Annotated in this window: 102 protein-coding genes and 2 pseudogenes (2 of these 104 cut by a window edge); 61 read left to right on the forward strand and 43 right to left on the reverse strand. The window is 70.6% G+C overall.

Annotated features, from left to right (window positions below):
- The 4 genes from QSK34_RS16370 to QSK34_RS16385 all read left to right on the forward strand — a co-directional run.
- A protein-coding gene (locus tag QSK34_RS16370; RefSeq protein ID WP_285584997.1) for a Tc toxin subunit A-related protein crosses the window boundary here: on the forward strand, window positions 1–4,466 show its 3' portion. It extends 8,332 nt beyond the left edge of the window; 4,466 of the gene's 12,798 nt are visible here — the last part of the coding sequence; its start codon lies off the left edge, out of view; the stop codon is at window positions 4,464–4,466.
- A gap of 327 nt (window positions 4,467–4,793) precedes the next feature.
- Window positions 4,794–6,170, forward strand: coding sequence for a hypothetical protein (locus tag QSK34_RS16375; RefSeq protein ID WP_285584998.1), 1,377 nt, complete (start codon window positions 4,794–4,796; stop codon window positions 6,168–6,170).
- Window positions 6,167–7,387 (forward strand): hypothetical protein, encoded by a 1,221-nt coding sequence (locus QSK34_RS16380; protein WP_285585000.1) that lies wholly within the window; start codon window positions 6,167–6,169, stop codon window positions 7,385–7,387. Before QSK34_RS16375 ends, QSK34_RS16380 begins: the two co-directional genes overlap by 4 nt.
- A gap of 17 nt (window positions 7,388–7,404) precedes the next feature.
- Window positions 7,405–8,685 (forward strand): hypothetical protein, encoded by a 1,281-nt coding sequence (locus QSK34_RS16385; RefSeq protein WP_285585001.1) that lies wholly within the window; start codon window positions 7,405–7,407, stop codon window positions 8,683–8,685.
- On the opposite strand, the gene QSK34_RS16390 is transcribed toward QSK34_RS16385, so the two are convergent.
- From QSK34_RS16390 to QSK34_RS16405, 4 genes are all read right to left on the reverse strand, one after another.
- Window positions 8,682–9,647 (reverse strand): hypothetical protein, encoded by a 966-nt coding sequence (locus QSK34_RS16390; RefSeq protein ID WP_285585003.1) that lies wholly within the window; start codon window positions 9,645–9,647, stop codon window positions 8,682–8,684. The two genes, QSK34_RS16385 and QSK34_RS16390, sit on opposite strands and share 4 nt — an antisense overlap.
- A 22-nt stretch (window positions 9,648–9,669) precedes the next feature.
- Window positions 9,670–11,163, reverse strand: a complete 1,494-nt coding sequence (locus tag QSK34_RS16395; RefSeq protein ID WP_285585006.1) for a hypothetical protein — start codon at window positions 11,161–11,163, stop codon at window positions 9,670–9,672.
- A gap of 115 nt (window positions 11,164–11,278) precedes the next feature.
- Window positions 11,279–12,199: a collagen-like domain-containing protein gene (locus QSK34_RS16400; RefSeq protein WP_285585007.1), complete on the reverse strand. Its 921-nt coding sequence runs from the start codon at window positions 12,197–12,199 to the stop codon at window positions 11,279–11,281.
- Between the two features lie 111 nt (window positions 12,200–12,310).
- Entirely contained in the window at window positions 12,311–15,103 is a 2,793-nt protein-coding gene (locus QSK34_RS16405; RefSeq protein ID WP_285585009.1) for a DUF7824 domain-containing protein, read from the reverse strand.
- 228 nt (window positions 15,104–15,331) lie between these two features.
- Here QSK34_RS16405 and QSK34_RS16410 point away from each other — a divergent pair, with 228 nt between their 5' ends.
- Window positions 15,332–16,183 carry a DUF1707 SHOCT-like domain-containing protein gene (locus QSK34_RS16410; RefSeq protein WP_285585011.1) on the forward strand — a complete coding sequence of 284 codons (852 nt, stop codon included), beginning with the start codon at window positions 15,332–15,334 and terminating at the stop codon, window positions 16,181–16,183.
- On the opposite strand, the gene QSK34_RS16415 is transcribed toward QSK34_RS16410, so the two are convergent.
- Window positions 16,171–16,446 carry an ArsR/SmtB family transcription factor gene (locus tag QSK34_RS16415; protein WP_285585013.1) on the reverse strand — a complete coding sequence of 92 codons (276 nt, stop codon included), beginning with the start codon at window positions 16,444–16,446 and terminating at the stop codon, window positions 16,171–16,173. The two genes, QSK34_RS16410 and QSK34_RS16415, sit on opposite strands and share 13 nt — an antisense overlap.
- Window positions 16,447–16,463: 17 nt before the next feature.
- Between QSK34_RS16415 and QSK34_RS16420 the strand changes: the two genes are divergently transcribed.
- Window positions 16,464–17,030, forward strand: a complete 567-nt coding sequence (locus QSK34_RS16420) for a carboxymuconolactone decarboxylase family protein (protein ID WP_285585016.1) — start codon at window positions 16,464–16,466, stop codon at window positions 17,028–17,030.
- Here the strand turns inward: QSK34_RS16420 and QSK34_RS16425 are convergent.
- A complete protein-coding gene (locus QSK34_RS16425) occupies window positions 16,993–17,235 on the reverse strand; it encodes a LuxR C-terminal-related transcriptional regulator (RefSeq protein ID WP_062349263.1) in 243 nt (80 codons plus the stop codon). The genes QSK34_RS16420 and QSK34_RS16425 overlap by 38 nt on opposite strands.
- A 50-nt stretch (window positions 17,236–17,285) precedes the next feature.
- Window positions 17,286–19,058: a BTAD domain-containing putative transcriptional regulator gene (locus tag QSK34_RS16430; RefSeq protein WP_285585019.1), complete on the reverse strand. Its 1,773-nt coding sequence runs from the start codon at window positions 19,056–19,058 to the stop codon at window positions 17,286–17,288.
- A gap of 113 nt (window positions 19,059–19,171) precedes the next feature.
- Here QSK34_RS16430 and QSK34_RS16435 point away from each other — a divergent pair, with 113 nt between their 5' ends.
- From QSK34_RS16435 to QSK34_RS16465, 7 genes are all read left to right on the forward strand, one after another.
- Window positions 19,172–20,095: an ABC transporter ATP-binding protein gene (locus QSK34_RS16435; RefSeq protein ID WP_161481032.1), complete on the forward strand. Its 924-nt coding sequence runs from the start codon at window positions 19,172–19,174 to the stop codon at window positions 20,093–20,095.
- A complete protein-coding gene (locus tag QSK34_RS16440; protein ID WP_161481033.1) occupies window positions 20,092–20,916 on the forward strand; it encodes an ABC transporter permease in 825 nt (274 codons plus the stop codon). Before QSK34_RS16435 ends, QSK34_RS16440 begins: the two co-directional genes overlap by 4 nt.
- Before the next feature lie 19 nt (window positions 20,917–20,935).
- Window positions 20,936–22,075: a YcaO-like family protein gene (locus QSK34_RS16445; RefSeq protein WP_285585023.1), complete on the forward strand. Its 1,140-nt coding sequence runs from the start codon at window positions 20,936–20,938 to the stop codon at window positions 22,073–22,075.
- Complete coding sequence (locus QSK34_RS16450) at window positions 22,075–23,286, forward strand: TfuA-like protein (RefSeq protein ID WP_285585025.1); 1,212 nt, start codon at window positions 22,075–22,077, stop codon at window positions 23,284–23,286. Before QSK34_RS16445 ends, QSK34_RS16450 begins: the two co-directional genes overlap by 1 nt.
- Complete coding sequence (locus QSK34_RS16455; protein ID WP_285585027.1) at window positions 23,286–24,398, forward strand: cytochrome P450; 1,113 nt, start codon at window positions 23,286–23,288, stop codon at window positions 24,396–24,398. The genes QSK34_RS16450 and QSK34_RS16455 overlap by 1 nt, the downstream gene beginning before the upstream one ends.
- Window positions 24,395–25,384 carry a methyltransferase gene (locus QSK34_RS16460; protein WP_285585029.1) on the forward strand — a complete coding sequence of 330 codons (990 nt, stop codon included), beginning with the start codon at window positions 24,395–24,397 and terminating at the stop codon, window positions 25,382–25,384. Before QSK34_RS16455 ends, QSK34_RS16460 begins: the two co-directional genes overlap by 4 nt.
- Window positions 25,385–25,505: 121 nt before the next feature.
- On the forward strand, window positions 25,506–26,201 hold the full coding sequence (locus QSK34_RS16465) for a response regulator transcription factor (protein WP_161481038.1): 696 nt from the start codon (window positions 25,506–25,508) through the stop codon (window positions 26,199–26,201).
- On the opposite strand, the gene QSK34_RS16470 is transcribed toward QSK34_RS16465, so the two are convergent.
- The 4 genes from QSK34_RS16470 to QSK34_RS16485 form a co-directional block, all read right to left on the reverse strand.
- Window positions 26,176–27,486 (reverse strand): NAD(P)/FAD-dependent oxidoreductase, encoded by a 1,311-nt coding sequence (locus tag QSK34_RS16470; RefSeq protein ID WP_285585032.1) that lies wholly within the window; start codon window positions 27,484–27,486, stop codon window positions 26,176–26,178. The two genes, QSK34_RS16465 and QSK34_RS16470, sit on opposite strands and share 26 nt — an antisense overlap.
- Complete coding sequence (locus QSK34_RS16475) at window positions 27,486–27,761, reverse strand: PqqD family protein (protein WP_062349273.1); 276 nt, start codon at window positions 27,759–27,761, stop codon at window positions 27,486–27,488. Before QSK34_RS16475 ends, QSK34_RS16470 begins: the two co-directional genes overlap by 1 nt.
- Before the next feature lie 13 nt (window positions 27,762–27,774).
- Window positions 27,775–29,217, reverse strand: coding sequence for a StsB family radical SAM/SPASM domain sactipeptide maturase (stsB, locus tag QSK34_RS16480; protein WP_285585038.1), 1,443 nt, complete (start codon window positions 29,215–29,217; stop codon window positions 27,775–27,777).
- Between the two features lie 79 nt (window positions 29,218–29,296).
- Complete coding sequence (locus QSK34_RS16485) at window positions 29,297–29,587, reverse strand: StsA-related sactipeptide RiPP (protein WP_030454943.1); 291 nt, start codon at window positions 29,585–29,587, stop codon at window positions 29,297–29,299.
- Between the two features lie 192 nt (window positions 29,588–29,779).
- Between QSK34_RS16485 and QSK34_RS16490 the strand changes: the two genes are divergently transcribed.
- The 8 genes from QSK34_RS16490 (at window position 29,780) to QSK34_RS16525 (ending at window position 39,599) form a co-directional block, all read left to right on the forward strand.
- Window positions 29,780–29,980: an aroma-sacti cluster domain-containing protein gene (locus tag QSK34_RS16490; RefSeq protein WP_034385328.1), complete on the forward strand. Its 201-nt coding sequence runs from the start codon at window positions 29,780–29,782 to the stop codon at window positions 29,978–29,980.
- 2 nt (window positions 29,981–29,982) lie between these two features.
- Window positions 29,983–32,964: an adenylate/guanylate cyclase domain-containing protein gene (locus QSK34_RS16495; protein WP_285585045.1), complete on the forward strand. Its 2,982-nt coding sequence runs from the start codon at window positions 29,983–29,985 to the stop codon at window positions 32,962–32,964.
- Window positions 32,961–33,863, forward strand: coding sequence for a S8 family serine peptidase (locus tag QSK34_RS16500; RefSeq protein ID WP_285585048.1), 903 nt, complete (start codon window positions 32,961–32,963; stop codon window positions 33,861–33,863). The genes QSK34_RS16495 and QSK34_RS16500 overlap by 4 nt, the downstream gene beginning before the upstream one ends.
- On the forward strand, window positions 33,853–34,449 hold the full coding sequence (locus QSK34_RS16505) for a GAF domain-containing protein (protein WP_030454946.1): 597 nt from the start codon (window positions 33,853–33,855) through the stop codon (window positions 34,447–34,449). Before QSK34_RS16500 ends, QSK34_RS16505 begins: the two co-directional genes overlap by 11 nt.
- A gap of 124 nt (window positions 34,450–34,573) precedes the next feature.
- On the forward strand, window positions 34,574–37,180 hold the full coding sequence (locus QSK34_RS16510; protein ID WP_285585051.1) for a helix-turn-helix transcriptional regulator: 2,607 nt from the start codon (window positions 34,574–34,576) through the stop codon (window positions 37,178–37,180).
- A gap of 115 nt (window positions 37,181–37,295) precedes the next feature.
- Window positions 37,296–38,486: an MFS transporter gene (locus tag QSK34_RS16515; protein WP_285585053.1), complete on the forward strand. Its 1,191-nt coding sequence runs from the start codon at window positions 37,296–37,298 to the stop codon at window positions 38,484–38,486.
- Window positions 38,487–38,722: 236 nt separating this feature from the next.
- On the forward strand, window positions 38,723–38,989 hold the full coding sequence (locus QSK34_RS16520; protein WP_285585055.1) for a hypothetical protein: 267 nt from the start codon (window positions 38,723–38,725) through the stop codon (window positions 38,987–38,989).
- Window positions 38,990–39,326: 337 nt separating this feature from the next.
- The gene (locus QSK34_RS16525) at window positions 39,327–39,599 is read left to right on the forward strand and encodes a hypothetical protein (protein ID WP_285585057.1); all 273 of its coding nucleotides are present in this window, start codon (window positions 39,327–39,329) and stop codon (window positions 39,597–39,599) included.
- A gap of 64 nt (window positions 39,600–39,663) precedes the next feature.
- Here QSK34_RS16525 and QSK34_RS16530 read toward each other — a convergent pair whose 3' ends face one another.
- Window positions 39,664–40,317, reverse strand: a complete 654-nt coding sequence (locus tag QSK34_RS16530) for a DUF305 domain-containing protein (RefSeq protein ID WP_285585065.1) — start codon at window positions 40,315–40,317, stop codon at window positions 39,664–39,666.
- A 173-nt stretch (window positions 40,318–40,490) separates the two neighbouring features.
- Between QSK34_RS16530 and QSK34_RS16535 the strand changes: the two genes are divergently transcribed.
- A complete protein-coding gene (locus QSK34_RS16535; protein ID WP_285585068.1) occupies window positions 40,491–42,260 on the forward strand; it encodes an LVIVD repeat-containing protein in 1,770 nt (589 codons plus the stop codon).
- Between the two features lie 123 nt (window positions 42,261–42,383).
- A complete protein-coding gene (locus tag QSK34_RS16540; protein ID WP_285585071.1) occupies window positions 42,384–43,724 on the forward strand; it encodes a cytochrome P450 in 1,341 nt (446 codons plus the stop codon).
- Here QSK34_RS16540 and QSK34_RS16545 read toward each other — a convergent pair.
- Together QSK34_RS16545 and QSK34_RS16550 are read right to left on the reverse strand one after the other, a co-directional pair.
- Window positions 43,721–44,872 (reverse strand): acyl-CoA dehydrogenase family protein, encoded by a 1,152-nt coding sequence (locus tag QSK34_RS16545; protein ID WP_030454954.1) that lies wholly within the window; start codon window positions 44,870–44,872, stop codon window positions 43,721–43,723. The genes QSK34_RS16540 and QSK34_RS16545 overlap by 4 nt on opposite strands.
- 39 nt (window positions 44,873–44,911) lie before the next feature.
- The gene (locus QSK34_RS16550; protein WP_202610206.1) at window positions 44,912–45,076 is read right to left on the reverse strand and encodes a DUF5999 family protein; all 165 of its coding nucleotides are present in this window, start codon (window positions 45,074–45,076) and stop codon (window positions 44,912–44,914) included.
- 167 nt (window positions 45,077–45,243) lie between these two features.
- On the opposite strand from QSK34_RS16550, the gene QSK34_RS16555 reads away from it, so the two are divergent.
- Entirely contained in the window at window positions 45,244–46,608 is a 1,365-nt protein-coding gene (locus tag QSK34_RS16555) for a glycosyltransferase family 39 protein (protein WP_285585076.1), read from the forward strand.
- Here the strand turns inward: QSK34_RS16555 and QSK34_RS16560 are convergent.
- Entirely contained in the window at window positions 46,561–47,280 is a 720-nt protein-coding gene (locus QSK34_RS16560) for a phytanoyl-CoA dioxygenase family protein (RefSeq protein ID WP_285585078.1), read from the reverse strand. The genes QSK34_RS16555 and QSK34_RS16560 overlap by 48 nt on opposite strands.
- Window positions 47,277–49,328 (reverse strand): spermine/spermidine synthase domain-containing protein, encoded by a 2,052-nt coding sequence (locus QSK34_RS16565; protein ID WP_285585080.1) that lies wholly within the window; start codon window positions 49,326–49,328, stop codon window positions 47,277–47,279. The genes QSK34_RS16560 and QSK34_RS16565 overlap by 4 nt, the downstream gene beginning before the upstream one ends.
- A 168-nt stretch (window positions 49,329–49,496) precedes the next feature.
- On the opposite strand from QSK34_RS16565, the gene QSK34_RS37780 reads away from it, so the two are divergent.
- Window positions 49,497–50,546: a lytic polysaccharide monooxygenase auxiliary activity family 9 protein gene (locus tag QSK34_RS37780; RefSeq protein WP_353051395.1), complete on the forward strand. Its 1,050-nt coding sequence runs from the start codon at window positions 49,497–49,499 to the stop codon at window positions 50,544–50,546.
- 3 nt (window positions 50,547–50,549) lie between these two features.
- On the opposite strand, the gene QSK34_RS16580 is transcribed toward QSK34_RS37780, so the two are convergent.
- From QSK34_RS16580 to QSK34_RS16590, 3 genes are all read right to left on the reverse strand, one after another.
- Complete coding sequence (locus QSK34_RS16580; protein WP_285585082.1) at window positions 50,550–51,512, reverse strand: quinone oxidoreductase family protein; 963 nt, start codon at window positions 51,510–51,512, stop codon at window positions 50,550–50,552.
- 35 nt (window positions 51,513–51,547) lie between these two features.
- Window positions 51,548–52,366: a helix-turn-helix transcriptional regulator gene (locus QSK34_RS16585; protein WP_285585084.1), complete on the reverse strand. Its 819-nt coding sequence runs from the start codon at window positions 52,364–52,366 to the stop codon at window positions 51,548–51,550.
- A 62-nt stretch (window positions 52,367–52,428) separates the two neighbouring features.
- Window positions 52,429–53,784 (reverse strand): aldehyde dehydrogenase family protein, encoded by a 1,356-nt coding sequence (locus tag QSK34_RS16590; RefSeq protein WP_285585087.1) that lies wholly within the window; start codon window positions 53,782–53,784, stop codon window positions 52,429–52,431.
- A gap of 96 nt (window positions 53,785–53,880) precedes the next feature.
- Between QSK34_RS16590 and QSK34_RS16595 the strand changes: the two genes are divergently transcribed.
- The 4 genes from QSK34_RS16595 (at window position 53,881) to QSK34_RS16610 (ending at window position 62,743) form a co-directional block, all read left to right on the forward strand.
- Entirely contained in the window at window positions 53,881–54,705 is an 825-nt protein-coding gene (locus QSK34_RS16595; RefSeq protein WP_285585088.1) for a helix-turn-helix transcriptional regulator, read from the forward strand.
- Window positions 54,706–54,901: 196 nt separating this feature from the next.
- Entirely contained in the window at window positions 54,902–56,167 is a 1,266-nt protein-coding gene (locus QSK34_RS16600; RefSeq protein WP_285585091.1) for an ROK family transcriptional regulator, read from the forward strand.
- A 238-nt stretch (window positions 56,168–56,405) separates the two neighbouring features.
- Entirely contained in the window at window positions 56,406–62,087 is a 5,682-nt protein-coding gene (locus QSK34_RS16605; protein ID WP_285585093.1) for a ThuA domain-containing protein, read from the forward strand.
- 98 nt (window positions 62,088–62,185) lie between these two features.
- Window positions 62,186–62,743, forward strand: coding sequence for a hypothetical protein (locus QSK34_RS16610; protein ID WP_161481059.1), 558 nt, complete (start codon window positions 62,186–62,188; stop codon window positions 62,741–62,743).
- 129 nt (window positions 62,744–62,872) lie between these two features.
- Here the strand turns inward: QSK34_RS16610 and QSK34_RS16615 are convergent, their stop codons facing one another.
- The 5 genes from QSK34_RS16615 to QSK34_RS16635 form a co-directional block, all read right to left on the reverse strand.
- On the reverse strand, window positions 62,873–64,240 hold the full coding sequence (locus QSK34_RS16615) for a CATRA conflict system CASPASE/TPR repeat-associated protein (RefSeq protein ID WP_285585097.1): 1,368 nt from the start codon (window positions 64,238–64,240) through the stop codon (window positions 62,873–62,875).
- Between the two features lie 5 nt (window positions 64,241–64,245).
- Window positions 64,246–64,416, reverse strand: a complete 171-nt coding sequence (locus QSK34_RS16620) for a CATRA system-associated protein (RefSeq protein WP_285585099.1) — start codon at window positions 64,414–64,416, stop codon at window positions 64,246–64,248.
- Between the two features lie 21 nt (window positions 64,417–64,437).
- Window positions 64,438–65,466 carry a COG1470 family protein gene (locus QSK34_RS16625; RefSeq protein WP_285585101.1) on the reverse strand — a complete coding sequence of 343 codons (1,029 nt, stop codon included), beginning with the start codon at window positions 65,464–65,466 and terminating at the stop codon, window positions 64,438–64,440.
- A gap of 59 nt (window positions 65,467–65,525) precedes the next feature.
- The gene (locus tag QSK34_RS16630) at window positions 65,526–67,469 is read right to left on the reverse strand and encodes a purple acid phosphatase family protein (protein ID WP_285585104.1); all 1,944 of its coding nucleotides are present in this window, start codon (window positions 67,467–67,469) and stop codon (window positions 65,526–65,528) included.
- 89 nt (window positions 67,470–67,558) lie between these two features.
- The gene (locus tag QSK34_RS16635) at window positions 67,559–68,740 is read right to left on the reverse strand and encodes a HupE/UreJ family protein (RefSeq protein ID WP_285585106.1); all 1,182 of its coding nucleotides are present in this window, start codon (window positions 68,738–68,740) and stop codon (window positions 67,559–67,561) included.
- Between the two features lie 182 nt (window positions 68,741–68,922).
- Here QSK34_RS16635 and QSK34_RS16640 point away from each other — a divergent pair, with 182 nt between their 5' ends.
- The 5 genes from QSK34_RS16640 to QSK34_RS16660 all read left to right on the forward strand — a co-directional run bounded on the left by QSK34_RS16640 (window position 68,923) and on the right by QSK34_RS16660 (window position 73,244).
- On the forward strand, window positions 68,923–69,540 hold the full coding sequence (locus tag QSK34_RS16640) for a type 1 periplasmic-binding domain-containing protein (RefSeq protein WP_285585108.1): 618 nt from the start codon (window positions 68,923–68,925) through the stop codon (window positions 69,538–69,540).
- Between the two features lie 182 nt (window positions 69,541–69,722).
- Window positions 69,723–70,886: a family 2 encapsulin nanocompartment cargo protein terpene cyclase gene (locus QSK34_RS16645; RefSeq protein ID WP_285585110.1), complete on the forward strand. Its 1,164-nt coding sequence runs from the start codon at window positions 69,723–69,725 to the stop codon at window positions 70,884–70,886.
- A gap of 9 nt (window positions 70,887–70,895) precedes the next feature.
- Complete coding sequence (locus tag QSK34_RS16650) at window positions 70,896–71,741, forward strand: geranyl diphosphate 2-C-methyltransferase (RefSeq protein WP_161481218.1); 846 nt, start codon at window positions 70,896–70,898, stop codon at window positions 71,739–71,741.
- Window positions 71,742–71,795: 54 nt separating this feature from the next.
- Window positions 71,796–72,836, forward strand: coding sequence for a hypothetical protein (locus QSK34_RS16655; protein ID WP_285585117.1), 1,041 nt, complete (start codon window positions 71,796–71,798; stop codon window positions 72,834–72,836).
- Between the two features lie 99 nt (window positions 72,837–72,935).
- A complete protein-coding gene (locus QSK34_RS16660; RefSeq protein ID WP_285585120.1) occupies window positions 72,936–73,244 on the forward strand; it encodes a hypothetical protein in 309 nt (102 codons plus the stop codon).
- 100 nt (window positions 73,245–73,344) lie between these two features.
- Here the strand turns inward: QSK34_RS16660 and QSK34_RS16665 are convergent, their stop codons facing one another.
- The 3 genes from QSK34_RS16665 to QSK34_RS16675 are packed head-to-tail and all read right to left on the reverse strand — an operon-like array spanning window position 73,345 to window position 77,946.
- Complete coding sequence (locus tag QSK34_RS16665) at window positions 73,345–75,588, reverse strand: hypothetical protein (RefSeq protein ID WP_285585123.1); 2,244 nt, start codon at window positions 75,586–75,588, stop codon at window positions 73,345–73,347.
- Window positions 75,585–76,547 (reverse strand): hypothetical protein, encoded by a 963-nt coding sequence (locus QSK34_RS16670; RefSeq protein WP_285585127.1) that lies wholly within the window; start codon window positions 76,545–76,547, stop codon window positions 75,585–75,587. Before QSK34_RS16670 ends, QSK34_RS16665 begins: the two co-directional genes overlap by 4 nt.
- A 4-nt stretch (window positions 76,548–76,551) precedes the next feature.
- Window positions 76,552–77,946, reverse strand: a complete 1,395-nt coding sequence (locus QSK34_RS16675) for a hypothetical protein (protein ID WP_285585130.1) — start codon at window positions 77,944–77,946, stop codon at window positions 76,552–76,554.
- 199 nt (window positions 77,947–78,145) lie between these two features.
- Here QSK34_RS16675 and QSK34_RS16680 point away from each other — a divergent pair, with 199 nt between their 5' ends.
- Window positions 78,146–79,504, forward strand: a complete 1,359-nt coding sequence (locus QSK34_RS16680) for a DUF4407 domain-containing protein (protein ID WP_285585133.1) — start codon at window positions 78,146–78,148, stop codon at window positions 79,502–79,504.
- Between the two features lie 7 nt (window positions 79,505–79,511).
- The gene (locus tag QSK34_RS16685; protein WP_285585136.1) at window positions 79,512–81,530 is read left to right on the forward strand and encodes a protein kinase domain-containing protein; all 2,019 of its coding nucleotides are present in this window, start codon (window positions 79,512–79,514) and stop codon (window positions 81,528–81,530) included.
- Between the two features lie 47 nt (window positions 81,531–81,577).
- Here the strand turns inward: QSK34_RS16685 and QSK34_RS16690 are convergent, their stop codons facing one another.
- Entirely contained in the window at window positions 81,578–82,189 is a 612-nt protein-coding gene (locus QSK34_RS16690; protein ID WP_285585140.1) for a DUF4097 family beta strand repeat-containing protein, read from the reverse strand.
- A 232-nt stretch (window positions 82,190–82,421) separates the two neighbouring features.
- Here QSK34_RS16690 and QSK34_RS37930 point away from each other — a divergent pair.
- Both QSK34_RS37930 and QSK34_RS37935 read left to right on the forward strand, forming a co-directional pair.
- Window positions 82,422–82,619 (forward strand): annotated as a pseudogene (locus tag QSK34_RS37930) (helix-turn-helix domain-containing protein); the annotation flags it as partial.
- 120 nt (window positions 82,620–82,739) lie between these two features.
- Window positions 82,740–83,159: pseudogene (locus tag QSK34_RS37935) on the forward strand (MarR family transcriptional regulator); the annotation flags it as partial.
- Here QSK34_RS37935 and QSK34_RS16700 read toward each other — a convergent pair.
- Window positions 83,142–83,441 (reverse strand): STAS domain-containing protein, encoded by a 300-nt coding sequence (locus QSK34_RS16700; protein WP_285585146.1) that lies wholly within the window; start codon window positions 83,439–83,441, stop codon window positions 83,142–83,144. The pseudogene QSK34_RS37935 and the gene QSK34_RS16700 overlap by 18 nt on opposite strands.
- Before the next feature lie 115 nt (window positions 83,442–83,556).
- On the opposite strand from QSK34_RS16700, the gene QSK34_RS16705 reads away from it, so the two are divergent.
- Both QSK34_RS16705 and QSK34_RS16710 read left to right on the forward strand, forming a co-directional pair.
- Entirely contained in the window at window positions 83,557–83,775 is a 219-nt protein-coding gene (locus tag QSK34_RS16705; protein ID WP_030455011.1) for a hypervirulence associated TUDOR domain-containing protein, read from the forward strand.
- Window positions 83,762–84,088, forward strand: coding sequence for a DUF3140 domain-containing protein (locus QSK34_RS16710; RefSeq protein WP_285585151.1), 327 nt, complete (start codon window positions 83,762–83,764; stop codon window positions 84,086–84,088). The genes QSK34_RS16705 and QSK34_RS16710 overlap by 14 nt, the downstream gene beginning before the upstream one ends.
- Here QSK34_RS16710 and QSK34_RS16715 read toward each other — a convergent pair.
- On the reverse strand, window positions 84,048–85,247 hold the full coding sequence (locus QSK34_RS16715; RefSeq protein ID WP_030455013.1) for a zinc-dependent alcohol dehydrogenase: 1,200 nt from the start codon (window positions 85,245–85,247) through the stop codon (window positions 84,048–84,050). The two genes, QSK34_RS16710 and QSK34_RS16715, sit on opposite strands and share 41 nt — an antisense overlap.
- Before the next feature lie 92 nt (window positions 85,248–85,339).
- Here QSK34_RS16715 and QSK34_RS16720 point away from each other — a divergent pair, with 92 nt between their 5' ends.
- From QSK34_RS16720 to QSK34_RS16730, 3 genes are read left to right on the forward strand one after another with little or no spacing between them, the layout of a single operon-like run.
- On the forward strand, window positions 85,340–86,635 hold the full coding sequence (locus tag QSK34_RS16720) for an ABC transporter substrate-binding protein (RefSeq protein WP_285585154.1): 1,296 nt from the start codon (window positions 85,340–85,342) through the stop codon (window positions 86,633–86,635).
- A complete protein-coding gene (locus QSK34_RS16725; RefSeq protein WP_285585156.1) occupies window positions 86,632–87,519 on the forward strand; it encodes a carbohydrate ABC transporter permease in 888 nt (295 codons plus the stop codon). Before QSK34_RS16720 ends, QSK34_RS16725 begins: the two co-directional genes overlap by 4 nt.
- On the forward strand, window positions 87,516–88,334 hold the full coding sequence (locus tag QSK34_RS16730) for a carbohydrate ABC transporter permease (protein WP_161481081.1): 819 nt from the start codon (window positions 87,516–87,518) through the stop codon (window positions 88,332–88,334). Before QSK34_RS16725 ends, QSK34_RS16730 begins: the two co-directional genes overlap by 4 nt.
- Before the next feature lie 4 nt (window positions 88,335–88,338).
- Here QSK34_RS16730 and QSK34_RS16735 read toward each other — a convergent pair whose 3' ends face one another.
- Genes QSK34_RS16735 through QSK34_RS16750 form a run of 4 tightly spaced genes read right to left on the reverse strand, consistent with a single transcriptional unit; the run spans window position 88,339 to window position 92,218 of the window.
- Window positions 88,339–88,794: a hypothetical protein gene (locus QSK34_RS16735; protein WP_285585160.1), complete on the reverse strand. Its 456-nt coding sequence runs from the start codon at window positions 88,792–88,794 to the stop codon at window positions 88,339–88,341.
- A complete protein-coding gene (locus tag QSK34_RS16740; RefSeq protein ID WP_285585163.1) occupies window positions 88,791–91,121 on the reverse strand; it encodes a molybdopterin oxidoreductase family protein in 2,331 nt (776 codons plus the stop codon). The genes QSK34_RS16735 and QSK34_RS16740 overlap by 4 nt, the downstream gene beginning before the upstream one ends.
- A 10-nt stretch (window positions 91,122–91,131) precedes the next feature.
- Window positions 91,132–92,001: a glycosyltransferase family 2 protein gene (locus tag QSK34_RS16745; protein WP_285585165.1), complete on the reverse strand. Its 870-nt coding sequence runs from the start codon at window positions 91,999–92,001 to the stop codon at window positions 91,132–91,134.
- Between the two features lie 22 nt (window positions 92,002–92,023).
- Window positions 92,024–92,218 carry a DUF2795 domain-containing protein gene (locus QSK34_RS16750; protein WP_030455020.1) on the reverse strand — a complete coding sequence of 65 codons (195 nt, stop codon included), beginning with the start codon at window positions 92,216–92,218 and terminating at the stop codon, window positions 92,024–92,026.
- A 365-nt stretch (window positions 92,219–92,583) separates the two neighbouring features.
- Between QSK34_RS16750 and QSK34_RS16755 the strand changes: the two genes are divergently transcribed.
- Entirely contained in the window at window positions 92,584–93,033 is a 450-nt protein-coding gene (locus tag QSK34_RS16755; protein WP_285585170.1) for a DUF4383 domain-containing protein, read from the forward strand.
- Window positions 93,034–93,037: 4 nt separating this feature from the next.
- Window positions 93,038–93,868, forward strand: coding sequence for an MBL fold metallo-hydrolase (locus tag QSK34_RS16760; protein ID WP_285585173.1), 831 nt, complete (start codon window positions 93,038–93,040; stop codon window positions 93,866–93,868).
- A 214-nt stretch (window positions 93,869–94,082) separates the two neighbouring features.
- Here QSK34_RS16760 and QSK34_RS16765 read toward each other — a convergent pair whose 3' ends face one another.
- On the reverse strand, window positions 94,083–94,529 hold the full coding sequence (locus tag QSK34_RS16765) for a phospholipase (protein WP_285585175.1): 447 nt from the start codon (window positions 94,527–94,529) through the stop codon (window positions 94,083–94,085).
- A gap of 239 nt (window positions 94,530–94,768) precedes the next feature.
- Window positions 94,769–95,155, reverse strand: coding sequence for a VOC family protein (locus QSK34_RS16770; protein WP_285585177.1), 387 nt, complete (start codon window positions 95,153–95,155; stop codon window positions 94,769–94,771).
- A gap of 150 nt (window positions 95,156–95,305) precedes the next feature.
- Between QSK34_RS16770 and QSK34_RS16775 the strand changes: the two genes are divergently transcribed.
- Window positions 95,306–96,337, forward strand: a complete 1,032-nt coding sequence (locus QSK34_RS16775; protein WP_285585179.1) for an NAD-dependent epimerase/dehydratase family protein — start codon at window positions 95,306–95,308, stop codon at window positions 96,335–96,337.
- Here the strand turns inward: QSK34_RS16775 and QSK34_RS16780 are convergent.
- On the reverse strand, window positions 96,315–97,424 hold the full coding sequence (locus tag QSK34_RS16780) for a sensor histidine kinase (protein ID WP_285585180.1): 1,110 nt from the start codon (window positions 97,422–97,424) through the stop codon (window positions 96,315–96,317). The genes QSK34_RS16775 and QSK34_RS16780 overlap by 23 nt on opposite strands.
- A complete protein-coding gene (locus QSK34_RS16785; RefSeq protein WP_235966860.1) occupies window positions 97,421–98,119 on the reverse strand; it encodes a response regulator transcription factor in 699 nt (232 codons plus the stop codon). The genes QSK34_RS16780 and QSK34_RS16785 overlap by 4 nt, the downstream gene beginning before the upstream one ends.
- 102 nt (window positions 98,120–98,221) lie before the next feature.
- On the opposite strand from QSK34_RS16785, the gene QSK34_RS16790 reads away from it, so the two are divergent.
- The 3 genes from QSK34_RS16790 to QSK34_RS16800 are packed head-to-tail and all read left to right on the forward strand — an operon-like array spanning window position 98,222 to window position 100,181.
- On the forward strand, window positions 98,222–98,878 hold the full coding sequence (locus QSK34_RS16790) for a glycosyltransferase family 2 protein (protein ID WP_285585182.1): 657 nt from the start codon (window positions 98,222–98,224) through the stop codon (window positions 98,876–98,878).
- A complete protein-coding gene (locus tag QSK34_RS16795) occupies window positions 98,875–99,489 on the forward strand; it encodes a TIGR04282 family arsenosugar biosynthesis glycosyltransferase (protein WP_285585184.1) in 615 nt (204 codons plus the stop codon). Before QSK34_RS16790 ends, QSK34_RS16795 begins: the two co-directional genes overlap by 4 nt.
- Window positions 99,486–100,181 carry a class I SAM-dependent methyltransferase gene (locus QSK34_RS16800; RefSeq protein WP_285585186.1) on the forward strand — a complete coding sequence of 232 codons (696 nt, stop codon included), beginning with the start codon at window positions 99,486–99,488 and terminating at the stop codon, window positions 100,179–100,181. The genes QSK34_RS16795 and QSK34_RS16800 overlap by 4 nt, the downstream gene beginning before the upstream one ends.
- On the opposite strand, the gene QSK34_RS16805 is transcribed toward QSK34_RS16800, so the two are convergent.
- The gene (locus QSK34_RS16805) at window positions 100,108–100,479 is read right to left on the reverse strand and encodes a hypothetical protein (protein ID WP_285585187.1); all 372 of its coding nucleotides are present in this window, start codon (window positions 100,477–100,479) and stop codon (window positions 100,108–100,110) included. The two genes, QSK34_RS16800 and QSK34_RS16805, sit on opposite strands and share 74 nt — an antisense overlap.
- Window positions 100,476–101,585, reverse strand: coding sequence for a molybdopterin-dependent oxidoreductase (locus tag QSK34_RS16810; RefSeq protein WP_285585190.1), 1,110 nt, complete (start codon window positions 101,583–101,585; stop codon window positions 100,476–100,478). Before QSK34_RS16810 ends, QSK34_RS16805 begins: the two co-directional genes overlap by 4 nt.
- 114 nt (window positions 101,586–101,699) lie before the next feature.
- On the opposite strand from QSK34_RS16810, the gene QSK34_RS16815 reads away from it, so the two are divergent.
- The 4 genes from QSK34_RS16815 to QSK34_RS16830 all read left to right on the forward strand — a co-directional run bounded on the left by QSK34_RS16815 (window position 101,700) and on the right by QSK34_RS16830 (window position 105,522).
- Entirely contained in the window at window positions 101,700–103,043 is a 1,344-nt protein-coding gene (locus QSK34_RS16815; protein WP_285585192.1) for a glycosyltransferase 87 family protein, read from the forward strand.
- Window positions 103,040–103,537 (forward strand): DUF421 domain-containing protein, encoded by a 498-nt coding sequence (locus tag QSK34_RS16820; protein ID WP_285585194.1) that lies wholly within the window; start codon window positions 103,040–103,042, stop codon window positions 103,535–103,537. The genes QSK34_RS16815 and QSK34_RS16820 overlap by 4 nt, the downstream gene beginning before the upstream one ends.
- A 313-nt stretch (window positions 103,538–103,850) precedes the next feature.
- Window positions 103,851–104,891 (forward strand): acetamidase/formamidase family protein, encoded by a 1,041-nt coding sequence (locus tag QSK34_RS16825; RefSeq protein WP_285585197.1) that lies wholly within the window; start codon window positions 103,851–103,853, stop codon window positions 104,889–104,891.
- Window positions 104,892–105,369: 478 nt separating this feature from the next.
- The gene (locus tag QSK34_RS16830; protein ID WP_285585199.1) at window positions 105,370–105,522 is read left to right on the forward strand and encodes a hypothetical protein; all 153 of its coding nucleotides are present in this window, start codon (window positions 105,370–105,372) and stop codon (window positions 105,520–105,522) included.
- Between the two features lie 63 nt (window positions 105,523–105,585).
- On the opposite strand, the gene QSK34_RS16835 is transcribed toward QSK34_RS16830, so the two are convergent.
- The 3 genes from QSK34_RS16835 to QSK34_RS16845 form a co-directional block, all read right to left on the reverse strand.
- Window positions 105,586–106,422, reverse strand: a complete 837-nt coding sequence (locus tag QSK34_RS16835) for a chromosomal replication initiator protein DnaA (protein WP_285585201.1) — start codon at window positions 106,420–106,422, stop codon at window positions 105,586–105,588.
- A 33-nt stretch (window positions 106,423–106,455) separates the two neighbouring features.
- Window positions 106,456–107,553, reverse strand: a complete 1,098-nt coding sequence (locus tag QSK34_RS16840; RefSeq protein WP_285585305.1) for a tetratricopeptide repeat protein — start codon at window positions 107,551–107,553, stop codon at window positions 106,456–106,458.
- Between the two features lie 131 nt (window positions 107,554–107,684).
- Window positions 107,685–107,885 carry a hypothetical protein gene (locus QSK34_RS16845; protein ID WP_285585203.1) on the reverse strand — a complete coding sequence of 67 codons (201 nt, stop codon included), beginning with the start codon at window positions 107,883–107,885 and terminating at the stop codon, window positions 107,685–107,687.
- Window positions 107,886–108,315: 430 nt separating this feature from the next.
- Here QSK34_RS16845 and QSK34_RS16850 point away from each other — a divergent pair, with 430 nt between their 5' ends.
- The 8 genes from QSK34_RS16850 to QSK34_RS16885 form a co-directional block, all read left to right on the forward strand.
- Window positions 108,316–108,621 carry a TIGR04351 family putative TOMM peptide gene (locus tag QSK34_RS16850; RefSeq protein ID WP_285585205.1) on the forward strand — a complete coding sequence of 102 codons (306 nt, stop codon included), beginning with the start codon at window positions 108,316–108,318 and terminating at the stop codon, window positions 108,619–108,621.
- Window positions 108,622–108,828: 207 nt separating this feature from the next.
- Window positions 108,829–109,122 (forward strand): hypothetical protein, encoded by a 294-nt coding sequence (locus tag QSK34_RS16855; RefSeq protein WP_285585208.1) that lies wholly within the window; start codon window positions 108,829–108,831, stop codon window positions 109,120–109,122.
- An 84-nt stretch (window positions 109,123–109,206) separates the two neighbouring features.
- Complete coding sequence (locus QSK34_RS16860) at window positions 109,207–109,953, forward strand: hypothetical protein (protein ID WP_285585210.1); 747 nt, start codon at window positions 109,207–109,209, stop codon at window positions 109,951–109,953.
- A 153-nt stretch (window positions 109,954–110,106) separates the two neighbouring features.
- Complete coding sequence (locus QSK34_RS16865; RefSeq protein WP_285585214.1) at window positions 110,107–110,385, forward strand: hypothetical protein; 279 nt, start codon at window positions 110,107–110,109, stop codon at window positions 110,383–110,385.
- Window positions 110,386–110,475: 90 nt separating this feature from the next.
- Window positions 110,476–110,754 carry a TIGR04351 family putative TOMM peptide gene (locus QSK34_RS16870; RefSeq protein WP_285585216.1) on the forward strand — a complete coding sequence of 93 codons (279 nt, stop codon included), beginning with the start codon at window positions 110,476–110,478 and terminating at the stop codon, window positions 110,752–110,754.
- Entirely contained in the window at window positions 110,751–111,464 is a 714-nt protein-coding gene (locus QSK34_RS16875; RefSeq protein ID WP_285585218.1) for a biotin/lipoyl-binding protein, read from the forward strand. The genes QSK34_RS16870 and QSK34_RS16875 overlap by 4 nt, the downstream gene beginning before the upstream one ends.
- Window positions 111,457–113,634 (forward strand): cysteine peptidase family C39 domain-containing protein, encoded by a 2,178-nt coding sequence (locus tag QSK34_RS16880; protein WP_285585220.1) that lies wholly within the window; start codon window positions 111,457–111,459, stop codon window positions 113,632–113,634. Before QSK34_RS16875 ends, QSK34_RS16880 begins: the two co-directional genes overlap by 8 nt.
- A protein-coding gene (locus tag QSK34_RS16885; RefSeq protein WP_285585222.1) for an ATP-binding cassette domain-containing protein crosses the window boundary here: on the forward strand, window positions 113,631–114,151 show its 5' end (the start). 2,008 nt of this gene lie beyond the right edge of the window; only the first 521 of its 2,529 coding nucleotides appear in the window; its start codon is at window positions 113,631–113,633; its stop codon lies beyond the right edge, outside the window. Before QSK34_RS16880 ends, QSK34_RS16885 begins: the two co-directional genes overlap by 4 nt.

The raw sequence follows: 114,151 nt of genomic DNA on the forward strand, positions 1-114,151 counted from the left end.
TCGGTTTCACCACGTCACACGCGCTCACTCCCGAGTTGTACGCCCTCCCGATCGAGGCCCCGGCCGCCCTGCCCCGCCCGATCGAGCTCGGCAAGGTGTTCGCCGAGGCGGTCGGCGGCCTGATCCCGTTCAACATGCCGGCCGAGTCGACCGACGGTGCGTGGTTCAGCGTCGACCACAAGGGCGGCAGCTTCCTGGTCCGCCCGATCACCGCCGACCCCGGCGAGGACGCGCAGGTCCTGCCGCTGAAGGAGAACACCCACCGGCTGCCCGGCCAGGGCGGCGACCGGACCGGCGCGGCCCAGTGGACCAAGATCGACGCCGGGTTCCAGCGCGGGGACTCCCGCTACTACTTCAACGGCCCCGACTTCGTCGTCATCAAGCCCAGCGGCCCGATCCGCACCACCACGGAGAAGATCGCCGACCGGTGGGGCGACGTGGGCGACTCGGAACTGTCCCGGACCGGCCGGGTCGACGCGGTCCTGGTGCGCGACGGCCACTACTTCATCTTCACGGGCGCGGAGTACTACCGCTTCACCGGCCTCAACCGCATGGACCTCGGATATCCGAAACTCATCAGGGACAACCCCGACGGCCTGCCCAAGTGGAACTCGATCAACGTCGCCTTCACGATGGGCGGCATCGAGTACTTCATCAACGGCTCCGACCTGGTCACCCGCGACATCGAGTCGGGCGTGTTCTCCACGCCCACCAAGGTGGCGAGCCAATGGGGCACCAAGTCGCGGGTGCAGGCCGCCCTCACGCGGGGCACCACGCTCTTCCTGATCTTCGACTCCACGTACGCGAAGTACTCCGACGTCAATCAGCACAGCCCCGACAAGGACTATCCGCGCGACCTCAAGGGCAACCCCGACCTGCTCCCCGGCGACCGCAAGATCAGGTCGGCGATCGACATGGCCGGCACCCCCTACTACTTCGGCGACGACACCTACACCACCGGCACCGACTCCACCCCCCGGCCGACCCGGCCCCTCGGGCGTGTGTCGACCGGGCTCAACCTGGGTGCGTCGGTCGACGTCGCCTACGTCGACGGCGACCACCTCTACCTGGTCAGCGGCCTGGAGCTGTTCCGCTACACGATGACCGGCAACGACATCCCGGCGGTCGCCGACGCGGGCTACCCGAAGACCCTGCCGCAGAAGATCGACGCGACCTTCAAACGCGGCGACCAGCGCTACGTCTTCGCCGGAGCCGACTACACGGCGATCCCGGCCGACAAGGAGCTCACCACGATCAAGGACTTCGTCCCGATCGAGGGCAACTGGCGGTCGCTGCCGCCCGACTTCGTCGGCACCTACAACGGCGCCATGGACACCGACGCGGAGCTCATCCTGTTCCTCGGCGTCAACTTCGCCGTCAACCCGAAGGGCGGCGTGCTGGAGCGGCCCTACGAGTGGGCCTCGGTGCCGCACGAGATCGTGCGGCTCACCTCCAGCACCGCGTTCGAACTGAACCGCCGCCTGCTGGTCGGCGGGGTCCCGGCGCTGCTCGCGCCGGAGACCCAGGAGATCGACGAACTGCCCTCCTTCAGCACGTCCGACTCCGGCACCACCGTCATCAAGGTGCTCGACGACCTGGCGGGCGTGCCGGCCAGCAGCCACATCGACTTCCAGAGCGCCAACGGCCGCTACTACTGGGAGATCTTCTTCCACGCGCCGATGCTCATCGCCCAGGCGCTCAACGCGGCCCAGCGCTTCGAGGACGCCAAACGCTGGTACGAGTACGTCTTCGACCCCACCGAGCCGGAGCGTTACTGGCGCTTCCTGCCGTTCCTGGCGATCGACCTGCGGGCGCTCGTCGAGGGGTGCCGGATCGACCTGCGCAACCTGCCCGCCCAGGTGGGGCTCGACATGGCGTCGTTGCTGGCCGACTTGGAGACGCTGGCCCCGCTGTTCGACCACGCCCGCGCCTGCACCCCCGCCGACCTGACCCTCCTCGACGGCCTGGCCGACCGGGCGCAGCCGTTCGCGACGCACGACCGGCTGCGCGAGAAGGTCGGCATGATCGCCCGCCTGCGCCGCCAGTACGACCTCATGGGCGACCGGGGCGCGCTGCTGAAGGCCTACCTCGACGACCCGTTCGACCCGCACGCCATCGCCGCGCTGCGGCCCACCGCCTACCGGCGGGCGGTCGTGATGGCCTACGTCGACAACCTGCTCGACTGGGGCGACCTGCTGTTCCGGCAGTACACGATGGAGTCGGTCGACGAGGCGCGGATGCTCTACATCCTCGCCTACGACCTGCTCGGCGACCGGCCGCAGGGCGTCGGGCGGCGGCGCCTGCCGGACGTGCGGTCCTACAAGCAGCTCGGTCAGGTCGAGGAGGACGACCCCTACGCCGAGCGGGTCACGGCGGGCGGCAGCCTGCTCGACGGCATGGGCGCCATCCACCGGGGCGTGGCCGGCGGCTACTTCTTCATCCCCGGCAACGCCGTGCTCGGCGAGTACTGGGACCGCGTCGAAGACCGGCTGCGCAAGATCAGGGCCTCGCTCGACATCCTGGGCGTGAGCCGTCCGCTGCCGCTGTTCGAGCCGCCCGCCGACGTGATGGCGCTGGTCAGAGGGGCCGCCGCCGGGCTCACCCCCGACCAGGTCAGTGCCGGGCTGGCGGGGCCGGTGCCGCACTACCGGTTCGGCTTCCTGCACCGCAAGGCGCAGGACCTCGTCGACCGGCTGCGCGCCTTCGGCGGCGAACTGCTCAGTGTGCTCGAACGCCGCGACGCCGAGGAGCTGTCGATCCTGCAGAACCGGCAGGAGGCCGGCATCCGGCAGATGACCCGGGCCGTGCGCGAGGCCCAGGTCGAGGTGGCCACCGAGTACCTCGCCCAGATGGAGGCCTCCCGCGAGGCGGCCGAGGCGCGGCAGAAGTACTACGAGAAGCAGATCGCCGACGGGCTGACCTCGCTCCAGCGCTCGCAGCTCGACATCATGACGGCCGCCGCCGCCACCCACCTGACGGGCGCGGGCCTGAAGGTCGGCGCGGCCATCGCCTTCGCCGCCCCGCAGGTGCTGGCCGGTCCGTTCATCCTCGGCACGATGATCGGCGGCGAGCAGGTCGGCAAGGTCATGGAGACCGGCGCCGAGATCGCCGAGGCGCTCGGCGAGGGCCTCAGCGTGCTGGGCGAGCTCTACGGGGTGCGCGTCGAACAGGAACGCCAGGAGGACGAGTGGGCCTACCAGGTCATGCTCGCCAAGGCCGACCACCGCGAACTGGGCCACCAGGTCGCCTCGGCGCGGGCCCAGCTCGCGCAGGCCCAGCGCGACCTGGAGATCATCGACCAGGAGATCGCCGACCTGGAGGCGGTCGCCACCTTCCTCACGGGCAAGTTCACCAACGCCGAGCTCTACCAGTGGCAGGCCGGCCGCCTGGCCCAGCTGTACTTCGCCAGCTACGGCCTCGCCCACGAGACCGCCAAGGCGGCCGAACGCGCCTACCAGTACGAACAGGGCGTGAGCGACTCCTACATCCAGCCGGTCTACTGGGAGAGCCGCCGCTCCGGCCTGCTCGCCGGTGAGTCCCTCGGCGTCGACCTCGAACGCCTGGGCAACGCCTACGTCGCCGCCGACAGCCGGGGCTTCGAGATCACCAAGCGGATCTCGCTGCTCCAGCTCGACCCCCTGGCCGTGCTGAACCTGAAGAACGACGGCCGCTGCGAGTTCGCCCTCACCGAGGCGCTGTTCGACCGCGACTTCCCCGGCCACTACGCACGCCGCATCAAGACGGTCTCGGTGGTCTTCGACGGTCCCGAGGGCCCGCTGGAGGTGAACGCCGTGCTCACCCAGACCGGGCACAAGACGGTGCTCACCCCCGACCCGAAGGCCGTGCGCTACCTGCTCGACGGCAAGGGCGACGCGCCCGCCTCGATCCGCTCCGACTGGCGGCCGAGCCAGCAGATCGCCCTGTCGGACACCGAGCAGCACCGCGACAACAACGGCCTGTTCGAGCTCCGCTTCGACGACGAGCGCTACCTCCCCTTCGAGGGCACCGGCGCGGTCTCGACGTGGAAGATGGAGGTCACCGGCCGCCGCCCGTGGGACCTGTTCGACGTGACGCTCCTCGTCAAGTACACCGCCGAACAGGGTGGCGACGTCTTCGCCAACGCGGTCAGGGGCATGCGCAAGCCGTACGCCGCGGCCCGCTACGTCGACGTCGCCGGGGAGTTCGCGAGCGAGTGGGAGGAGTTCACCGGCGGAGGTGACCTGGTGCTGCCGCTGACGCCGGAGATGTTCCCCGACATCGTCGGCGTCCAGCTCACCGGCCTGTACGCCCGCTACGAACTGGCCGACTGGGGTTCGGCCCGGCTCCTGCGCGGCGGCCAGGTCGTCAACGACGGGACCATGCTCCGCATCCCCGGCCTGCGGGCCGAGGAGCTGACCTTCACCGCCGACGGCGACCGCGAAGCCCTGGTCAATGTCGGCCTCATCCTGACGTACCGCGCGATCTGACCGAGGCCGGACGTGAAGAAGAGGACGAACAAGAGGCAGAAGACGAGCTCGGCCCAGGATGTCCAGCCGAGCTCGTCCCCGCCGTCGGCATCCCCACCGCCGCAGCGGAAGTCCACCCCTGCCAGGACGACGACCCCCGCCAAGTCCACCGCCACCAAGACCACACCCGCCCGCCTCTCCACCGGGACGGGCCCGAAGACGACTCCGCCCAAGAAGGCGATCGCAGGTACGAAACGGAAGGAGTCCGACACCAGAAAGACGTCGTCGGAGGGGCCCCGCAAGAAACAGGCGACCGAAACCACCACGGTCGCGCGTCCGGACCCGGTCATGGAAGACCTGACCTTCACTTATCCCGGCCTGAGCACGGTCAAGAAGGGAGGCGAAGGCGCCTTCATCGATGCGCGGCTCAAGCTGCTGAGTGGCAGCGATACCGACGACGGCACCACCTTCGTGGCCGCACACGGCGAGGACGATCCCGGTGCCGTCGAATGGCTCATGCGCGCGGTGTGCGTCTTCTCGGAGAACGCCAAGGTCATGACCGAAGCGGGTATGACGTTCGGTCCGGCCATCCCGCGCCTCCTCAAGCAGGCCACGCATCCGGGCCGGAAGCCCTTCGACGCTCTGAACAGGGACTTCGAGAAGCAGGCGCTCCAGGTCAGCGGATGGACCAAGGGGATCCTCCTCTGGACTCTGAAGCTCCCGTCGCAGGAATCACTGGAGAAGCTGCAGAGCATCTACTACTCGAAATCTCGTGCCACGACCACGACCATGGCTCTCGACGTACCCGAGATCGGCCCTCTCGACAAGGCAGTGCTCCGCACGCAGTTGTGGACCAGCCTCGAAGAACTCCTCGACAACCACAACAAGGGCTGGGCGCAGACCGAAGAACGCTCCATCCGGGAGATCAGGCGGGTCGCGAACGTCATCCAGGACGTTGTGGAACTCGCCTTCGGCAAGTTCGTCCTGGCGAGACCCGACAGCCCCTACCACTCCGGGTTCAAATACTCCGACAAGATCGTCAGCACCACGAGCCGGGACGTGAGCCCGAAGGCGCTGAAGAACTTCCTGAAGAACCGTTCGGACGTCGTCGGCAACGACAAGAAGTTGGCCGTGTACGAAAAGGCGAACTATGACCCCGGACGCCGCGAAGACGTCGAGGCCCGGGACGCGATCCTGGACGAAATGGTCAAAACCAGTGCGTTACGGAAGAAGGTGGTCAGAGCGGTCCAGACGAACGGGGCGCACAGTCCCGGCACGGGCACCATCTACGTCCAGCCCTTCATCTCGACGCAGGGCAAGAAAACCGACGAGCTCTGGCAGCAGTCCCGCACCATGATGCACGAGTTCCTGCACTTCCTCACGCACCCGCAGTTCAGGAAGGTGGCGAGGAGCATCGACCAGCGGCAGGTCATGATCGAGGGCGTCACCGACCTGCTCACCGCCCTGATGTTCCGCAGGTTCGTCGACGTCGTGCGCCAGGCTCCGGTCCTCACCCCAATAGTCCTGGGCGGCCTGCCCTACGCGGCGCCGCCCGAGCATCTGTTCCAGGTGGGCTACCGCAGCGCGGGAACCGCAGCGGGGCAGATCTTCGACGAGGTCGGGTTCGAGAACATCGAGGCGGCCTACTTCCTCGGGGCCACGACGTACATCGGCGTGGAAAAGAAGAAGAAGGAGAAGAAGACCGAGGAGATGGAGGTCCTGTGAGCCTCAGGAAGACCAAACGCGAGGCGCTCGCGGAGGGCCCCACGCTCGACGACCGGCTCGCCGCCGAGGACGTCGAGCAGCTGTTCCGCGACCTGGAGTCGCAGGTACGCGGGGACGACATCGGCTACCCGTCCCGCTGGGGCGACGTGGCGGACGCCGACCCGGCCGAACGGCGGTGGGTCGTGCACGGTCTCGACCTGCTGGCCCGCAACGCCGACGGCGCCGGTCCCGGCTTCTCCGGACCCCGGGCGGCCTCCCTGATCGTCGACCGGGCCCGGTGGCGGCGCTTCGAACCGGGCGCGCCGCGCTTCGAGGAGGAGGTCATGTCGGTCAGCGGCTGGCTGGAGGCGGCCCTCACGTCCTCCCTCGCCCTGCCCGGCGCCGCCGCGCTGACCCGGCTGGCGGAGATCCACGGCCGCGACCCGTCCGGTGGGGCGTTCGACGCGGCGGCGCTGACCACGTCGGTGCTGCCGGGGCTGAAGGCGGAACTCGCCGGGGAGGCCCTCTGGTGGGAGGCCTCGTCCGAGCCGGAGGACCTGGCGTGGATGGAGTCGGTCGCCGCGTCCATCCAGCAGTTCGTCCGCGACCAGGGGCCGTCGTTCCCCACGGCCCACGTCGCGGGTCCGCTGTACGACGGCTTCGACTACGCCGCGAGCGTCATCGACGCCCGCGCGGCCGACGACGACGAGGACGCCCGGCCGGCCTTCCTGCGGCGGCGCGTCCACCTGACCGGCGCCCTCTATTCGGCCGGATACGACCACACCCGGCCCGATCACCGGGAGACCCTCGACGACCTGCTCGACGAATGGCTCGCCGACGACCCTGAACTCGACGACCTGGCCGGCCTCCTGCTCGGGAACTCGCCGTCCCACGAGGCGGGGGAGCGCACCTACGTCCACCTGCCGGCCCACGTGCCCACCGGGGCGTGGGGGCCGAGGGAGTTGTGGCGGCCCCACCTCCACGCGCTGATGGTGCACGAGTTCGTCCACGTCCTGGCCCACCCCGACTTCACCGAGGCGACAGAGGCCGCGGCCCGCGGCCCGATCCTGGCGGAGGGGATCGCCGACCTGCTCACCGCCGACCTCCTCGACGCCCTGACGCCCGGCCAGGGGTGGACCATCCACGGGTCCGCCGCGGAGACCCGCGACCTGGCCGGGGCCGACCAGGTGAAAGCGGCCTACTACCTCGGCCGCGTCGACTTCATCGGTCTCGACTAGGAGAGAGCTGGACCTGCGTGTTCAACAAGAAGAAGTCGAAGAAGAAGCAGAAGGCCCCGGCGCGCCCCGCCCAGGGCCCGCCGGTCCAGGCCCCGGCCAACCAGGTCGCGTGGAACCGCACCGTTCCGGCACCCGCCTTCGACGGCCCCGCCCATGACTTCATCCAGCGCCGCCCGACGCCCAGGATCCCCGTGGAGATCCCCGCGGACATCGAGTTCGACGTCGACTTCGACCTCGAAAGGGAGCTCTCCTCCGACGCCGACGGCGGCCCGATCGACGAGTTCACCCTCGGCCTCGACGCCGATTTCGACACCGGCTTCGACACCCGGTTCGACATCGACGTCGCCCCCGTCGAGACCGTCCCCCAGATCACGACGACCACGACCCGGCCCACCCTGACCTCGGCACGGGCGCGCTCCCCTCGCGGCTCGCTCGACGACGAGACGCGGGTGAAACTCAACTATCTGCGTGACCTCGACTTCTTCCACACCCTGTGGGAGTACTTCTACGACCCGCGGACCGGAGAGATCCGGCCGGACCGCAACCCCAAGCTGGTCTACGGCCTGATGAGCGCCGACCTGACCGACCAGACCTATCTGGCCACGCCCATCGACCCCGCCGAGGTCCAGGAGTTCGTCGACCTCGGCGCCCAGAGCACCGTCTACTTCTGCGCGCCCCAGGAGTACGAAGGCGACCTGGAGACCGCGCTCATCCTGGGCGACTACCTCCATGTGATGAACACCGTCGTCTTCTTCAAGGAGGCCGACCTCCACCGGCGGATGCGGCGTCTGGTCGTCAACGTGCGGTCACAACAGACCGCCCTGCTCCTGGCCAGGAAGTTGTCCCTGGTCTTCGCCGACGGGGAGATCGGCGCCAACTTCGTCAAGTTCAAGGTGCTCCTCCAGTCCACCAAGACCGACGACCCGCCCAAATACGACAAGCTGGTGCTCTACTACCTCGTCGGCGACGACCCCGGCGACCGCTCCGACGTCGTCGGGAGCAGGCTCCTGGCCAAGGTCAGGGACGGCGTCCCGCCCGGTGAGGGCGAGATGAACATGAGCCCCTTCTACTCCCGGGTGGCCTATTTCGTGGGATGGGCGGAGGAGCCCAAGCACAACATGCCCGGCGGCCCGACGGACGACAGCTTCACCCAGAGCCGAGCCAGGATCGTCCAGTCGGTGATCGAGAGCACTCCGGCGGTGGGCACCTCGAAGGAGCTGGCGGTGAAGGTGTACCAGGCCATCGAGGGCGCCGGGCTCCCGTGGAAGTCCCCGCACCGCCACGAGGAGCCCAGCTAGAGGCCGAGGTACTCGGTCCGGCCGAAGAAGAACGCCACCTTCAGCCGGTCGGACCCGAGCTCCTCCAGCAGCCTCGCCGCCGGGCCGTCGCCGGGCGAGGCGCCCTCGCCGTATTCGGCGGTGAACAGGGCGACCAGGTCCTCCTCCAGCCATCCGGCCCGCTCGCGGAACCCCGGATGGGCCAGCACGTGGAGGAAGGCGTGGGTCAGCAAGGTTCTGTCCGCCGCCGGGACGAAGACCTCCCGCCCCGGGCCGTGGGAGGCGTCCCGGGTGATCAGCCGCCCGACCCGGTCGGCCAGGCCGGGGTCGGAGTCGAGCACGGCCGGGTCGCCGCCGAGCATGGTCACATAGGCGGCCCGCGCCGCCGCGCCGCCGGGCAGCTCGACGGAGTCGCGGACGCGGGAGCCCAGGTCGTAACCGTCGTAGAGCGGGCCGTCGTAGCGGTTGCCGGGGAACTCGGCCCGGAGCGCGGCCTGCACGGCGGCGCCCAGGTCGGCGGCGGCCAGCGGATCGAGCCGGCCTTCGGGGGCGGCGGCGAGGCGGCGGTCGACCTCCTCGGAGATCCACTCATGATCGGCCGGTACGACGGACAGACCGGCGGGCTCCGGCACGGTGAGCGTGGCGGGGAAGACCGCCTCGGTCCAGCCGCTCACCGCCAGCACCTCGCGCTCGAAGGCGGCCTCGCCCGGTTCGGCGGTGTGGCGGCGGGCATGGCCGACCAGCCGGGCCACGGCGGGTGTGCGCTGGTAGTCGCCCGGGTTGCGGGTCAGCAGGTGGAGGGCGTGGATCAGCCAGGCCTGCTGGGGCAGGGACATGGCGGCGACGTCGATCCAGTGGGAGCCGAACGGGCCGTGGCCCAGCAGTTCGGCCTCCAGCGACCGGAACGCCGCCTCGCCGCCGTTGCGCAGTCGCTCGGCCAGGCTCGGGGGCTCGGTGCCGCGTTTGGTCTTGGTCAGCGCCATCTGCCGTCCTCGGGGAGTGGGATCACTGCGTGTCCATGATCGCCAGGCGTCTGACGTCGCCGAGGAAGTAGCCGATCGCCACGTTGCCCCGGCCGAGTACCTTGGTGATCTGCTGTGCGTCGGCGCCGTCCTGGCCGTAGCCGACCCTGAGGTAGGGCTCGGGGGCGGGCGTCCACGGCGTGCCGGGGCCGAGGATCAGGTCCCGCACGTCCTGGTCGGCGGCGGCGTGGTCGGACAGCCGCTGCAGCACCAAGGCGGTGAACACCTCGACGAAGCCCTCCTTGAGGATCTGCGGCTGGTGGACGTGCTGGGCGGCGTCGACCACGTTGGGGTGGGTGATCCGGTGCATGAACTCGTGGATCATGGTGCGCGTCATCCGCCACCGCCACTCCGCCCGTGACTGCACGGCCGGGTTCGGATAGCAGGGCAGCAGGTAGGTCATGCCGTCGGCCGCCGCGTGTTGCGGCGTGTGGTTGATCAGCCGGCCCACCTTCCGGGCGAAGTCGGCGTCGCTCAGCAGGTCGGCGTAGATCTGCCGGAGCGACTCCTGGTCGGCCGTCCGGCCCGGGTGGTAGTTCGCCGCCGTCATGGGCGCCTCGTAGGCGGGGTCGCGCCCGACGCGGGTGCCCCGGTTCTCCATCCAGCCGAGCAGGCCGTCGTGGTCGACGGCCACCTCCTCCGAACTGGTCAGACAACCCGAGTAGGGAGCGCCGTAGAGGGGGCCGTCGGCGTAGGCGAGAGGGAAGGGGGCCAGCACCTCGCAGATGAATCCCTCCAGGAAGTCGGCGATCCGCCTCACCTCGGTGAAGTCGACCCGTTCGAGCCGCTCGCCGGGTGGTGGGTCCCACGGCCTGAGCTGCTGGTCGAGCACCCTGGTCAGGGACTTACGCAGCCCGGTGCGCAGCAGCTCCGGGTTCAGGGGCCCGATGACCTGCGGCCGGCCCGGCAGCCCGCCCGGGAAGTAGAGCCTGTTGAGCGCCGTGAGAATCTGCGGCCTCACCGCCATCGGGACGCTGCACAACGAGGCCTGCATCCAGCCGCCGCACAACACGACCTCGTTGACGAACCCGTCGCCGGGCGTGCCCGGCGGGGTGAGCACACCGCGCCGGACCACCTTGATCAGCCGCCGCACGACCGTGGGCAGGTCGACACCCAGCTCGGTCAGCTTCCCGGCGTTCGCGCCGTAGATCGTCAACGCCCGCACCAGCCACGCGAGCTGGCTCGGGGTGAACGTCTCCGCCAGCCGCCGGCCGAGGTCGGCGTTGGTCTGGCCGAGCGCCGCGCAGAGCTGCTGGAGAGAGCCGGCCATCCCGACGCGGTTCAGCAGCGCCGAGGTGTTCCGGTAGTCGATCCGGACGACGATCGAGGTGCCGGGGTAGGCGTGGTCACGCGTCGCCTGCTCCAGCACGGGCAGCGGGTCGATCTCCTGGATCTCGATCGTCTCGGCGGGTGCCTCGAAGTAGACCGGCTGCGGTTCGCTCCTGCCGACCGGCGAGCGGCTGCGGGACTTCCTCATGTCAGGACCGTTCCAAACACATGGGGAGACGGCTGTGATCTTGGTGGGGGCACGGCTTCATGCTCCACCACTGATCACGGCCGTCAAACTAACCCATAGGCGATAAGTCCGTCCCTTACGCCTGCCCGCAGAGCGCCGTGACGGTGACGGTGACGGTGCCGTTGGTGTTGTTCACCGGGAACAGGACGCTCACGGCGTCGTCGAGCGGCCCGCCGGTCTGGGAGAAGAGGCGCGCCCAGGCGACCGAATGGGGGTTGAGCAGGGCGATGTACTGGGCCGAGACCTGGTAGTCGGAGTCGAGCAGCACCTTGCCGGAAGGGCACTTGGCGATCGTCGTACCGGCCGTGTTGGCGGGGAACCTGTTGGTCGCGACGACCTTCTGCAACCCGGCGACGCCATCGGCCCCCCGCTCACCCCGCGGCCCCTGGTCGCCCTTCGCCCCCTGAGCGCCGGGGAGCCCCTGCTCCCCTCGCGGTCCCGTCGCGCCCTGCGGCCCCGCCTCCCCTCGCGGCCCCGTGGCGCCCTGCGGTCCCGCCTCTCCTCGCGGCCCCGTTTCTCCTCGCGATCCCGTGTCTCCTTGCGGTCCCGTCGCGCCCTGTGGCCCCGGCGCTCCTTGCGGCCCGCTTTCTCCTTGCGGTCCGGTCTCTCCTTGCGGTCCGGTCTCTCCTTGCGGTCCGGTCTCTCCTTGTGGTCCCGGTTCTCCCTTCGGACCGGCGGGGCCCTGTGGTCCGGCCGGACCCTGCGCGCCCGCGGGGCCCTGTGCGCCGGTGCGGCCCATCGGGCCGGTGGGGCCGGTCTGGTTCCAGGTGATCTGCTGGTAGCCCATCGGGCATGTGTCGCCGGGCGGCTCGGTCGGCAGCGGCCGCAACATCGTCTGCTCGATCGGCCCCGGCACCCGGAGCACCCCGTCGGCCCCGACACAGGCGGTGATCCGCATGTCGTCGGCCACCGCGACCGCCACCCCGGCCCCGCCCGCGACCAGTCCGGTGGTGATGCCCACGGCCAGCCACATCGCCCGTTCTCTACCGCGACGCATGTCGTCTCCCCTGTCGAAGGTGGTGTCCCACGCTAGGGAGGGGCAGGGCGAGGGGGCGTCCCCCTGACGGATCGGGAAGGTCATCCGGCAGGGGGATCTCGTCACCCTCGTTCAGTTCTGGGCGGGGGCCAGCCGGTCGCGCAGGCGGCGGCACTCGCGGGTGAAGCGGCTCCGGCCCGTGCGCGCCGCGAGGGCGGTGATCTCGGGGATCTCGCCGGTCGCCCCGATCCACGACGCGAGCTCGGTCGCGAAGGCGACCGCCTCCGACTGGGGGGTGGTGGCGCGCTCACCCGCGCGGGGCAGCACGTGGGGCAGTAGTCCGCGCAGGACGGCCCACACCTGGTGGGGTGCGCCCTCCTGGGCCAGCTCGGACAGGGCGGCGACCAGCGGGCGGACGCCCAATTGCGCACGCCTGACCAGTTCGCCGAGCTGACGGCCGAGGGCCTCGACGGGGAGCGCGTCCTGCGCGGCGAGGTCGAGCAGCAGCCCGACCATCGGGTCGTCCGGGTTGCGGTCGACCAGGAGGAGGCCGAGGGCGACGGCGGTCGCGTCGCCCAGCGGGCCGTCGGCGGCGGCGCAGCGGCGGAAGGCGGCGACGGTGAGGCGCTGGTAGTGCCACGGCCCGGTGACCTGCGCCAGGCAGTTGGCCGAGGCCACCTCGCGGTGCGAGGGCACCATCGGGGCGTACCAGTCCGGGTGGCGGGCGAACTCGTCGGAGACGTGCCGGCCCGGCTGCGCCAGCATGACCTCGTCGATCAGCCGGTCGCCCGTGGGAGCCGCGAGCCGCAGCAGAGGCCGCACGCGGACGTGGTCGCCCTCTCCGGTCCATTCGACGCCGGTGACCGGGTCGGGCAGTCCGTCGCCGGCCAGCCACCCGGCCGCCGCCCGCGCCGCCGCCGAGCCGACCTTGGCGGCCCGTTCCGCCGCCGCCGGGTGGGCGCCCCTCGGCAGGCGCATCAGCGCCTGGGCCAGGTCGGCCGGGAGCGGTTCACGCCCGGCTTCGGCGCAGGTCTCCAGCCGGTCGACCAGGACCTCCGGGTCGAGGTGGCCGTTGTCGAGAGTCGGGGTCGCCAGCAGGACGGGCGGGAGCACGTCGTCGCGCAGCGCGTCGTACAACTCACTGAAGCGGTGCAACAGGAACAGGTGCAGCGGCGTCACCCGCCGGGGTTCCGGCAACCGCTCGTGGCCGCGGGTCTTCGCCGCAGGGTCGTCGACCAGGCCGTGCATCGCCTCCGGCAGGTGACCCGTGAAACCATAGGCGGCCACCCCGCGCCGGGTCGTGGGTTCCTCTTCAAGAAGGATCTCCACCTCTTCGTGTCCGGAGAAGACGTGGATCGGACCCCTGACCACCGAGTCGCCCGACGCGTCTTCGTCGGGTGCGGCGTACACCTGCAGCTGCATGACCTGGTGGCCCCACGGCCAGGATTCGGCGGGAGGTTCCTCCGGCGCCCACCCGGGGGTGAGGAGCTCGGCCGACAGGGCCTCCATCCAGTCGCGGGGATCGGCCCACACCCAGGACCGGTGCCACCAGGGGTCGCGGCGCCTCAGTGCGCTGCGGAGCGCGGCGCGGTCGCGGGTGGCGTCGCGGGTGAAGGCGGCGAGCCAGCGTTCGGCGGCGATCCACGTCGAGACCGGCTCGCGGACGGCCGACGACGACGGTTCCGGGAACGGCTTCGGCGCGGGGACCGCGGGCAGCGGCGGGAACGTCACGGCCGGCGCGGGCTCCTCGAACGAGGGTTCGCCGGGGAAGCGGGTCGTCAGGAGGGCGGCCAGATCGGCGGGCAGGGTCGCGATCCCGTCGGCGACCAGCGAGCCGTCGGTCACGTGCTTGAGCGTCAGGTCGACCGCTCTCGACTGGACGTCGAACGACGTGTGCCCGTAGGCCGTCACCAGCGCCGGACCGAACTCGGCCGCCGCCGCCGACGGGGTGCGCTTCAGTTCGGCGTCGAGCCAGCGCAGGCCGATCGTGGCCAGTTTGGCCTCGGCGCGGAACGTCAGCGACTCGACCGCCTCGACCAGGTCGGCGCGGTCGATCGGGAACACGGCCTTGACCTGCCTGGCGGCGAGTTCGGCCACCGGGCCGGGCGAGGAGGGCAGCAGCCGCAGGTAGTCGCGCAGGCGGCCCGCGCTCTCCTCGGGGGTCGGGGCGAGCAGGTCGTGGAGGCGGACGAAGAAGCGCAGGTCCTGCGCCTCGCCGCCGCGCAGGAAACGGCTGACGCAGCCGTCGATGGCCTGGTCGCGGGGGACGTCTCTGCGCACCCGGGCCAGCCACCGGGTGGGGGCGGGGGTCAGGCGTTCGTCGCGCAGTTCGCGCCCGGCGCCCTCGGCGTCGAAGACCCGCAGGAGGAGGGCCGACGTCAGGGGGTCGTTGGGATGGGTCATCATCCGCAACCACGCCACCACGAGCGGGTCGTGGTCGGGAGGCTCGGCGCCGGAGGCGCGCAGCAGGGCCACTGCCAAGGGCGCGATGCGGTCGTCCGGACGGCGGATGCGGCGCGCGAGCCGTACGGCGACGTCCTGCTGCCACTCGACCGGGCGGGACGCGGCGACCCTGACGGCGTCGGCGACGTTGAGGCCGAGGGCCCGGCGGCGGTTGACGTCGCGGCCGGTGATGAACGAGACGGCGGCGGCCGGGCCGGTGATGGTGCCGAGGCCGGCCAGCAGCAGCGCGGTGGCCAGGCCGTCGAGCATCTCGTCGATCTCGAAGCCCTCGTCCCACGCGCGCTCCCAGTCGGCGGCGTAGTCGCGCCGCGCGAGCTCGGCCGTCTTCTCGGCGCGCAGGTCTTTCACCAGGCCGGGTAACGCGCGGCCGATCTCGCCGCGTTCGGCCTCGGTCAGGGTGAGCAGACGCCTGCCGAGCTCGTGGACCTGGTTGCGCCGGATCAGGTCGAGGATCTGCCTCACGGCGTGACCTCCACGTCGCCGCTGAAGAACCTGAGGGCGGAAAGGGTCCGTTCGCGGGACGTCGGAAGCTCGGGAGTCGCTGAGGTCATGTCCCCGGACCTTAGGCACACCGACCGACAAACTCGGAGAACGCCAAGGCCGATTCACCGGAGCCGATTCTCTCGGAAAATCCCCCGAATCCCGTCATGGCGGTTGGCTAGTTTGGAGGGCACACAGGGGAGGTCGGAAATGCAGCACATGCGTGTGTCCGACGCGGAGCGCGACCGCGCCTGCGCCGTTCTGCGTGAGCACTACGCCGTCGGGCGGCTCGACGACCAGGAACTCTCGACCCGGCTCGCGGCCGCGCAGACGGCGGTGACGTGGGGGGACCTCAACGAGCTGATACGCGACCTGCCGCCGATCCCCGGCATGCCCCTGATGCCCTCGGCCCATCCCTACACGCCGCCCCCGCCTCCTCCTCCGGTGACCTACGCGCCTCCCGCCTACCATCCGCCGCAGCGCGACCACGACGTGGGCAAGGCCTACCGGACCGCCGCCTGGGTCAGCTTCGCCCTCGGGTTCGCGAGTTTCGGGCTCATGTGGATCCCGGCGCTGGCCTTCGCCGTGCTCGGCCGCCGGGCCAGGGAACGGGGCCGCGAAGACCACAACACGGGCAAGATCATCGCCGTCGTGACCGGCGCCGCGCTGCTGTTCACCCTGGTGGCGCTGCCCGCCGCGTTCGACGATGACGACGACGGCGACGACTGGTCGTCGGAGTCGATCGAGGCGCCGCCGCCGGTGGAGTTCGACGACGAATCCGACATCCACGAGGTCGTGATGAAGGTGGTCGCCGACCGGCCCGACGCGACCGCCGCCGACTTACTGATGAACGCCGAGGGCAGCGAGGTGGCCTCCGGCAAGGGCCTGGTGCTGCCCTTCGTGAAGGAGCTCGACCTCGCCAGCCTCGACGACCTGAACGTGGAGGCCGAGGCGGTCGACGGTGTGAAGCTGACCTGCCAGATCACCGTCGACGGCGTGGTCGTGGCCGAGGGCAGGCCCGATTCCGGCGACGGCGGCTGCACCGCCGCCTACAGCGGCTGACCCTTCCGGTACCGGGTCAGCCAGCGGTCGATCTCGGCGAGCGGCGCGGGGTCGACCGCGTAGAGCCGCCGCGCCCCGTCGACCCGCACGGTCGCGAACCCGTTCTCGCGCAGCACCCGGAGGTGCTGCGACACGGCCGGCTGACTGATGCCGAACTCGGCCTGGACGACCGCGCCCACCTCCCCGGCGGGTTGTTCCCCGCCGGCGAGCAGTTCGAGGATCCGCCGCCTGACGGGATCTCCCAGGACGTCGAAGGCGTGCATCCGACTACCTTATATAAGTGACCACTGATACGGACCGCCTGCCCTTCCCCGCCGACCCGACCCCGGAGCAGCGGGCCGCGATCGACCGCATCACGGCGGGCCCGCGCGGCGGCGTCTCCGGCCCGTTCGTGCCGTTGTTGCGCAGCCCCGAGCTGATGACGCGGCTGCAGCTCGTCGGGGAGACGATCCGGTTCGGCGGCGTGCTCGACGAGGACCTCGTCGAGGTGGTCGTGCTCACCGTGGCCCGGCACTGGGACCAGCCCTACGAGTGGGCCTTCCACCACCCGATCGCCCTGGCCAAGGGCGTGCCGCCGGCCGACGTCGAGGCGGTCGGCAGAGCCGAGCGCCCGTCGGACGGCCGCCTGGCCGTGATGTGGGACCTGGTCGACGAACTGCAGCGCACGAAGGACGTCTCCGACGCCACGTACGCCGAGGCGGTGGCGGTCTTCGGCGAGGAGCGGGTGGTCGCGGCGGTCGCCACGGCCGGCTACTACACGACACTGGCCATGGTGATGAACACCGCGCGCACGCCGCCGCCCGAGGGGCTCAGCGCCGCACTCCCGGAGGCCACACCCCCACGTTGAGGAAGCGGTGGGCGTACGAATAGGCCACGAGCTGACTTCGGTTGGAGCAGGCGAACTGGTCGAGGAGTTTGCTGATGCGTTCGGCCACGGTGTGCCGGCTGAGGTGCATCTCGCGGGCGATCCGGGTGGTGGTGTAACCCCGGGCCAGCATGACGATCAGCCATCGGTCGCGATCATTGATCAGGTCGTCGTACGCAAGATCCATTAATGAACTCCTCGCGTGATCGCTTGCGTTTCGAGCGTAGGTTCGCGCGCTTAACCGCCGGTATTGCGAGGCCTTGCGGCCGGTTTGCCCGTCAGGATCGACGTGTAGAGCCGCTTGAGCACGGGGCTGGGGTCGATGCCCAGCTCTCCGGCCAGGCGGCGGCGGACCGCCTCGAACTGGGCGAGCGCCTCGGGGGCCCGGCCGCAGCCCGCCAGGGCGGTCATCCGGGCGGCGATCAGGCGTTCGCGGGCGGGGAAGAAGGCGGCCAGGTCGTCGAGCCGGGTCAGCACCTCGACGAAGGCGCCGCGTTCGATCTGGAGCTCGGCCCAGTCCTCGTTCACCGCCAGGTGGAGGTCGGTGCAGCGGGCCACCGTCTCGTCGATCAGGGGCACCCCGGCGAACTCGGCCAGCGGGCGGCCCCGCCACAGGTCGAGGGCCCGGTCGAGCAGGTGCAGGGCCGCGTCGCCCGCGCCGCGGCGGCGCATCTCGCGTCCGGCCGCCGCGAGGTCGCGGAAGCGGAGCAGGTCGAGTTCGTCGCGGCGGGCGTCCAGGCGGTAGCCCCAGCCCTCGAAGGCGATGCGGTCGCCGAGGCGTTTGCGCAGCTCCGAGACGTACACCTGGAGGTTCTTGCGGGCCGTGGCCGGGGGGCGGCCCTCCCACAGGGCGTCGATGAGGTGGTCGGTCGGGATCACCTCGTTCGGGTTCGACAGCAGGATCGCCGCCAGCAGGCGCGACTTCCTGGCGCTGATCTGCACGGGCACGCCGCCGACGCGGAGGTCGAGCGGCCCGAGCACCCGGGCGTCGAGAGCCGTGGCCCGGCCGCCCAGCAGGAGGAAGCCCGACAGGTCGACGCGGGTGTTCTCGCGGTGCAGCCGCCGGACCATCGCGAGCGTGGCCATCGAGACGTCGTCGACGCCGGCCTTCGACTCGAACCAGCGCCAGTCGCCGTCGGGGTTGACCTCCAGGAACACCGGCCCGTCGCCGGTGAGCAGGAAGTCGAAGGCGCCGTAGCGCAGCCCCCACAACTCGGCCAGGCGGTGCACGGCCTCGGCCACCTCCGGGGGCGCCGCGACGGGCGTGACGGTCACCGAGTCCTCGTCGCGCCAGATCGCCGCGGGTGACGGCTTCCCGACCCGGAAGGCCCTGATCTCGCCGTCCACGTGGTAGACCCGCAGTTCGGTGGTGTGCTCAACGTACTCCTGGACGATCATCGGCACGTCCCGCGCGCGGAAGGCGGTGCGTTCGCCGATCTCGGGGAAGACGCCTTCCAGCAGGTTCGGCTCGGCCTCCACGAAGTGCCTGCTCAGGGCCTTGACGACGATCTTCCGGCAGGGGAGGGCGGCGTTGCCCGGGTCGGTGGTGACGATCGTGCGCGGCACCCGGACGCCGGCCTTGGCCGCGCCGTCGAGCTGGGCCAGCCTGCCGGGGTCGAGGCCGTCGGGGATGCGTACCGAGGAGAGGGCCGTCACCTGGTCGACCAGGGCGACCCATGACTCGGCGCGGAACAGGGCGTGGGCCTCCTTCTCGCCGCACAGCCCGAAGTGCCGCACCCACACGACCGTCGGCAGGATGCGGCGGCCGTCGATGGTCAGGGAGCCGTCCTCATGGCGGGTCAGGTCGGCGACCGAGCCGGCGTCGATGCGCACGCTCGGCACGCCCAGGGTGCGCAGGCCGCGTTGCAGCCCGGCGAACTCGCCCATGCCCGCGCGGTCGGCCAGCACCACGCACGGCAGCACGGTCCGGGGATCGTCGTCGTCGGGCAGCCGCCAGCTCACGCCGCGCGCCGCCACCGGCATCCGCAGGGTGTAGGAGCCCGTGTCCATGGGCCGATGGTGTTCGCACGCGGCCGGGAGACACAATCAGGCCTCTGCCGTTCGGCATAAGCCCACTTTCGTGGGGTTGTCCGGCCCACTGATCACGAGCCCATACTCAAGCCATGAGTGACGTGGTGACGGCCACGGGGCTTACCAAGCAGTACAAGGGCATGAACCGGCCCGCGGTCGACGACGTGTCGTTCGACATCGCGCCAGGCGAGACCTGCGGACTGCTCGGCCCCAACGGCGCCGGTAAGACGAGTCTCATCAAATTGATCTGCGGTGTCACCGCCCCTACCTCCGGGGACGTCCGCGTGTTCGGCGTGGACCCGATCCGCCAGCCGGTGGAGGCCAAGAGCGGCATCGGCGCGATGCACCAGACCGCGCCGTTCGACATGATGTTGCCCGCCCTCGACAACCTGCACATCGCCGCCAGGTTCCGCGGCCTGAAATGGCGCGCGGTCGAGCCGTGGGCGATGGAGGTGGCCGGGTTCCTGGGCCTCACCGAGGCCCTCGACCGCATGTGCTTCCAGCTCTCCGGCGGCCAGCGCCAGCGCCTCCAGCTGGTCAGGGCGCTGCTCAGCATCCCCCGGCTGCTGATCCTCGACGAGCCGTCGGCCGGTCTGGACGTCGCCGGACGCCGCCAGGTCGAGAAGTTCGTCACCTGGCTGCGCGAGGAGCATGGCGTCACCATCCTGTGGACCACCCACCACATCGAGGAACTGGAGCGCAACTGCCAGCGGGTCCTGGTCATCAACAAGGGCCAGGTGGTCAGGTTCGCCAAGCCGCGCGAGATCGTCGAGGAGTTCGGCAGCACCCACGTGCAGGTCAGCGTGGAGGACGAGCCGGCCCGGCTGCTGGTGGAGGACTGGGCGCGGGGCGCGGGCCACGAGATCTCGACCGGCGAGAACGAGGTGCGCATCCACGGGGCCAAGGCCCAGGAGGTGCTGCCCGCGCTGGCCGGTCTCGCGGTGACGGGCGTGTCGACCGTGTCCGACTCCCTCGAAGAGGCGTTCCTGCGGATGACGGAGAAGGTGACCGCGTGAGCACCCCCGCCGACCTGCTGACGTTCGAGCACAAGCCGCCGCCGCCCGGGACCGCGCGGCAGGCCGACCTGGGGGCCGTGGTCTACCGCGAGTGGGCGCTGCTGGCCCGCAACCGGGTCTACCTGATCCTCGGCCTGGCCCCGATGCTCATCTACCTGCTGCTGGTCAACACCTCGCTGAGCAACCTGGTGCAGACCGTGGAGTACAAGGGGCTGGCCGTCGGGTTCGCGGTGTTCCTGCTGCCGATGACGCTGGGCATGTCGGTGGTCAGCGCGGCCGGCACCTCGGCCATGGCGATCTTCCAGGAGGAGATGAGCGGGGTGGCGACGCAGCTCTGGTCGTACCCGCTGAGAAGGTCGCGGTTCCTGATGGGCAAGATGATCGCCGGTGTGTCGCTGGTGCTCGGGCAGAGCCTGCTGGGCCTCATCGCGGCGGTGCTCATCTTCGAGTTCCCGTTCGACCTGGAGGGCTGGCTGGCCCTGCTGGTGACGCTGGCGCTGGCGTCGCTGGCCATCAACGGGCTCTACCTGGCGGCGGCCATCACGGTCACCGACTACCAGGCCTTCATGGTCGGCTCGAACCTGTCGCTGCCGGTGCTCGTGTTCAGCGCGCCGTCGATGTACACCTACGACAGCATGCCGACGGTCCTGCAGTGGTTCTCCCACGTCAACCCGCTCACCTACGCCATCAACGGCATGCGCGACGCCAGCCTGTTCGGCTTCGCGGAGGCCGGGCGCGACATGGCGATCCTGGCCGTGATGGCGATCGTCGGCTACACGATCGGCGGCCGGGCGCTGCTGAACCGGGCCCGCAACATCTGATTCCCGAAGGGGCGAGACGATGTCCAGAACGACGTGGCTGCAGTCGGCCGCCGACGCCTCGAAGGTGCTGTTGCCCGGCACCGACCGGGCGGTCGGACCGGCCCGGACGCTGGAGATGGCCGGGCGGGCCGCCCCGCTGGTCGGGATCACCCGGGTGGCCGACATCACCCGGCTCGACCACATCGGCATCCCGACGTTCCAGGCGATCCGGCCGGCGTCCCGCACGCTGGCGGTCTCGCAGGGCAAGGGGGTCACCCCCGACCTGGCGAGACTGTCGGCGATGATGGAGTCGATCGAGCTCTGGCACGCCGAGCAGCCGATGCCCGCCCACACCGTCTCGCCCCCGAGGGAACTCGACCTCGGCTACGACGTGGCGGCGCTGCCGCTGTCGTCCCCGACCGTCCTGCACGAGGGCCTGCCCATCGCCTGGGTGCCCGGCCGGTCGCTCGTCGACGGAAGTGAGACCCTGGTTCCCCGTGACACGGTCACGTTCCGGCTGACCCGGAAGACGGGCTGGAACGCCCCGGTGTTCTTCGAGTCGACCAACGGCCTGGCCAGCGGCAACACGCTCGTCGAGGCCACCCTGCACGCGCTCTACGAGGTGGTCGAACGCGACGCCGTCACCGCCTGGCTGACGGGCCGCGACAAGGGCGAGCTCGTCGACGCCCTGTCGATCGGCTCACCGGTGATCGACGTGCTCTGCGAGCTGATGGCCCGCGCCCGCGTCACGATGGAGTGCCGCTCGGTGCCCTCGCCCACCGGGCTCTCGGTCTTCGTCGTAAGGATCACCTGCGACGACTATCCCCCGCCCTTCATGGGGTACGGCTGCCACCTCAGCGCCGAGATCGCCCTGTCCCGGGCCATCACGGAGGCGGCGCAGTCGCGGCTGGCCTACATCTCGGGCGCCCGCGACGACCTCAAGGCGGGCGCGCAGCGGCAACTGGCGAGCGAATATCCGGCGCTGGTCGAAGGCGGGGCCGGCATCCAGGAGGCGCCCGCGCGCGGCAGCCTCGTCGACGACCTGGACGACGTCGTGAAACGCGCCGCCGTCGCCTTCGGGCACGCGCCCATGGTGGCCGACCTGACCCGCGCGGACATCGGCGTGCCGGTGGCCCGCGTGCTGGCCCCCGGCAGCCGCGTCATCCCGGAGGTGTTCTGATGAAGGTGGTCGTCTACACGGGGCCGACCCTGTCGGCCGACGACGTGCACGCCGTGCTGCCCGAGGCCCGGGTCGTGCCGCCCGCCGCACGCGGTGACCTGCTCAAGGAGGAGTGGAGCCCCGACGACACCGCCGTCATCATCGACGGCTACTACCGCGAGCGGCTCTCCGTCGGGCACAAGGAGATCCTCTGGCTGCTCAACGAGGGGGTGCACGTCATCGGCGCGGCCTCGATGGGCGCGCTGCGGGCGGCCGAGCTGGCCCCGTTCGGGATGACCGGGGTGGGCGAGGTCTACGAGATGTTCTCCTCCGGCGTGGTCGACGGCGACGACGAGGTCGCCGTGCTGCACGGCCCGGCCGAGCACGGCTATCCGGCGGGCACGGTCGCGCTGGTCAACCTCCGTCACGGGGTGGCCCGGGGGACCGTCGACGCCGCGGCGGGCGAACGCATCGTCGCCGCCGCCAAGGCCCGGCCGTTCACGCACCGGTCGTGGGAGGAGCTGGAAGAGGCGGTCGATCCGGCCGACCGGGGGGCGCTGGCCGTACTGAGAGAAGAGAAGTGGGACGTCAAGCGGCTCGACGCCCTGGCGGCCCTCGACGCGGTGGCCGGGCCCAGAACCGATGTGGCGGGCGCCTGGTCGGCCGACATCGCGCTGACCGGGATCACCCACTACGAGGCGCTGAAGTGGCGCTCGGCCCGCGACCTCGACGTCATGAACGCCGCCAGGCTGTTCGCGCCGGAGTATCCGGAGGTGCACGCGTCGGTGCTCGCCGAGCTGCTGCCCGGGTTCGGCGGCGAGGCCCACGCGCGGGAGAAGCTCGGCGTCTACGGCGACGAGATGCCCCCCGAGCTGGGGAGATGGCTTTCGCCCGAGGAGCACGCGCTCGACCTGCCCGAGCGGCTGCGCCTCGTGATGATCCGGGTCTGGCCGGTCTGGCAGTCGGAGGACTGGCGGCGGGTGGTGCTCGACCGGCTGCGGCGGCACCCGAAGTGGCCCGAGTGGAGCGAGCTCGTCGACGCCGCCGAGACGGCGCGGGCCACGGCCAGAGCGGCCACTCCGCCGCCGGAGTTCTGCGCGCGGTTGTTCCTGCGGCACTGGAAGACCGCGCCGCCGCACGTCGAGATGGCCCGGCGCGGCTTCTACGGCATGGACGACCTCGGCCGCACCGTCACGCCGTTCTTCCCCCTGGACGCCCAGCGGAGACGCTGATGCGCATCCCCCGCGCGGATCCCCATCCGGTCCTCCGCCGGATGCGCGAGGAGACGCCGGTCGTCAAGATCGACGGGGCCTGGTACCTCACCCGGTACGCCGACGTGCAGCGGGCCCTGCTCGACCCGGCGATCGGACGGCAGGTGGTGGTGCACGAGGGCGTGGACGACCCGCTCGCCATGGTGCGCCGGAACATGTTCAACCTCGACCCGCCCGACCACACCCGGCTGCGGCGGCTGATGGCCCCCGCGTTCGGGCCGCGTACGGTCGCCCGGCTCGACCGGCGCATCGGCGAGATCACCGCCGAGCTGGTCGCGGGCCTCGACGGCGAGGTCGACGTGATCGAACAGCTCGCGCTGCCGCTGCCGATCCTGGTGATGGCCGACCTCATCGGCTTCCCCGCGGCGGACGCGGCCCGGCTCCGGGTCTGGAGCGACGCGATGTTGCGCAGCTACCACGCGCCGAGGATCAGGGTGGCCGGGCTGGCCTTCGTGCGCTACATCGAGAAGCGCGTCGCCGAACGGCGCGAGCAGCCGCGCGGCGACCTGCTCACCCACCTGGCGCTGAGCCCCGAACTCGACCACGAGGAGCTCGTGTCGAGCGTGTTCCAGTTAGTCATGGCGGGTGACGAGACGACGGTCAACCTGATCGGCAACGGCGTGCTGGAACTGCTGCGGCATCCCGGGCAGCTGCGCAGGCTGCGCGCGGACCCCGGGCTGATCGGCTCGGCCGTCGAGGAGGTCATGCGGTTCAACGGGCCGGTCGGGCACTCCCGGCCGCTCTACGCGCTCACCGACGTGACCTTCGGCGACGTGGTCATCCCCAAGGGGGACATGATCGTCCCGGTGCTGCTGGCCGCCAACCGCGACCCGGCGGTCTTCCCCGACCCCGACGTGTTCGACGTCGCCCGCACCCCCAACCGGCATCTCGGCCTCGGCCACGGCATCCACTTCTGCCTGGGCGCGGCGCTGGCCCGGCTCCAGGCGCGGGCCGCGATCGGCGCGCTGGTCCGCCGCCCGCTGGAGCTCGCGGCCGACCCCGCCGGCCTGGAGTGGACCCCCGACCTGTTCATCCACGGCGTGCGCCGCCTTCCCCTGCGAGTGGGCCCATGAAGAATCTCTCGGCCATGGCCTTCGGCTTCGCCGGTTCCCAGATCCTGTACGCCGCCACGAAGCTCGGCCTGCCCGACGTGCTGGCCCGAGGACCGATCGACCCCGGCACCCTGGCCGGTCAGGTGGGGGCCGACCCCGGAACGCTGCGCCGCCTGCTGCGCGCGCTGGTCGTGCTCGACGTGGCCGTCGAGATCCCGCCGGACCGCTACGCCCTGTCGGCCTTCGGCCAGCCGCTGCGCACGGGCCACCCGAGGTCGATCAGGTCGAGCGTGCTGCTCCTCGGCGACCCGGCCACCTGGCGGGCGTGGGGCGCGCTGACAGAGTCGGTGCGGACCGGCGAGACGGCCTGGGACCACGTCCACGGAAAGCCGCTCTTCGAGCACCTCGCCGGCTCGCCGGACCTTTCGGCCGTCTTCAACACCGCCATGCGCGAGGGCACCGGCCAGGTCGCCGACCTCATCACGTTCGACTTCGCGGGCCGGACCGTCGTGGACGTGGGTGGCGGGAACGGCACCCTCCTGGCGTCGATCCTGGCGCGCACCCCCGAAGCGCGGGGTGTGCTCTTCGACTCGGCCGAAGGGGCCGCCGACGCCCCGCGGGTGCTGGCGGAGGTCGCCGACCGGTGCCGGATCGAGCACGGCGACTTCTTCGACGCGGTGCCCGAGGGCGACGTCATCGTCCTCAAGGGCATCCTGCACGACTGGGACGACGACACCTGTGTCCGGTTGCTCCGGGGGTGCCGCAAGGCGTTGCGGCCGGGCGGGCGGTTGCTGGTCGTCGAGCCGGTCATGCCCGAGCGCCTCACCGCGGAGGAGACGCCGGGTGTGGTGATGAGCGACGTCGCGATGCTCGTCTACACCGGGGGGCGCGAACGCACCCGGGCGGAGTTCGCCGCCGTGCTGGCCGCCGCCGGTTTCACGTTGACGCGGGTCGGCGAGTGTCTGGGCGGGTCGTCGATCAGGGTCGTGGAGGCGGCCGGAGACTGAGCCGCATGAGTATGCCGTCCCTGAGGGCGGCTCTCATGAGTAAGTGCGCTGCTCTGGTGAGCGTTTTCATATGCGCGCATCCTGTGCCTGTGTTGCAGAAACGGGCAATCCAGGTAGTCAGGTGACACATCAGGCCGAATTGGCCCTCTCGGTCGAGGCGATGCCCGTCAGGGTGGTCGTCGGCGATCCGGACCGGGGGGTTCGGGCCAGACTCAGAGGATCGCTGCACATGGGCAACGGCGTCCACGTCGTCGGCGAGGCCGGCGCCGGGACCCGGCTGAGCGACCTGGTCGCCCGCCAGCGGCCCCGGGTGGTGGTGGTCAGCGCCGCGCTGATCGACTCCGGGGTCGACTTCGCCCTCGCGGTCGAGGCGCTGACGCGGTGCCGCAGCCACGTCGTGCTGGTCGCCGACGACCTCGACGAGGAACTGCTCGGCCGGGCGCTGCGGGAGGGGGTCGGCGGGTTCGTGCACCGCCCGTCGCTCTTCGCCGAGATCGTGCCGGCGATCCGGCTGGTCGCGGCCGGGCACACGTTCATCTCCACGGCGATGATCACCCGGCTCAGAGACCGCATCGCGGGCGCGATGACCGGGGTCGACCACCACCTGGCCGCGCTCACCCGCCGGGAGGCCGAGGTGCTGGCCCTGGTCGCCACCGGTCTTTCGAACGCCCAGATCGCCGACCGGCTGGGCATCGGGGCCGGGACGGTGCGGTCACACCTGGCCAGGATCCTCGACAAGCTCCAGGCGGCCAACCGCGCCCACGCGGTCGGCATCGCCTACGAGCTGGGCTTCATCGCGCCCAGGCGAACTGGCTGATCGCCTGTTCGGCGGTCAGCGGCTCCACCGGGTCGTCGACCATGGCCCGGAAGACGGCGTGGTGGTCGCGGACGGCCGGGATGAGCGCCTGGCCGTGGAACAACTCGGCGGCCAGGCCGGGACTGCTCAGCATGGCCCGGCCCACCTTGGCGTCGCCGCCCTTGCGCGGCCCGGCCACCGCCATCCGCCACGACCGGTCGGCCACCTCGGCGACGGCCCGCTGACTCGGGCCCTCCTCGGCGATCCGCACCGCGGTCATGGCGGCGACGGACATGCCGTGCGAGTAGACCGGGTTGACGGTGACGACGCTGTCGCCGACGGCCAGGAAGCCCTCCGGGAGCGTGACGTCCTCGAAGCGGCGACGGCGGTTGGCGGTGTCGTGGCAGGGGCGGATCGGGCCGACGGGCTTCGCCTTCGCGATCAGGTCGGCGATGACGGGATCCCTGAGCTCTCGCGCGTACGCGAGGAAGCCCGCCTCGTCGAGAGGGGGGTCGCCGGTCATCGTGACGATCCACCGGCCGCCCTCGATGGGGAACAGGGTGCCGCCCCTGGCCGGGGTGTACTTGGGATGGACCATCACGGCGGGGATGTCGCCGGGGCCCTCGTAGAGGCGGGTGGCGTAGGAGACGCCGGAGGGCACGCTGACCTCTTCCACGGGGGAGACCCCCAGGGCGGCCAGCCAGCCGGGAGCCTGGGATCGGCGCCCGGTCGCGTCGACGACGAGATCGGCCCTGACCGACCCCGTTCGGGCGATCTCCGGCAGGTCGCTGAGGGGCATGCCGGTTGTGGTGCGGAGCTTCGCGAGCCTGTCCGCGTGGCCCCTTCCCGGTCTTCTGATCTCGGCGCTGATACGGACGCCGGTGACCTTCCCCGCGTCGCCGGTCAGCCCGGTCGCGGTCACCCCTTGGACGACCTCGATGCCGGCGTGTCTTCTGACCACCTCGTCCAGGAGGGGTCTGCTGCAGGCGATCAGGTCGGCCTCGGTGCGGACGCGGTGGAACCAGCCCTCGCCGGAGAAGATCAGGCAGTCGCCGGGCATGTTGCGGCGGTGGGCGCCCGCGTCCAGGAGGTCGTCCACGACCCCGGGCAGGAGCCGGTCCAGGGCGCGGATGCCGCCCGTCACCAGCACGTGGTTGTGGTGGGACTGCGGCAGCCCCCGCCTCGGGCGGGGGCTCGCCGGGTAGTGGTCGGTTTCCAGGACCACGACCTCGTCCGCGTGCCGGGTCAGCGCGACGGCGGCCAGCACTCCGGCCAGCCCGCCGCCCAGGACCACCACACGGGTCATCACGCCTCTTCGAGGAGCATGCCGTTCTCGACCATCGAGCCGATGAACTGGTTGACCTCGGTCACGATGCGGCGGCTCACCGCGTCGTTGCCGCGCGCGTAGGCGCGGGACATGGACAGGGCGATGGGCTCGCGCTCGCCGGTCTGCTCGACCATCATCCAGATCTTGGAACCGGTCTCGTTCAGGGTCGAGAACGCGCCGGTCTCGGTGTGGTAGAGCGACACGCCGTCGGCGGTCTCCTGCCAGATCACGGCGTCGCTGATCGTCAGAGCCATGGTCATACCTCGCTTAAACAGGCGTGATGGGAAGCAGCTTGCCGACCTTGACGGGCTCGCGCATCGGCGGGACGTAACGCGTCCAGTCGTCGAAGACGGGGTGGATCGTGTCGTCGGCCACCAGGCGCGGGGTCGTCATGACGTCGTTGTTCCTGGCCAGTTCCGCGCCGGTGGCGCCCGACTCCAGCCAGAGCTGGGTGGCGATGCCGTGGCGCAGGATCCGGCACTGGTGGCGGCTGTTGCGCTTGATGTCGAGCGACTCGGCCATGTGGGAGGCCCGGCAGCCGCCGCCGCACGACGCCTTGATGTAGCAGCGGGCGCAGTCGGCGTGGTATTCGCCGCCGAGCACCGAGCTGGTGCGCATCTCCTTGAGCACCGGCGCGCCGAAGATCTCGGCCAGCGACTGCTCGCGCACGTTGCCCGCGTAGTGCTCGTGACCGGTGACCAGCTTGCACGGGTAGACGTCGCCGAGCGAGTTGATGTAGATCTCGTTGCCGCCCATGCCGCAGTTGGCCTTCACGGCACACGGGCCGAGCGGCCGGGGGCCGTCGGGGCTGAGCTTGCCGGCCGCCGGGGAGGTCCACGCGATCTCCTGGATCCGCATGTGGTCCTGCCACCCGAAGTCGGCCTTGTCGGTCACGCCCCGGCCGAGCTTGTTGTGGTACATCAGCCGGATGCTGTGGACCTCCAGCCCCTCGATGAACTGGGCGAAGTCCTCAAGCTCGTCGATGTTCTCCGACGTCACGATGTGGTTGATCTTCGGAACGACGCCGACCTGGTTCAGCAGCCGAAGCGCCTTGTGGGTCTTGGCGAACGAGCCCGCGCCGCGGGTGCGGTCGTGGGTCTCGGCTGTGCCGCCGTCGACGCTCACGGTGACCGAGTTGAACAGGTCGGCGAACCGCTGCGCCGTCTCCAGCTTCCTGATCATCGTCGCGTTGGTGACGATGTTGCACTTCAGACCCAGCGACCTGGCGTGCTCGACGATCTGGAAGAGGTCCTTGCGGAGCATCGGCTCGCCGCCGGTGAAGATGACGTACTCGGCGCCGAACTCGGCGATCTCCTCGATCAGGCGCAGCGACTCGTCGGTCTTCAGCTCGTTCGGCAGGCACTTCTCCGAGGAGGCGTAGCAGTAGGGGCAGCGCAGGTTGCAGCCGTCGGTGATCGCGTAGTAGGCCTGCTTGAGCTTCGGCTCCTGGAAGGCCACGTTCGGGCGGTGGCCGTCGTAGTAGACGACGTAGTTCAGGATCAGCTTGGCGAGGGCCTTCTCGTTCTCCAGCGTCTCGTCGAGGGGAAGGGCACGGGCCAGCGCCGTCAGCACGCCGAACTCCCGCGACGTCAGCACCACCCGGCCGCCCGAGTGCGGGTTGACCACGAGACGTCTGTCGTCGTGGACGAAATAGGTGAGGCCCTCGGGGACCTCGAACAGGGCGCGGTTCTTGACCAGCTTCCCCGGCATGTCGCTCTCCCTCCCTCGTCACCGCGTGGACGCGGCCCCGCTTTCGGCGTCCGGGGCCGCGTCCGCGAACTGGTGGTGCCTAGTTGGCCGCGCCGGAGCCGGAGCCCGACCAGGCGCCGCAGAGGCAGTCGGCCGCGGCGGCCATGGTGTGGGCGACGACCTCGGGCTCGGACCACTCGCCGTCGGCGCTCGCACCGGCGGAGACGCCGGCCAGCACGCCCGGGAGGGCGTTCGGCAGCTTGTCCTTGAGGGAGATGAGCAGGTCGACCTCTTCACGGGTCAGGGTGGCGAACGCCTCCTCGACCTCGGCGGCGAGCTGGGAGTTGAGAATGCCGGCCTGACGCAGTTCCTCAGTGGGATCGAAGGACATGCCTTCACCTCTCTAGCGATCGGGTTGCGTTGCGAGTCGAGTATGTGCCGGTGACGCGCGGGCCGGACAACCCCACAAATGTGGGCTGACGTGCGGAAAAGAACCCACGAATGTGGGGTGGCCGATCGTCGGGTGCGCTTTCAGACTTACGCGAAAGCGGACTTTTCAGACGCGACGCGGTGAGGACGAGTGATGAACAGAACCGGTTCGGGGGCGTACGACGCACTGGCCGACCTACGTGCCGCAGGGCACCCGATCGACCTACTCGACGAGCGGCAGCGCGACGTGTTCGCCTCGCTCAACCAGACCGAGGTCACCCTGCTCAACTCGATCAAACGACGTCTCGACGACGTCGCGCCCGAAGTTGAGGGCCAGGAATTGAAGCTGGTCTGAGCATGCAGGGGTCGAGGCCGGCTCGTCGTCACATCGTGGTCCTGTTCATCGACCTGTCCGGGTCGACCGAACTCGCGGAGCGTCTCGACCCCGAGCTGCTCATGCAGATCCTGGAGCGTTACTACGCGGGATGCAGAGAGGCGATCTTCGCCAACGGCGGCGTGATCGAGAAGTACATCGGCGACGCCATCATGGCCGTCTTCGGCATCCCGCTCAGCCGCGAGGACGACGCGCTGCGCGCCGTGCTCGCCGCCCACGGCGCGATGCGATCGGTGTACGAGCTGGCCGACCAGCTGGAGCGGACCGTCGGCGTCCGCATCGGGGCGCACGTCGGGGTGGCGTTCGGCGAGGTCATGGTGGTCGGCCACACCGGCACCGACGTCCGCGTGATCGGCGACACGGTCAACACGGCCGCTCGCATCCAGTCGGCCGCCAAGGAGGGCGAGATCCTCCTCGGCGACGACGTCGCCCGGCTGGTGCGCCAGCACGCCGTCATGGAGGAGGTCCCGCCGCTCACGCTGAAGGGCAAGAAGGACCCGGTCCGCGCCTGGCGGTTGATCGACGTCGAGCCCGACCGCGCGGGCGACGCGGGCGCCGACACCGTCCCCCTGATCGGCCGCGACGAGGAGCTCGCCCAGCTCACCCGCCTGCACGAACGCGTGATCAGGGAACGGTTGTGCGGGATGGCGACCCTGCTGGGCGTGCCGGGCATCGGCAAGTCACGGCTGGTGCGCGAGTTCCTGCACCGGCTGCCGCCGGGCGTGCGGGTGCTGACCGGGCGCTGCCCCTCCTACGGCATCGGGGCCACCTACCGTCCGATCGCCGAGATGCTCGAAGACGTCAACGGCGACTGGCCCGCAGTGGCGGCGGCGGTCGGCCCCGAGGGGGAGCGCACGCTGCGCGCCCTGGCGGGCAACGGCCAGACCCCCGGCGTCGCCGAGATCGCCCGCGCGGTCCGCAGCTTCCTGGAGGTGATGGCCGACAACCGCCCGCTCGTGGTGGTGCTCGACAACCTCCAGTGGGCCGAGCCGACGTTGCTGGAACTGGTCGACGACTGCGTGGCCTGGCTGACCGACGTGCCGGTGCTGTTCGTCTGCGTGGCCCGGCCGGAGGTCTACGAGCTGCGTCCTGGCTGGGGCGGCGGCATGGCCTGCGGGATGTCGCTGGAGCTCGGGCCGTTGAGCGGCGCGGACGTCGCGCGGCTCGTCCAGGAGCTCTGCGCCGAACGCGTCGAGGTCATGGCGCACGCCGACGAGGCCCTGCACTGGCGGGTCGCCGCCAGCAGCGACGGCAACCCGCTGTTCGCCGAGCTGATGCTGGAGACCCTGACCGAGGGCGACGGTTCGCTGCCGCCCACCATCACCGCGCTGCTGGGTGCCCGGCTCGACCGGCTCGGCGGCGACGAACGCGAGGTGCTGGAGCGGGCCGCGACCATCGGCCAGATTTTCACCCTCGGCCAGGTCGAGATGCTCGGCGCGGACCTCTCCTGGGGGACCCCGTCGGGGCCGGTCCGCAGCCTCCAGCGCGACCGCCTGGTCAGACGGGGCTCCCAGCCGGGCGCCTTCGAGTTCACCCAGACCCTCACCCGCGAGACCGTCTACTCGCTGACCAGCAAGGAACAGCGCGCCGACTGGCACCGCCGCCTCGCCGACTGGCTCGGCGAGCAGGAGGCCGCCGACGACACCCCGTTCCGCAGCTGGACCTCCGGCGACATCAGCCGCCACCTGCTCGCCGCCTGCCGCTTCACCCGCGAGGTGCGCCCGTTCGACCCGCTGCTCGACGAGCTCACCGACCGCGCCGCCACCGCGCTGATCCGCGACGGCGGCGAGGCCCTGCACCGCAGGGACCTTCCGGCCGCCATCGCCCTGCTCGAACACGGCCGCGAGATCCTGCCCAAGGGCCGGGAGGAGCACCGCCGCCTGGCGATCCTGATCAGTGACGCCGAACTGGCGAGGGGCGAGGCCGGGAAGGCCGCCGCCGCCCTCGACGCCGCCGAGGAGATGCTCCCCGGCGACCCGCGCACCGCGCTGACCTGCACGATCCAGCGCGAGATGCTGGGCCTGCGCACCGGCCGGGGCACCGACCCCGAGGCGCTGCGTGACCGGCTCGAACAGGACGACGATCTCAGCTGGTGCCGCTTCCACCAGCTGGAAGCGTGGACGCACATCGACGCCGGCCGTTTCGGCGCCGCCGACCAGGCGCTGCGCGATGGGGTGGCCCGCGCCCGCGCGATGGGGGACCGATACGAGGAGGACCGCCTCCTCGGCGGCCTGTGCGAGCTGGTCCAGTGGTCGCCGACGCCGGTCGGCGAAGGGCTCGCGTTGTGCGCCGACCTGCTGGAGCGGTTCGTCGGCGACCGCGCGCTGCTGGTCCCGGTCCTGCTCACCAAGGCCCGGCTGCTCGGTCTCTCCGGCGGCCTGGCCGAAGCCCGCGAGACCCTCGACACCGCCGCCCACTATGTCGACGAACTCGACCTGGGCCTGCCCGCCATCGCGGTCACCCAGGTCCGCGGCCTGGTCGAGTCGCTGGCCGGCGACCACGAGAAGGCGCGCGCGCTGTTCCGCGACGCCGCGGCGGCCCTGCACGCGGCCGGGCACGGCGGCGCCGCCGCCACCCTGGAGATCTACGCCGCCCGCGAGACCCTTCGCCTGGGCGACCCCGGCCTGGCCGCGCGGGAACTCGATCGCCGCGAGGGCCCCCGCCAGCTCCGGGGCGAGGTCACCGCCCTCGCCCTGCGGGCCGCCGTCGCCGCCCGATCGGCCGATCATTCAGAAGCCCTGCGCCTCGCCGACCGTGCCGCCGAGCTGGTCGCGGCCACGGACGATCTCTGCCTGCGTGGCGACGTCCTCGTCGAGGTCGCCCAGGTGCGGCGGGCCGCCGGGCGGGACCCGTCCGGCGCGCTCCGCGACGCGCTCGACGCCTACGACGCAAAAGGGGCGAGCCTGCTCGCCCACCGGACCCGCGACCTGCTGGGGGACCTGTGACCCTGACGCCGACCAACTCCCCGCTGCCGCCCTGGCGGCGGGGCCAGCGCGACCACTTCCCCGGAGTGCCGGCCTGGGGGCTGGCGACCCGCCGGGCCGCGCCCGAACCCTTCGAGATCAGCCGCCTGGAGTCGGTCGACAAGGAGTGGGCCTACGGCGGCGCCGACGGCACCGGCGTGCGGGTCTGCGTTCTCGACACCGGCGTCCAGGCCGACCATCCGCACGTCGGCGGGCTGGAGGCGTCCTACCAGGTCGTCGCCGACGACAACGGGAAGTTGTCGGTCGCCGAGTGTGAACCACACGACCCGGCCGGGCACGGCACCGCCTGCGCCTCGGTGATCCGCCAGGTCGCGCCGGGCGCCTCGATCAGCTCGCTGCGGGTGCTCACCGACGGCAAGAACGGCAGCGGCGACGCCCTGCTGACCGGCCTGCGGTGGGCGATCGAGGCCGGCTTCGACGTGATCAACATGAGCCTGTCGACGACGAAGTCGGACTTCCGGCACACCCTCCAGGAGCTCGCCGACCAGGCCTACTTCCGGCGCTGCCTGCTGGTGGCCGCCGCGCACAACATGCCGGTGCTCAGCTTCCCGTGGACGTTCTCCTCGGTGGTCAGCGTGGCCAGCCACGACCAGGCCGACCCGATGACCTACTTCTACAACCCGTCGCCACCCGCCGAGTTCCACGCCCGCGGCGTCAGGGTCCCGGTGGCCTGGGCGGGCGGGAAGGTGGTGCGCAGCACCGGCAACAGCTTCGCCGCCCCGCACATCGCCGGGATCTGCGCGCTCATCCTGAGCAAACACCCCTGGCTGACGCCGTTCCAGCTCAAGACCGTGCTCTATCTCGCCGCGGACAACACTGCGGACACCATCGCGCAGAACGGAGAGCCTGATGTCCTCTGAGGACTTCGACAGCACCGAACGCAAGTTGCTGCAGTCGATCGTGGAGGTGGCCCGCCACATGTTCGGCGCGGCCGCCGCGTCGATCTTCCTGGTCGACCCGGAGACCGGTGAGCTGGTCTTCGAGGCCGTCTCCGGCGAGGGGGAGAAGGAGCTGGTCGGCAGCCGCTTCCCGGCCGGGACGGGCATCGCCGGCTGGGTCGCCACCAGCGGCCAGCCCATGGTCGCCGACGACCTCAAGACGACCACCTTCGACCAGGACGCCGCCGAGTCCACCGGCTACGTGCCCGCCACGATCATGGCGGCCCCGCTGATCCGGTTCGAGGAGTGCGTGGGCGTGCTGGAGGTGCTCGACCGGGCCGAGTCGCGCAGCGACCTCGACGACATCGAGCTGCTGGGCATGTTCGCCACCCAGGCCGCCTGTGGCCTGGAGTTCCTGCTCCGGGTCAGGCACAGCGAGCCGCGCGCCCAGATCGACCCTCAGGTGGTGCTGCGGCGGCTGAGCGACCGCCCGCCCACCGGCGACGGCCCCCGCGACGTCGCGGCGCTGAAGCTGCTGGCCCTGGCCGACGAACTGCTCGCCCTCTAATACCTTCGCCGATGCCTTCCGGCAATGACCGAATTGCGCCAAATTTCTGACATTTCTTGACATGGCGGCAGTCAGTCAAGCTCTCGTCTACTCGAATCGTCAACGCGGCATTCGAAGGGACGAAATGGGACCTGACGCGCGCCCCAGAAGTTCATGGCCGCTCGTCGGACGCGCCGCCGCCCTGCGTGTCGTCACCGAATCGGCGGCGCAGCCGGACGTCGAAGGCGTCGTGGTCGTCGGCCCGCCGGGGGTGGGCCGCACCCGCCTGGTCAAGGAGGCGGCGACGCGGCTGACGGCCGAGGGTCACCCCGTCTCTTCGGCGACCGGCACCCGCGCGGCCGGCACGATCCCCCTCGGGGCCCTGCTCCACCTGGCCCCGCCGGGGGACGCGCTCGGCACCTTCTCCCGGATCGTGGCCCGGTTCGCCGCCCCCGGCGGACGGCGGCCGGTGCTGGTGGTCGACGACGCCCACCTGCTCGACCCGGCCTCGGCCGCGCTGGTGTACCAACTCGCCGTGCACACCCGCACGTTCGTGGTGCTGACCGTCCGCCAGGGCCAGGCCGCGCCCGACGTGGTCACCGCGTTGTGGAAGGAACGGGTCGCCCGCCGGGTCGAGCTCGGCCCCCTCGGCGACGACGAGATCGACACCCTGCTCGAACGCGGCCTCGGCGGCCCCCTCGACGCGGTCACCCGCCGCAGCCTGCGCCGCCTGTCGGCGGGCAACCCCCTGATCCTTTACGAACTGGTGCAGTCGGCCCTGGAGGGCGGGTCCCTCCGCACGGTCGACGGCCTGTGGCACCTGGAGGGCCACCTGCGGGTCACCGGCCGGCTGGGCGACCTCATCGAGGCCCAGATGGACGTCGACGACGCCGCCGTGCTGAGCGTCTTGGAGGTGCTGGCCTGCAAGGAGCCGCTCAGCCAGCCCGTGGTGGAGTCGATCACCGGCCACGCGGCGGTCGTCGAGGCCGAACGCCGGGGGCTCGTCATGCTCGAACGCTCCGGCCAGCGCATCCAGGCCCGGCTCACCATCCCGGCGTACGCGGGGGTGATCAGGGCGCGGATGCCCCGGGCGCGGCATCGGGCGATCTGGGAGAGCCTGGCCGAGTCGCTGGCCAAGACCCCGCGCCGCCGCGCCGACGACGCGCTCGAACTGGCCGTCTCCCGGCAACGCGCCGGCCTCGGCTCCTCGGTCGGGGAACTGCTCGCGGGGGCCCGCCAGGCGGCCGAGCACCTGGAGTTCGACATGGCCGAACGGCTCGCCATGGCCACCCGGGAGGCCGGCGGAGGCGTCGACGCCGACCTGACGCTGGCCGAGGTGCTGGCCTGGCAGGGCCGCTACGAGGCGGCGGCCGGGATTCTGCCCGAACCGGAGGAGTGCGCCGACGAGGAGAGCGCCGACCGCCGGGCGATGCTGCAGGAACGTATCGACTACTGGCACCGCGAGGCCGCCCCGGCCGGGGGCCACCCGCCCGGCGAACGCGCCGCCGAGGCGGTGTCGACCTGGATCGTGCTGCTGGAGGGCAACGTCGCCCGTTCGATCGCGGTCGGCAGCGCGTTGCTGGCCCTGCCCGACCCGCAGCTTCCGCCCCGCGCCGTCACCTGGGCCGCGACGGCCGTCATGGTGGCCGCGGGCCTCACGGGTGATCGGCGGCTCATCGACCAGGCCGCCGCCACCGGGCTCGGCGTCGCGGTCGAGCACCGCAACACCCTGCCGAGGGCCGAGGCGCAGGTGCGCAGCGTGCGGTGCGTGGCGCTGGTGCTCTCGGGCGCGCTCGTCGACGCCGCCGCCGCCGTCGAGGCGGGCTACCAGGAGGCGGTCCAGACCCAGCTCCCGCAGACGGTCGGCATCTGGACGGGCCTGCGGGGCATCGTCGCCAAGGCCCAGGGCCGGATGACCCTGGCCCAGCAGGCGCTCCGCGAGTCGATCGTGCTGCTCGAAGGCCACGACCCGCTCCGGCTCCAGCGCCTCTACCTGTCGGAGCTGGTCGGCGCCCACGCCATGGCGGGCGACACCGCCGGGGCCGACCAGTGGCTGACCCGGATGGAGGAGACCCCGGCGCCGCCCGGCGCCCTGGTTGACCCGTGGATCAACCGCAACCGCGCCTGGGCCGCCGTCGCCGCCTCCGACCTGGCGCTGGCCGCCGAAAGCGCGCTCACCGCCGCGAAGGAGGCCCGCAGGGCCGGCGCGCCCCTGCTGGAGGCGCACGCCCTGGCCGACGCCTGCCGGATGGGCGCCGCCGGCGCGGCCCGCGACCGCCTGGCCGAACTCGCCGTCACCACCCCGACCCCGGTGACCAGGGCGTTCGCCGCCATGGCCGCCGCCCACGCGGCCGAGGACCCCGACCTGCTGCTGGAATCGGCCGGAACGCTGGCCCGCCTCGGACACACGCTGGCCGGGGCCGAGTGCGCGGCGACCTCCTACCGGTTACTCGTGGCGGCCGGACGACGGACGGCCGCCACCAGCGCGCAGACGCTGGCAAGAGAACTGCTGACCGACTGCGGCGGGGCGAGGACGCCACAGTCGGACCTGTCAGGGGGCGATTCCACGCTGACGCCCCGGGAGCTTCAGATCGCCAAGCTGGTGGCGTCGGGCCTGTCGGGCCGCGCGGTCGCCGACCGGCTCGACCTGTCACTACGAACGGTCAACAACCACCTGGGCCGGGTCTACACGAAGCTCGGGGTGTCGGGACGGCGGGCCCTGGCCCAGGTGCTCGGCTCGGCCGAGGCGTGAGGCCGGTCGGCCGGCCCGGTCTGGCAGACGTCCACAACAGGGTTGTTCGGGCGTTTTGCCCACCTATCACCCCCCGCTCCGGGGCGGTGCCCCGGCGCATGCGAGCATGTCCCGGGTGAAAGCGCGACCGCAGGTCATGACCCCGGGCCTGACGTTCCTCTTCGCCGTCGCCGGAGGCGCGGCGGTCGGCAACCTCTACTGGGCCCAGCCCCTTCTCGACTTCATCGCCGCCGATCTGCACGCCGCCACGGCGAGCGCCGGGCTGCTGGTGACGGCCACCCAGGTCGGTTACGCCGTGGGCATCCTGCTTTTCGTCCCGCTGGGCGACGTGCTCAACCGGCGACGGCTGATCCCGGTGATGCTGGTGGTGTCGGCGGTGATGCTGGTGCTCTGCGCGCTGGCCCCGACGTTCGGCCTGCTGCTGGGCGCGATCACGCTGATGGGGATCACGACCGTGGCCGGGCAGTTGCTCACTCCGCTGGCCGGCGACCTGGCCGACCAGGCCCGGCGCGGCCACGTGGTCGGCGCCGTGACGTCGGGCATCCTGACGGGCATCCTGCTCAGCCGGACGATCAGCGGCCTGGTCGCCGAGTTCGCCGGTTGGCGCACCATCTTCCTCGTGGCGTCGGTCCTGGCCCTCGTCCTGGCGCTGCTGCTCTACCGGGCGCTCCCCGACCTGGAGCCCAAGGCCCGGCTGCCCTACCACCGCCTGATCGCATCGGTGTTCTCGTCGATCCGCCACGAGCGTGTGGTCCGGTGGACCCTCGCCCTGTCCTGCACGGGCTTCGCGATCTTCACCATGTTCTGGACGTCCCTGACCTTCCTGCTGAGCGCCCCGCCCTTCGACTACCCGGTCTCGGTGATCGGCCTGTTCGGCCTGGCGGGCCTGACCGGCGCCCTCGCGGCCCAGCGGGCGGGCCGTCTGCACGACCGGGGCTGGTCGCTGCCCGCGACGGGGCTCGGCTGGGTGGTGATCCTGCTGTCGTTCGGCCTGGCCTGGTTCGCGGGGCGGTCGGTGGTGCTCGTCCTGCTGGTCGTGGTGCTGGTCGACGCGGGCATGCAGGGCCTCAACATCCTGAACCAGACGCGGATCTTCGCGGTGTCGCACGAGGCGCGCAGCCGGCTGAACACCGCCTTCGTGACGGGCAACTTCGTGGGCGGCGCGATCGGCTCGGCGGCGGCCTCGGTGTTGTGGTCGGCAGGGGAGTGGCGGGCGGTGTGCCTGGCGGGGATGGTCGCGTCGGCCGTCGCCCTGGCGATCTGGGCCGTCGGCAGGCGCGGCGCCCTCGTCGTTACCCCGTCGTGAAGGGCGAACGTCCTACGCCGTAGCGTATGTCGCCGTTTCCCCGATTTTCCCTCACGTGCGCCCTTGTCGACTGTCAATGAACGGCATCGTGCGACGTCCCCAGGGAAATCAAACCCAACGTCGTATACAACCTCCGCAAACCACCGTCAAATCGGCACATATCGCTCGCAATCCCGTCCCGAGAAGAAAAAAGTAGAACTATAAATCAACGTCGGGACAATCCAGAGGAGAAGCCCATGGACGGAAAGCGGCGAGTCGCGATGACGGGGGCGGGGTTCCTCGGAGCGGCGGCCCTGATCCTTGGCCCGGTGTCGGCGGCGTCGACCGCCGAGGCCGCGACCCCGGCGACCACGACGGCGGTCAGCACGTCGGCGAGCGTGTTCCCGTCCCATGACCGCTGGGACGGCTACGGCCACCACCACAACCATCACAAGCACCACAAGCACCACAATCACTACAACCACTACAACAACCACAACCACCACTACGGCTGGTGGTACTGAGGGGTGTGGCCGCCGCCCGGGTGATCGCCCGGGCGGTGGATCATGTTCGGCGAAGGCCGGTGGCATAAGGGCCGCGTAAGTGCTTTACCGACTCGTGATGGACCGGACCGTCGGCCGCCAGCGGCTTCCCGAACATCCTCCCCATTCGCCCCCAATGCACCCCCATGTAGGCCGCACTCGGACGTAGCCCAATAAGCCGTACATAAAAGCACCCCCTCAACCGGCACCCAGAACCTCGCCGCCGTCCCGTCAAATGAACGCCACGCCCTCTCGCGCCGCTTGCCGGTCGTCGGAAAGCCTGGAGGGGCAAGCCAGGCGAATCCTAGGAGGAGAAGCCATGAACGGTAAGCGAGTCGCGACGGTGGGGGCGGGAGTCCTCGGTGCGGCGGCCCTGGTCCTGGGGCCCATCTCAGCGGCGGACGCCGAGACGGCCACCACCGCGACCACTACCGCGGTGAGCACGGTCGCCCAGCCCGCGTCCACGACCTACGACGACTGGGACTGGGACGACGACTACTACGACGACTACTACTACGACGACTACTACTACGACGACTGGGACGACTGGGACGACGAGTACATCGTCGAGGAGTACTACTACTGGGACTAGCCCTTAGCGGCTCCCGCCTCCACCGCCCGGGTCATCACCCGGGCGGTGCAGGTCTCTCCGGTTCCTATTCGAGCGGGCCGCCCATCGAGGCCAGCAACTGCTGCATCCGGTCGATCTCGATGCGCTGGTCGGAGTCGACATGGGTGGCGAAGACGTAGGTCTCGGTCTCCTGGCCGCCGTCGGCGGCGAACAACTTCTCCACCATCTCCAGCGCGCCCATGTGGTGGGCGATCATGAACTGGGTGAAGAGGCGGTCGAACTCGCCGTCCTTCGCCTTCTCCAGCCGGTCGAACTGGGCCTCGGTCAGCATCCCGGGCATCAGCTCGCCGGCCCCGTGGCCGTGGTCGGTCGACGGCACCTCCTGCCCCCGGGACGTCAGCCACTTGCGCATCTGCGTCATCTCGTCCTCCTGCGTGGACGAGATGCGCTCCGCGATCAGGGTCACGTCGCGGTTCTTGGTGCGGGAGGGCACGAGCGAGGTCATCCGGAGCGCCTGCCCGTGGTGGGGGATCATCCCCTGGAAGAAGATCACGTCGGCGGCGGTGAACGGGACCTCGCTGACAGAGGGCACGGCGGTGCCCGGGAGCGTCTTGGCGTCCTGACCGGGGGCGCCGGGCTGGACGACCACCGGCGCGTTCGGGGCCGGAGGCGGGGCGTCCTCGCTGCAACCGGCGAGGACCAGGCCGGAGACCAGCAGTAACACGCTCAGTCGACGCAATTGGCTCATGGTGTGGGGCTGCTTCCGCTGTACCGTCGGCATCTGTCCGGAGAAGTAGATATGTCTACGTATAGAACATCAAGACCCTTTCGGTTACGGTACGCGGTGAAATACCACATAGGACCGCCGCCTTGAAACCCAGGGCGCGCGGTATCCCCTGAAGGGACGGCCCCTTGCGACTACGCACTCTCGGGGTCATCGCCGCTGCCGGAGCGTTAGTGGCGGGCTTCCTGCCCACCGCCGCTCAGGCCGCCGATGATCCGCGTGTCGGGCTCGGAGCCGGCTGGCTGGACGCACAGTCCGCCGCCAGCGGCCTCGAACTGACCAAGCACAACGACAAGCCCGCCGGGTTCGTCAACCCCGACAGCCCGGGCAGCTCCTCGTTCGCCAACTCCGACCTGGCGTTCAGCGGGAACTACGCCTTCGCGGGCAACTACCACGGGTTCAACATCTACGACATCAGCACCGGCGCCGATCCGGTGCTGAAGACGTCGGTGGTGTGCCCGGGTGGCCAGGGTGACCTGTCCGTCTACGAGAACCTGCTGTTCATGTCGGTCGAGGAGACCCGCGGCCGCCTCGACTGCGGCACGCAGGGCGCCCCCGGCACCGTGAACGCCGAGCGCTTCCGCGGCGTCCGCGTCTTCGACATCAGCGACATCAACGCCCCCAAGCAGGTGGCGGCCGTGCAGACCTGCCGTGGTTCGCACACCCACACGGTCGTGACCAGCCCCAAGGACAAGAAGAACGTCTACGTCTACGTCCAGGGCACCTCCAGTGTCCGGTCCGGTGACGAGCTGGCCGGCTGCGCCAACGCCGCCGCGACCGACCCGAACACCTCCCTGTGGCGGATCGAGGTCATCAAGGTCCCGCTGAAGAACCCGGAGACCGCCGCGGTCGTGGCCCAGCCGCGCCTGTTCGCCAACCCGGAGACCGGCGCGATCGACGGCCTGCAGAACACCCCGCCGACGGCGCAGCACCCGTCGGGCACGAACTGGTCGCCCCGCCCCGTGACCAACCAGTGCCACGACATCACCGCGTACCCGGAGATCGGGCTGGCCGCCGGCGCCTGCGCCGGCAACGGCATCCTGCTCGACATCAAGGACCCGGAGAACCCCAAGCGCCTGGACGCGGTCGCCGACCCGAACTACGCCTACTGGCACTCGGCGACCTTCAACAACGACGGCACCAAGGTCGTCTTCACCGACGAGTGGGGCGGTGGCTCCGGCGCCCGCTGCCGTGTCACCGACCAGCCGTCGTGGGGTGCCAACTCCATCTACAACATCGTGGACGGCAAGCTGGTGTTCCAGAGCTACTACAAGCTCCCGGCGCCCCAGACGACCGCCGAGAACTGCGTGGCCCACAACGGCTCGCTGGTCCCGATCCCCGGTCGCGACATCATGGTGCAGGCGTGGTACCAGGGCGGCATCTCGCTCTGGGACTTCACCGACTCGGCCAACCCGAAGGAGCTCGGCTACTTCGACCGCGGCCCGGTGAACGCCTCGGCGCTCGTCCTCGGCGGCTTCTGGTCGGCGTACTGGTACAACGGCCAGATCTACGGCACCGAGATCGCGCGTGGTTTCGACGCCTTCAAGCTGGTCCCGACCACCGCCGTCGCGGCGGAGGAGATCGAGGCCGCCAAGGCGGTCAAGCTCAACCTGTTCAACGCGCAGGGTCAGCCGCGTCTGTCGTGGGAGTCGAGCTTCGAGCTCGTCCGCGCCTACCAGGTGCAGGCCGAGCGCGCCGGTCTGGACAAGCTCCAGGCCAAGGCCGTCGACGCCCTGATCGACGAGGCCCAGCGTCTGAAGGACCGTCACAAGAAGCTCCTTGCTTCGGTGGCCCTGAAGACCGCCGCCGCTCTGCTGAAGAAGTCCGACCCGGCGCAGGCCCGACTCCAGTCGGCCCTGAACGACCTGGCGAAGACCGTACTCAAGGGTGGCAAGTAGTCCCTGAGTGAGTGATCGACGCGGGCGGGTCCTCCTCGGGGGACCCGCCCGTTTACATGATGTTTTCTTGATCGGACCCCCTGTCGCGCATACGCTCCGGGCGAGCGATCGAAAGTGTGCGGCATGGCCAAGATGTTCGACACCTCGCTGCGGATCGACGCGGCCGGGCCAGGTGGGATCCCCGTCGTCAACAACATCCGATTTCTCCGGCACTCGGCCTGGTTCGCCCTGGACCGGGTGGAATCCGGCTTCCCCGGCCCTGTCGTCCCCTTGACCAGGGGGAACGCCTCGATCGTGCTGCTGCGCGGCGAGGAGGGCGCACGGCGCTACTTCACCGACAACGACGTCTTCGAACGGCTGAGCGACGGAGTCTTCTCCCTCCCCCAGGGGCGCCCCTGGTCGAAGATGTTCGAGGCCGTCATCACCTTCAACGGCGACCGGCACCGCCGGGCCCGCCGACTGCTGATGCCGATCGTGCACAAGAGCGCGATGGACCACTACGCGACGGTGTTCGCGCAGACGTTCAAGCGGTCGAGGTTCGCCGCGAGCGACGGCGAGCCGTTCGACATGGCGGCCGAGTTCCTCGGCATCACCCGCGCCAACATGCTGGTCTGCCTGCTCGGCCTCGACCCCGACGAGAGGAACGCCGAGCTCGCCGAGGCCGTGGCCAACCTGCTCGGGCCGATCACGAACCCGCTGGTCTTCATGTTCCAGCACGAACGCGGCTGGACCCCCTACGGCCGCTGGACCCGTGGGATCGCGGCCGTCTACGACCGGCTGGCGCTGCTCATCGAGCGCAAACGGGCCGACGAACCGCGCCACGACGCCCTGTCGATCCTCTGCCACACCACCGACGAGAACGGCGACCGGCTCAGCGTCCCCGAGATCGCGGGTGAGCTTCACGCCCTCTTCTCCGCCGGGTTCGAGACCACCGCCATGTCGATGACCTGGGCACTCCTGACCATCCTCGGCACTCCCGGGCTGGCCCCCGACAGCGACGAGGAGCTCGACGCGGTGGTCCGGGAGTCGCAGCGGCTGATCCCCACCGTGCCGTTCAGCCTGCCCCGCCGGGTCGCCCGGGAGGTCGAGGTGGGCGGGACGTCGATCCCGAAGGGGGCGCTGGCCTTCGCCTCACCGCTGCTCGAACAGCGCGACCCGAGGTTGTTCCCCGATCCGGGCACGTTCCGCCCCGAGCGCTGGACCGGCGCCCAGGTCTCGCCCTACGCGTTCCTGCCGTTCGGCGTCGGCGCGCGGCGCTGCCTGGGCGCGTCGTTCGCGGACCTGCAGATCCGGACCACCCTCGGCTTGATGGAGTGGCCGTCGCTGCTCACCACCGAGGTCGACTACGTGATCAGGCACGGCGCCACGGCGTTCCCGGGAAAGCCGATTCTGGTACGGACCGGGCCGCACACCCCCGCCCCCGGTCCGGTGACCGGGAGCGTGCGACGCCTCTGGGCGGCCTAGACGAACGCGCTCTCGCCGGTGACGGCCCGTCCGACGATCAAGGTGTTGATCTCGCGGGTGCCCTCGTAGCTGTAGATGGCCTCGGAGTCGGCGACGAAGCGGCCCATGCCGTAGTCGAGCACGATCCCGTTCCCGGCCATGATCTCCCGGCCCCACCCGACGGCCTCGCGCATCCGGGCCGTGCAGAACGCCTTGGCCAGCGCCGAGTGCTCGTCGCGGTAGACCCCGTCGTCCTGGAGTTGCGCCAGGCGTACCACCATGCCGAGAGAGCTGGTCACGTTGCCGAGCATGCGCACGAGCAGATCCTGCACGAGCTGGAACGACGCGATGGGCCGCCCGAACTGCTCGCGCTCCTTCGAGTACGCCAGCGCCCGCTCGTAGGCGCCGATCATGCACCCGACGGCCTGCCAGGCGACGCCGCCGCGCGTCTGCCGCAGGATCGTCGCGGTGTCCTTGAACGAGGAGGCCCCGGCCAGCCGGTTCTCCTCCGGCACGAGCACGTTCTCCAGCGTGATGTCGGCGTTCTGGACGGTCCGCAGGGCGATCTTGTTCTCGATCTTCGTGGCGGTGAACCCGGGGGAGCCCCGGTCGACCACGAACCCCTTGACCTGCCCGTCGCCCTCGTCCTTGGCCCACACGATGACGTAGTCGGCGAACGTCGCGTTGCCGATCCAGCGTTTGGCCCCGTTGAGCACCCAGGTGTCGCCCTCACGCCGGGCGGTGGTGCGGAGCCCGGCGGCGACGTCGGATCCGCCGGTCGGCTCGGTCAGCGCGAAGGCGCCGATCTTCTCCATCGCGGCCATGCGCGGCAACCAGCGCTCCCGCTGCTCCTCGGAGCCCAGCCGGGCGACGCTGCCCATGGCCAGGCCCGCGTGCACCCCGAAGAAGGTGCCCCACGACGGGTCGACCCGGTTCATCTCCAAGACGACGAAACCGGTCAGCAGGCTGCGCGCGCCCCGGAAGGCGAGGCCCGCGACGTCGAGTTTGGCGAACTCGGGCACGAGCTGGTGGGGGAACTCGGCCCTGGTCCACTGGTCGTCGGCGATCGGCGCGACCCGATCGGCCATGAACTCGCGTACCCGCTCGATCGTCTGCTTCTCATCCCCGTCGAGCAGGTCGGCGTACGCGTAGAGATCCCCGTTCGTCATGCCTCACCCTTGCCCGGGAGGCATGCGGCGTAACGAGGGTCAGCGCGCGGCGCTGCCGTCGGGGAGCAGCAGGCCGAGGTCCTCGAACAACACGACGCCGTTGCACAGCAGGCTCCAGCCCTGTTCCGGGTGGGCCGCCACGACGTGGGCGGAAACGCGGTCGGAGGCGTCGGGGGACGGACACTTGGGCTGATGCTGACACATCATCGCGACCTCTCAGGTGGGCTCCTGGATCACCAAACGAATGAATCCGCGGATTTGCGCCCGCTCTTCCTACTTTGGACACCTGAAGAGTGACCTAAGCCACTATCACTTCGCTTTCCGTCCGCTGTACGCGGATTGCAGGCCCCGCCTGGGGCAGTTGCGCGCACATGACGCGCGTCGTGGTGTTCGTCATGGCCGTCGCCATGGGCCTGTGGGGCCTCGACCGGGGCTCGATGTGGCAGGACGAGGCGACCACCTACGCCATCGCGAGCCGCTCCCTCGGCGACCTCTTCACCACCCTGGGCAACGTGGACGCCGTCCACGGCCTCTACTACCTGATCGTGCACGCCGTGCTGCTCCTCCCGGGCGACCCGGAGGTGCTGATCCGCCTGCCGTCGGTGCTCGCCACCGGCCTGGCCGCGCTCGCCGTCGCCGGGGCCGCCCGGCGGATGCGCGGCAGCGGTCTCGCGGCGGGCGCGGCCTACGCGCTGCTGCCCGTCGTGTCCCATTACGCCCAAGAGGGCCGCTCACCCGCTCTGGTGTGCGCCGCGGTGGCGTGGGCGCTCTACGCGCTCGTACGGCGCTCCTGGGTCGGGTACGCCGTCGCGGTGACCGTGGCGGCCTACCTGAACCTGACGTCGCTGCTCGTGCTGGCGGCGTTCGCGGTGCCCGGCCTGCTCGTCGACCGGCGCCGGTGGCTGGTCGCCTCGGCGGCGGCCCTCGCGGCGAGCGTGCCGCTGATCCTGGTCGCCTATCCGCAGAGCGCGCAGGTGGCCCGGCTGACCCCGCCGACCTGGACCGACGCCGCCGACCTGGTGACCGGCTTCGCCGGCTGGACCGTCGTGCTCGCGTTGCTCGCACTGTTCCAGGGTGGCCCGCTGCGGGTGGTGGCGCTACCGCTGGCGGTCGTCCCGCCCGCCTCGCTGTTGCTGTTGTCGCAGGTCAAGCCCTACTACGAAGAACGCTATGTGCTGTACGCCGTCATCGGCCTCGCCCTGCTGATCGGCTCGGCCGTCGACGGGATCGCGAGGCTGGCCCGCCCGGCCGTGGCCGTCCCGGCCGCCGCCGCGACACTGGCGGTCGTGCTGCTCCCCGCGCTGCCCGCCCAGGCGGCGACCCGGCGGCTCGACTCCCGTCCCGACGACCCGGCCGCCGTCGCGAAACTCATGGACCGGCTGGCGCTGCCCGGCGACACCGTCGTCTACCTGCCATCGATCCGGCGGCTGGTCGCCGAGGCCTACCCGGCGCAGTTCCGCGCCGTGCGCGACGTCGCGCTGAAGGAGAGCGGCGCCGAGTCGGGGACACTGGCCGGACGGGAACGGCCCGCCCACGAGATCAGGCTCGGCGACCGGGTCTGGACGGTCAGCCGCAACTACCCCAAACCCGCCGACCTCGACTCGGAGCAGGACCGGGCCAAGCAGCTCATGCTGCACCACAACTACAAGAAAGGACCGGTCTACCGGGTGCTCGGCTACGCGATCCGGCTATACGTTCGGCGCGAACCCGCGCAGCATCATGCCCTGGCCCCGTGACCGGTGCACGTCGTCGGCCGGTTCGTCCTCCGGGTCGCGGAACTGCACCAGGAACGTGGTGCGGTCTTCGCCGGAGGTGTTCACCCCCGACCCGTGCACCAGCAGGTAGCTGAGGAACAACACGTCACCGGCCTCGGCCTCGACCGGGACCGCCGCCGACAGCGGCCACTCGTCGAGCGGCAGGTGCCAGCCGCCCTCCTCGACGTGGGGGAGCGGGCCGCGCCTGTGGCTGCCGGGCACCACCCGTACACAGCCCTTCTCCTCGGGGGCGTCGTCGAAATGGAAGATGGCGGCGGCCATCGTGTGGCGGGTGTGCGGGAAGTGCGCGGCGTCCTGGTGCATGGGGAACGGCGAGCCGCGCTCGGCCGGCTTGACGAAGATCTTCGTGTGGTGGAGCTGGACGTTGGGCGAGCCCACGACCTCGGCGGCCACGTCGGTGAACCGGGGGTCGACGATGAGCCGGGAGAAGACGGCGGCGTGGAACTGCGCGTCGTGACAGTGCCGCAGCTCGGTGTGCCGTTCGGTCAGCTTCCGGGCCACCGCCCACGTGGGGTCGACCGCCCGGAGCCGGGAGATCAGCTCGTGCGTCTCCCGGCGGCAGGCCGCCGCTTCTTTTGGGGTGATCAGCCCCTTGACCAGCGCGTATCCGTTCTCGCGGTAGAAGTCGATCACGTGAGGGCCCGTGCGGTGCGCGGCAGCAGCACGAACGCGCCCAGGTAGAGCAGACCGGCCACGATCAGCAGCGAGTTGTAGCCGAGCATCAGGGCGGCGTATTCGAGACAACCGCCGACCATCGCGCCGAGCAGGTTGGCGCCGAAGGCGGTGGTCGAGTCGTCGGTCTCGGTGAAGCGCTTGGCGAACACCACGTTGGCCGCGAAGATCGGCAGGAACGCGATGGCCACCGCCACCGGGATGCGCAGGGCCAGCGGCAACGACAACAACCACGAGTTCGGCACGAGCCAGCCGACGACCAGGCCGACCGCGATCACGCCGTACATGACCGGAAGGGACGGGGTGCGGAAGCGGCGCGTCACTTCGACAGCGGCGAGCACCGCGACCAGGACGCCCGCGAAGACGATCGCGTTCACCACCCAGGTGGTGCCGAACAGCAGCGCGAAGCCGGTGATGCTCTTGGTCTCCAGCAGCATGAAGCCGACGCCGAGCAGGAACAGGTCGGCGTAGGGCCGCATCTGCCGGAACGGCCCCGCCACGACCCGCACCGCCAACACGCTGACCAGCAGGATCAGGCCCAGGGCGAAGATGTAGAGCGACGGGATCGACGTGGTGCTCAGGTAGAGGAACGGCCGGTCGTCGCTGGTCGGCGCGGGGGTGCCGGCCGCGGCGCCGCCCCACTCGCCGGCGCACGCCTGGTCGGCGGGGGTGAGCCCCGCGGTGATGACGGCCTGGCCGCCCCAGCCGGTGAAGTCGACGCAGGGCTTGTGCCCGAACGCCGCCTGCGCGGTCGACGCGAGCCGGTCGATCAGCCAGGTCTCGCGGTAGTAGTTGTACATCGAGAACGCGCCACCCGGCTTCAGGTGCTCCTTCGCCGCCTCCATGGCCTGCTCGGTGAACAGGTAGCTCTCCAGCCGCAGGGAGCTCGCGCCCGACACCAGGGTCAGCGAGTCGGGCAGGGCGAAGAGGATGAGGTCGTACTTCTTGTCGGTGCGCTCCAGGAACGCCCGGCCGTCGTTGATGTGGGTGGTCACGCGCGGGTCGGAGTAGGGCCTGTCGGGGTGGAACTCACCGCCGAGCTGGCGCAGCTTCGGGTCGATCTCGACCGCGTCGACGTGCTTGGCGCCCTTCAGCAACGAGATCGCGACGTCGGTGCCGCTGCCCGCGCCGACGATCAGCACGTCGTCGAGCCGCTGGCCCGCGGCGGCGACGGAGCGCTGGTAGGGCATGCCGTACTGCTGCTCCCACTCCAGCCGCTTGGCCGCCGGGATCGCCTGCTGGTGGGGGATGCCGTTGACCTGGATGTCCAGGACGTCGACGCCCTGGTTCTGGAACGCCTTGGTGGTGACCTTGTAGTAGGGCGACCAGAGGGCCCCCGCGGAGAACGTCTCGATGGCCAGCGCCGTGATGACGAGCAGCGCGGGAACCGCCAGCACGACCCCGGTGAGGATGCGCTGGGGCCGCATCACCACGAAGTAGCCGATCGCGACCACGAGCCCCCACGCCAGCGGCGGCGCGCTCAGGAACGACAGCAGCGTGAACAGCCCGATGCCGCAGAGCGACCCGACGAGGTCCCAGCGGTAGGCCTCAAGCCGGTCGAGCTTCGGGAAACACTGGCCGACCAGCTCGGCCGGCCCCATCAGCACCAGCGCGACCACCACGAAGATGACCGGCAGGATCAGCCAGGCCGGCGGCCCGCTCGTCTCCAGGCTGGTGAAGTAGAGGATGCCGGTCGCCTCCCGGTTGACGTGCACCGGGAAGAAGCTGATGACCAGCACCAGCACGGCCAGCAGGACCGGCGAGTAGTAGGGCTGCCGTTTCGTGCGCCCCACCCGCAGGAACCCGAGCCCGATCCCGAGGAACGACCCGAGCAGCACGAAGTTGGTGAAATAACTCAGATGGACGACGTTGGACCCGGTCCATCGGATGAGCGACAACTCCAGGAAGAGCATCAACCCACTCGCCACGACGAGACGCGGTCGCACCGCGAGCCAGTGGCGGGGTTCGTTGTCGTCCTGACGGGCGGGGGCTTCCTGCTGGACTGTCACCTGGGGCACGTTAGCGAACCGGTCAAAGTGTGACCAGTGTCTCTGAATCGTTCAGTTGCTTTCTGGAGATTTCCCAGTTCGGGCGGTAGGGCCGAAGCATCACCGTTGTCCCTGACAACGAGTTAGGAGACGTTGGGCGCTCCCCCACACCTCTCCTAGGAGGAGCACGTGCACACGCTCTCCCGGACCCTACTCGCGGCCCTGGCAGCCCTGGCACTCCTCGCCACAGCACTCGTCGCGACCGCGAACGCCCACGGCTCCGTCACCGACCCGCCCAGCCGCAACTACGGCTGCTGGCAGCGCTGGGGCGGCGACTTCCAGAACCCCGCGATGGCCCAGCAGGACCCGATGTGCTGGCAGGCCTGGCAGTACGACGTCCAGGCCATGTGGAACTGGAACGGCCTCTACCGCGAGCAGGTGGCGGGCAACCACCAGGCCGCCGTCCCCGACGGCCAGCTCTGCAGCGGCGGCCGCACCTTCAACGGCCGCTACAACGCCATGGACACCCTCGGCGCGTGGAAGACCGTCGACAAGCCCACCCGCTTCACCCTGAACATGACCGACCAGGCCATCCACGGCGCCGACTACATCCGCGTGTACGCCACCAAGCAGGGCTTCAACGCGTTGACGACGCCACTGAAGTGGAGCGATCTGGAACTGGTCGGCCAGGTGGGCCGCGTGCCGACCGGCGCGACCACCCCCGTCGAGGTGAACGCCCCCGGCCGCTCGGGCCGCCACATCGTGTTCACGGTCTGGCAGGCCAGCCACATGGACCAGTCGTACTACTTCTGCAGCGACGTGAACTTCGTCGGCGGCAACCCCAGCCCGACCCCCACGCCGACGCCCACCCCCACCCCGACGCCCACCCCCACCCCGACGCCGACTCCCACCCCGACGCCCACTCCCACCCCGAACCCGGGCCAGGGCTGCTCGGCGGCCTACAAGGTGGCCTCGACGTGGGGCGGCGGCTTCCAGGCCGACGTGACGGTGACGGCCGGTTCGTCGCCCATCTCCGGCTGGCAGGTGTCGTGGACGTGGCCGAGCGGCCAGTCGATCAGCCAGTCGTGGAGCGCGACGGTGACGAGTAGCGGTTCCAGCGTGACGGCGCGGAACGTGGCGTACAACGGCTCGCTGGGCGCGGGCGCGTCGGCGACCTTCGGCTTCCTCGCCTCGGGCAACTCCAGCGCCGCCCCCACGGTGACCTGCCGAACCGTCTGATCCCTACCCCAAGGTCAGGACCAGCCGCCCCGAGACGCCGCCGGCCTCCATGCGCGCATGGGTGTCGGCGGCACGGTCGAGCGGATAGGTCTCGACGGCGAGCTTGATCGAGCCGTCGGCGATGGCCGACATCGCCTCGGCGGCGGCCGGGGCGGCCAGGGCCGGGGTTCGCTGCAGGAACATCCCGACGGCGAAGCCGACGATGCCCCTGTTGCCGAACCACAACGTGTTGCTGTCGATCGTGTGGCCGGAGCGGTCGGCGCTGCCCACGGCCACCAGCCTTCCCATGTCGGCGAGCAGGCCCAGCGCTCGCCCGCGCAGTTCGCCGCCCACCGGGTCGATCACGACGTCGAACTCCGGGGCGTCCAGGGAGTCGAACAGGACCGCCCGGTCGAAGCCCAGCCGTTCCGCCTCGGCGATCCGGGCCGGCGACCGGACCGTGCCGACCACCTCGCGGGCGCCGAGGCGTTTGGCGATGGCGGGGAAGACGGAGGCGAGGGCGCCGGTCGCGCCGGTGACCAGCACCTTCGCGTCAGGAGGCAGGGTGATCGCCCTGGTCAGGGCCAGTACGGCGGTGGTCGCGTTGGGCAGGGCGGCGACGGCCTGCGCCGGGTCCAGGCCGTCCGGGAGGCGGAAGGTGGCCGCCGCCGGGGCGATCATCACCTCGGCGTAGCCGCCGCCCGCGGCGATCGAGAGGGTCGCGACGCGGTCGCCGGGGCGCAGCGTGGTCACGCCCGCGCCGACGGCGCGGACCGTGCCCGCGGCCTCGATCCCGGGGGTGTACGGCGGCTGCATCGGCAGGCCGTGACCGGCGAAGTCGCCGCGCCGGATCAGCACGTCGATCAGGCCGACGGCGGCGTGGGTCACGTCGACGGCGACCTCGCCCTCGCCCGGCACGGGGACCGGCAGGTCGGCCGGTTCGAGGACGTCGGGGGCGCCGTAGCGGGTCACGCGGACAGCCTTCATGGCGATCTCTCCAGGTGGCGTGGCGGATGAGGGAGTCAGACGGAGGCGTGCCAGGCGCCGAGCAGGCGCAGCGCGTCGGCCGACGGTGAGCCGGGGTCGGCGTGGAACATGACGAGGGTCTGCTCCGGGTCGCCGGCGGCGGTGAACGTCTCGTAGTTCAGGGTCAGCTCGCCCACGACGGGATGGCGGAAACGTTTCCTGCCGTCGGCGTGGCGGACGACCGCGTGCTCGTTCCACACCTGGCGGAACAGGGCGCTGGCGCGGGTGAGTTCGTCGACCAGCGGGGTGAGCTCGGGGTCGTCGGGGTGGGCTCCGGCGTACAGGCGCAGGACGGCCACCACGCTGCGGGCGACCTCGGGCCACTCGGGGTAGAGGTCCTTCGCCGCCGGGTCGAGCAGGATGAAGCGGGCCAGGTTGCGGCCGGTGAATCCGGCGTACAGGGCCGTGAAGAGGGTGTTGGACGCCAGGACGTCGGTCCGGCGGCCCTGGACCATCGCGGGCACGTGGTCGAGCGTGGCCAGCAGGTTGCGCAGGCCGGGGGTGACGCGCTGGCGCGGCAGCGGCTCCCGGCGCATGACCACGCCGGTCTCGGCGGCGACGAGGTCCCAGAGGTGGGCGCGTTCGGTCTCGTCGAGCCGGAGCGCCCTGGCCAGCGCCTCCCACACCGAGCGGGAGACGCCGCGGGCGAGCCCGCGCTCCAGCTTGACGTAGTAGTCGACGCTGACGCCCGCGAGGCTCGCGACCTCCTCGCGGCGCAGGCCGGGCACCCTGCGGGGGCGGACGTCGGCCGGAAGGCCCGCCGCTTCCGGGGTGATCCGGTCGCGGCGGGCTCTGAGGAACTCACCGACTGCCATGTGTTCAGGCTAGGCACGCCGGTCCGGGAAGGGACCGGTGAGAGGGGTACCGCTGGACCCCCTCAGAGCTGGATCGACTTGACCTCCAGGAACTCCTCCAGGCCGAAGCGGCCGAACTCGCGGCCGTTGCCCGACTGGCGGTAGCCGCCGAAGGGGGCGAGCGCGTTCCAGTGGCCGCCGTTGACGTCGACCTGGCCGGCCCGGATGCGCCGCGCGAGCGCGCGGGCCTCCTCGTCGGGGCCGAAGACGCCGCTGGTCAGGCCGTAGGTGGTGCCGTTGGCGATGGCCACGGCCTCCTCGGCGTCCCGGTAGGGGATGATCGTCAGCACCGGGCCGAAGATCTCCTCCTGGGCGACGGCCGAGGCGGGGTCGACGTCGGCGAAGATCGTGGGGCGGACGTAGGCGCCCTTCTCCAGCGGCCGTCCGGTGCCGCCGAAGACCAGGCGGGCGCCGTCGGCGATGCCGCGCTCGATGTAGCCGTGCACCTTGTCGCGGTGTTGCTCCGACGCCATCGGGCCGATCATCGTGGTCTCCAGGAGAGGATCCCCGACGGTGTAGGTCTCCGCGACCGCCACCGCACGCTCGACGACCTCCTCCTGAAGGTGGACGGGCACCAGCAGCCGGGGCCACGAGCCGCAGACCTGGCCGCCGTTGGTGAAGGACATGGCCACGCCGTGGGGGACGGCCACGTCGAGGTCGGCGCCGTCGAGGATCACGTTGGCGCCCTTGCCGCCCAGTTCCAGGGCGACCCGCTTGACCGTCTCGGCGGCCACCGAGCCGATGCGGCGGCCGGCCCTGGTCGAGCCGGTGAAGGAGATCATGTCGATGCCGGGGTGGGCGGAGATCGCCTCGCCGACGACGTCGCCGGTGCCGTACACGATGTTGAAGACGCCGGCCGGAAGGCCGGCCTCGGCGGCGATCTCGGCCAGGACCCGCGCGGTGAGCGGCGCGATCTCCGACGGCTTCCAGACGACCGTGTCGCCCGCGACCAGCGCCGGGGCGAGCTTGGAGACGATCTGCTGGAGCGGGAAGTTCCACGGCGTGATCGCGCCGACGACGCCGATCGGCTCGCGCACGACCAGCGAGGTGCCGATCTCCTCGGTCCAGGCGAAGCTCTCCGCCAGGGCGGCGAACGACTGGGCGACGGCCACCGGGAACCGGATCTGCGCCGTGCGGGCCAGGCTGACCGGAGCGCCCATCTCGGCGGTGATGAGGGCGGCGAGTTCGTCGGTACGGGCGGCGATGCCCGCCCCGATGCGGCCCACGACCGCCGCCCGGTCGAGGGGGTCGGTCGCGGCCCAGGCCGGCAGGGCGGCACGGGCGGCGGCCACCGCCCGGTCGACGTCGGCGGCGGTGCCCGCGGGCACCTCGGCGACCATGTCGCCGGTGGCGGGGTTGAACACGGGGATGGTTGTCATGCCATCGAACCTGCCGGGTGCGGGAGGCCGCATCCAGGGACGAAGTGTCCGTGGCTGCGCGGAATCACCCCAGGTCCGGAGGTTGTTGAGCAGAACATGCAACGGGCCCGACTCGCCGACTTCCTGCGCACCCGGCGCGAGGCGCTCCAGCCCGAGGACGTGGGCCTGCCGCGCGGCTCACGCCGCCGGACGGGCGGGCTGCGCCGCGAGGAGGTCGCCGCCCTGTCGGCCATGTCGACCGACTACTACAGCCGGATCGAGCAGCAGCGCGGCCCGCAGCCGTCGGAGCAGATGCTGGCCGCCATCGCCCGCGCCCTGCGCCTCACCGACCAGGAACGCGACCACCTGCTCCGCCTGGGCGGATACGCCGTCCGGCCGCGCGTGAAGGCCGGGCGGAGCGTCAACCCCGGCATGCAGCGCATCTTCGAGAACCTCCCGGCCGACGCCGCCGCGCTCGTCGTGAGCGATCTGGGCGAGACCCTCCGCCAGACCCCGCTGGCCCGCGAGCTCCTCGGCGACGGCCTCGTGTACGAGGGCCTGTCGGCCAGCCTCCACTACCGGTGGTTCGACGATCCGGCCGTACGAAGGATTCATCCGGCCGACGACCACGCCACCGTGGGCCGGGAACTGGTCGCCGATCTCCTCCGGATCCACACGCGGGACGGCGAGAACTCCCGCGCGGGCGATATCGTACGGACCCTGCTGGCCCGCAGCCCCGAGTTCGCCGCGCTCTGGCGTGAGCATCCGGTGCCCGGTCCGGCCTGCGCCAGGAAGCGGTTCACGCACCCTGAGACGGGTGCGCTCGACCTCGACTGCCAGACGCTGGTCGATCCCGACCAGAGCCAGTCGCTGCTCGTCTACACCGCCCCAGCCGGCTCAGTGGCTGCCCAGAAGCTCAGGCGGATTGGTTTGCACGGGTAGCCAAACTAAAGGGTTGCGCTCCCGGCGGCGCTGAACGCCTCATTTTGTAACGGTCCAGTTACGCGGTGCACAACGCTGTGACCTGCGCATTTTCGTCGATGTCAACTCGTTACCCGTTCACACGGTGCGCTCCAGACACGTGCGTGTTACAAACCTCATTAATTGATTGCCGAGACAAATGAAAGGCGGTGACCGCGTGACGCATCCACACCGCAGCGCCCGCGCGGCCGGCACCGCCCTGCCGAGCAGCGCACCGATGCTCCGGCAGACCAACCTTTCTCTCGTCTTACGCCACCTGCGTGATCACCCGGCGCAATCCCGGGCCGACGTCGCGGAGGCCACCGGCCTGCACCGGGCCACGGTCTCCAACCTGGTGGCCGAGCTCCTCGACCGGCGACTCGTCCGGGAGACCGGCACCGAGCACGCCGGCGCGATCGGCCGCCCCCGGCGGCCCGTCACACTGGACGGCGCCCACGTCGGCGCGCTGGGTTTGGAGATCAATGTCGACTACATCTCCGCGCACGGGTCCGACCTCAGCGGCCGGGTCCTCGTCGAACGGCGGATCGCCTTCGACGCGATGGCCGGCGGCCCCGATCTCTCCCTGCGCCAGCTCGGCCGAGTGGCTCTGGAGGCCGTCGAGGCGATGAAGACGGCCGGGGCCACGCCCGCCGGGCTTAGCGTGGCGGTCCCCGGTCTGGTCGACGTGGCGAATGGCGTCGTCACCCTCGCCCCGAACCTGGGCTGGCACGATCTACCCCTGGCCGCGCGGCTCTCCGCGGCCCTCGGACCGTGGCGCGTTCCCGTCACGGTCGACAACGACGCGAACCTCGCGGCGCTGGCCGAACACACCTCCGGTGTCGCCGCGGGCACGTCCCACCTCGTTTACCTGACGGGCGAGGTCGGCGTCGGCGGCGGCATCGTGCTCGACGGGAAGCTGCTCCGCGGCGCGGACGGCTTCTCCGGCGAGATCGGCCACCTGCCGGTCGATCCGGGCGGTTCCCGCTGTGGTTGCGGGAGGCACGGCTGCCTGGAGACCAAGGTGGGGCTCGCCGCCCTCATGAAGGCAGCACACCCGGAGACCTCGCTCCCGGCCTCCGACCCGGAGGAGCGGGCGATCGAGATCGCCAGAGGACTGACCGCGGGTGACAGCCGGATGGCTGAGGCGGTCGCCCAGGTGGGCAAGTGGCTCGGGCTCGGCGGCTCGATCCTCGCCAACCTGTTCAACCCGCGTGTCATCGTCGTCGGCGGTTACTTCGCCACGCTCGCCGAATGGCTGCTTCCCCCCGCACAGGCCGAACTGGAACGGCTGGTCGTGGCGCGATCAGCCAGCCAGTGCCGGTTCGTGGCCTCCGACCTCGGTTTCGGCGCCGCCGCACGCGGCGCCGCGAGCGTGGTCGTCAATCGGCTCATCGACCATCCGACCATGATCCCTGAACCGATCCCCCGGCTGGCGCCTCACTGACGGCGCCGGCCCCCACAAGCCTGGAGGTGGCACCCTCCAGCCCGTGCAGTACCGCAACACCCCCCATGTAACACAAGTGGCACCAGCGAGGCGGCGCTCGCTTGCCTGACATCCCCAGTCAGGAAAGGGATTCCCCATGTCACCACGTTCTCGAACGTGGGCCAGGCTCTCCGAGATCCTGCCTTTCAAGAGAAAAATCTCCCTGCGCCGGACCGTGGCGGTCGCGTCGGCAGCCCTCATGCTGCCCATGCCCGTCCTGGCCTTCTCCGCTGCTCCGGCCAGCGCAGCCGCTGAACCCGAGTTCAAGGTCCTCGTCTTCTCCAAGACGACCGGTTTCCGGCACGACGCGATCCCGGACGCGATCGCGGCGATCCAGAAGCTCGGCACCGAGAACAACTTCGCGGTCGACGTGACGGAGGACAGCGCCCAGTTCACTGACGCCAACCTGGCGCAGTACAAGGCCGTCATCTTCAACTCGACCACCGGCGACCCGGTGAGCACGGCGGACCAGAAGGCCGCTTTCGAGCGTTACATCAAGGCCGGCGGCGGCTTCGTGGGCATCCACGCCGCCTCCGACGGCGGTTACAGCTGGGACTGGTACCGGCAGCTGGTCGGCGCGTACTTCAAGTCGCACCCCGCCATCCAGCAGGCCACGGTCGTCAACGAGGACAAGGCGCACCCGTCGACCTCGCACCTGCCGACCTCGTGGACCCGGACCGACGAGTGGTACGACTTCCAGGCGAACCCGCGTAACGCGGTGCACGTCCTGCAGTCGCTGAACCAGAAGTCGTACACCGGCTCCACCCAGGGCATCGACCACCCGATCTCCTGGTGTCAGGACTTCGACGGCGGCCGTTCCTGGTACACCGGCCTTGGTCACACCAAGGAAAGCTACGTCGAGGCCAACTTCACCAAGATGCTGCTCGGTGGTATCCGTACCGCCGCCGGCGTGGAGAAGGCCGACTGCTCCGCCTCCCTGACCGGGAGCTACGAGAAGGTCGCCCTCGACACCAACACGTCGAACCCGATGATGACCGACATCGCCAAGGACGGGCGGGTCTTCTACATCGACCGTCTCGGTGACGTCAAGATCATCAAGCCCTCCGGTGGCACTGTCACCGCCGGCAAGATGAACGTCTTCACCGCGAACGAGTCGGGCCTCCTCGGCCTGGCGCTCGACCGGAACTTCGACACCACCAACTGGGTGTACCTGTTCTACTCCCCGGCCACCGGCGGCAACGTCGACCGGCTGAGCCGCTTCACCGTCGTGGGCGACGCGATCGACTTCTCCTCGGAGAAGGTCATCCTCAACGTCCCCGTCCAGCGGGCCGAGTGCTGCCACCACGGCGGCGGCATGCTCATGGACCACAAGACGGGTGACCTGTGGCTGGGCACCGGTGACAACACCAACCCGTTCGCCTCCAACGGCTACACGCCGATCGACGAGGGCAACGGCCGTTCCGCCTGGGACGCCCAGCGTTCCTCGGGCAACACGAACGACCTGAGCGGCAAGGTGCTGCGCATCACCCCGCAGCCCGACGGCACCTACACCATCCCCGCGGGCAACCTGTTCCCGCCGGGCACCGAGAAGACCAAGCCTGAGATCTACGGCATGGGCTTCCGCAACCCGTTCCGCATCGGCATCGACCCGAAGACCGGCAACGTCATGGTCGCCGACTACGGACCCGACGCCGGTTCCGCCAGCGCCACCCGTGGCCCGCGCGGCACGGTCGAGTGGAACGCGCTGTCCGCGCCCGGCAACTACGGCTGGCCGTACTGCGTGGGCAACAACACGCCGTACATCGACTACAACTTCCAGACCTCGACGTCGGGCTCGGCGTTCAACTGCGCCGCGCCGGTCAACGAGTCGCCGAACAACACCGGTCTGACCAACCTCCCGGCTGCCAAGGCCGCGAGCATCTGGTACACCAGCGCGGTCGACCAGAACAACTTCCCCGAGCTCAGCGGCGGCGCGCCGATGGCCGGTCCGGTCTACCGCTACGACGAGGCGCTCGCCTCGCCGGTGAAGTGGCCGGCTTACTGGGATGGCAAGGCCATCTTCGGTGAGTGGAACAACAACACGCTGTTCTCGTTCCAGATGAACGACGCCGGCACCCAGCAGATCAAGATCAACCGGATCCTGCGTGACATGGGCTTCATCCGGCCCATGGACATCAAGTTCGGTTACGACGGCGCGCTGTACCTGGTCGAGTGGGGCTCGGGCTTCGGCGGCGACAACGCCGACTCCGGCATCTACCGCATCGAGTACGTGAAGGGCGCCCGCCCGCCGATCGCGAAGATCACCGCGGACAAGACCGACGGCCCGGCTCCGCTGACCGTCAACTTCTCCAGCGAGGGTTCGCGCGACCCCGACGGCAACCCCATCACCATCGAGTGGGACTTCAACGACGACGGCACGGTCGACTCGACCGCCGCCAACCCCTCGTACACCTACACCCAGGCCGGCAACTACAGCGCCGTCCTCACGGTGAAGAACGCCGAGGGCGTCGCCGCGCACGCCAACGTCCCGATCGTGGTCGGCAACACCCGCCCGGTCGTGAACATCACGCTGCCCCCGGCAGGTGGGTTCTTCGAGTTCGGTGACCAGGTGAAGTACACCATCACCGCCAGCGACGCCGAGGACGGCACGATCGACTGCACCAAGGTGCAGCTGCAGGCCTACCTGGGCCACGACAGCCACGGTCACCCGCTCGACCAGAAGTCCGGTTGTGAGGGCACCATCCAGACGCTGTCCGACAGCGGCCACGGCATCAACGACAACCTGTACTACATCCTCGAGGCGACCTACGCCGACAAGGGTGGCGCGGGTGGCGCCAGCTCGCTGACCGGTCGTTCGGAGGTCATCCTCCAGCCGAAGCGCAAGCAGGCCGAGCACTTCACCGAGACCGGTCGTGTTGAGGGCGGCACCGGCACGGACACCCCCGGTGTCCAGCTGGAGACCACCACCGACCCGCTGGGCGGCAACCAGAACATCGGCTTCACCAACGACGGTGACTTCTGGGCCTACAACCCGGTGAACCTGACGGGCATCGACTCGGTCAGCCTCCGCGTCTCGTCCGCCGGCCCCGGCGGCACGGTGCAGATCAAGACCGGCAACCCCAACACGGGCACCCTGGTCGGTTCGGTCGACATCACCCCCACGGGTGGCTGGCAGACCTTCAAGGACGTCTCGGTCCCGCTGACCAACGTCCCGACGACCACCGCTCCGCTGTACTTCATCGTCCGCAAGCCGGCCTCCGCCGGTAACGGCGACTACCTGCTCAACTTCAACTGGGTCGACTTCGTCGGCAAGGGCGTCACCGACAACCAGCGTCCGGCGGTCACCGCGACCGGCACCCCGCTGACCGGCACCGCTCCGCTGAAGGTGGACTTCACCTCCACCGCGACCGACCCCGACGGCAACACCCCGCTCACGTACAAGTGGAACTTCGGCGTCACCGGCGCCCCGCAGCCCACCACCGCGAACGCGAGCTACACCTACAACGCGCCCGGCACCTACGTCGCCACCGTCACGGTGACCGACGCCAAGGGCTCGTCCAACTCCGCCTCGGTCAACGTCAAGGTCGAAGCGCCGAACGTCACCTGCTTCTCGGGCCGCTCGGACGACTTCCTCGGCAGTGACCTCAACCGCAACCGCTGGTCGGTTCTCCGTGAGAACCAGGACCTGAAGGTCGTCGACGGCTCGCTGGTCATCCCGACCTCCGCGACCGAGATCTACAACACCGGCAACACCACGCCGGTGACCAACATCGTGCTCCAGCCGCTCCCCTCGGGTGCGTGGACCGCGACCGCCAAGGTCACCATGCGCGCCGACCAGCAGTACCAGCAGGCCGGTCTGGTCGTGTACGGCGACGACGACAACTACGCCAAGATGGTCATCCAGGGTCGCGCCGCGACCACCGCGCCTGACCACGCGCAGCGCATCTTCCAGTTCATCCGCGAAGAGGCCGGCGCGCCCAACGAGGTGACGGCGAGCAACACGTCCAACCTCGGTGACTCGTTCCCCGACACGTTCTACGTGCGGTTCTCGAGCAACGGCAGCAACCTGAACGCCTCCTACTCGGCCGACGGCACCACCTTCACGGCGATGTCCGAGACCAAGCAGCTGGCCGGCATCACCAACCCGCGCATCGGCCTCATCTCGTTCGCGAGCACCGGCCAGCGCACCGTGGTCGACGCCAAGTTCGACTGGTTCAGCATCACCCCGGACGACACCGCCACCGGTTCGACCGACCCGAACGACGACTTCAACGGCACCACGATCGACCCGTGCCGCTGGAACGCCATCGTCCGCCCCGACGCCGCCACCGCCAAGGTGACCGGCGGCAACCTGGAGCTCACCACCACCACTGGTGACATCTACGGCACCAGCAACTCGGGTCCGAAGAACTTCATCCTCCAGACCGCGCCCTCGGGCGACTGGACCCTGGAGACGAAGGTCGACGCCTCGACGCTGAGCGAGCAGTACCAGCAGGGCGGCCTGATGGTGTACACCGACGACGACAACTACGTGAAGTTCGACCTGCTCACCACCAACGCGCCCGGCGCGACCGTGGTGCGTGGCGTCGAGCTGCGTAGCGAGGTCGCCGGCACCGTTCAGAACCCGCAGCCCAACGCCAACCCGGGCACCGGTGTGGTCTGGCTGCGCCTGAAGAAGACCGGCACGGTCTTCCAGGGTTCGTACTCGACCAACGGCACCACCTGGACCGACATGTCGGCGACCGTCAGCAACACCGCGGTCGGCACTCCGAAGATCGGTGTCTACACCATCGGCACCAACCAGCAGGCTGCGAAGACGGTCAAGTTCGACTACTTCACGCTGACCAAGCCGACCGTGGCCGACACCACCGCTCCCACCACCACCGCCACCACCACCCCGACGGCGCCCAACGCCGCCGGCTGGTACACCTCCGCGGTTCTGGTCAACCTCGCCGCCACCGACAACTCGGGTGGCAGCGGCGTCGACAAGACCGAGTACCAGATCGACGGCGGCGCCTGGACCACGTACACCACCGCGTTCTCGGTCGCCGGCGACGGCAACCACACCGTGAACTACCGGTCGGTGGACAAGGCCGGCAACACCGAGACGGCCAAGGCCCTCGCGCTGAAGCTCGACGTGACCGCTCCCGTCACCACCGCGGACTTCCTCCCGGTGGGCCAGGGCTCGGTTCCGGTGGCTCTCGCGGCGACCGACGCCACCTCGGGTGTCGAGAAGATCGAGTACGCCCTGGACGGCGGCGCCTGGACGACCTACACCGCGGCGGTCACCGTCACCGGTGTCGGCGACCACACCCTGCAGTACCGCGCCACCGACAAGGCCGGCAACGTCGAGGAGACCAAGGCCGCCACGATCAAGATCGAGGAGACTCCCACGGAGCCCACGATCCTGATCTCCGGCGTGTCCGAGGGCGCCTCGTACGGTGACAGCACCGACGTCACCGTGGCCTGGGAGGTCGCGGGCACCGGCATCAAGACGGTGACCGGCACCCTCGACGGCCAGCCGATCACCTCCGGTGCGGTCCAGGAGCTCTACCGCCTCGGCCTCGGCGAGCACACGCTCACCGTGACCGTGACGACCAACTCGGGTGGCACCTACTCGCAGTCCGTCAAGTTCAAGACCACCACCTCGACCGATGACATCTCGGCCCTGATCTCCCGCTTCAAGGACGCCGGTCAGCTCACCGCTACCGCGGCCGCGAAGCTTCAGGACGACATCAACAAGGTCATGGTGTCGGAGGGCAAGGAGCGCGAGCGCGACAAGGTCAAGATCGTCAAGAAGCTCACCCGCTTCATCGAGGCGGTCAACGACCCGAAGGTCGTGAACAACGTCGTCGTGAAGGCCACGCTCATCCGTGACGCCAACGCGCTGATCGTTGAGAACGGCGGCAACCCGGTCTAACCGGTAGTCGCAGTACAACCTTGATAGTGGGGTGCCCCGCGCGCCGTTGTGCGCGCGGGGCACCCGTTTTTGTAAGGCAAGTGAAGGGACCCCCACGAATGAACAAGGCACTGAGGTACGCCCTGGCCGTCGTGCTGGCCGGTCTCGGCCTGCTGCTCGGCGCGCAGCAGGCCATGGCCGCGGCGGACGGCCCGATCAAGCTCGAGGTCGCCGGCGACGGCGGCCGCAACGTGAACGTCCTGGTGACCTGGAAGAAGGACGGCACCCCCGTCACCGACGTGGTCGCCGCGACCCTGTTCGCGGAGAGCGCCGACGGCAGCCGTACCTTCGGCCCCGTGCCGCTGATGTCGGCCCCCGAGGGCCAGAACCTCTACAACCCGTCCGAGCCCCTGCCGGACGGTGAGTGGAAGGTCACCGTGAAGGCCACGAAGCCGAGCAAGGCCCAGGCCTCCATCAAGGTGACCTCGGGCGAGGTCGCCAACGTGCCCACGACCGAACCGCTGACGACGGCCAAGATGGCCGAGCGCGCGGCGGCGGCCGACGAGAGCGCCTCGGAACTCCCGCTGCTCCAGATCGGCATCATCGGCGGCGCGGTCGTGGCCGCGGTCGTGGTGTTCTTCGTGCTGGTCCGAAGCCGGCGCGCGCCGGTGCGTTAGACGCAGGCGCGACCTCCGGAGGGTGACGCCTCGTCCGTCAGGCACGAGGCGTCACACCTGCCGTCGGCGTCGGCGGTCGCGAGCAGGACGAAGGGGGAGTGCGCGGGCGCTCTGGGCGGTGGTCACGCATCACGGCAGGTGAGGGCCGATGCCCCGCTCGTAGGACTCCTGGTCGCCGAAGTCGCCGGCCGTCAGCCAGTCGCCGCCCGACAGGTCGACGGGACAACCCGCCAGCTTCAGCCGGTGGGCCAGCCGGGTCCGGAACAGCACGTCATCGGAGACGGTCACGAAGTTGCGCGCGTCGATGTCACTGATCGGCCGCATCGCGCCGAACGTCAGCACGACCAGGTGCCTCGGCCGCAGCGCGTACGCCATGCCGAGTTCGATCAGCACGTTCGGGCGGGCCTGGGAGACCGGGCGCTCCGGCCCGAAGTCGGGGTGCAGGTGGACCACGTCGTCGGGCGTCATCAGCACCACGATCGCCTGCACGTACGGCATGGTCTGGAGCAGCACGTCGCCGATGTACGGCCACGGCTGCCCGCCCGTCCGCCCGACCAGCGTCTCCCACTCCAGCGGACGCAGGTCGAGCGCCCGGAGCAGCGTGAAGACGGCGTCGCGGGCCTGGAGGTCGCGCCCGTGCACGACGAACACGTCCCGGCCGCCCACCTCGGGCACGACGACGGCCGGGTCGATCGAGTCGTGCAGGTACCGCGCGTCGTCGTCGAGCCGTTCGACCAGCGACCTCGCCAGTTCGGCGTCGTCGGCGAACGGGCCGCCCTGGAGCAGCAGCGGCGTCACGTCGAACGACCGGAGCATGTTGTCGGCCGCGATGTCCACGCTGCGCCGCATCCGGCGGATGTCGCCCACCCGACGCCCGACGTCGAAGGTGCCGGGCACCGGCCGTCCGCCGCCCTCACGGAGCCAGACGCCCAGCTCGTAGCGCATCGTGGCGGCGTGCAGGAGATACCGGGCCAGCGGCGGGATCCCGGGGGTGCCCCGGCTCCAGACGAAAGGGTCGGCGATCGGGTCGTCGTCGAAGGCGATGAGGAAGCGGCGGGTCCGGCGGTAGTCGACGTCTCCGCCGCGCTCCCAGATCGCCAGGCCCTCCGGCGTCGTCACCGGGCCGATCCAGTGGGGCTCCGACCGGACCCCGCCGCCGTGGGCGAGGAAGAGCCGGGCCTCGCCGAGGAAGTCGCGGTGGCCGACCACCTCCGACCACTCGGCGTCCCAGGTCTGCCAGTCGCCCCCGGTCAGCCCCACCGACAGGACGAACACGCCGTGGTGGACCCGCACGATCGCCTGGCAGTCACCCCGCCCCGCCGCGGCGAGCGCCGCCTCGGCGCCCGCCGGATAGCCGCTCGCCACGGGCACCTCAAGGGGCAGGTCGAGGATCTTCTCGGTCAGCCCGAACGCCTTCCGGCACGCCGCCCACAGCTGGCGGAAGGCGGGGGCCGATTCGAGGGTGGCGTACAGATGGACGACGAACTGCTGCTCCACGGTGCTCACTTCTTCGGGCCGGACAACGCGTGGACCAGCTGGTTCGATCGTTCCCGCACGGGCGGAGGCGGCGGCACGACCGGCGTTGAGCCGATCGTGTCCCGGTGCCCGGGGGTCACCCGCCACGGGGCGATGTCGGTGACGAGGTCGAGTAAGTCGTCGTGTGCGTCGGTCACAGTCTTTCGATCGGCGCGGGGCTACCCGGCGTTTCGCAGGGCCGCCTCGACCGCCTCGCGCACGCGGGCGTCCTCGCGCTCCTTGCGCCGCGACCGCCGCCCCCGCATCACCACGAACCAGCCCGCCACGACCGCGGCGAGCACCACCAGCAGGGCGAGCTGGGTCCACGGCAGCGCCCACGCGCCGGTGGTGGCCAGCACGGGGTCGAGCGAGGTCGTCGCGCCCGACGCGTCGGTCAGCAGCGGCATGACGACCGTCGTCGCGGCCAGCCGGAACGCCGGGAGCACGCTCTTCACCGGGACCGACATGCGCCAGGTCTCGCCGGGCAGCAGTTCCGGGGAGCCCGCGATGTCGCCGGCGTCGGACGACAACCAGCCGAACGGGCCGGCCACCGACATGGTCTGCTTGGCCGACAGGACCGCGTTGCCGGTGTTGTGAAGCGTGTAGCTGATGGTGGCGTCGCCCGGCGCGAAGGGGTTGAAGGTCCCTGAGTAGTGCATCTTCACGTCTTCGACGGCCAGGCCGGGCTTGAGCTCGCCGCTGACGCGGAGCTTGATGCGGATGCCGAGCCGCCGGTCGACGTTGATGCCCTCGGCGGTGGCCTCCTGGGTGAGGGAGGTCAGGACGCCGCCCACGTAGTCGCCGGGCGGGGCGTTGCTGGGCACGTTGACCGAGAACGGGATGCGGGCCGACCTGCCCGGCTCGATCGTCACGGACGCGCGGCCGGCGTGCACCCAGGCGCCGACGCCGATCGACTTCTTGTCCTTGGCCAGCAGGTCGAGCCGGCCGGTGTCGGTGGTGTAGCCGTCGGCGGCGTACACCGACAACGTCAGGGGCGTCTTGCCCCGGTTGGCGACGAGCAGGCCGTCGTCCAGGCGGGCGCCGGGATTGATCGAGTAGGTGTAGCTGGAGCGGTCGGCCCCGAAGCCGTTGGCGTCGGTCCGGACCGTCCAGGCGACGTCGCCGTCGGCGGCGAGCGCGGGGGCGGCCGGAAGCACGATGATCGCGCAGGCGGAGAACAGGGCCAGGGCGGTACGGAACAGGCGCATCTCGGATCCTTCGCAAGGTGAGCGCCCGGTCCGGGACGCCCACCCCGCACTCAAAGGGACTAGCTGGACAACGCGGTGATGGTCAGGGTGGCGCGGTAGCCACCGGTCTCCACGTCGCCGGGGATCTTCAGGGTCAGGTCGGCGCCGAGCTTGGCGACGCCCTTCGGGTGACCCTGGTCGGCCGAGCCGAGGCCGCGCGACTTCGCCAGACCCTGGCCCTGGTCGTCGAACCCGGACACGACCGGGTTGCCGGCGCGGGCGCCGGCGCCCGCCTCGACCACCTTCGGGATCCAGCCCAGGTACGAGCCGGCGAAGGTCTTGGCGCCGTCGCTGAAGTCGCTGACGCTGGCCGAGATCGACCAGGGTGCCTGCGAACGACGGTTGTCGGACACGACGATCGGGTTGATCGAACCGGCGGCCTCGAAGTGGTCGCCGTTCTTCTCCTCGGCGGTGCCGAGGTCGACCAGGCCGTTGTAGCCGTCGATGGTCCAGCCGAACTCACCCGGGGCGGCGTTCGGCACGTCGACCGAGAGGGCCTGGCCCTCGCCGTTGTAGGGGTGGACGGTGACCTTGTCGACGGTGGAGCCGACCGGCTTGGCCGCCGGGTCGTTGTCGCAGGACACGCCCTTCTCGACCGCCGCGTTCGGGGCCGCGCAGGTGCCGCTGCGCAGGTTCTCCACCACGAGCTTGTCCTTGCGGACGCCGACCTTGACGTAGGTCCGCACGTGCTCCTGGTTCTGCACCGAGTTGTACCAGTACGTCGAGGGGTTCAGCGGGTCGGGGCCGTTGCCGGCGCCGGAGCTGGGCTGGTCGGTCTTCGGGGCGGAGATGTCGTAGTACTTCGAACCCGAGGCCGAGTTCGACGTGATGTACAGGACGCCGCCGGGACCGGCCGTGACCTCGGCCGCGCCGGGCTGCTCGTCGGGGTTGGCCTTCTCGCTGTTCTTGATCAGGTACGACCGCGAGTAGCTGTGGTCGTGACCCTGCAGCACCAGGTCCACGCCGAGGCTGGAGAACGCGGTCGGGAAGTCGACCCGCCGCAGCTTGGCGTCTCCGTCCTGGGCGTGCGCCGCCGGCGAGTAGATGGCGTGGTGGAAGACGAGCACCTTCCACTTCGCCTCGTTGCCGTGCTGGTTGATGACGTCGGTCACGTACTTCACGTGGGCCGCGTCACCGCCGCCGCCCTGGGAGGTGGCGTAGCTGTTGCTGTTGATGTCGATGAACAGGACGTCCTTGTAGATGAACCAGTAGTTCCCGCCGGACGTGTTCGACGCGGGGTTGCCGTTGCCGTAGAGCGGACCCGAGCGGTCCGTGTTGGGCACGGTGAAGTGCTGCTCGTACGCCTTGCTGCCGACGTCGTGGTTGCCGATGGTGGCCACCCACGGGTACCGGCGCAGGCCGTCGGGCGCGAGGAAGGCGTCCCACTGCGTCTCGGTGCCGGCGGTCTCGACCTGGTCGCCGCCCGAGACGAGCAGCTCGGCGTCGGGGTTGGCGGCGGTCGCGACGTTCACGGTGTCGACCCAGCCGGCCTGGTCCTTGGCGAGGTCGCCGGAGGAGCCGATCTGCGGGTCGCCGAAGAACAGGAAGTCGTAGTCGCCCTCGAAGCTCTGCGTCTTGAACGCGTAGACGGGCGACCAGTTGTCGTCGGTGCCGACCCGGTACGAGTAGGCGGTCGACTCCTTGAGGTTGGTGATGGTGGCGTGCCGGTTGAACCTGCCACCCGAAACGTTCGCCCCGCCCACGGCGTCGAAGGTGGCGGGGTTGGCCGGGAACTCGCCGTTGACGACCTGCTCGGTCGGCACGACCTGCACCTTCTGCGCAGTGTCGGCCGAGGAGTACCAGGTCACGGTCCGCTGGGCCTGGTCGGCGCCGACGCCCAGCACGATGCCGGTGAGCGTGGCGGCGTCCGCGGCGGCCGCGGGCACCGTGGCGCTGCTCAGGGCCACAGCCAGGCCCAGGAGCGCTGCGGTGGCGCCAGTGGCCACTCGTGTCACTAATGTCATTGCTTGTTCCTTATGTCGCAGAATGTTGCACAAGCGGCAGAAATGGTGTCGCTGTCTGGTTAACCGATCATTGCGACTGGTTTGCTGGGTTATGGACTGTTCCAGAAGGTCCGCTCGAAGAACCAGATCAGGCCCATGACGGCCACCCCCGCCGCGACCAGACCGGTCGCCCAGCGCCCGGCGACGGGGGATCGCCGCCGCAGCAGGCTCAGCAGCGGGAAGATCAGCACGATGAGACCCAGCTGGACGGCCTCGATGCCGACGTTGAAGACGAGCAGCGACCACAGCAGCGTCCACGACCACGCCTCCTGGATGCCGAGCGCGCCGGCGAACCCGAGCCCGTGCACGAGCCCGAACAGGAAGACCACGCCGAGACGGACCACGCCGGAACGATCCAGGTGGTCGCCGAGCGCGACCGGACGCCGGAGCTGCCACAGGTGCCAGGCGGCCACGACGGCGATCGACGCCGCGATGACCGGCTCCACCAGGCTCGCGGGCACGCTCACGACGCCGAGGGCGGCCAGCAGGAACGTGACCGAGTGGGCCAGCGTGAAGCTGGTCGCGACCAGCACCACCTCGCGCAGCCTGCGCGACCCCGCGATCAGGGCCAGCAGGAACAACATGTGGTCGAGGCCGAACAGCAGATGCTCGGCGCCCAGCAGGAAGAACTCGGCGAACCGCGCGTACCAGGGCAGCGCCGTCGAGAACGACGGGTTGGCCGCGTCGAGCGCGGCGCTGCCGGAGATCCCGCCCAGCTCGTAGGTGACGATCGTCTTGGTGTCCTTGACGAACGTCTCGGCGTCGGGGAACAGCGTGCTGCGCACCTCGTGCTCACCGGCCTCCGGGCAGGTCCAGTCGAGGAGCAGGGTCGCGTACGGCACGCCCTCGCGCCCGCCGATCGTGAAGCCGCCCGACCTCGCGGGTGCGCAGGCGGCGCCCTCGGCGGTGACCCCGAACCGCTTGGTGACGTAGGCGACGGCGGTGTCGGCGTACCGGTCGAGCGCGGCGGCCTGGGCTTCGCCGTTGTGGGCCTCGAAGGCGGCGGTGCCGTCCTGGAACAGGGCGTCGTTCTTCTCGGCGTCGGCCGCGGAGACGACGTAGAGGTCGTACTCGAGCTCCAGCTTCGTGCGGATGTGGCCCGCCTCGCCGGCGGTGACGTCGACGTACACGGTCGAGGTGAAGCCGTGGGCGGCGGCCGGGGCGACGCAGGCCGGCAGGGTGACGGCCGCCGCGACGAGCCCGAGGGCGATCCGGCGGACTGGATGGGACATGTGACTCCTTACGTGACGAAGGAGCACGTTCCTCGCCATGTGTGAACAGGAGTCGAACGGATCGCTAAATAACCGCAGAACCACCCTGACAACTACAAAACGGAAAAACGGGATAGCAGGATGTACGCGCACCACCCGTACCACCCCGGAGGACGATCGTCTTGCTCCGCATCGCCGCCTTGATGGCCGTACTACTGCTGCTGACCGGTTGCGGCGCGGACTGGTCCGAACCCCACCCCGCGCCCAGCGCGGTCGGCGCGCTGGGCCCCGGGTTCTTCGCCGCGCGCCCCCACCCCGAGGCGACCATCACGCCCGCGCCCGGCTCGTGGGACGCGGTCCGCCCGTCGGGCGGCTACCGCGTCGTCCTGGTCACCTCCGGCGCCGACGCCCCCACGAAGAACCTGGTCGCGGCGGTCGAGGAGTGGGCCGGCGAGGTGGACGCAGACCTGCGCACCGTCGCGATCACCCACCCGCACGACCTGGTCCCCGGCATCACCCGGGCGCTGGACCTGAAGCCCGACCTCATCGTCAGCGCGGGCAACGACCTGATCGACCCGCTGGCCCTGGTGACCGCCAGCCACCTGTCGCAGCGCTTCCTCGTCGTCGGGGCCGAACTGGCCGAGCCGACCCACAACGTGACGTCGGTCGACTGGGCGGGGGCGTCGTTCCGGGGGGAGGGGCTGGGGGCGTCGTCGACGTACGACCCGGCGTCGTTCACGCCGGAAAGGTGCGCTTCCGCGATCAGGGCGGGTGTGGCGGCTGTGCTGAACGGTTTGACGGGAATAGTCGTGTGGTTGTGAATTGGCCGTATATTTCGGCATAAGACGGGCACGATGAATGACCGTTGCGTGACCGTGGGGTGGCCTTTAGTATTGGCGGCGGACGGGGGATCGCTTTTATTTTCGGGGGCCTCATTGTGCATTCTCATGCCTATGGAAGACGTACCGAATAGTGAATTCGGCGAATTCCAGGAGGGGGCTTGATGCCCGAGTCGAGCGAAACTCCGTCGGGGCGGTTGCCGGGCCCGACCGGCCTGGGCACCTCCGCACTCCGGGTCCCCGCCGCCGAGCCGCCTGAGACCCCGGCGCTCGTCGACGGGCACCAGCCGCCCACACCCTCACTCGATCCGACTCTGGTCGTCCGCCGCTACGGCCTCACCCCGCTGCCCTACCGCGAGAGGGAATGGGGCGACGGCAGCCATCCGCCGCTCTACGTGCCCGAGACGGTGCGGGTCGACGACGCCCTCGGCGAGGAGGTCAACCGCCGCCTGGTCGCGTGGGCCGAGAGCGTCGGCCTCCACGAGGGCCGCATCGACACCTTCCGCGACACCGGGTTCGGCCGCCTGGCCACCCTCGCCCACGCCGACACCGACGAACCCGACCTGATCCTTATCGCCGCCCAGATGAACGCCGCCTGGTGGGCCGCCGACGACTACTACGCCGACGAGACCGACCTGGGCGCCACCCCGACCGAGTTGCCGCCCCGATTGGCGCTGGTCACGTCGGCGATGGACCCGCCGCCCCCGGCCGGCGCCTACACCGCGCAGCTCGAAGAGGCGATCAGCGCCGACCCGGTGCTGCGCGCCCTCCGGTCGGCCACCGCCCACCTGAGCCGCCACGCCACCCCGTCGCAGGTGATGCGGGCCTGCAACATCACCTCGCAGATGTTCGTGAGCTGGACCGCCTACGCCGCCTGGCGCTACTTCGAGGCGCCGCCTCCGGTGTGGCGTTACCTGGCCGCCCGGCAGCACGACAGCTTCTACACGTCGATGGTCCTCATCGACGTCGTGGGCGAATACGCCCTCCCCGCCGACCTCTTCGCCGACCGGCGGTTCCACACGGCGCTCATGCAGGCCGGGACCGCCAGTGTCCTCGTCAACGACCTCTACTCGGCGGAGAAGGAGGCCGCCGACGAACTGCCCGACTCCAACGTGGTGCTGCTCATCGCCGCGGAGGAGAAATGCTCGATACGCGAGGCGACCGAACGGACCGTTGCCCTCCACAACGACTTCGTCCGGGGTTTCGAAGCCAGCCAGAAATCACTGGCCGCCGTTCCCTCCACGGAACTCCAGCGTTTCCTGCGCGGCGCCCAGGCATGGATGGCCGGCTGTCTCGAATGGCACGGATCCAGCGACAGGTACAGATAGCGAAAGGAAATTCGTTCGGTGACCATCACCCAAAGCGATTACCAGCGCTCCGTGGCTGATTATTGGAACACCGAGAAAAACCCAGTGAATCTCCGCCTGGGCGAGGTCGACGGCATCTACCACCATCACTACGGCATCGGCGACGTCGACTGGTCGGTCTTGGAGGGACCGAAGGAGACCCGCGACGAGCGCATGACCAGGGAGCTGCACCGCCTGGAGTCGGCCCAGTCCGACTTCCTGCTGAGCCACCTGGGCGAGATCAAACCGCACCACCGCCTGCTCGACGCCGGCTCGGGCCGCGGCGGCTCGTCGCTGGTCGCCAATCTCCGGTACGGCTGCCACGTCGACGGCATCTCCATCTCGGAGTCGCAGGTCGACTTCGCCAACGAACAGGCGAAACTGCGCGGCGTCGACGACCGGGTGCGCTTCCACCTGCGCAACATGCTCGACACCGGCTTCGAGTCCGGCTCCTACCAGGCGATCTGGAACAACGAGAGCACCATGTACGTCGAGCTCGCCCTCCTGTTCCGGGAGCACTCGCGCCTGCTGGCGCGCGGCGGGCGCTACGTCACCATCACCGGCTGCTACAACGACGCCTACGGCCTGCCGTCGAAGGCGATCAGCCAGATCAACGCCCACTACATCTGCGACATCCATCCGCGCAGCCAGTACTTCCGCGAGATGGCCAACAACCGGCTGGTGCCCGTCAGCGTCGTCGACCTGACGGCGGCCACCATCCCCTACTGGGAGCTGCGGGCCAAGTCCCACCTGGTGACCGGGATCGAGGAGGCGTTCCTGAACGCCTACAAGAACGGCAGCTTCCAGTACCTGCTGATCGCCGCCGACCGCGTCTGACCTGAGCAACCGAGGGCTCCGGATCCCCCTGCCGGAGCCCTTAGTGTTGCCCGGATGAACTCCTGGCGCGAGGTCCGCCGTCACCTCAACACCAACCGCCACGTCCTGGCCCGGCGGGCCGACCTGCTCTACCCCGACCTGCCCCGGGTGGGCTCCACCCACCTGCTGACCCGCCCGGCCTGGGCGCTGCCCGAACCCCTCGACCTGCACGAGGTCGTGCTGCGCTGGACCGACGAACCGGTGCCGGCCGGCCCGCGGCTGCCCGGCGAGCTGACCTACGCCGAGGCGATGACCACCTTCGACAAGCCGAAGCTCTTCGAGAACCGCACCTGCTACCGGCTGCTCGACGTGAACTGGCCGGAGCTGACCTTCACCCGGGGGATGTACTTCGACGCCGTCAACGTGGGCGAGGCCATCGCCCACGAGTTCGCCGCCGCCTCCCTGAACGAGGAGGACGCGCACGGCCCGGGGCCGTGGCGTCGGCTGGTGCCGGATCCGACCGAGTTGCGGGCCCGGCCGGCGCATCCGGCGATCTCGATGCTGACCCTGCGGCACGACCGGGAGACCGGCGAGATCACCTTCGTGCTGCACTGGCGTGACCCCGCGCTGGTCGCCCACGGGGGAGGGCTGTTCCAGGTCATGCCGGTCGGGGTGTTCCAGCCGTCGGCGGAGAGCCCCCAGGCCGAGCGGGCCGACTTCGACCTGTGGAAGTGCGTGGTCCGCGAGTACGCCGAGGAGTTCCTCGGGCGTTCGGAGCACTACGGCCCGGAGTTCGACTACGAGACCTGGCCGCTCTACCGGCGGCTGACCGACGCCCGCGAGAGCGGCGACCTGCGGTCGACGGTCCTGGGCGTCGGCGTCGACCCGCTGACCTTCGCCACCGACATCCTCGCCGTCACCGTCGTGGAGGCGCGCACCTTCGACGCCGTCTTCGGCGCGATGACCGGCGCGAACGAGGAAGGCCACGCGACGAAGGGGGTGCCGTTCGACGAGGAGTCGGTCGCCCGGTACGTCACCCGCGAGCCCATGCAGGCGGCCGGTGCGGCCGTGCTGGAACTCGCCTGGAGACATCTCCGAGGCGGCGTAGGAGATTAGCAAGCATTCCCGTTGACATCCAGTCCTTGCGTGATCTCGTCACACTGTTACGTTCATCGCGTCAGCAGTTTTCGGCACCACGCCAAGAAGGGAACAACGTTGATCCGTAAGCGCATCGCCGCCGCGATGGGAGCGGTCGCGGCGGCCGCCGCCGTGCCGCTCGTCCTGTTCGCCGGGCCGGCCCAGGCGAACCCGACCACCCCCTACATGTGTCCGTGGTCGATCGTCGACGACACCAACACCGCCCGCTGGATCCACTCGTGGGTCCAGGGCTACGGCCAGATCATCTGCCACTACAACGCCACCGCGACCATCAGCTGCCGCTGGAACGCCTACAACGGCGACCAGTGGTGGGGCTGGACCAACCCGTCGTTCTGCCCGCCCCGCGCCATCCCGACCACGCCGTAGCCCTCCGAGCGACGCTCCGGACCGAGAGCGTCCCCGCCGGGAGCCCGGCGGCCGGTCCGGGCCACGCGGAATCCGTGCTCAAAGGGGGACTCCAGCCGGATCAGCGCTCGCGGGGGACGTAGGACGGCCTGCGCAGGAACACGAACAGTCCGATCACCATGAGCAGGATCGAGGCCACGAACAACAGGACACTGCCGGGAAGCCCGCCGGGCTCGTCGTCGGAGATCGTCGCCATCGGCGGCGCCGAGACGGTCACCAGCGTGGGACTGGGGGGCATCAGCAGGTCGGCGGACTTCCGCGCCGACTCCTGGGGATCCATTCCGGCGGGTCCCGTCTGCCACTCCTCGACCAGTTGCGCGGAGACACCCGTCAGGCTTGCCTCGGCACTGGGCGGCAGGTCCTTGCCGAGCACGTGGATCGTGCGCGACGGCAGCACCTCGTCCAGCAGGGGGGACCGCTCGAAGGTCAGCGGCAGGCCCGACGGCAGGACCGCCATGACGACGTCTCCCTTCTCAAGGGCGCCGACGATGTCCTTCTGCGACATCCGCGTCACCTTGAGGCGCGGGTAGGCGGCCTTCAGCCTGTCCTCGTCGGAGAAATCGGTGCGGACCGCGACGACGCCGTCGTCGGCGTTGAGCTCGTCCGGCAGGTCGTCCGCCTTGATCTTGTCTTCGTTGAAGATCAGCGTGTTGCGGACCGGGGGAGGGGTCAGCAGCACCTGGTAGCCGGGGTAGCTCGCCGTGCTGGCGGTGATCACGAGGTGGGGACGGTCCCGGTTGAGATCGGTGAACTCCCGAACTTCCGAGTGGTAGTTCTGGTTGCGCAACATCTGGGCGTAGATGTCGGCCAGATAGCGGTCACTCTGCTCGGCGTGGACGGTGATCGACTGCCGGACCTCCGTGACGACGGGCGTCGCGGTGCCGACCGGCGGGGCGACGTCCTCCGGGCCCGCGAAGAGACCGATCACGGAGTAGAGGAACAACCCCAGGCCGATCACGAGCGCAGACCCGCTGACGACGTATTTCGCGGCTCCCCCGGGCAACACCCGCTGCAACCAGGATCTTTCGCCGCGCATCACCCTGATGACGCTCTTGACCTGCTTCGGCGTGGCCGAGTTCCGCAACAACGCGTCGGCGATCTCCGTCCGGCAGGTGTCGGGGGTGAAGGCCGCCCTCGCCACCTCCGTGTAGCGGGGTTCCGGGTGCGGGAACGTGCCGAAGGGGGCCTCGAAGCAGTTGTGGTCGAGCATTGCGGACTGAAGGATCATCCGGTCCGCGCGGGTCTCGATGGCGTCGAGCAGCTCCCGGAGCCGGACGGCCACCTCCGAGTCCTGCCTCGCCAGGCGGAGCGACCCGACCAGCCTGGTGATCGGCGGGCGTTCGGGCACGAGCGGCGGTGGCGGCTGCTTCGGAAGGGTGTCGCGTTCCCGGGGTTCCTCGGGGACGACGCGCGAGGCCCGTTCGGCGTCCGGCAGCGCGCAGTCCTCCAGCAGGTTGCGCGCCTTGAGACAGCCCGTCTCGTCGAACGAGATGGGGGAGGTCTTCTCCGCGAGCCGCTCCACGAGCTCCCGGGGCGGCACCCGGTGACCGCCCAGCAGGGCGGCGTACTCGCGGGCCAGCGGCTCGGCGGCGGGTATGGGCGCGCCCTGCCGCCACGTGACGACGTGGGTGCCCTCGGCGGCGTGCTTGGCGAACGACAACCTGATCTTGTGGCCCGCGGTCGCGCTGACCCAGGTGGCGGCGGTCAGCCGGGTGCGCATCCCGTAGGGGAGCAGCGCCGCGACCTCGTCGACGAACCGCAGCCGCTCGATCATCGGGACGCCGTCGGCGCCGAGCACGCACACGTGCTTGCCGGTCATCAGGAGCGCGGCGGCGCTGGTCGCGTCGCCGTACAGCCCGTCGTCCGGGGGAAGGGGGGCGTGGGCGCGGACCGCGACGGTGGGGGGCCGGGTGTCGGCGAGGTCCTTGAAGGCGTCGTACAGGGCCTCGTAGCTGATCCGCTGTCCGGCGAGCCGGTCGTAGGGGATGTAGTACCAGCGGGTGCGGTAGATCTTGCGGTTGGTGCCGTCGCGGTGGCCCGACCACTCGTTCTGCAGGGCGAGCACGACGTAGTAGGAGATCCCCTCGTCCGGCTGCCGGGTGGCGGCGAAGGCGATCGTCACCTGGGGCTGGTCGCCCGTGGCGCCGGTCGCGTAGCGGCTCCTGATCTCGTCGAAGATGCCGAGGCTGAGGCCGTCGCTGTGGCTCAGCACCTCGTAGTCGTTGTAGCTGCCCGGCGGTTTGCCCTCCAGCGCCCACTCGTAGTCGACGGTCACGTGGCGGACGGTCACGGGGCTGTCGGTCATCGCGACCGCCCCTGCCGGGACAGGCGCTCACCGAGCCACAACATCGGCTCCACCACGTTGATCGGATAGACGGGGCCCCGGATCCGCAGCGCGGCGTGGTCGGACTCGTCGGGGATCAGGTTCAGGTAGTCGTTCCAGTCGAACGTCTCGGTCTGCGGGTTGACGTAGAAGCCGATCGAGGAGGTCACGTAGAACTTGATGTGGCTCTCGTGGAAGAACTTGTCGAGTGAGTTGATCACCATGTCGGCGGTGCCGGTGGCCGAGACCCGGGAGAGCTGGCCGAACAGGTCGCGCGCCTCGTCGCTGCCGACGCGCGGGAACCGGTGCCGGTCGTCCAGCTCGATCAGGCCCCGCTTCTGCGCGGTCTGCAGGACCCGGGGGTCGTCGAATTTGGTGATGCACACCGCGATGTGGTGGGGCAGTTTGCCGCCGATGAACTCGTTGCTCTCCAGCATCTTCTCGGCCAGCCGGTTCAGCGGGCCGTGGAGGTGGTCGTAGGCGTCGCCGACCTCGAACTCCCGGATCGGGTCGAAGAGGAACACGATGCCGCGGCTCTGGGTGAGGTTGGCCATCAGCTCCTCCTGCCGTTCCTCGGCGCCCCCCGTCCGGCCGCCGCGTTTGCCGGGGGCGAAGTGGCCGCCGGGCGCGTCGACCATGGTCAGCCCGATCGTGGTGGACCCGCGTTTCGACTGCCGCCGGAACAGGCTCCGCTGCGCCGGGCCGATCAGCGCCCACTGGAAGGTCTCCAGGGCGGTGCTGGCCTCGGGGAACTCCTTGCCCGAGGTCAGCGCGCTGGTCATCTCGGTCAGGTAGGCGGTGGACTCCGGGTTCTGCCCGATGATCTTCCAATCGTCCTCGCGGCGGTTCAGCGCGATGGACAGCGCGGCCAGCAGTGTCGTCTTGCCACTACCGGGAGCGCCCCACATGGCGATGTGGTGGCGGGGCGATTCGGGCTGCATGGGTTCAGTACTCCACGTCGATCAGGGGGAACGGGACAGGGACGGCATCGGAGACGAGCCCGAGACCGGAGATGAGCCCTCGGATGTCGAGCGCGTCGAAGTTGGCCAGGGCCGCCGATCCGAGCTGCCGCCACACCCGTGGCAGCCGGTCTCCGTACTGGTAGTCGACGATCGCGCCGAAGACGACGTGCCGTGACTGCTCCAGGCGGGTGGCGACGGCCCGCCAGTCGTGCCGGTGGGGGCAGGGCAGCACCCGGGAGGTGTCGAGTTTCGGCGGGTGCGGGGGCCGGTCGCCGATGGTGAGCAGCGCGACCGACGACGCCGGGTCGCGGGAGAGCCGGCGTTCGACGGTGACCAGCATGTCCTCGACCTGGGCGGCGTGCGGATGGTAGGGGTAGCCCTGGGTGATCGCGCCGCGTTCCTCCAGCTCGTCGAGGGCGTCCTGGGCGGCGGCGACGTCGACCCGCCAGGCGCGCACCTCGACGGGGGAGTCCTTCACCGCCCGGTCGAACGAGTGGGCCCCGTACGCCACCACCGACACCGACAGGCCGGGCCGGCCCGACAACGTCGAGACCACCTGACGGGCCCGCCCCACCCGCTCGGCCACCTTCTCCTCGGCCCCGCAGACCTCGATCGCGCAGATGAGATGTCCCGCGTCGGAGGGGCGCACGGGCAGCCGGGCCGGGATCTCGTCGATCAGCTCCGCCCAGCCCCGGTGGTCGTCGGTCAGCGGCGGCAGACCGCTGAATTGCACCCGGCCGGGCCGCCGGAGTTCGGCGGTGACGTTGTAGGTCCCGGGGTGGAGCTCCCCGGACGCCACCGACAGCAGCAGCGGCTCCTGCCCCTGCCAGGTGACCACCGCGAACGCGGTGCCGTTCGGACCGCCCTGTTCGCAGTGGAGCGTCATCGTCATGGTCGCGCCGGGCCGGGCCTGCACCGGGAACAGCGGCACCGTCGCGAGTTCCAGGCTCCCGTCGGTACGGGGGCGTAAGACCACCAGGTCGTAGGAGCGGGTCAGCGGATCGTCGCGCAGCACCTCGGTGATCACCGCGGCGACGGAGGCGTCGACCCGCAGCGTCGGCGCGTCGGGACGGGCCGCCCGCAGCCACTCGAAGGCCTCGTCGGCCGGGGAGCCGCCCGGCGAGGAGCAGACGAGCAGCGTGTCGTCGCCGGGGTCGACGTCGGCCGCCCGGAGCAGGGCCGCGCGCTCCTGGCCGAGCTCGGTCCACGACGAGTGCCATCGGCGCCCGCGCGGCACCCCGTGGTCGTCACGGACGATCTTGAACGAGGTGAGCCCGTCGGCGGCCACCTCCACCACGCTCAGCCTGCCGCTCCCGGGGAGACCCGCCACGGCCTTGGCGAGCGCCTTACGAAGAAGATCGTTGTCGGGGTCGGGCACCGGGTGCGCCTCCGAGGGGTGTCGTCAATTGTGGAGTGTCTTTAATAGGGTCGGGACGGCGCCGTAAATAGGCGTCCCGATTACGCGAAGGTCCCGGTTTAAAGCGAAGTGCGATAATGCAGATAGGCTAGCGGGGGTTGGCCGTGACTGCGAGGATCTAGACCCAGCACAGAACGTGAGCTTCACGGGTGGGGAAAACATGAGGCGCTTTCTGATCGCGTTATCCGGGGCGCGGCCTGATGTCCTGGCACGGTGTAAAGGCGAGACCGCGAAATTCGAAGGCGTCGGCGGCGCGGTGCTGACCACGGCGGTGATCGCCGTGATCTCGATGTGTTTCGCCCTGGTGAGCGCCCTCGGCGTCAGCGTCTGGCTGGCGGTGCCGACCGCGCTGGTCTGGGGCCTGATGATCCTGAGCCTCGACCGGTGGCTGGTCGCCACGATGCGCAGCGACAGCCCGCGCCGTTTCGCGCTGGCGATGCCGCGTCTTCTCATGGCCGTCCTGCTCGGGGCCGTCATCTCGACGCCATTGGTGCTGCAAATCTTCAAATCGGAAATTGACGCACAAATCGTAGAAATCAAGCAGCAGCGTGCCGAGGAGTTCGCCCGGGAGCAGAACCAGGGCACGATGGGCAAAAGCGTCGACGAGCTGCGCGCCGATGTGGCCCGGCTGCAGCAGGTGATTTCGTCCGGCGGAGACGTTCCGGTCGACCTCTCGCAGGACGCGAAGATCAAATCACTTCAGGCCGACCGGGCGAATGCGGAGAAACAGGCCGAAAAGCACTACAAGGAATGGCAGTGCCAGCTCTACGGCGGCGCCGGCTGCACGAAGAAGGGCGACGGCCCCCTCGCGCAGAGCAGCAAGAAGGCCTACGACCGGAGCCAGGTGCGCATCGCCGACCTGAACCGGCAGATCGAGACCCGCAAAGAGGAGCTCACCGCCGCCGGCGCCGACGCGAAGGAGAGCCGGCTGGCCAGCGCCCGCGAGGCGCTCCCGAAGGCGCAGGAGCAGCTCGACCTCGCGGTGCAGCGCCAGTCCGACCTGCAGGCCGTCTTCGACGAGGAGAACCTCGTCACCGACGGACTGCTGATCCGGCTCCAGGCTCTCAACGAGGTCACCGGCAAGGACGCCACCCTCAGCACCGCCCGGATCGTGCTGTTCCTGCTGTTCCTGCTGATCGAGTGCCTGCCGGTGACGATCAAGCTGATGATGCGGCCGGGCAACTACGAGAGGGTGCTCGCCCTCGCGGAGAAGGACGAGTACCGCAAGGCCCGCAGCGCCTTCAACGAGGGAGGCCTTCAGGGCGAGGGCGGCGAACCCGACCCGGGCGGGTCGTGGAACGTGTGGGGCGTCTGGTCCCGGCCGCCCGACACGGGCGACAACTGGAGGTCGCCGGGCCCGCGCGGCCCCAACGGCACCACCGTGGAAGACCGCCCCGAACCCGTGGCCGGCCTGCGCGACGACGACGCCCTGCGCCGGATGAACGACACCCGGGCCGCCCGCCTGTCCAGCATCGACCGCCCCGGCGGCGTGGAACTCCTGCCCGACGACGACCACTGACAGCGGGATGATCAAAGGGAGATACGAGCTGATCCGCCAGCTCGGCGCAGGTGGCATGGGCACCGTGTGGGTGGCCCGCGACACCATGCTCGGCCGGAAGGTCGCGCTCAAGCGCATCACCCTGTCCGGCCACAAGGAGGCCGTCGAGACCCAGCGCCAGCGCGCGCTGCGCGAGGCGCGGGCCGCCGCGTCGGTCCACCACCCGGCGGTGGTCCCCGTCCACGACTGGTTCCTCGACGACGACGGCACCCCGTGGATCGTGATGGCCTACATCGAGGGCGCCACGCTGGAAGAGTGGATGGAGCGCGGCCCGCGTACCGAACACGAGGTTGCGACCCTGGCCCGCCAGGTCCTGGGCGGCCTGATGGCCGTCCACCGGGTCGGCGTGCTCCACCGCGACATCAAGCCCGCGAACATCGTGGTCACCCGCGACGGGCACGTGTGCCTGGTCGACTTCGGCATCGCCCGCATCGTCGGCGAGACCGGCGTGACCGCGACCGGCCTGCTCCTCGGCACGGTCGAATACATGGCCCCCGAACGGGTCAACGACCGCGCCCAGTCCCCGGCGGCCGACCTCTGGTCGTTCGGCGTGACCTTCATCCACGCCCTGGAGGGCCACTCGCCGTTCCGGCGCAGCACCTTCCCCGCCACCTTCATGGCCATCCTGAACGACCCCCTGCCGCCCCCGCGCCGCCCCGGTCCCCTGTACGACGCCCTGACGGCCGTGCTGCCCAAGGATCCGGGGCGCCGCATCTCCGCAGAAACACTGGCCGCCCGGCTCGACAGGATCCTCGCCCCGCAGCCGCCCGCCTATGGCCAGCGCGGCCGGGCGGCCTCCGGGCGCGGGGATGCGCGGGGCGGCTCGGGCCGGCCCGTGCAGCCGGACCCTCGTGCGCAGGGCGCGCCGAGGCGGTCTGACCCTCAGGCCCAGCGTGGTTCGGCCGATCCCGGCCGATCGGCTCCCGGCCCGGGTGCGCGAGTACAACCTGGGCCTCGCGCACAGGGCGAGTCCGCTGGGGCTAGGCGGCCGGAGCCGCAAGCTCAGCGCGGTTGGGCGGCCTCGGGGCGGTCGGACCCTGGCGCGCAGGGTGGCTCGGGCGGGTCGGCACAGCCGAGCCGGGGCGAGTCGGGCGCGTCCGCGCAGCCGGGCCCTCAGGGGCAGCGGGGCCGGGCAGCCGTTGAGCGAGCGAATCCTGGCCCGCGAGGTGGCTCGGGCGGGTCGGCACAGCCAGGGCCTCGTGCGCAGGGCGAGGAAGGGGCGTTCAAGGAGCCGGGCCCTGAAGCTCAGGGCGGCCGATCGGGCCATGGCGCGCGAAGTGGCTCGGCGGCCTTCGGGCAGCCGAGGTCTCGTGTGAAGGGCGAGTCTGGGGCTTCCAGGCAGTCGGACCCTCAAGCGCAGCGTGGCTCCGCCTCACCCAGGCAGTCGGAGTTTCGTGCGCAACGGGATCCGGCCGCGCCCAGGCAGTCCGAGCCTCGTGCCCAACGGGGCGCACCCGGGCAGGCTGGTCCTTCCCCGCGCCGTGGTCCGGTCCCGCGCGGGGAGGCCGTCCCCCCTGGGCGAGGTGGTCGCCGCGGCCCCGCCGCCGACGGGTCGCCCGTGTCCGTCAAGAGGATGGAACCGCGGGGAGCGGCCCAGGAGCTCGACGACCTGGTGACGACTCGCCCGCACGAGGTGGCCGCGACCCTGAAAGCCCTGCCGGCTGAGCGGGCCGGGCGCATTCTGGGCCTCATGCGCCCGGATGGTGCGGCGGCGGTGCTGGGGATCCTGCCGCCCGACCAGGGGGTGCGTCTTCTCCTGCACACCGGTGAGCGCACGGCCGGGGCGTTGCTCGGTGTGCTCGGCGTCACCGTGGCGGCGACGCGGCTGCTTGAGGGGATGACCCTGGCCCGGGCCTGTGACGTGCTGGAGCACGTGCCGCCGGCCGTGACCGCCGGTCTGCTCAAGGCGTCGTCCGACGGGCGGTCGGGCCGCCTGCTCAAGGGCCTCAGCCCTGAGACCAAGGCCAAGATCGCCGAGACCGGCTGATCGATGCCCGTGGCCTCGGGTTCGGGCGGCCCGGAGTCCTGAGCGGTTCAGTTGCCGCGGACGACGATGTCGCCGTACGACGTGACCGCCCGGATGTCGACCGTGAGGTTCCCGTCGAACTTCTGCCGGAGGTCGCGCAGGGTGCCGTGACCCGTGGTCGCCTCAAGTCCCGCCGAGACGCCCGCCGCGACCCCGACCTCGATCGTCCCGGCGCTGGTCTTCAGGTCGAGCAGGCCGCTGACGGCCTCGGCGACGCGGATGTCGCCCTGGGCGGTGTCGGCGATGACGGGCCCGTCGACGGTGCCGAGGGAGATGTCGCCCTTGGCGGTCTGGATCCGGCCGCCGGCGAGGCGGCCCTCGGTCCGGAAGTCGGTGGCCATGCCGCTGCCCTCGATCGCCGACCCGGCGGGCAACTCGACGGTCACCTCGACCGAGCCGCTCCTGCCGAACTTGGGGGCGTCGGGCGCCCTGACCTCCAGGACACCGCCGGTGAACGCGACGGTGGTCTGCTCTGCCGCCTTGGCGTCGACCGCGCCGCCGGGGTTGCTCGGCCGGACGTCCACGAGGGTGTCGGCGCGGTCGCCGGCGACGATCCGGACGAGCCCCATCGGGACGGTGATCTTGGCGATGACGGCCTGGGGGGTGTCGAACTTCTGCATGGTGTGCTCCGTGGCGTTCGCGGTGTTTCTGATATTGGAAAGGCTAAGTTGCGTTCGCGAATCCTTCAACTGACTCGTTGCATAAATAGAGCATCCATGCACGTCAATGCACTGAAATCGTTGCATTGGGACTGCGTGTTAATGCAATGCGACGTCGTCTCGTGTTGCAATGACATGGTGTGAAGGTCATAATCGGCAACGGCGGATGCGGTCGAGGGAAGGGGCGGGCCCGATGCCCGGAGGAAGGCTCAGTCAGCAGGAGCGTCAGCAGATCGCCGCAGGGCTCGCCGACGGGCTGGCCTACGCGGAGATCGCCCGGGGGCTGGGCAGGCCCACGTCGACCGTCACCCGTGAGGTCATGCGCAACGGCGGGCCGACCGCCTACCGTGCCGAGATGGCCCACCGGGCCACCGAACGCCGCGCCCACCGCCGCAGGCGGTCGCCCGCCGGCGCTCCGGTGGCGGCGTCCGACGCCTACGGGCGTGATCCCGAGGCCGTCCGCGACTTCGAGGAGTCGTTCACGACCTCGTTCGTCGAGTCGGGGCTGCCGCGCATGATGTCGCGCATCCTGGCCTGCCTCTACGTCAGCGACAGCGGCGGGATGACAGCGGCCGAGCTGGTCCGGCGGCTCCAGGTCAGCCCGGCCTCCGTGTCGAAGTCCATCGCCTTCCTGGAAGGCCGGGCCCTCGTCCGGCGGGAACGTCGGGACGACCGCCGTGAGCGTTACGTCGTCGACCTCGACCTCTGGTATCAGTCGATGCTGGCCAGCGCCCGCGCGAACGACCGGGTCGTCGTGGCGGCGCGCCAAGGGGTCGAGGTGATGGGGCGGGACACCCCGGCGGGGCAGCGGCTGGAGTCGGTCGCCCGCTTCATGGACCACGTGACCAACGATCTGATCCGCTCGACCCTGCAGTGGCGGCCGATCCTCTTCCCCGACGACGACGGGAGACTGTCAGACGGCGTCGAGTGACAACCCGATGACGTCGAGGAGGTGGGCGACCCGTTCGCTGGGTTTCTCGAAGACGAGGTCGTGGCCCCGGTCGCGGACGGTCGCGCGGGCGCGCATCAGGCCGAAGATGCCGGTCGAGTCCATGAAGTCGACGTCGGCGAGGTTCACCGTCAGGCGGCTGCGGCCCTCCACCATCAGCAGGAGGAAGTCGTAGAGGTCGAAGATCGATGTTATGTCGATGTCGCCGCCGACGTGGACGACGATCGCGGCGTCGCGTTTTCGTACGCTGAGCCGGAGGTTCATCTCTGGTCCCGGGTCAGACGACCATCAGCGTCCTGGTGTGCTGGTAAACGCCGCATACCCCCGCAAAACGCCCGCAAACCTGCGTTGATCACAGAGGGTGGGGTAGGGCGCACACATGACAAAAAAGGACGAACCATCCAAAGGTGACGAAGTCACGTGGAAGAGCCACGGTCAGACCGTCCACGGCAAGGTCGAGAAGAAGATCACCAAGCGGACCGAGGAGTCGGGCCGCACGGTCGACGCCTCGCCGGACGAGCCGCAGTACCGCGTGCGCAGCGACAAGAGCGGGCGGACCGCCGTGCACAAGCCGGAGGCGCTCGATGACGACGGGTGATGAGGACTTCGACGATGCCGTCAACATGACGGCCGCCGAACTGGAGAAGTGGCTCGCCACCGACGAGTCCAAGAGCGTCGGCCAGAAGACCGGCGGCGGCGAGTCGACCGGCCACGAGTCGGGCCGCAAGATCGTCGCGATCCTGCGCAAGCGCAAGGGCGAGCTCACCGACGCCGACCGGGCGCACATGCGCAAGGTGACCGGCTACGTCCGCCGCCACCTGGCCCAGCGCCCGAGCGGCGACGTCAGCGGCACGCCGTGGCGCTACTCGCTCATGAACTGGGGGCACGACCCGGAGAAAGCACGATCTTGATCGCCCCGTCGCGCTTCTTCTGGAACGTCTCGTAGGCCTCCGGTGCCTGTTCCAGCGGGAGCCTGTGGGTGGTCAGGTCCATCACACCGAGCGGGTCGGACTCGTCGGTGACCAGGGGCATCAGGTCGTCGATCCAGCGTTTGACGTGGGCCTGGCCCATGCGCAGCGTGATGCCCTTGTCGAACAGCTTGAGCATGGGGATCGGGTCGCTCATGCCGGCGTACACGCCGGAGATCGAGACGGTGCCGCCGCGGCGGACCGCGTCGAAGGCGGTGTAGAGCGCGCTCAGCCGGTCGACGCCGGCCGTCGACATGAGCGGGGCGGCGAGCTTGCCGGGCAGGAGGGTGGTCATGGTCTGGGCGGCCTTGGCCACGGGGGAGCCGTGCGCCTCCATGCCGACCGCGTCGATCACCGAGTCGGCGCCGCGCCCGCCCGTCATGTCGAGGATGCGCGCCTGCACGTTGCCGGTCTCGGAGGCGTCGACGGTCTCGACGCCGTGGCGGCGGGCCATCTCCAGCCGCTCGGGCACGCCGTCGACGCCGATCACACGATGGCCGAGGTGGCGGGCGATGCGGGTGCACATCTGGCCGATCGGGCCGAGGCCGAGCACCGCCACCGAACCGCCCTCGGGCACGTCGGCGAAGGCGACCGCCTGCCAGGCCGTGGGCAGCACGTCCGACAGGAAGAGGAACCGCTCGTCGGGCGGGCCCTCGGGCACCTTGATGGGGCCGAACTGGGCCTGCGGCACCCGCAGATACTCGGCCTGGCCGCCGGGGACCTGGCCGTAGAGCCTGGTGTAGCCGAACAGGGCGGCGCCCTTGCCCTGCTCGCGGACCTGGGTGGTCTCGCACTGGGCGTACAGCCGCTGGTCGCAGGTGTGGCAGTGACCGCAGGAGATGTTGAACGGGATCACCACGCGGTCGCCCGGTTTGATGTGGGTGACCTCGGGGCCGACCTCCTCGACGACGCCCATGGGCTCGTGGCCCAGGATGTCGCCCTCCTCGATGAATGGGCCGAACAGTTCGTACAGGTGCAGGTCGGAGCCGCAGATCGCGGTCGAGGTGACCTTGATGATCGCGTCGTTCGGCTCCTTGATCGCCGGGTCGGGGACCTCGTCGACGCGGACGTCGCGCTTGCCGTGCCAGGTGACTGCCTTCATGATCTGCTCCCTTGGATTCCGGAACCCCCTTCGTTCGCCGTGCCCCCCTTCGAAAACCGCTAACGGATCGAATCCGGGGTAGTCGGGGCCGCATGAAGCGACTGGCCGTTCTCCTGCTGGTCGCGATCTCCGCCTGTGGTGGGGTGGGGTCGTCCACTCCCGGCTTCACCACCATGGGGTTCGGCCTCCCCGACGAGATCGCGACCACCCGCGTGGACGCCTTCAAGAAGGCCCACCCCGACATCCCGGTGACGATCAACCAGGGGCAGTTCGACGAGCAGGCGTTCCTGTCGTCGGTGGCCTCCGGCAACCCGGCCGACGTGGTCTACCTGCCCCGCGAGAAGATCGGCGGGTACGCCGCCCGGGGCGCCCTCCAGCCCATCGGCGACTGCATCGGCGAGCAGGCCATCCCGACCGGCGACTACTACCCGGCGGCGGCCGCCCAGGTCCAGCTCCAGGGCCAGTGGTTCGGCATCCCCGAGTTCTACAACTCCGTCGTGCTGGTCGTGAACGACAAGGCGGCGAAGGACGCCGGCGTCGACCCGGCGAAGATCGACACCAGCGACTGGGACGCCCTGGCCGACCTGGCCGCGAAGATGACCAAGACGTCCGGCGGCACCATCGAACGGCTCGGCCTCCACCCCAAGCTGCCCGAGTTCCTCCCCCTGTGGGCCAAGGCCAACGGCGCCGACCTGCTCAGCGCCGACGGCACGACGCCCCACCTCGACGACCCGAAGGTCGCCGAGGCCCTGGACTACGCCGCGAAGCTGGTCGCCGATCAGGGCGGCTGGAAGCGGGTGAAGGCCTTCGCCGACACCTTCGACTACTTCGGCGCGGGCAACCCCTTCGCCAAGGACCAGCTCGGCATGCTGCTCACCGAGCAGTTCGTCGTGGCGGCCATGGCGGGCGTCGACCCGGACGCGGAGATCACCGTCCTGCCGTTCCTGGGCCGCGACGGCCAGCCGGTCAACAGCGTCGGCGGCAACGCCTGGGCGGTGCCCAAGGGGGCCAAGAACCCCGAGGCGGCCTGCGTCTGGATGAAGGAGATGACCTCCGCCGAGACGTGGATCGCGGCGGCCCGGGCCCGCCAGGCCAAACGGTCGGCCGAGGGCAAGGTCAACATCGGCACGTACACGGGGAACATGAAGGCCGACGACGTGATCTTCAGGGAGATCGTCAAGCCGTCGGGCCACCGCGCCTACGACGACGCCGTCACGGTGATCCGCTCGGTGCAGCAGGCCGGTTTCACCGTCCCGATGTCGCGGGCCGCCGCCGAGTTCACCACCGCCTACCAGCAGGCGGCGACCCGGGTGCTCCAGGGCGCCCAGCCGGCCGCCGACGCGCTCCGCCAGGCGCAGGCCGAGGCGGTCAAGGCGCTGGGCCCGTGAGGACGGGGGAGACGCGGTGGGCGTACACGTTCCTGCTGCCCTGGATCATCGGGCTGGTGCTGTTCCAGGCCGGGCCGATGATCGCCAGCGCGGTGCTCTCGTTCACCGACTACGACCTCATCGGGGCCCCAGAATTCGTCGGGGCCGACAACTACGCCGCCCTGGCCGCCGACCCGAGGGTGGCCCGCGCCATCGAGAACACGCTGCTCTACACCGTGATCCACGTGCCGCTGGCCTGCGTGCTCGCGCTCGGGCTGGCGCTGCTGCTCAACCAGGTCACCGGCCGGGCCGCCGGGGTGTTCCGCACGGTCTTCTACCTGCCGTCGATGACCCCCACCGTGGCGGTCGGGGTGCTGTTCCTGTTCCTGCTGAACGGCCAGGCCGGGCTGCTCAACGAGGTGCTGGGCGTGTTCGGGATCGAGGGCCCGCAGTGGACGAGCGATCCCGACTGGATGTTGCCCGGCATCGTGATCATGTCGCTGTGGAACCTGGGCGCGAGCACGATCGTGTTGTTCGCGGCGCTGCGCAACGTACCGCGCGAGCTGACCGAGGCCGCCATGATCGACGGCGCGGGCAGCCGGCAGCGGTTCCGGCACATCACCCTGCCGATGATCAGCGCCGCGCTGTTCTTCGTGGTGATCGTCGACACGATCGCCGCGCTGCAGATGTTCGACCAGGTCTACACGATGTACTTCGGCACCTCGCAGGCCCAGCAGACCACCGGCGACGCCGCCCTGTTCTACGTCGTCTACCTGTTCCAGCAGGGCTTCCAGTACCTCCACATGGGCTACGCCTCCGCGCTGGCGTGGTTGCTGTTCGCGGTGATCGCGGTGATCACGTTCATTCAGATCAAGGTCGGTGACCGTCTGGTGCACTACGAATGACCGCCCGCCGGATCTTCCCCCTGATGCTCCTGGGCGCGGCCTCGGCGATCTTCCTCTATCCGTTCGTCTGGCTGGTCTTCGCCTCGTTGCGCCCGCGCGACCTGACCTTCTCCGGGCAACTGCCGATCCCGTTCCGCCCGCAGAGCTACGCCGACGTGTGGGACGCCGCCCCCATGTTGACGTGGCTGCTCAACTCGGTCGTCGTCGGCGTCGCGGCGGCCCTGGCGGTGACGGTGTCGAGCGCGTTCGTGGCCTTCGGGTTCGCCTACTTCCGGTTCCCCGGCCGGGGGGTCATGTTCGCGAGCGTGCTCGGCACGATGATGCTCCCGGCGGCGGTGACGCTGGTGCCGACGTACCTGATCTGGAACTCCGTCGGGCTGACCGGCACGCAGGTGCCGCTGTGGGCGGGCAACCTGTTCGGCTCGGCCTTCTACATCTTCCTGCTCCGCCAGTTCATGCTGGGCCTGCCCCGCTACGTCTTCGAGGCGGCGCGGGTCGACGGGGCGTCGTACCTGGGGCTGTTCTGGAAGATCGCGGTGCCGCTGTCGCGCCCGGCGCTGATCATCGCGTTCATCTTCGAGCTCAAGGCGAGCTGGTTCGACCTGATGAAGCCGCTGATCTACCTCCAGGACGCCGAGCTGTTCACCCTGCCGCGCGGGCTGAAGGCCGTGGTCGACCAGTTCTACCAGGGCGGCGACCCGAAATGGGAGATCGTGCTCGCGGCCAGCGTGGTGACCACGCTGCCGCTGATCGTGGTCTTCTTCTTCGGGCAGCGCTACTTCCTCCAGGGCATCGCCACCACCGGCCGCCGGTGAGGCCTCAGCTCACCAGCGCCTGGGTGGCCGAGTCCTTCAGCCGGGCGTTGGCCCAGCGGAGCTGGCGGAGCGTGTCCGGGTGGCACCGCTGGGCGAGCGACAGCAGATCGGCCCGCCGCGCGCCCTGGGCGGCCTGGGCCAGCAGCTCCCAGTCGGCCGACACCCCGGCCGCCAGCCGGTAGAGATACCGGAAGTCGGCCAGCAGCAGCACCGAGGGCTCCCGGTGGCCGAGCCACTCGCGGGTCAGGGGCACGGGCTCCTCCGAAGGCGTCAGGTCGAGCCCGAACTCCTTGCCCGCCGGGGCCAGCAGCCGCAGGTGCCCGGCCGACCAGGCGGACAGGTCGCGGGCGACGTGGAAGGTCTCGTGGTCGCCCCGGTGCCGGTCGGCCATGGTGAGCAGGGCCCGGGTCAGCTCGTCCTCCGACCGGTGCAGCTCGTCGATCAGCAACTGGAACTTCATGGCCGCTCCTCCTTCTCCACCCGGGCGGCGGCGGTCTTGAAGATCGGCTGCTTGGACACCGGATCCCAGTCGGTGACGGTCAGCTCGTTGGCCGCCCGGTCGTGGCCGTCGCCGTCGCGGTCCCAGTAGCCGTAGTGGAAGGGCAGGAAGACCACGCCCGGCCGGATCCCGGTGACCCGCAGGGGCGCGGTGACCGCGCCGCGCGGGGTCGTCACCCGCACCAGGTCGCCTTCGGCCAGACCGAGCCGCTCGGCGTCGGCGGCGGACAACTCCGCCCAGACCTCCGGGGCCGCCGCCTGGAGTTCGGGCGTCCGGCCGGTCTTGGTGCGGGTGTGGAACTGGTAGAGCGAGCGGCCGGTGGTCAGCCAGAACGGGAAGTCGTCGCCGGGCGACTCGTGCGGGGCGACGTACTCGGCCGCGCGGATGACCGCCCTGCCCTCGGGGTTCAGCGCGCGGTAGTCGGTGGCCTCGAACGGGGCGCCGGTGATCAGGTCGCGGCCGTAGGTCTCGCAGTAGTCGGGATCGGCCGGGAACTCGCCGTCCGCGTAGAGGCGCTCGGTGCCGTCGGGCCGCTCGTCGGTGCAGGGCCACTGCACGCCGCCCTCGCGGAGCCTCTCGTACGTCAGCCCGCTGTAGTCGCACGGGCGGCCCCGGGAGCACTCCTTCCAGGCCTCGAACGCGCCCTCGGGGTCGTGCCACTTGACCAGGGGCGCGCCGTCGCGGTCGGTCAGGCCGAGCCGGGCGGCGAACTCGACCAGGATGTCGAGGTCCGACCGGGCCACCCCGGGAGGCTCGACGGCCTGCTCCGACAGGTGGACGGTCCGGTCGGTGTTGGTGAAGGCGCCGGTCTTCTCGCCCCAGGCGGCGGCTGGGAGCACCACGTCGGCCAGGTCGGTGGTCTCGGTCGGGAAGAGGTCCTGGACGACCAGGAACAGGTCCTCCCTGGAGAGGATCTCCCGGATGCGGCGCAGCTCCGGCAGCGAGACGGCGGGGTTGGTGCCGATGACGTACAGGAACCTGATCGAGGCTTCCTCCGCGTAGCGGAAGATCTGCATGGCGTGGGTCGGCGGCGAGTAGCTCGGGATGTCCAGCGGGTCGATGTTCCAGATCCGCGCCAGGTCGGCGACGTGCGCCGGGTTCGACCAGTTCCGGAAGCCGGGCAGGTCGCCGTCGGCGCCGCACTCGCGGTTGTTCTGCGCGGTCGGCTGGCCGTTCATCTGGAGCACGCCGCAGCCGGGCCGGCCGAGCATGCCGCGCACCAGGTGGACGTTGTTGACCTGCACCGCCGCGGCGGTGGCCTGGTTGGCCTGGTAGAAGCCCTGCAGCACGGTCGACAGCAGCCGCTCGGCGGTGCCGATCAGCTCGGCGGCCCGGCGCAGGTCGTCTTCGGGCACCTCGCAGATCAGCGCGGCCTTCTCCAGCGGGTAGTCGGAGACCACGCGCCGCAGTTCGTCGAAGCCGACGGTGTGGGCGTCGATGTAGGCCTGGTCGATCCACCCGTTCTCGATGATCTCGTGCAGCAGGCCGTTCATCAGGGCCACGTTGCTGCCCGGCCGGTTGGCCAAATGGAGGGTCGCGGCCTCGGCGACGGGCGTCGTCCGGGGATCGACGCAGATCACGGCCGGTGGACGGGGCCCGGCCAGCCGGTCGAGGATGCGGCTCCACGTGACGGTCTGGGTGGCGGCCATGTTGTGGCCGTAGAGGCAGATGACGTCGGCGTGGTCGATGTCGGCGTAACTGCCCGGCTGGCCGTCGCAGCCGAACGACTCCTTCAGCGCCGCCGCCGCGGTCGCCGTGCACAGGCGGGTGTTGCCGTCGACGTGGTTGGTGCCCAGACCGCCGTGGGCGATCAGGCCGAGGGTGTAGTACTCCTCCAGGAAGAGCTGGCCGCTCGTGTAGAAGGCGAGCGCGCTCGGCCCCTGCTCGTCGAGCAGCTCCCGCACCCGGCCGGTCACCCGGCCCAGCGCGGTGTCCCAGCTCGCCTCGACCAGACGGCCGTTCTCCCTGACCAGAGGCCTGGTGAGGCGGTCGGGGGAGTTGTTGGCCTGCCAGCCGAACAGGTCCTTCGGATCGACCCGGCCGTGGTTGACCCGGTCGCCGGCCCGGCCCCGGACCCCGGCGATGCGGCCGTCCTTGACCGCGATCTCCAGGCCGTCGCCGTTGCTGTGCAGGACCGCTGCGCTCGGCACCCAGAAGTCGACGTCGCCGGGTTCCAGCCCCTCGGCCAGATGGCAGTCGACCCGCACCGGCCACGGTTCGCCCGGACCATAGGGGGTGCGGGCTCCCCACGGGTCGGCGATCCGGCCGGTCGTCATTCGATTGCGCATGTCCGTCGCCTCACCTGTCATGTCTCTTGTGCGGATCGAGGGCGTCCAGGGACCGGCGGGCCGTCTCCACCCGCGAGGGCAGGGTGCGGCGGCGGGCCAGGGCGCGGGGCAGCCGCGTGACGGCCTCGCCCAGCCCTCGCCACCCCGCCGGGCCCGTGTGCGCCATCGTCAGGGCGGCGCGGGCCACGACCGCCCAGGGCCGCCGCAGCACGGCGGTGAGCAGGGCGTTGCGGCTCACGAGGATCTGCCGCCGGAAGGGGTCGCGGACCGGAGAGGGGTGGTGGTGGGCCACGACCTCCTCGACGTAGGACAACCCCCAGCCGGTCGCGGCGAGGTCCAGGGCGAGCCGCTCCTCCTCGCCCATGAAGAAGATCACGTCGTCGAAGCCGTCGGCGGCCAGGAACGCGTTGCGCCGCACCATCGCGCCGCACGCGAGGAACCCCAGGACGCTGGGGCCGGGGAGATCGGGTGCGCGCGGCAGCGGAGACCGGGCCATCTCCGCGCAGACCGGGTCGACGACCTCGCCGGACCCGACCAGCACCCGGGCCGCGAGCACGGCCAGGCGCGGAGAGGCGTCCATGAGGTCGGCGCCCCGCGTCAGCGCGCCCGGCTCCCACCACGAGTCGTCGTCGGCGAAGGCGACGTAGGGCGTCGTGGCGAGCCGCACCCCGATGTTGCGGGCGCCGGCGCCGAGGTTCTCGCCCGCTTCGACGAGCCGATGGTGCGGGAAGCGGGCCCGGATCATGGCGGCGCTGCCGTCGGTCGAGCCGTTGTCGACCACGATGACGGGCGAATCGTGGTGGGGGAGCGAGCGCTCCAGTTCGGCACGACGGTCGCGGGTGACCACGACCACCGTCACCCGCGCGTCGTCGACTGTCATCGCCGCTCCCCCGGACCTGAGGTCAGCCCTCGCTCACGGCCTTGCTCACCGCGTTGGGCCCGTCGTACTCGCGATCGGGAATGGACTGCAGCGCCTTGACGGTCGTGTCGTCGGCTCCATGGGAGCGGGCCGCGTCGACCAGATCGCCGCGCCGGGCCGGATAGTCCACACCCGACAGGTCCTTCTGCAACTGGATCGGATTCGGTTTCGCCGCCATCTCCTTCTCCTTCCTCCACTGGGGACCGCCGGGTTCAGCGGTCCACGCGCAGGCTGGGCACCGGGTGCGGTACTCGTGTCCCGACTTCACGGCGTCTGATCAGCTCCGCCGCCAGGCGCAGGTGTTCCAGCTCCATGTTCAGGTGGAGCTCCAAAACGGAAGCACCTTTCGGTGATCGCTCATGAATCGGCTCCGGCTCCGCCGGTCCAGCCGATGAAGGGGGCGCACTGTTCGGCCCGTTGCGAAGCTACCCGGGGTCTCCTGGGTGCTAACGCGTCGTTTGTGATGGGTTCAGCCGGGTATGGCGGGTTGTCAGCACAACAGTCGCGCTGCCGAGCACTTCCTGTCTGTCCACAGGAGAGCTCATGAGGACTCATACGCCATCCCGGACCACGTCCCCGCTCCGACAGGCCGCGTTGATCTTCGGCGTGGTGTTCCTGCTGGTGGGGATCCTCGGCTTCATTCCCGGCATCACCACCAACTACGACACGATGCAGTTCGCCGGCCACCACTCGCAGGCGATGCTGCTCGGCGTCTTCCAGGTGTCGGTCCTGCACAACATCGTCCACCTGCTGTTCGGCGTCTGGGGCCTGGCGGCCTCCCGGACCTGGAACGCCTCCCGCGCCTTCCTCGTCGGCGGCGGGGTGATCTATCTGATCCTGTTCCTGTACGGTCTGCTGATCGACCGCGCGAGCGGGGCCAACTTCGTCCCGCTCAACACGGCCGACAACTGGCTGCACCTGGCTCTGGGCGTCGTCATGATCGCCCTCGGCCTGGGCCTGTCCCGGCCGTCAGTGGCCGGAAACCGGACGTGAGCTCATGGACGGCGCATCAGGGGTCCGGTTCATCGGGAACGCCACCACGCTGATCAGCCACGACGGCTTCACCATCCTGACCGACCCCAACTTCCTGCACCGAGGCGAACGCGCCCATCTGGGCTACGGCCTGACCACCCGGCGGCTGCGCGACCCCGCGCTCGACATCGCGGAGTTGCCGCCGCTGGACGCGGTCGTCCTCTCACACATGCACGGCGACCACTGGGACCACGTGGCGAGCGACGGCCTGGACAAGGACCTGCCGATCCTCACCACGGGACACGCCGCCCGCCGCCTGCACCGCGAGGGCTTCGGCAACGCGCGCGGCCTGCGCGCCTGGCGCGACCACGAGCTGCGCAAGGGCGACCACTCGCTCACGGTCACCGCCCTTCCCGCCCGGCACGCGCCCGGCCCGGCGCAGTACCTGCTGCCGCCGGTCATGGGCAGCATGCTGGAGTTCTCCGGTCCCGACGACCGGGTCGACCTGCGCATCCACATCAGCGGGGACACCCTGCTCGACCCGAGGCTCGGCCAGATCGCCACCCGCTTCCCGGACATCGACCTGGCCATCGTCCACCTGGGCGGCACGAGGATCCTCGGCATGATGCTGGTCACCATGGACGCCGAACAGGGCACCGAGTGGGTCAGGCTGATCGACCCGCGCGAGGTGCTGCCGATCCACTACGACGACTACGACGTCTTCACCTCGTCGATCGAGGACTTCCACGACCGCATGGACGAGGCGGGCCTGGCCGACCGCATCCGCTACGTCGACCGCGGCGAGACCTACCCGATCGGCCACCGAACGAAGACCGACGGCCACCTCGGCCGATAATCAGGCAGCAGAAGAGGCGACGATGTTCGTCCCCGGCGATAGATATACGACGGTGGTCGCCTTCTTGGACAAAGCATCAATTACATGCTGATGGACGTCCAGCAGCTCATAGTGGAAGACGCGCTGAATCTCGTCCGCGAATATCTGGCGAACAACCGGCTGTGAATGCCGGGGGCGTGATCGGCGTTACGCCGATCACGCCCCCGGCGTCGAATCACGCGTCGGCGGGCTGCAGTGCCTGCTCGCTGGCCTGGCGCACTCGTTCGATCTGCGCCTCGGTGACGTTGAGGGCGCCGAATTGCTTGACCGCCTGGTAGTAGGTCCAGGCGACGCCGTTGCAGGTGTTGCGGGGCACGGTGGAGTAGCCCGCGCAGACCTGCTTCATGTCGAAGTAGAACGCGTCGTCGACACGCGCCTTGTTGGCCGGGAACTGGCCCACGGCCTTGTAGTTGCGGTAGCCGAAGTCGTGGCGGCGGCACGGCATCCGGAAGTCGAAGCCGAGCGGCTGGTCGGGGCTGGTGGAGCACAGGTCGGTCGACCAGTCGAAACCGTAGTCGGCCCAGGCGCCCTGGTTCTGCCAGGCGGCCCGCCAGCTGCCGGCGCTCGCGGAGGTGGGCTGGCTGAACGTGGAGAGTGCGGAAAGCTTTTGCTGCGTCGTCACCGCCTGTGCGGGAAATGTTAATCCGATTAATGTGGCGAGGGAGGGGGCGACGATCGCGACGGCTCGCTTGACCATGAGCTCTGCCTTTGTCCGTGAGGAGACATGCCGAAGTCCAACGATGCGGCGAAATCGTCCCCGGTGCCGGAACAGATCTGCATCAAGATCGGCCTGAATATTCACAGAACATCGCCATTTACAATCTGACATGTCTGTTGTCAGCCGACCGTCGGGAGCCGCGGCTACGCCCCGCCGCCCGGGGGAGTGAAGAGGCCGAAGAGGTTGCCCGCCGGGTCGCGGACGTAGGCGTTGGCCGGGCCCGACTCGGACGCCTCGTGCCGCGCCACCACCGTGCCGCCCAGCCGTTCGACCGTCGCGCACGTCTCGGCGACGTCCCGCACCGCGACCGTGAACACCGCGTGCCCCGGCATGGCGCCGTCCGTCGCCATGATGCCTCCCGTGGGGGCGGTCGCGCCCGGCGCGGTGATCAGCCGGTAGTCCATTCCCGCCGCGGCGCCCTTCTCGTCCTTGACCGCGCGCCAGCCGAACACCTCACCGTAGAAGCTCTGTGCGGCGTCCGGATCGGCGGTCGCGATCTCGAACCAAGCCACGGTTCCCCACATCGTCATGGTCGTCTCCTCTTGTCGTTGACCTGCGTGCGCTCACCTTCGCAGGCCATGGCGACACCCTTATGTCGGGGTTTTTCCGGTCATGACGAAAGTCTTACGCCGGGCCCCGCGAAGCCCTCCGGGCTCGCCGGATTCCGTAGCGTCGCGGGCATGCGCGTACTCGTCACCGGAGGAGCCGGGTTCATCGGCTCCCACGTCGTCACCGCCCTGACCGCCGCCGGCCATGAGCCGGTCGTGTTCGACGTCCTGCTCCCCGCCGTCCACCCCGACGCGGAGTTCGTCAGGGGAGACGTCCGGGACGCGGCGGCGGTGGCCGAGGTGCTGCGCGGGGTGGACGTGGTCTGTCACCAGGCGGCCATGGTCGGGCTCGGCACGGACTTCGGCGACGCGCCCGACTACGTGTCGTGCAACGACCTGGGCACCGCCGTGCTCCTGGCCGCGATGGCACGCGCGGGGGTGACCCGGCTGGTCCAGGCGGGATCCATGGTCGTGTACGGAGAGGGCCGCTACACCTGCGCGGTCCACGGCGTGGTGCGGCCCGGTCCCCGGGCGGTCGCCGACCTGGCGGCGGGGCGGTTCGAGCCCCGCTGCCCGCGTTGCGGCGCCGGGCTGGTTCCCGGCCTGGTCTCCGAGGACGCGCCGGTCGACCCGCGCAACGTCTACGCCACCACCAAACTCGCCCAGGAACATCTGGCCGCCTCGTGGGCGCGGGCGACCGGCGGCCGGGCGGTGTCGCTGCGCTACCACAACGTCTACGGGCCGGGCATGCCCAGGGACACCCCCTACGCCGGGGTGGCCTCCTTCTTCCGGTCGGCGCTGGAGCGCGGCCAGGCGCCCACGGTCTTCGAGGACGGCCGGCAGCGCCGCGACTTCGTCCACGTCGGAGACGTCGCGCGGGCCAACGTGGCGGCGCTCACCACCATCGAGGGAGCGGGCCACACCGCCTACAACGTCGGCAGCGGCGACCCGCACACGGTCGGCGAGATGGCCGCCGCCCTGGCCGAGGCGTTCGGCGGGCCGATGCCGGTCGTCACGGGCGACTACCGGCTGGGCGACGTGCGGCACGTCACCGCCGACTCCTCCCGGGCGCGGGCGGAGCTGGGCTGGAAGCCGGAGGTGGCGTTCGCCGACGGCGTCGCGGAGTTCGCCCGTGTCCCCCTCAGGTCACCAGCGGCAGGGTGACCTCGAACCGGCAACCACCTGGCACGTTGCGCACGTCCGCCTGTCCCGCGTGGGCCTCGACGATGCCGCGCACGATCGCCAGCCCGAGCCCGGCCCCGGCGGGCGGGGTGCGGGCGGCGGTGCCGCGCCAGCCGGTGTCGAAGACCCGGGGCAGGTCGTCGGCCGGGATGCCGCCGCACGCGTCGGTGACCGCCAGGACCGCGCTGTCGCCGCGCCGGGTGGCGCTCACCGCGACCGTGCCGTCGGCCGGGGTGTGCCTGATGGCGTTGACCAGCAGGTTGGCCAGGACACGGGTCATCTCCTTGCCGTCGACCTCCACCGGCACGTGGTCGATCTCCTCGCCCACCAGCCGCACCCCCCGCTCGTCGGCCAGCGGCCCGGCCCCCAGCAGCGCGTCGGCGGCCAGGTCGCGCAGCGACATCCGGCTCGGCACGGGGGTGAACGCCCCCGCGTGGATGCGCGACAACTCGAACAGGTCGCCGACCATCGCGGTCAGCCGCTCGACCTCGGCCCGGATCTGCCGGTGGTAACGGCCGGGATCGGCGGCGACGCCGTCTTCCAGCGCCTCGGCCATCGCGCGCAGGCCGGTGAGCGGGGTGCGCAGGTCGTGGGAGATCCAGGCGACCAGCTCACGCCGCGACGCCTCCAGCGCCCTCTCCCGCTGCCGCGAGGCGGCCAGCTTCTCGCTGGTGGCGGCCAGTTCCCGGGCGAGGTCATCCAGCTCGGCGGTGGCCGGTGCGGCCGGTGCGGCGAAGTCGCCGCCGTCGCCGAAGTCGCGGGCGGCCCGCGCCAGGTCGCGGCTGCGGGCGACCACCCACCGGCCCAGCACCAGCGCGGTCGCCAGCGACACCACGGCGGCCATCGCGACCACCAGGGTCATCACCCAGAGGTCGTGGGGCGACAGGAACATCGCCCAGGCGACCGACAGCGTCCCGGCGAGCATGGCGGTGACCGCGACGACCGCCACCACGATCAGCGAGACGGCCACCGAACGCCGCCGCAGGAACATCAGCACGCCCGCCCCCGCGAGCCCGGCCAGCGCCGCCCCGCCGAGCGCGAACAGCGCGATGAGCAGCACGTCCTTCATTCCGGCCGCCCCTGATCGAACCCGGGGTCGAAGCGGTAGCCGACCCCCCACACCGTGTGGATCAGGCGGGGCTGGGCCGGATCGTCCTCGATCTTGCCGCGCAGCCGTCTGACGTGGACGGTCACCGTCGACAGGTCGCCGAAGTCCCACCCCCACACCTCCCGCATCAGCTCCTCGCGGGTGTGCGCCCGATAGGGATGCGACAGGAAGTGGGCCAGCAGGTCGAACTCACGCAACGTCAGCGCCAGCTCGACCCCGTCCTTGGCGGCGCGGTGCGTCTCCGGGTCGAGTGTGATCCCGGCCGCGCCCAGTGGCCCGCGCACGGCCGGGACGGCCGCCCGGCTGCGCCGCAGCACCGACTCGACGCGCAGCACCAGCTCACGGGGGCTGAAGGGTTTGGTGACGTAGTCGTCGGCGCCCACCTCCAGCCCGGCGATCCGGTCGTCCTCCTCGCCCCGGGCGGTCAGCATGATCACCGGGACGGGGCTCGCGGCGCGCAGCCGCCGGCAGACCTCCAGCCCGTCGAGGCCGGGCAGCATCAGGTCGAGCACCACCAGGTCGGGCCCGCCCCCGAGGGCGCGGTCGAGCCCGGTGGGGCCGTCGGCGGCCCGGTCGACGGTGTGGCCGGCGCGCAGCAGGTAGTCGGAGACGACACCGGCGACGGTCGGGTCGTCCTCCACGACCAGGATCCTCATGAGCCCAGCCTGACATCTGAGAGCAGGCATAACGGACGGCGTCCGCGTTTCGTAAGGACTCCACGGCCGAAATCCGGCCCGGTTCTTCCTACGGTGGCGGGTGTGATCCAACCAACAGTGGACGTCGTGCTGCCCTGTCTGGACGAGGCCGAGGCCCTGCCGTGGGTGCTGGAACGCATCCCGCCCGGGTGGGGTGCCCTGGTCGTGGACAACGGGTCGACCGACGGATCGGCCGAGCTCGCCCGCTCCCTGGGCGCGACCGTGGTGCCTGAGTCCCGGCGCGGGTTCGGGGCGGCCTGTCACGCGGGGCTCGTGGCGGCGACGGCGGACGTCGTCTGTTTCTGCGACTGTGACGCCTCGCTCGATCCGGGGCTGCTGACGGGGTTCGTACAGAAGCTGGAAGAAGGCGACGACCTGGTGCTGGGATGCCGCCGCCCGCAGTCGCGCGGGGTGTGGCCCGCGCACGCGCGGGCCGGGAACCGGGTGTTGTCGCACCTCGTCCGACGCCGGACCGGCGTGCGGCTCAGAGATCTCGGCCCGCTGCGGGCGGCCCGGCGCGAGGCGCTGCTCAAGCTGGACCTCACCGACCGGCGCAGCGGCTACCCGCTGGAGATGGTGGTGCGCGCCGCCGACGAGGGGTGGCGCATCCGCGAGGTCGACGTGCCCTACCTGCCCCGCAGCGGGAAGTCCAAGGTCACCGGCACCTGGCGGGGAACGTTCCAGGCGGTCATGGACATGCGGAAGGTGCTGGCCCGATGACGACCCTGCTCGTGATCGCCAAGGAGCCGGTGCCGGGACGGGTGAAGACCCGGCTGACCCCGCCGTTCACCCCGTCGGAAGCGGCGGCGCTGGCCGCCGCCTCCCTGGCCGACACCCTCTCCGCGGTGATGGACACCCCGGCCGACCGCCGGGTGCTCGTGCTCGACGGCTCTCCCGGCCCCTGGACGCCACCGGGCCTGGAGATCCGGCCGCAGTGCGGCGGCGGCCTGGACGAACGCCTGGCCGCCGCGTTCGCCGCCTGCGCCGGGCCGGCCCTGCTGATCGGCATGGACACCCCGCAGGTCACCCCCGGCCTGCTCGAACCCGCCCTGGATTTCAGCCGGTACGACGCCTGGTTCGGCCCGGCCGACGACGGCGGCTTCTGGGCCCTCGGCCTCAGGGACCCCGACCCGGCGCTGCTGCTCGGCGTGCCGATGTCGGTGCCGCAGACCGGCTCCGCGCAACGTGCCCGGTTACGGCACCTGAAGGTCGGCGACCTCCCCGCGCTGCGCGACGTCGACACCGCCGCCGACGCCAGGGAAGTGGCCGCCCAGGCGCCCTGGACCCGGTTCGCCCGCGCACACCTGGCACTCTCGGCGGCCCTGCGGTGACCTGGCACGACGACCCTTATGCCCTCGCCCTGCGGGCCGGGCGCGGCCCGCTGTTCCTGCGCCGCGCCGACGGACGGCGGTTCCCCCTCGACGTCGAGCGCTGGTGCGCGGTCGCGGACGCCGCCGACTGGTCGGTGCTGGCCCGGTGCCGGGGCGCGGTCCTGGACGTCGGCTGCGGGCCCGGCCGCCTGGTCGCCGCCCTGGCCGAACAGGGCCACCGCACGCTCGGCGTCGACATCAGCCCGGCGGCCGTCGCCGGAACACGCAGCCGGGGCGGCATGGCCCTGTGCCGGTCGGTGTTCGACCCGCTTCCGGGGGCGGGCCGCTGGACCACGGCCCTGCTCGTCGACGGCAACATCGGCATCGGCGGCGACCCGGTCGCCCTGCTGCGCCGCATGGCCGAACTGACCGCCCCGAACGGCCGGTTGATCGCCGAGGCCGACCCCGTCGAGGTGGACGACCACCACGAGGTCCGCCTCGACGACGGCCGTGGCGGTCTCGGCGCCCCGTTCCGCTGGGCCAGGGTCGGCCCGGCGGCCCTCGTGAGACACGCCGCGACGGCGGGCTGGTCGCCCGTCGACGACTGGTCGGTCGCCGGACGACGGTTCGTCGAACTGGTCAGCGCCGACGCCGGACCAGCACCAGCACGACCGCGACCACGGCGACTGCAACCAGGCAGATCAGCAGGTTGAGCCCGTAGGGCTGGGCGAGCAGGGTCGGGTTCGGCGGCGGGCCGGGGCGCAGCAGCACGGGCACCGTGATCAGGGTGAGCGCCCCCATGGTGATCAGCGCCCCGCGCACCACCGCCCGGTCGGGCAGCCGCGCCACCAGCAACCCCGCCAGCAGGACCAGGGGGCCGACGACGACGTCGTGCAGGGCGATCGCGCCGGCGAACCCGACGACGACTCCCCACAGTCCCGGCAGCGGCAGCAGGTGGAACAGCCCGACCGCGATCAGCACGACCCCGGCCGCGCCCAGCGTGATCCTCACAGCGCCTCCAGTCGGGAGACCCACTTGGTCTGCAGTACACCCGGCCGGTTGGGAGCGATGATCCGGGCCGGATAACCGTGGTCGAGCGAGAGCACCTCGTCGTTGAGGCGCAGCGCGAGGAGGGTCTGGGGGTCGTCGGCGTACGGGGCGGGCATCGCCGTGGTCCGGTAGTAGCCCCACACCTCCATCGACGTCACGCGCACCGCTGTGCCCGGCGGTATGCCCGCCCGCGCCAGCAGGTCGCGGATCGGCACGCCGGTCCACCAGGCGTCGACGCTCCATCCCTCGACGCAGGCGATCGGCAGGCGCACCCGCCGCTGCGGCAGGGCGGTCAGCTCCGCCAGGCTGATCCGGTACGGGGCCGGTCCGGCCACCTCCAGCGCCCAGCCTTCGGCCGAGGCGTAGGTGACCTGGGCGGCGGCGGCCGTCCGGTTGACGGGCACACCCTGGGTCGCGTTGTCGGGGTTGCGGGGCGCGAGCAGGTCGAAGGCGCGCAACGGGGTGAACGCCTGCCCCACGGTCGTCAGGGTGACGGCGCCCACGGCCGCGCCGACCCCGGCGAGCAGGGCCCGGCGGTCGGCCGCGTCCACGTCGGACGTCCTCCTCCTCCAGTGGGCCCTGATCAGCGGCGCCTTCACGGCCAGGTGGAGCAGCAGCGACCCGGCCACGATCCAGGCGACGGCGTAGTGGGCCTGGGTGAACGAGAACGGCCACGGATACCACTGCAAGATGTTGATCAGCCCGGTGAACAGCTCGAACACCGTCGCGGCGACGAGCAGGGCGATCGTCAGCCGCTCGACCAGGTGGGTGAACGACCGGAACGGCGGCCAGGCGAACAGCCGGGGGTAGACCGTCCACAGTTTCGCCATGACCAGGACGATCGCCGCCAGCCCCGAGGCGACGTGCAACCCCTGCGTCAGCCGGTAGCCCCACACGGGCCGGGTCGGCAGCAGACCGGCCGCCCAGCCGGGCGGGTGCTGGAGGACGTGGCTGATCAGCCCGGTCAGGAAGCACACGACGATCGCCGCCCCGAGCCAGCGGCCGATGGCCACGGCGGTGCGGGGGTCGTGCAACCGCCCTCTGAACTGCGGAAGCGCGGATCTCATGGCTCCCATGCAACCGCGCCGAGGCCCCGATCAGAGGGGCCGGACACCTTACGAAACCCGGACGTCCGGCCGCGCGGGGATCTCTTCCGGCGGCGCGCGGGCCAGGGTGGCCGGGTGAGACTCACCGTCGTCCTGCTCGCCGCCCTGGTCGCCGCCGTGGCGTGCGCGATCACCCGTGCCGGGCAACTCGCCGACCCGGCCGGCCTGACCGCCTGGTACGCCGTGTGCTGGGTGTTGTTCGCGGCGGCGGCGTGGTCGCTGCGCCGCGTGCCCGCCCGCCGGGCCGCCGCGCTGGTGATCGCGGGCGGCCTCGCCGTAGGGGCGACCGGTCTCCTGGACGGCCCCCGGACCAGCACCGACTCCTACCGCTACGCCTGGGACGGCCGCGTCCAGGCCGCCGGCGTCTCCCCGTACGACCATCCTCCGGCCGACCGCGCCCTGGCCGACCTGCGCGACGAATGGTTGTTCCCGGATCGCTCCGTCTGCTCGCAGACCTACCTGTCATGGCTCCCGGAGGGCGGCTGCACCCGCATCAACCGCCCCACCGTGCCGACCATCTATCCACCGGTGGCCGAGGCCTACTTCCTGGCCGTGCACACGCTGTCGCCCCCCGGCTCCCGCCACAAACCGCTGCAGCTCGGCGGGCTGCTGCTGGCCATGGCGACGACGTCGCTGCTGGTCCGCGTCGCCGGGGCCCGCGCCGCGTCCCTGTGGGCGTGGTGCCCGGCGGTGCCGGTCGAGGCGGTCAACAACGCCCACGCCGACGTGCTCGCCGTCCTGCTGGCCGTCGCCGGGATCGTGGTCGTGGCCCGCCGCCGCGTCGCCGGGGGAGCGCTGCTGGGCGCCGCCGTCGCCGCGAAGTTCCTGCCCGCGCTGCTGCTGCCCGGCGTTCTTTCCCGGGTACGCCGACCACGCGACGCCCTGGCGGTCCTCGTGCCGGCCGGGGCGGTGGTGGCCGCCGCCTACCTGCCCTACCTGCTGGTCTCGAAGGCGTCGGTGTTCGGCTATCTCGCGGGATACACGGCCGAAGAGGGCTACCAGGACGCCTCCGACGGCCGCTACTCCCTCATCCGCTGGTTGCTCCCCGACGCCTGGGCGTTGCCGGTCGTCGTCGTGGCGATGGGCTGCGTGGCGGCGTACACGATGATCAAAGGCGATCCCGAACGGCCCTGGTCCGGCGCGCTGACCCTCACGGGCACCGCCTTCCTGCTGCTCACCCCCGGCTACTCCTGGTACGCCCTGCTGGTCGTCGCCCTGGTCGCGCTCGACGGGCGGTGGGAATGGCTCGGCGTCGCCGCGGCCGGGGCGGTCGCCTACGTGACCGGCATGGGCACCGCCGCCTACGCGGTGGCCGCCCTGCTCGTCGCCGGGGTGACCTGGTGTCGCGCAGTCGCCCGCGGGGTAGATCAACGCCGCGCTGCGACAGCCGACGCCGGGGGACGGGAAAGCCAGGGATGACCGACGTGCTCAACGCCCTGGTGGGCGCGCCGGAGAGGGCGCTGATCGCCGCGCTCAAAGTGCTGGCCCTCTTCGTCACCGCGGTGATCGCCTTCCGGCTCACCGGCCGCCGCGCCCTGACCGAGCTCGCCCCGTTCGACTTCGTCACCGCGGTCGCGGTCGGGGCGCTCATCGGGCGCACCGCCACCGCCACCGACGCCTCCTGGCTCGACGGCGCCGCCGCCCTCGTGACCCTGCTGCTCGCCCACCTGGCCGTCGTCCACCTGCGGTTCATGCCGGGCATCCGGCACCTGGCCGACCCGTCGCCGCGCGTGCTCGTCCACGACGGGAAGATCCTGCAGCCCGCCCTGCGCCGCTGCGGGATGACCCGGTCGGACCTCGACGTCGTGCTGCGCCAGCGTGGCGTCGCCGACCTGACCGCCGTCCGCCTCGCGGTCTTCGAGCCGAACGGGGCGATCTCCCTCATCACCCGTGCGGAACCCGCGGACGACTGACCGGATTTTGCATGACCGATAACCGGTCGAAACACCCGCCGGTCACTGTGGAGCCACATCCGAGCCCCCCGAGAGCTCGTGCCACGGATGGGAGTTCACCATTTCCACCAACCACTGGAGCTCGGCGAGCCGCCGCAGCCTGCTGGCCGCCGGCCTGGCCGCGACCTTCGCGGCCACCCTCCCCGCCCCCGCCAAGGCGTCGCCCGGTGACAAGGGCCACCCGAAACCCGCGAAGTGGGACCACCACCTCAGATCCACCCCGGACAAACTGCACTGGGGCGGCTACCCGATCGGCTGGACCCCCGGCCTCACGATGAGGTCAGGCCAGACCGTCCGCGTCGACACCCTCTCCCACCAGGGCTTCACCAACCCCGCCATCCACCCGAACGACTACTTCGGCGCCTTCGGGGTGACCCCGAAGGAGATCCTCCCCGACGGCATCGCCTTCTGGCAGACCCTCCCCGAACGCGAGGCCACCGGCCGACGGTACGGCGGCCACGTCCTGACCGGCCCCATCTACGTCGAGGGCGCCGAGCCGGGCGACACCATCGCGATCGACATCCTGGACGTCGACACCCGGGTCCCCTACGGCTTCAACAACACCGCCCCGACCGGCGGCGTCATGGCGACGTTCTACCCGGGCTGGCGCGAGGGCGACCAGGGCCTCGACATCCCCGCCGTCATCCCGCCCGACCTCCCGGCCGGCGTCTGGCCCGACGTCCGCACCCACCTCTACCGGACCGGCATGCACCGCGGCGAAGAGGTCGTCTTCTTCGCCGACGACATCATCATCCCGACCCACAAGTTCATGGGCATCATCGCGGTCGCCTCACCCACGGGCGAGTTCATCGGCAACACCGAGAACGAGCCGCCACCGGCCACCGGCGTGCAGAACTCGACGCCTCCCGGCAAGTTCGGCGGCAACATGGACGTCCGCGACCTCAACGTCGGCACGACGCTCTACCTGCCGGTCTTCCAGCCGGGAGCGCAGATCTTCATCGGCGACCCGCACAGCTGCCAGGGCGACGGCGAGGTCAGCGGCACAGCGGTCGAACACTCGCTGTCCGGGACGTTCCGCATCACGGTGATCAAGAACACGACGACCGAACTACCGTGGGCCGAGACCGACGACCACTGGATCATGATGGGCATCCACTGGGACCTCGACCGGGCCATGCGGATCGCGGTCGAGAAGACCGTCGACTTCCTGGTCACGACCCAGGGGCTGACGGTACCGAAGGCCTACTCGTTCGCCTCGATCGCGGTGAACTACCACAACGCCGAGGTCGTCGACCGGACCCAGGTGGTGACCGGCTACATCCCGAAAAACGTCTTCAAGGGGCGTCGGCACTGACGAGGCGTGGGTGGTGGACCTGTCCGGACCGCCGGTTCTCGCCGGGCCCACGTGGTGACCGGCTACGTGCCGAAGGAGATGTTCAAGGCGCGGCGGTGCTGACGAGGCAGGGGGTGGCGGACCTGTCCAGACTGCCGGTTCTCGCCGGACCCAGGTGGTGACCGGCTACATGCCGAAGGAGATGTTCGAGGCGCGGCGGTGCTGACGAGGCGGGGTGGCGGACCTTGCTTCGTCACCCGTCCGGACCGGCGATTCTCGCCGGACACAGAGCGTCTACAAGGGCCGGGAGCGCTGACCGGGTGGCGGAGCGGATCTTGCTTCGCCACCCATCCGGACCGCTGGTTCTTGCCGGACGCTGGTCTGTGACCGATGTCGCAGGATTGATCGCCGGGAAGACGATCAAGTCCTCGACCTGTGGGCAGCACCGAGGTTCTCGCCGACCCGGAAGCGGTCGCGATCCTATTCGGAGGTGCCTGACATGGCCGTGTTCGAGCTGATCTGCTACCTGATCGCCTTCGTCCTTTTCGTCCTCGCCGCCCTCAACGTCGGCGCGCGCTTCAACCTGATGGCGGCCGGACTCGCGGCAGCCGTCCTGCCGACGCTGGTCGAGGCGTTCAACGCGCTGAGCTGAGGAGCCTTGCTCGGACGTAGGCGGCGGCGCTCAAGGTCGTGGGAGACCTGAGCGCCCCGGCTCTCAGGCGATACCGGGCGGCGGGCCCATCTCCGCCTGAGCGAAGGCGTGATCCATGCCCGGGCCGGAGTGGTCGGAGCTCGGCAGCTCACTGGGATTCTGGCCGCCGAAGTCGGTTCCGGGCAGGGTGTCGTGATCCTGGCCGCCGAAGTCCGTTCCCGGCAGGGTGCCGTGCTGGTGTCCGCCGTTGTCGGTTCCGGGCAGGGTGTCGTGATCCTGGCCGCCGAAATCTGTTCCGGGCGGGGTGCCGTGCTGGTGTCCGCCGGTGTCGGCGCCTGGGTCTTGCCCGCCGAAATCGGTGCCCGGTAGGGGAGCAACGGGACTGCCCTGGTGGCCCGTGCCGGACTGATGGTCGGCGTCGGCCGGGGTGCTCGTGGTGCTGTCTTCGGGGCGGAGGCCGCCGTGGGGCTCGGCCGGGGACGGCTTGGGGGATGAGTTCACCGAATGAGGGGGATCCAGGCCGGGGACATAGGTCGTCTGGACCTCGTCCAGTTGACTGCGCCCTCCCCCCGGATGCGCCTCGCTCTGCGGGCCGAAGTAGGGCTGCCCGTGCCCGTGCCCGGAACCTTCGCCTCGTTCGGTGGCCGGGTGGTGGGGCGTGGCGGGGGCGTTGTGGTGGGTGGCCGTGGCGTTCCACAGGTTCACGTCCACCGTGGGGGTCGCCGTGTTGTCCGCCGCACCTTGCGACGCGGTGTGGTGGGACCCGTGATGGGTCGCTTCCTTCGGGGTCGTGCTCTCCGGGGGCGGTGGTTTGTGCTCGCCCATGGGGACCTTGCCGGGATCGTCGGCAGGGGAGAGCTCGGTCTCGGGGTGTTTGCCGGGGAACTTGCCGGTGCTCATCGTGATCGCTCCACTCGGGGCAGGGGCCGGATGTCAGGTCCAGGGGCCGCGGATGGGCAGGCGCTCGGCCGGGATGCGGGATTCGAGATAGCGCCCGATCTCCCTGACCCGCGCCGGAGTGCCCACGCCGGACATTTCGATATGAGTGACGGAAGACGCTCCGTTGTCGTTGTATCGAATGCCCAGAGACGCGGTGTGAGTGAAATATGTCCCGAATGTGCGTCGATAGCTGGGCGCCTCGACGATCTGGTAGTACCAGATGAACTGCACCGTACGCCTGATCAGCCCACGTCTGATTTCCACGCCGTATTCGTACACATCAGACCCGTTGATCCGGGAATTCAGCAGCGCGGCCGGAATGCCGACGATCACGATCACCAGGGCGGCCGTCGTGACCACCGCGACGAGCAGCAGACTCGGCGCCGGCCAGTCGACCCCGAGCCGGAGGTTCCCGTACATGATGACCGGCCAGTCGATGACGCCACTCGCGATCCCGGCCGCCACGGCCAGGAGGAGCAGCCCCGCCGCGATCTTCGGCCCTCCGAAGAGGGCGACGGCGAGCAGGGCGGCGAGCGGCGCCGACTCGCCGCCCGCGTACACGCTGGAGACGGGCACCGCGGCGGCGGCGGCCAAGAGTGCCTTGCCCAGGGTCCCGGGTATGAGATGCCTGGCCTTGAGCCTGAGCGGGGCGACCAGACGACCGCGGTCGACCACGCGGCGGTCGTCGACCAGGGAACGCAGCGGCGGCGGGACCTCCGAACCGGGCTCACCGGCGACCGGCTCCTCGCACTCGCGCAGCCTCTCGCGGGCGTCCCGGAACTCGGTCACCTCCAGAACCCGCCGGTAGGCGTCGGCGGCGCCGGCCCGGTCGCCGTCCGCCTGGAGGACGCGGCCCAGCCGGTAGGCCGCCTCGTAGTGCCCGGGCATGCGGTCGAGGACCCGGAGCAGCTGAGCGGCCGCCTCGGCGGTGCGGCCGAGATCGGTCAGGCAGACGGCGAGCGCGTAACGGGCCGCCACATCGCCGGGGGCCGTTTCGAGAAAGCCCTCCAACAGAGGGATCGCTTCCTGGGGCCGTCCACGACGGCGTAATTCGCTCGCCCGCGTATAGGCGTTTGGGTTGGCGTCATCCATATTGGACGGAGAATCCGGCAGATAATCGCCGTCCGTGACACGTCCTTCTAGCACGCTCCATTCTGTCCGGATAAATGGCGCTCGGCCAGTGTGCGATGCGGAAAGCGGGGATCCCAGATGACCACGCCGCCTTAGTCGCCCCAGACCAGCCGGTAGATCACGGCGGCCCCCATGAACCGCGGGCCGCCGATCGCCACGCGTCGTCTCGGGAGTGAAGACTTCCACTGCGGACCCGACGCCGCGGAGGAGCTCCCGAGTAACTCACGGTAGTCGTCGCCGGGCACCGCGATGCCGGCGCCCAGCAGGTAGCCGAACAGCAGCAGCACCATCACGGGGGACAGCCGAGCGCAGGTCGCCACCGTCACAGGCCCATGCGGGGGGCGGTGCGGCCGTGCTCGAACTCGCCTGGGGCATCATCGCCACCCCGTGATAATCGTCACATGCGATCGGTGTCAGTCGTTTATGGTTTCCCCGGACGATGGCGGCGAATATGAATGCGTGACGGCCTCCCGCAGCGGCCGACAATTTCGCACGCCGAAATCATGGACGGCCTTCCCATTTCGTATGGGCAGGCCGTCTTCGCGTTCACAGAAAGCACCGATGTGACGATTGTCATGAATGGCAGATGTTACTTGATTCTGGTGCCGCCGGCCGGAACCGGCGATTCTGAATATGTGACAAGGGGGAGCGAGCAGTCCAGATGCCCGCTGCCGATCCGTCGAATCTCGGCCCGTGCGCCGTGGTGTCAAAAGGAGAGATCTGATGAGTGAGAGCGTTTTCGTTCCCAGCGACGAGGACCGCAAGAAGTTCGCCCGTCTGGTCGCCGCCGCCTGGTCGGACGACCAGGTCAAGGAGCGCTACGAGACGGAGCCCCGCGAGCTGCTCGCCGAGTACGGCTTCGCCCTCCCCGCGGGCGTCTCGGTCCCGCCGCTGCCCCCCAAGCCCGAGGGCGAGTTCTCCGTCGAGCAGCTCGAAACCGCCGCCGGCTCTGAGGCGGAGGGCACCATCGGCACCCTCGGCTGCTTCAGCAACACGATCGGCACCCTCTTCTGCTTCGACCCCGCCTAACCTTCCGCCGGGAGATTCGGATCACGAACGGCCTGCCCGCCGCACCATTGAATGGTGCGGTCCGGGCAGGCCGTTTTCGCATGTGTTCTCACGGAGGCCAGATGACGATTGTCATGAACCACATATGTGGATTGCCTCTGTCGGCGCCGGGGACTTCGGCAAACCATGGACATGTGAGAAGGGGCCCGAAAACGAGGAGAGTGCCCAATGGCGGAAAGCATCTACGTACTCGGCGACGAGGACCGCAGGAAGTTCGCCCGGCTGGTCGCCGCGGCCTGGGCGAACAGCGAGCTCAAGGCCCGTTACGAGGCACGGCCCCGTGAGGTGCTCGTCGAATATGGCGTCGTGATCCCGGCGGGCATCCCCACCCCGCCGCTGCCCGCCAGGCCCGAAGGGGAGTTCTCCGTCGAGCAGCTGGAGGACGCGGCCGGCGTCGCGAGCTCCTGCGGCGTCTGCTACCCCTGCGCCGTCACCGTGGGGATGAACGCGACCATCGTGTGAGACATCCCCTACTGAGTGACACCCGAAAGCCCGTCTTGCCGGTGACCCGTTGCCTTCTCTGAAACGGGTTGTCATGATCCGTTTGTGAGCGAATCGGGAGATTCCGGATCGCGGACGGCCGTTCCCGCACCACTCGAGGTGCGGGTCGGGCGGGCCGCCGTCATCGCGTTCGCCCTGTTCCTGATGGCCCGTACCGTCGCGCACTACATCCAGGACTCGCCGGCTCGCGCCGTCCCCGCGGTCATCCTGACGGTCGCCGTGATCGCCCTCTACGTGTGGTCGGGTTATCCGGGGCGCAGCCGCCATCGGTGGCGGTTCGTCGCGGCGTCGGCGGTTCTCGTCTACCTTCCGCTGCCGCTCCTGGGCGCCTGGTGGGCGGGGGCGGGAATCTTCCTGGCCGCGACCGTGCTGGGTTTCCTCTCCCGGTGGTACGCGCTGCCGGCCTTCGCCCTGGTGCTCCTGCTGGAACTGGGCAAGTCCCTCGCCCTGGGAGACGACCCCACGACGGCCCTGTCATGGATCCTCACCGTCGCGGTGGCCGCGGTGCCGCTGGCGGCGTTGACGCATTTCGCGGAGACCGCGCGGGTCCTCTACGAGACCCGGGCCGAGCTGGTCGCGGCCGAGGTGGCGGCGCAGCGGGCGCGGTCGATGGGCGAGCTGGAGGGGATCCTCGGCAGCCGCCTCAACGCCATCGCCCAGCAGGGTTTCCGCATTCTCAGTGACGGCGACGGCAACACCGAGATCCTCAAGAAGCAGCTGCACGGCATGCACGACATAGCGGTCGAGGCGCAGCGGGACATGCGGGAATTCGCGCACCGAGTGCAGCAATAGGGCGATGACCTTGGTAAATGATAAACATCACAGAATGTCCGTGATGGCGTGTTCTGGCTGGACCAGGGGCGACTGGCAAAACTGATGTCACAGGCGGTCCCCCTCCCAACCTCCGGGGAGAGCCGACCCGGAGCCGCCTGATGAGGTGACAGCATGCCGGAAGACTCGACACTGCCTACCGAACTCCGGACCCAGCTCGCCCGATTCTTCGCCCGTGCCTGGTCGGACGAGACGCTGAGAGAAGAATTCGCGCTCGACCCGCGCGCCGCGCTCGCCGCCGCCGGGATCGACTGGCCCGACGGCCTTCCCATTCCCGAGCTGCCCGAACGGCCCGAGCAGGCCCTCGACCTGGAGAGCCTGGAGGCTTCGGCGGGTGCCGCCCTCAGCACCATCGGCACCGTGAGCTGTCCCACCGGCTGCTTCAGCAACTGACGACTCAAGAACGGCGCCGGGTGGTGGGCAGTCCAGATGCCCACCACCCCGCCATTGAAGCATCTCATATCACGCTGCGGGAGACCTGTGATGACTGTAGACACGATCGACTGGACCATCGCCCAGCGCAGAGGATTCGGCGAACTCACCGCGCGGTCCTGGTCGGACCCCGGCCTGCGGCTGCGTTACGAGTCCGAGCCCGCCGCCGTGCTGGCCGAATACGACATCCACCTGCCCGACGGGGTGCCCGCCCCGGCGCTGCCGCCGACGCCGGTCGGAGAGGCGGAGGTCGAGACGTTCAGCGGGTCGACGTCACCGCCGCCCTGCATCACCTTCTGCTTCTGCTGGCCGTCGGCGGCAGTGAAATGAGCACGACCGCCGTCGAGACACTGGGAGGCGAGCGGATCGACCAGCTCGTCTCCTCCGTGCGGACCAGATCGTGGCTCGCCGCGGTCGCGCTCATCCTGCTCGCCGGCTCCGGAGCGGCGTGGATGTGGCTCGGGCAGGTCCGTGACGTGGTGCCGGCGCAGGGGGTGCTGGTGGCGGGGAGCGGGCCGGTGCCGGTCGCCGCCCCCGTGTCCGGCAGCCTGGCCGAGGTGTTCGTCCAGGCCGGGCAGGACGTGACCCCGGGCACGGCGCTGGGCGTGGTCGCCGACGCGCACGGGGCCCGGCGGGTCGTGACCAGCACGACGAGCGGGCGGGTGCTCCGGACCGCCGCGCCCGGGACCGCCCTGGCCGCCGGCGGCACGGTCGCCGTCGTCGACCCCGCCACCGGGCCGCTGCGCGCGCTGCTCGTGGTCGGCCACGACCGCATCGCCTCACTCACCGCGGGTCAGGCCGTCGCCGTCGGCGGCGTGCCGGGCAAGGTCAGCGCCGTCGACACCTACCCCGCCACCGGCGACCGGCTGCGCCCGCTCTACGGCGACGCCCTCAAGGCCGACGGCCGCTTCGTGGTGACCGTCGACCTCGACCGTCCGGCCTGGCCGGGCGCCACCCTCACCCCGGTGCGCGGGGAGATCACCATCGACGTCGTCCGCCCGGTGGACGTGCTGTTCCCCGGGGAGACGAGTCATGGCTAAGACTGCGACGAAGACCGCGACCAAGCCGCGCCCGGTCCGTACCGAGCGCCGCCCGCAGATGGAGGACGCCGACTGCGGGCCGGCCTGCCTCAGCATGATCTTCGCCTATCACGGCCTGCGTGTTCCCCTGCACGAGATCAGGGAGCGGTCCGGCGTCGGCAGAGACGGCCTCTCCGGGGCCGGCCTGAAGAGGGCGGCCGAGGAGTACGGCTTCGACATCACCGGCTTCCGCCTGGAGGCCGACGAGCTGGAGACCCGCCCCGTCCCGTCGATGATCTACGTGGACCGCCGGCACTTCGTGGTGCTGGAGGGGATGCGGAAGCGGTGGGCGTACATCAACGATCCCGCCGTCGGCCGGATCCGCCTGAGCAGGGAGGACTTCAAGAAGCGGTTCAGCGGGATCGTGCTGGTGCCGCGTCCGGGCGAGGGTTTCACCCCTCGTGGTAAGCGCTTCCCGGTGGTCCGGTCGGCGCTGGAGAAGGTTCGGCCGTACCTGTCGACGCTGGTCGCGATAGCCGTGATGGCCTTCGTGCTCGCCCTTCCCGCGGTCGCCACGTCGCTGCTCACCAGGCTGCTGCTGGGCGAGGTCCTCATCGCGGGGGACCCGTCCTGGTCCGCGCCGGTGCTGTTCGGGCTGCTCGCCTGCGCCGCGTTCACCCTCGCCGGGACCTGGGTGCAGCAGCGGCTGCTCGGCGCCGTGCAGACGGCGATGGCGGCCGACCTGTCGGGCCGGTACATGTGGCGGCTGCTGCGGCTGCCGGGTGACTTCTTCCACCGCCGGATGATCGGCGGGCTGGTCATGAAGACCTCCTTCGGCGCCGGGCTGTCCATCCTCCTGTCGGACCGGGCCGCCGTCGCCGTGGCGGCCGTGCTGACCATGTCGCTGCACTCCGCGATCCTCTTCACCTTCCATCCGGCCTTCGCCCTGGTGGCCGGCGTCCTGGCCGCGATCAACCTGCTGACGATGCGTGCGGTCAGCCGGGCCAGCGCCCCCCACCAGCAGAAGCTGCTGTTCGAGGAGCACCGCCGCGACAGCATGGCCTTCAACGGCATCTCGATGGCCGAGGCGCTGAAGGCCGACGGCGCCGAGGGCTGGTTCTTCGCCAAATGGGCGGGCCTGTCGGCGCGGGCGCTGTCGGCGACGCAGGACCTCATGCGGGTGACGCAGGCGCTGCTCGCGGTGCCCGCCGCGCTGGGCTCGCTCGCCGGAGCCACCATGGTGATCACCGGCGCGGTGCTGATGGCCGACGGCGAGGTGACCATGCCGACGGTCATCGCCGCGCAGCTTCTCGTCGGGGCGTTCCTGGTGCCGGTCACCGCACTGGTCGGCATAGGCGCCGAGACGCAGATCGCGATCGCGCAGACCAGCATGTACGACGACGCCGTCACCGCCGACCTCGACCCGCAGTACGCGGCGCCGCCGTCGGCCCCCGACGGCACCGGCGGCCTGCGCGGCGTGGTCGAGTTCCGCGACGTCTCCTTCGGCTACGACCGCCAGCGCGGACCGGTCATCAGCGGCCTGTCGTTCCGCGCGGAACCGGGCCAGCGGGTGTCGGTGGTCGGCCGGACCGGCAGCGGCAAGTCCACCGTGGCCCGCCTGCTCACCGGCGCGGTCAGGCCATGGGGCGGGGAGATCCTGCTCGACGACCGGCCGCGCGAGGAGTGGCCCCGGGAGACGCTCACCACGTCCGTCGGGTACGTCGAGCAGAACCTCCAGGTGTTCGAGGGCACCGTGGCCGACAACCTCACGCTCTGGGACCAGACGATCCCGCAGTACCGGCTGCACCGGGCGCTCACCGACGCCTGCCTGGCCGACGTGGTCCAGCGCCGTGGCGGCCTGTCCGGCGGCTGGATCCAGGAGCGGGGCCGGAACCTGTCGGGCGGCGAACGGCAGCGCCTGGAGATCGCGCGGGCGCTGGTGCTGTCGCCGTCGGTGCTGGTTCTCGACGAGGCGACCAGCGCGCTCGACGCGGAGACCGAGGCGCTGGTCGACGCGAACGTGAAGGCACGGGGCTGCACCAGCGTGGTGATCGCCCACCGGCTCTCCACCGTCCGGGAAAGCGACCTGATCCTCGTGCTCGACAACGGCCGGGTGGTCCAGCGCGGCACCCACGCCGAGCTCATCGCCGTGCCCGGCCACTACCGCACGCTCGTCGAGGAAGCCTCATGAACGGATACCCCGTCAGCGAGATCGAGCTGATCGACCCCTACGCCTGCTGGACCGTGGTCAGCGGCTCCGTGGACGTCCTGCTGTCACCCGTCGACGGCCGGGGCCCCCGGCACCGGGTCGTCCGGGTCGAGAGCGGCGAACTCATGCACGGGTTCGCCGCGACCGACCTGCCCGGCGGCTACACCGTCACGGCGGCCCCCACCGATGGGACCTCGGTGCGCCGGGTCCGGCGGGACGACAACGCGGTCTCCTCGTGGGTACGCCGCCTCGCCGGCCCCGGCGGCGGTTCCCCGCCGAGCTACGCCGAGCTGCGCGAACTCCATCGGGGAACGCTGACCCGGGTGCTGCTGCTGGCCGAGGCGGAGGAGGCCGACCGGGACAACTGGCGCCTGGCCAGGGCCCAGGCCTCGGGCGACATCCTGCAGCGGTCCTTCTCCGACATCGCGGCGGCGGCGGGTGTCGCCCCGGCGCCGCCCAGCCCCCGGACCGCCGCCGATCGCGCGATAGAGGTCGTCAG

This window comes from Herbidospora sp. NBRC 101105 (genome assembly GCF_030269205.1).
GTDB classification, from domain to species: Bacteria; Actinomycetota; Actinomycetes; order Streptosporangiales; family Streptosporangiaceae; genus Herbidospora; species Herbidospora solisilvae.

Coding starts and splice junctions, on each gene's coding strand:
- QSK34_RS16775 (WP_285585179.1), top strand. CDS start 95,306: ATGCGCGTACTCGTCACCGGAGGAGCCGGGTTCATCGGCTCCCACGTC.
- QSK34_RS16445 (WP_285585023.1), top strand. CDS start 20,936: ATGTCCAGAACGACGTGGCTGCAGTCGGCCGCCGACGCCTCGAAGGTG.
- QSK34_RS16840 (WP_285585305.1), bottom strand. CDS start 107,553: ATGGATGACGCCAACCCAAACGCCTATACGCGGGCGAGCGAATTACGC.
- stsB (WP_285585038.1), bottom strand. CDS start 29,217: ATGCCGGGGAAGCTGGTCAAGAACCGCGCCCTGTTCGAGGTCCCCGAG.
- QSK34_RS16490 (WP_034385328.1), top strand. CDS start 29,780: ATGAACAGAACCGGTTCGGGGGCGTACGACGCACTGGCCGACCTACGT.
- QSK34_RS16485 (WP_030454943.1), bottom strand. CDS start 29,587: ATGTCCTTCGATCCCACTGAGGAACTGCGTCAGGCCGGCATTCTCAAC.
- QSK34_RS16430 (WP_285585019.1), bottom strand. CDS start 19,058: ATGGACACGGGCTCCTACACCCTGCGGATGCCGGTGGCGGCGCGCGGC.
- QSK34_RS16435 (WP_161481032.1), top strand. CDS start 19,172: ATGAGTGACGTGGTGACGGCCACGGGGCTTACCAAGCAGTACAAGGGC.
- QSK34_RS16685 (WP_285585136.1), top strand. CDS start 79,512: ATGATCAAAGGGAGATACGAGCTGATCCGCCAGCTCGGCGCAGGTGGC.
- QSK34_RS16875 (WP_285585218.1), top strand. CDS start 110,751: ATGAGCACGACCGCCGTCGAGACACTGGGAGGCGAGCGGATCGACCAG.
- QSK34_RS16670 (WP_285585127.1), bottom strand. CDS start 76,547: ATGCAGCCCGAATCGCCCCGCCACCACATCGCCATGTGGGGCGCTCCC.
- QSK34_RS16550 (WP_202610206.1), bottom strand. CDS start 45,076: ATGTGTCAGCATCAGCCCAAGTGTCCGTCCCCCGACGCCTCCGACCGC.
- QSK34_RS16735 (WP_285585160.1), bottom strand. CDS start 88,794: ATGAAGTTCCAGTTGCTGATCGACGAGCTGCACCGGTCGGAGGACGAG.
- QSK34_RS16645 (WP_285585110.1), top strand. CDS start 69,723: ATGCCCGAGTCGAGCGAAACTCCGTCGGGGCGGTTGCCGGGCCCGACC.
- QSK34_RS16595 (WP_285585088.1), top strand. CDS start 53,881: ATGCAACGGGCCCGACTCGCCGACTTCCTGCGCACCCGGCGCGAGGCG.
- QSK34_RS16580 (WP_285585082.1), bottom strand. CDS start 51,512: ATGAAGGCTGTCCGCGTGACCCGCTACGGCGCCCCCGACGTCCTCGAA.
- QSK34_RS16825 (WP_285585197.1), top strand. CDS start 103,851: ATGAGGTCAGGCCAGACCGTCCGCGTCGACACCCTCTCCCACCAGGGC.
- QSK34_RS16700 (WP_285585146.1), bottom strand. CDS start 83,441: ATGAACCTCCGGCTCAGCGTACGAAAACGCGACGCCGCGATCGTCGTC.
- QSK34_RS16690 (WP_285585140.1), bottom strand. CDS start 82,189: ATGCAGAAGTTCGACACCCCCCAGGCCGTCATCGCCAAGATCACCGTC.
- QSK34_RS16745 (WP_285585165.1), bottom strand. CDS start 92,001: ATGACAGTCGACGACGCGCGGGTGACGGTGGTCGTGGTCACCCGCGAC.
- QSK34_RS16865 (WP_285585214.1), top strand. CDS start 110,107: ATGCCGGAAGACTCGACACTGCCTACCGAACTCCGGACCCAGCTCGCC.
- QSK34_RS16540 (WP_285585071.1), top strand. CDS start 42,384: ATGGCCAAGATGTTCGACACCTCGCTGCGGATCGACGCGGCCGGGCCA.
- QSK34_RS16680 (WP_285585133.1), top strand. CDS start 78,146: ATGAGGCGCTTTCTGATCGCGTTATCCGGGGCGCGGCCTGATGTCCTG.
- QSK34_RS16545 (WP_030454954.1), bottom strand. CDS start 44,872: ATGACGAACGGGGATCTCTACGCGTACGCCGACCTGCTCGACGGGGAT.
- QSK34_RS16795 (WP_285585184.1), top strand. CDS start 98,875: ATGACGACCCTGCTCGTGATCGCCAAGGAGCCGGTGCCGGGACGGGTG.
- QSK34_RS16665 (WP_285585123.1), bottom strand. CDS start 75,588: ATGACCGACAGCCCCGTGACCGTCCGCCACGTGACCGTCGACTACGAG.
- QSK34_RS16720 (WP_285585154.1), top strand. CDS start 85,340: ATGAAGCGACTGGCCGTTCTCCTGCTGGTCGCGATCTCCGCCTGTGGT.
- QSK34_RS16415 (WP_285585013.1), bottom strand. CDS start 16,446: ATGCACGCCTTCGACGTCCTGGGAGATCCCGTCAGGCGGCGGATCCTC.
- QSK34_RS16705 (WP_030455011.1), top strand. CDS start 83,557: ATGACAAAAAAGGACGAACCATCCAAAGGTGACGAAGTCACGTGGAAG.
- QSK34_RS16410 (WP_285585011.1), top strand. CDS start 15,332: ATGCAGCACATGCGTGTGTCCGACGCGGAGCGCGACCGCGCCTGCGCC.
- QSK34_RS16400 (WP_285585007.1), bottom strand. CDS start 12,199: ATGCGTCGCGGTAGAGAACGGGCGATGTGGCTGGCCGTGGGCATCACC.
- QSK34_RS16810 (WP_285585190.1), bottom strand. CDS start 101,585: ATGAGATCCGCGCTTCCGCAGTTCAGAGGGCGGTTGCACGACCCCCGC.
- QSK34_RS16520 (WP_285585055.1), top strand. CDS start 38,723: ATGGACGGAAAGCGGCGAGTCGCGATGACGGGGGCGGGGTTCCTCGGA.
- QSK34_RS16460 (WP_285585029.1), top strand. CDS start 24,395: ATGAAGAATCTCTCGGCCATGGCCTTCGGCTTCGCCGGTTCCCAGATC.
- QSK34_RS16505 (WP_030454946.1), top strand. CDS start 33,853: ATGTCCTCTGAGGACTTCGACAGCACCGAACGCAAGTTGCTGCAGTCG.
- QSK34_RS16450 (WP_285585025.1), top strand. CDS start 22,075: ATGAAGGTGGTCGTCTACACGGGGCCGACCCTGTCGGCCGACGACGTG.
- QSK34_RS16715 (WP_030455013.1), bottom strand. CDS start 85,247: ATGAAGGCAGTCACCTGGCACGGCAAGCGCGACGTCCGCGTCGACGAG.
- QSK34_RS16880 (WP_285585220.1), top strand. CDS start 111,457: ATGGCTAAGACTGCGACGAAGACCGCGACCAAGCCGCGCCCGGTCCGT.
- QSK34_RS16610 (WP_161481059.1), top strand. CDS start 62,186: ATGAACAAGGCACTGAGGTACGCCCTGGCCGTCGTGCTGGCCGGTCTC.
- QSK34_RS16710 (WP_285585151.1), top strand. CDS start 83,762: ATGACGACGGGTGATGAGGACTTCGACGATGCCGTCAACATGACGGCC.
- QSK34_RS16855 (WP_285585208.1), top strand. CDS start 108,829: ATGGCGGAAAGCATCTACGTACTCGGCGACGAGGACCGCAGGAAGTTC.
- QSK34_RS16740 (WP_285585163.1), bottom strand. CDS start 91,121: ATGCGCAATCGAATGACGACCGGCCGGATCGCCGACCCGTGGGGAGCC.
- QSK34_RS16785 (WP_235966860.1), bottom strand. CDS start 98,119: ATGAGGATCCTGGTCGTGGAGGACGACCCGACCGTCGCCGGTGTCGTC.
- QSK34_RS16475 (WP_062349273.1), bottom strand. CDS start 27,761: ATGGCTCTGACGATCAGCGACGCCGTGATCTGGCAGGAGACCGCCGAC.
- QSK34_RS16525 (WP_285585057.1), top strand. CDS start 39,327: ATGAACGGTAAGCGAGTCGCGACGGTGGGGGCGGGAGTCCTCGGTGCG.
- QSK34_RS16760 (WP_285585173.1), top strand. CDS start 93,038: ATGGACGGCGCATCAGGGGTCCGGTTCATCGGGAACGCCACCACGCTG.
- QSK34_RS16390 (WP_285585003.1), bottom strand. CDS start 9,647: ATGGCGCTGACCAAGACCAAACGCGGCACCGAGCCCCCGAGCCTGGCC.
- QSK34_RS16585 (WP_285585084.1), bottom strand. CDS start 52,366: ATGGCAGTCGGTGAGTTCCTCAGAGCCCGCCGCGACCGGATCACCCCG.
- QSK34_RS16605 (WP_285585093.1), top strand. CDS start 56,406: ATGCTGCCCATGCCCGTCCTGGCCTTCTCCGCTGCTCCGGCCAGCGCA.
- QSK34_RS16830 (WP_285585199.1), top strand. CDS start 105,370: ATGGCCGTGTTCGAGCTGATCTGCTACCTGATCGCCTTCGTCCTTTTC.
- QSK34_RS16630 (WP_285585104.1), bottom strand. CDS start 67,469: ATGACATTAGTGACACGAGTGGCCACTGGCGCCACCGCAGCGCTCCTG.
- QSK34_RS16770 (WP_285585177.1), bottom strand. CDS start 95,155: ATGACGATGTGGGGAACCGTGGCTTGGTTCGAGATCGCGACCGCCGAT.
- QSK34_RS16375 (WP_285584998.1), top strand. CDS start 4,794: ATGGAAGACCTGACCTTCACTTATCCCGGCCTGAGCACGGTCAAGAAG.
- QSK34_RS16590 (WP_285585087.1), bottom strand. CDS start 53,784: ATGACAACCATCCCCGTGTTCAACCCCGCCACCGGCGACATGGTCGCC.
- QSK34_RS16730 (WP_161481081.1), top strand. CDS start 87,516: ATGACCGCCCGCCGGATCTTCCCCCTGATGCTCCTGGGCGCGGCCTCG.
- QSK34_RS16750 (WP_030455020.1), bottom strand. CDS start 92,218: ATGGCGGCGAAACCGAATCCGATCCAGTTGCAGAAGGACCTGTCGGGT.
- QSK34_RS16640 (WP_285585108.1), top strand. CDS start 68,923: ATGGCCGTACTACTGCTGCTGACCGGTTGCGGCGCGGACTGGTCCGAA.
- QSK34_RS16625 (WP_285585101.1), bottom strand. CDS start 65,466: ATGCGCCTGTTCCGTACCGCCCTGGCCCTGTTCTCCGCCTGCGCGATC.
- QSK34_RS16755 (WP_285585170.1), top strand. CDS start 92,584: ATGAGGACTCATACGCCATCCCGGACCACGTCCCCGCTCCGACAGGCC.
- QSK34_RS16555 (WP_285585076.1), top strand. CDS start 45,244: ATGACGCGCGTCGTGGTGTTCGTCATGGCCGTCGCCATGGGCCTGTGG.
- QSK34_RS16495 (WP_285585045.1), top strand. CDS start 29,983: ATGCAGGGGTCGAGGCCGGCTCGTCGTCACATCGTGGTCCTGTTCATC.
- QSK34_RS16510 (WP_285585051.1), top strand. CDS start 34,574: ATGGGACCTGACGCGCGCCCCAGAAGTTCATGGCCGCTCGTCGGACGC.
- QSK34_RS16395 (WP_285585006.1), bottom strand. CDS start 11,163: ATGAGGAAGTCCCGCAGCCGCTCGCCGGTCGGCAGGAGCGAACCGCAG.
- QSK34_RS16635 (WP_285585106.1), bottom strand. CDS start 68,740: ATGTCCCATCCAGTCCGCCGGATCGCCCTCGGGCTCGTCGCGGCGGCC.
- QSK34_RS16870 (WP_285585216.1), top strand. CDS start 110,476: ATGACTGTAGACACGATCGACTGGACCATCGCCCAGCGCAGAGGATTC.
- QSK34_RS16820 (WP_285585194.1), top strand. CDS start 103,040: ATGACCGACGTGCTCAACGCCCTGGTGGGCGCGCCGGAGAGGGCGCTG.
- QSK34_RS16780 (WP_285585180.1), bottom strand. CDS start 97,424: ATGAAGGACGTGCTGCTCATCGCGCTGTTCGCGCTCGGCGGGGCGGCG.
- QSK34_RS16655 (WP_285585117.1), top strand. CDS start 71,796: ATGAACTCCTGGCGCGAGGTCCGCCGTCACCTCAACACCAACCGCCAC.
- QSK34_RS16850 (WP_285585205.1), top strand. CDS start 108,316: ATGAGTGAGAGCGTTTTCGTTCCCAGCGACGAGGACCGCAAGAAGTTC.
- QSK34_RS16425 (WP_062349263.1), bottom strand. CDS start 17,235: ATGGATCTTGCGTACGACGACCTGATCAATGATCGCGACCGATGGCTG.
- QSK34_RS16835 (WP_285585201.1), bottom strand. CDS start 106,422: ATGAGCACCGGCAAGTTCCCCGGCAAACACCCCGAGACCGAGCTCTCC.
- QSK34_RS16470 (WP_285585032.1), bottom strand. CDS start 27,486: ATGACCCGTGTGGTGGTCCTGGGCGGCGGGCTGGCCGGAGTGCTGGCC.
- QSK34_RS16455 (WP_285585027.1), top strand. CDS start 23,286: ATGCGCATCCCCCGCGCGGATCCCCATCCGGTCCTCCGCCGGATGCGC.